Annotated in this window: 87 protein-coding genes and 1 pseudogene (1 of these 88 running past the window's edge); 38 read left to right on the top strand and 50 right to left on the bottom strand. The window is 46.8% G+C overall.

Annotation, left to right across the window (positions count from 1 at the left end):
* Together PV783_RS20050 and PV783_RS20045 are read right to left on the bottom strand one after the other, a co-directional pair.
* On the bottom strand, window positions 1–1,564 hold the 5' portion of the coding sequence (locus PV783_RS20050) for a lectin (RefSeq protein WP_079473017.1). The gene continues 98 nt to the left of window position 1, outside the view; only the first 1,564 of its 1,662 coding nucleotides appear in the window; its start codon is at window positions 1,562–1,564; its stop codon lies off the left edge, out of view.
* Window positions 1,565–1,791: 227 nt separating this feature from the next.
* A complete protein-coding gene (locus PV783_RS20045; protein WP_336389309.1) occupies window positions 1,792–2,436 on the bottom strand; it encodes an HAD family hydrolase in 645 nt (214 codons plus the stop codon).
* Window positions 2,437–2,517: 81 nt separating this feature from the next.
* On the opposite strand from PV783_RS20045, the gene PV783_RS20040 reads away from it, so the two are divergent.
* The 3 genes from PV783_RS20040 (at window position 2,518) to PV783_RS20030 (ending at window position 7,255) form a co-directional block, all read left to right on the top strand.
* On the top strand, window positions 2,518–3,573 hold the full coding sequence (locus PV783_RS20040; RefSeq protein WP_420989328.1) for a serine hydrolase domain-containing protein: 1,056 nt from the start codon (window positions 2,518–2,520) through the stop codon (window positions 3,571–3,573).
* Between the two features lie 194 nt (window positions 3,574–3,767).
* Window positions 3,768–6,104 carry a glycosyl hydrolase family 95 catalytic domain-containing protein gene (locus tag PV783_RS20035; protein WP_420989327.1) on the top strand — a complete coding sequence of 779 codons (2,337 nt, stop codon included), beginning with the start codon at window positions 3,768–3,770 and terminating at the stop codon, window positions 6,102–6,104.
* Window positions 6,101–7,255, top strand: a complete 1,155-nt coding sequence (locus PV783_RS20030; protein WP_420989326.1) for a GDSL-type esterase/lipase family protein — start codon at window positions 6,101–6,103, stop codon at window positions 7,253–7,255. The genes PV783_RS20035 and PV783_RS20030 overlap by 4 nt, the downstream gene beginning before the upstream one ends.
* Here PV783_RS20030 and PV783_RS20025 read toward each other — a convergent pair.
* Window positions 7,252–8,130 carry an AraC family transcriptional regulator gene (locus tag PV783_RS20025; protein ID WP_111579820.1) on the bottom strand — a complete coding sequence of 293 codons (879 nt, stop codon included), beginning with the start codon at window positions 8,128–8,130 and terminating at the stop codon, window positions 7,252–7,254. The genes PV783_RS20030 and PV783_RS20025 overlap by 4 nt on opposite strands.
* A 125-nt stretch (window positions 8,131–8,255) precedes the next feature.
* On the opposite strand from PV783_RS20025, the gene PV783_RS20020 reads away from it, so the two are divergent.
* The 4 genes from PV783_RS20020 to PV783_RS20005 are packed head-to-tail and all read left to right on the top strand — an operon-like array spanning window position 8,256 to window position 13,232.
* Window positions 8,256–9,023 carry an SDR family NAD(P)-dependent oxidoreductase gene (locus PV783_RS20020; protein ID WP_420989325.1) on the top strand — a complete coding sequence of 256 codons (768 nt, stop codon included), beginning with the start codon at window positions 8,256–8,258 and terminating at the stop codon, window positions 9,021–9,023.
* A 13-nt stretch (window positions 9,024–9,036) separates the two neighbouring features.
* Window positions 9,037–10,362, top strand: coding sequence for an alpha-L-fucosidase (locus PV783_RS20015; RefSeq protein WP_420989324.1), 1,326 nt, complete (start codon window positions 9,037–9,039; stop codon window positions 10,360–10,362).
* Window positions 10,363–10,371: 9 nt separating this feature from the next.
* Window positions 10,372–11,613, top strand: a complete 1,242-nt coding sequence (locus PV783_RS20010) for an enolase C-terminal domain-like protein (protein ID WP_420989323.1) — start codon at window positions 10,372–10,374, stop codon at window positions 11,611–11,613.
* A complete protein-coding gene (locus PV783_RS20005) occupies window positions 11,610–13,232 on the top strand; it encodes a sodium:solute symporter (protein ID WP_420989322.1) in 1,623 nt (540 codons plus the stop codon). Before PV783_RS20010 ends, PV783_RS20005 begins: the two co-directional genes overlap by 4 nt.
* Window positions 13,233–13,295: 63 nt before the next feature.
* Here the strand turns inward: PV783_RS20005 and PV783_RS20000 are convergent, their stop codons facing one another.
* The 7 genes from PV783_RS20000 to PV783_RS19970 all read right to left on the bottom strand — a co-directional run bounded on the left by PV783_RS20000 (window position 13,296) and on the right by PV783_RS19970 (window position 19,717).
* Window positions 13,296–14,108, bottom strand: coding sequence for an enoyl-ACP reductase FabI (locus PV783_RS20000; RefSeq protein WP_079473027.1), 813 nt, complete (start codon window positions 14,106–14,108; stop codon window positions 13,296–13,298).
* A gap of 110 nt (window positions 14,109–14,218) precedes the next feature.
* Entirely contained in the window at window positions 14,219–14,896 is a 678-nt protein-coding gene (locus PV783_RS19995) for a DUF2625 domain-containing protein (RefSeq protein ID WP_420989321.1), read from the bottom strand.
* 72 nt (window positions 14,897–14,968) lie between these two features.
* The gene (locus tag PV783_RS19990; protein WP_420989320.1) at window positions 14,969–16,141 is read right to left on the bottom strand and encodes a hypothetical protein; all 1,173 of its coding nucleotides are present in this window, start codon (window positions 16,139–16,141) and stop codon (window positions 14,969–14,971) included.
* A 132-nt stretch (window positions 16,142–16,273) separates the two neighbouring features.
* On the bottom strand, window positions 16,274–17,983 hold the full coding sequence (locus PV783_RS19985; protein WP_079473029.1) for a GMC oxidoreductase: 1,710 nt from the start codon (window positions 17,981–17,983) through the stop codon (window positions 16,274–16,276).
* Between the two features lie 11 nt (window positions 17,984–17,994).
* Window positions 17,995–18,546, bottom strand: a complete 552-nt coding sequence (locus PV783_RS19980; RefSeq protein ID WP_420989319.1) for a gluconate 2-dehydrogenase subunit 3 family protein — start codon at window positions 18,544–18,546, stop codon at window positions 17,995–17,997.
* Window positions 18,547–18,702: 156 nt separating this feature from the next.
* Window positions 18,703–19,170, bottom strand: a complete 468-nt coding sequence (locus PV783_RS19975) for a hypothetical protein (RefSeq protein ID WP_079473031.1) — start codon at window positions 19,168–19,170, stop codon at window positions 18,703–18,705.
* 19 nt (window positions 19,171–19,189) lie between these two features.
* The gene (locus PV783_RS19970; RefSeq protein ID WP_420989318.1) at window positions 19,190–19,717 is read right to left on the bottom strand and encodes a DinB family protein; all 528 of its coding nucleotides are present in this window, start codon (window positions 19,715–19,717) and stop codon (window positions 19,190–19,192) included.
* A 164-nt stretch (window positions 19,718–19,881) separates the two neighbouring features.
* Between PV783_RS19970 and PV783_RS19965 the strand changes: the two genes are divergently transcribed.
* The 4 genes from PV783_RS19965 to PV783_RS19950 all read left to right on the top strand — a co-directional run bounded on the left by PV783_RS19965 (window position 19,882) and on the right by PV783_RS19950 (window position 25,301).
* Window positions 19,882–21,159, top strand: a complete 1,278-nt coding sequence (locus PV783_RS19965; RefSeq protein WP_420989317.1) for a putative oxidoreductase C-terminal domain-containing protein — start codon at window positions 19,882–19,884, stop codon at window positions 21,157–21,159.
* Window positions 21,160–21,187: 28 nt separating this feature from the next.
* Window positions 21,188–22,513 carry a sugar MFS transporter gene (locus PV783_RS19960; protein ID WP_420989316.1) on the top strand — a complete coding sequence of 442 codons (1,326 nt, stop codon included), beginning with the start codon at window positions 21,188–21,190 and terminating at the stop codon, window positions 22,511–22,513.
* Between the two features lie 151 nt (window positions 22,514–22,664).
* Window positions 22,665–23,852, top strand: coding sequence for a M20 metallopeptidase family protein (locus tag PV783_RS19955; RefSeq protein ID WP_420989315.1), 1,188 nt, complete (start codon window positions 22,665–22,667; stop codon window positions 23,850–23,852).
* Window positions 23,853–24,197: 345 nt separating this feature from the next.
* Window positions 24,198–25,301, top strand: coding sequence for a glycosyltransferase family 2 protein (locus tag PV783_RS19950; RefSeq protein ID WP_420989314.1), 1,104 nt, complete (start codon window positions 24,198–24,200; stop codon window positions 25,299–25,301).
* 7 nt (window positions 25,302–25,308) lie between these two features.
* On the opposite strand, the gene PV783_RS19945 is transcribed toward PV783_RS19950, so the two are convergent.
* The gene (locus tag PV783_RS19945; RefSeq protein ID WP_235016057.1) at window positions 25,309–25,668 is read right to left on the bottom strand and encodes a DUF1801 domain-containing protein; all 360 of its coding nucleotides are present in this window, start codon (window positions 25,666–25,668) and stop codon (window positions 25,309–25,311) included.
* Window positions 25,669–25,759: 91 nt separating this feature from the next.
* On the opposite strand from PV783_RS19945, the gene PV783_RS19940 reads away from it, so the two are divergent.
* From PV783_RS19940 to PV783_RS19930, 3 genes are all read left to right on the top strand, one after another.
* On the top strand, window positions 25,760–26,515 hold the full coding sequence (locus PV783_RS19940) for a type 1 glutamine amidotransferase domain-containing protein (protein WP_420989313.1): 756 nt from the start codon (window positions 25,760–25,762) through the stop codon (window positions 26,513–26,515).
* 68 nt (window positions 26,516–26,583) lie between these two features.
* Entirely contained in the window at window positions 26,584–27,591 is a 1,008-nt protein-coding gene (locus tag PV783_RS19935) for an LLM class flavin-dependent oxidoreductase (RefSeq protein ID WP_420989312.1), read from the top strand.
* Between the two features lie 163 nt (window positions 27,592–27,754).
* Complete coding sequence (locus PV783_RS19930) at window positions 27,755–28,825, top strand: ketoacyl-ACP synthase III (protein ID WP_336389328.1); 1,071 nt, start codon at window positions 27,755–27,757, stop codon at window positions 28,823–28,825.
* On the opposite strand, the gene PV783_RS19925 is transcribed toward PV783_RS19930, so the two are convergent.
* Complete coding sequence (locus tag PV783_RS19925; RefSeq protein ID WP_420989311.1) at window positions 28,826–30,772, bottom strand: lectin-like domain-containing protein; 1,947 nt, start codon at window positions 30,770–30,772, stop codon at window positions 28,826–28,828. It abuts the gene before it with no gap.
* Between the two features lie 128 nt (window positions 30,773–30,900).
* Here PV783_RS19925 and PV783_RS19920 point away from each other — a divergent pair, with 128 nt between their 5' ends.
* Genes PV783_RS19920 through rluF form a run of 4 tightly spaced genes read left to right on the top strand, consistent with a single transcriptional unit; the run spans window position 30,901 to window position 38,074 of the window.
* Entirely contained in the window at window positions 30,901–31,326 is a 426-nt protein-coding gene (locus PV783_RS19920) for a hypothetical protein (RefSeq protein ID WP_420989310.1), read from the top strand.
* 44 nt (window positions 31,327–31,370) lie between these two features.
* Complete coding sequence (locus PV783_RS19915) at window positions 31,371–36,404, top strand: DUF4132 domain-containing protein (protein ID WP_420989309.1); 5,034 nt, start codon at window positions 31,371–31,373, stop codon at window positions 36,402–36,404.
* A gap of 4 nt (window positions 36,405–36,408) precedes the next feature.
* Window positions 36,409–37,320: a hypothetical protein gene (locus tag PV783_RS19910; RefSeq protein WP_420989308.1), complete on the top strand. Its 912-nt coding sequence runs from the start codon at window positions 36,409–36,411 to the stop codon at window positions 37,318–37,320.
* Between the two features lie 13 nt (window positions 37,321–37,333).
* Window positions 37,334–38,074 carry a 23S rRNA pseudouridine(2604) synthase RluF gene (gene rluF / locus PV783_RS19905; protein WP_420989307.1) on the top strand — a complete coding sequence of 247 codons (741 nt, stop codon included), beginning with the start codon at window positions 37,334–37,336 and terminating at the stop codon, window positions 38,072–38,074.
* A gap of 71 nt (window positions 38,075–38,145) precedes the next feature.
* On the opposite strand, the gene PV783_RS19900 is transcribed toward rluF, so the two are convergent.
* The 16 genes and pseudogenes from PV783_RS19900 to PV783_RS19825 all read right to left on the bottom strand — a co-directional run bounded on the left by PV783_RS19900 (window position 38,146) and on the right by PV783_RS19825 (window position 55,175).
* Complete coding sequence (locus PV783_RS19900) at window positions 38,146–39,087, bottom strand: helix-turn-helix domain-containing protein (protein WP_420989306.1); 942 nt, start codon at window positions 39,085–39,087, stop codon at window positions 38,146–38,148.
* Window positions 39,088–39,092: 5 nt separating this feature from the next.
* Entirely contained in the window at window positions 39,093–39,956 is an 864-nt protein-coding gene (locus PV783_RS19895) for an NmrA family NAD(P)-binding protein (RefSeq protein ID WP_420989305.1), read from the bottom strand.
* A 208-nt stretch (window positions 39,957–40,164) separates the two neighbouring features.
* Window positions 40,165–41,304, bottom strand: a complete 1,140-nt coding sequence (locus PV783_RS19890; RefSeq protein ID WP_420989304.1) for a redoxin domain-containing protein — start codon at window positions 41,302–41,304, stop codon at window positions 40,165–40,167.
* A 20-nt stretch (window positions 41,305–41,324) separates the two neighbouring features.
* Window positions 41,325–42,953, bottom strand: coding sequence for a S41 family peptidase (locus PV783_RS19885; protein ID WP_420989303.1), 1,629 nt, complete (start codon window positions 42,951–42,953; stop codon window positions 41,325–41,327).
* A 3-nt stretch (window positions 42,954–42,956) separates the two neighbouring features.
* Window positions 42,957–44,429: a TlpA family protein disulfide reductase gene (locus tag PV783_RS19880; protein ID WP_420989302.1), complete on the bottom strand. Its 1,473-nt coding sequence runs from the start codon at window positions 44,427–44,429 to the stop codon at window positions 42,957–42,959.
* A 10-nt stretch (window positions 44,430–44,439) separates the two neighbouring features.
* On the bottom strand, window positions 44,440–45,807 hold the full coding sequence (locus PV783_RS19875) for a RagB/SusD family nutrient uptake outer membrane protein (RefSeq protein ID WP_420989301.1): 1,368 nt from the start codon (window positions 45,805–45,807) through the stop codon (window positions 44,440–44,442).
* A gap of 19 nt (window positions 45,808–45,826) precedes the next feature.
* On the bottom strand, window positions 45,827–49,399 hold the full coding sequence (locus PV783_RS19870) for a SusC/RagA family TonB-linked outer membrane protein (protein ID WP_420989300.1): 3,573 nt from the start codon (window positions 49,397–49,399) through the stop codon (window positions 45,827–45,829).
* A 4-nt stretch (window positions 49,400–49,403) separates the two neighbouring features.
* Entirely contained in the window at window positions 49,404–50,441 is a 1,038-nt protein-coding gene (locus PV783_RS19865; protein ID WP_420989299.1) for a FecR family protein, read from the bottom strand.
* A gap of 124 nt (window positions 50,442–50,565) precedes the next feature.
* Complete coding sequence (locus tag PV783_RS19860) at window positions 50,566–51,156, bottom strand: RNA polymerase sigma factor (protein ID WP_420989298.1); 591 nt, start codon at window positions 51,154–51,156, stop codon at window positions 50,566–50,568.
* A gap of 174 nt (window positions 51,157–51,330) precedes the next feature.
* On the bottom strand, window positions 51,331–51,762 hold the full coding sequence (gene arr, locus PV783_RS19855) for an NAD(+)--rifampin ADP-ribosyltransferase (protein WP_420989297.1): 432 nt from the start codon (window positions 51,760–51,762) through the stop codon (window positions 51,331–51,333).
* A 4-nt stretch (window positions 51,763–51,766) separates the two neighbouring features.
* Window positions 51,767–52,228 (bottom strand): MarR family winged helix-turn-helix transcriptional regulator, encoded by a 462-nt coding sequence (locus tag PV783_RS19850; RefSeq protein ID WP_420989296.1) that lies wholly within the window; start codon window positions 52,226–52,228, stop codon window positions 51,767–51,769.
* A gap of 74 nt (window positions 52,229–52,302) precedes the next feature.
* Window positions 52,303–52,563 (bottom strand): hypothetical protein, encoded by a 261-nt coding sequence (locus tag PV783_RS19845; RefSeq protein ID WP_420989295.1) that lies wholly within the window; start codon window positions 52,561–52,563, stop codon window positions 52,303–52,305.
* 121 nt (window positions 52,564–52,684) lie between these two features.
* The gene (locus PV783_RS19840; protein WP_420989294.1) at window positions 52,685–53,881 is read right to left on the bottom strand and encodes an FAD-dependent monooxygenase; all 1,197 of its coding nucleotides are present in this window, start codon (window positions 53,879–53,881) and stop codon (window positions 52,685–52,687) included.
* Window position 53,882: 1 nt separating this feature from the next.
* Window positions 53,883–54,404: a MarR family winged helix-turn-helix transcriptional regulator gene (locus PV783_RS19835; RefSeq protein ID WP_420989293.1), complete on the bottom strand. Its 522-nt coding sequence runs from the start codon at window positions 54,402–54,404 to the stop codon at window positions 53,883–53,885.
* 18 nt (window positions 54,405–54,422) lie between these two features.
* Window positions 54,423–54,920 (bottom strand): annotated as a pseudogene (locus PV783_RS19830) (tellurite resistance/C4-dicarboxylate transporter family protein); the annotation flags it as partial.
* Window positions 54,921–54,941: 21 nt separating this feature from the next.
* Complete coding sequence (locus PV783_RS19825; protein ID WP_143313733.1) at window positions 54,942–55,175, bottom strand: hypothetical protein; 234 nt, start codon at window positions 55,173–55,175, stop codon at window positions 54,942–54,944.
* A 120-nt stretch (window positions 55,176–55,295) separates the two neighbouring features.
* On the opposite strand from PV783_RS19825, the gene PV783_RS19820 reads away from it, so the two are divergent.
* From PV783_RS19820 to PV783_RS19810, 3 genes are all read left to right on the top strand, one after another.
* Window positions 55,296–55,985 (top strand): hypothetical protein, encoded by a 690-nt coding sequence (locus PV783_RS19820; RefSeq protein ID WP_420989292.1) that lies wholly within the window; start codon window positions 55,296–55,298, stop codon window positions 55,983–55,985.
* A gap of 508 nt (window positions 55,986–56,493) precedes the next feature.
* Window positions 56,494–56,853, top strand: a complete 360-nt coding sequence (locus PV783_RS19815; protein WP_079473061.1) for a nuclear transport factor 2 family protein — start codon at window positions 56,494–56,496, stop codon at window positions 56,851–56,853.
* A 40-nt stretch (window positions 56,854–56,893) separates the two neighbouring features.
* Window positions 56,894–57,151 carry a hypothetical protein gene (locus PV783_RS19810; RefSeq protein ID WP_420989291.1) on the top strand — a complete coding sequence of 86 codons (258 nt, stop codon included), beginning with the start codon at window positions 56,894–56,896 and terminating at the stop codon, window positions 57,149–57,151.
* A gap of 65 nt (window positions 57,152–57,216) precedes the next feature.
* Here PV783_RS19810 and PV783_RS19805 read toward each other — a convergent pair whose 3' ends face one another.
* Window positions 57,217–58,755, bottom strand: coding sequence for a glycoside hydrolase 43 family protein (locus tag PV783_RS19805; protein ID WP_420989290.1), 1,539 nt, complete (start codon window positions 58,753–58,755; stop codon window positions 57,217–57,219).
* Between the two features lie 209 nt (window positions 58,756–58,964).
* On the bottom strand, window positions 58,965–62,591 hold the full coding sequence (locus PV783_RS19800) for a hypothetical protein (RefSeq protein ID WP_420989289.1): 3,627 nt from the start codon (window positions 62,589–62,591) through the stop codon (window positions 58,965–58,967).
* A gap of 631 nt (window positions 62,592–63,222) precedes the next feature.
* On the opposite strand from PV783_RS19800, the gene PV783_RS19795 reads away from it, so the two are divergent.
* The 7 genes from PV783_RS19795 to PV783_RS19765 all read left to right on the top strand — a co-directional run bounded on the left by PV783_RS19795 (window position 63,223) and on the right by PV783_RS19765 (window position 74,663).
* Complete coding sequence (locus PV783_RS19795; protein ID WP_420989288.1) at window positions 63,223–66,351, top strand: SusC/RagA family TonB-linked outer membrane protein; 3,129 nt, start codon at window positions 63,223–63,225, stop codon at window positions 66,349–66,351.
* Between the two features lie 31 nt (window positions 66,352–66,382).
* Window positions 66,383–68,125, top strand: a complete 1,743-nt coding sequence (locus PV783_RS19790) for a RagB/SusD family nutrient uptake outer membrane protein (protein ID WP_420989287.1) — start codon at window positions 66,383–66,385, stop codon at window positions 68,123–68,125.
* A gap of 204 nt (window positions 68,126–68,329) precedes the next feature.
* Window positions 68,330–70,540 carry a hypothetical protein gene (locus tag PV783_RS19785; RefSeq protein WP_420989286.1) on the top strand — a complete coding sequence of 737 codons (2,211 nt, stop codon included), beginning with the start codon at window positions 68,330–68,332 and terminating at the stop codon, window positions 70,538–70,540.
* Between the two features lie 40 nt (window positions 70,541–70,580).
* Window positions 70,581–71,462, top strand: a complete 882-nt coding sequence (locus PV783_RS19780) for an aldo/keto reductase (RefSeq protein ID WP_420989285.1) — start codon at window positions 70,581–70,583, stop codon at window positions 71,460–71,462.
* Between the two features lie 11 nt (window positions 71,463–71,473).
* Window positions 71,474–72,646, top strand: a complete 1,173-nt coding sequence (locus PV783_RS19775; RefSeq protein ID WP_420989284.1) for an enolase C-terminal domain-like protein — start codon at window positions 71,474–71,476, stop codon at window positions 72,644–72,646.
* 16 nt (window positions 72,647–72,662) lie between these two features.
* Window positions 72,663–74,222, top strand: a complete 1,560-nt coding sequence (locus PV783_RS19770) for an SLC5 family protein (protein ID WP_420989283.1) — start codon at window positions 72,663–72,665, stop codon at window positions 74,220–74,222.
* 6 nt (window positions 74,223–74,228) lie between these two features.
* On the top strand, window positions 74,229–74,663 hold the full coding sequence (locus tag PV783_RS19765; protein WP_420989282.1) for an L-rhamnose mutarotase: 435 nt from the start codon (window positions 74,229–74,231) through the stop codon (window positions 74,661–74,663).
* On the opposite strand, the gene PV783_RS19760 is transcribed toward PV783_RS19765, so the two are convergent.
* A complete protein-coding gene (locus tag PV783_RS19760) occupies window positions 74,664–75,557 on the bottom strand; it encodes an AraC family transcriptional regulator (RefSeq protein WP_420989281.1) in 894 nt (297 codons plus the stop codon).
* A gap of 189 nt (window positions 75,558–75,746) precedes the next feature.
* Here PV783_RS19760 and PV783_RS19755 point away from each other — a divergent pair, with 189 nt between their 5' ends.
* Window positions 75,747–78,059 (top strand): hypothetical protein, encoded by a 2,313-nt coding sequence (locus PV783_RS19755; RefSeq protein WP_420989280.1) that lies wholly within the window; start codon window positions 75,747–75,749, stop codon window positions 78,057–78,059.
* 115 nt (window positions 78,060–78,174) lie between these two features.
* Window positions 78,175–78,999: a DUF899 domain-containing protein gene (locus tag PV783_RS19750; RefSeq protein ID WP_420989279.1), complete on the top strand. Its 825-nt coding sequence runs from the start codon at window positions 78,175–78,177 to the stop codon at window positions 78,997–78,999.
* A 53-nt stretch (window positions 79,000–79,052) separates the two neighbouring features.
* Here the strand turns inward: PV783_RS19750 and PV783_RS19745 are convergent, their stop codons facing one another.
* The gene (locus tag PV783_RS19745; protein WP_111580206.1) at window positions 79,053–79,385 is read right to left on the bottom strand and encodes a YegP family protein; all 333 of its coding nucleotides are present in this window, start codon (window positions 79,383–79,385) and stop codon (window positions 79,053–79,055) included.
* A gap of 79 nt (window positions 79,386–79,464) precedes the next feature.
* A complete protein-coding gene (locus PV783_RS19740; RefSeq protein WP_420989278.1) occupies window positions 79,465–80,208 on the bottom strand; it encodes an alpha-galactosidase in 744 nt (247 codons plus the stop codon).
* A gap of 312 nt (window positions 80,209–80,520) precedes the next feature.
* Here PV783_RS19740 and PV783_RS19735 point away from each other — a divergent pair, with 312 nt between their 5' ends.
* From PV783_RS19735 to PV783_RS19720, 4 genes are all read left to right on the top strand, one after another.
* Window positions 80,521–81,228, top strand: a complete 708-nt coding sequence (locus PV783_RS19735; RefSeq protein ID WP_420989277.1) for a helix-turn-helix domain-containing protein — start codon at window positions 80,521–80,523, stop codon at window positions 81,226–81,228.
* A 171-nt stretch (window positions 81,229–81,399) separates the two neighbouring features.
* Window positions 81,400–82,407, top strand: a complete 1,008-nt coding sequence (locus PV783_RS19730) for an alpha/beta hydrolase fold domain-containing protein (protein ID WP_420989276.1) — start codon at window positions 81,400–81,402, stop codon at window positions 82,405–82,407.
* Window positions 82,408–82,655: 248 nt separating this feature from the next.
* Window positions 82,656–83,252 (top strand): IS110 family transposase, encoded by a 597-nt coding sequence (locus tag PV783_RS19725; RefSeq protein ID WP_420990654.1) that lies wholly within the window; start codon window positions 82,656–82,658, stop codon window positions 83,250–83,252.
* An 833-nt stretch (window positions 83,253–84,085) separates the two neighbouring features.
* Window positions 84,086–84,526: a VOC family protein gene (locus PV783_RS19720; RefSeq protein WP_420989275.1), complete on the top strand. Its 441-nt coding sequence runs from the start codon at window positions 84,086–84,088 to the stop codon at window positions 84,524–84,526.
* Window positions 84,527–84,538: 12 nt separating this feature from the next.
* Here the strand turns inward: PV783_RS19720 and PV783_RS19715 are convergent, their stop codons facing one another.
* From PV783_RS19715 to PV783_RS19700, 4 genes are all read right to left on the bottom strand, one after another.
* The gene (locus PV783_RS19715) at window positions 84,539–85,456 is read right to left on the bottom strand and encodes a bestrophin family protein (protein WP_420989274.1); all 918 of its coding nucleotides are present in this window, start codon (window positions 85,454–85,456) and stop codon (window positions 84,539–84,541) included.
* A 64-nt stretch (window positions 85,457–85,520) separates the two neighbouring features.
* Window positions 85,521–85,811: a chaperone modulator CbpM gene (locus PV783_RS19710; RefSeq protein WP_111580208.1), complete on the bottom strand. Its 291-nt coding sequence runs from the start codon at window positions 85,809–85,811 to the stop codon at window positions 85,521–85,523.
* Window positions 85,812–85,813: 2 nt separating this feature from the next.
* A complete protein-coding gene (locus tag PV783_RS19705; protein WP_420989273.1) occupies window positions 85,814–86,734 on the bottom strand; it encodes a DnaJ C-terminal domain-containing protein in 921 nt (306 codons plus the stop codon).
* Window positions 86,735–86,766: 32 nt separating this feature from the next.
* Window positions 86,767–87,726, bottom strand: coding sequence for a Dyp-type peroxidase (locus PV783_RS19700; protein ID WP_420989272.1), 960 nt, complete (start codon window positions 87,724–87,726; stop codon window positions 86,767–86,769).
* Between the two features lie 262 nt (window positions 87,727–87,988).
* Between PV783_RS19700 and dnaK the strand changes: the two genes are divergently transcribed.
* Window positions 87,989–89,878 carry a molecular chaperone DnaK gene (dnaK, locus tag PV783_RS19695; RefSeq protein WP_420989271.1) on the top strand — a complete coding sequence of 630 codons (1,890 nt, stop codon included), beginning with the start codon at window positions 87,989–87,991 and terminating at the stop codon, window positions 89,876–89,878.
* Window positions 89,879–89,940: 62 nt separating this feature from the next.
* On the opposite strand, the gene PV783_RS19690 is transcribed toward dnaK, so the two are convergent.
* The 4 genes from PV783_RS19690 to PV783_RS19675 form a co-directional block, all read right to left on the bottom strand.
* A complete protein-coding gene (locus tag PV783_RS19690) occupies window positions 89,941–91,494 on the bottom strand; it encodes a RagB/SusD family nutrient uptake outer membrane protein (RefSeq protein ID WP_420989270.1) in 1,554 nt (517 codons plus the stop codon).
* 23 nt (window positions 91,495–91,517) lie between these two features.
* Complete coding sequence (locus PV783_RS19685; protein ID WP_168771517.1) at window positions 91,518–94,772, bottom strand: SusC/RagA family TonB-linked outer membrane protein; 3,255 nt, start codon at window positions 94,770–94,772, stop codon at window positions 91,518–91,520.
* Between the two features lie 194 nt (window positions 94,773–94,966).
* Entirely contained in the window at window positions 94,967–96,031 is a 1,065-nt protein-coding gene (locus PV783_RS19680) for a FecR family protein (RefSeq protein ID WP_420989269.1), read from the bottom strand.
* An 80-nt stretch (window positions 96,032–96,111) separates the two neighbouring features.
* Window positions 96,112–96,672: an RNA polymerase sigma-70 factor gene (locus PV783_RS19675; RefSeq protein ID WP_420989268.1), complete on the bottom strand. Its 561-nt coding sequence runs from the start codon at window positions 96,670–96,672 to the stop codon at window positions 96,112–96,114.
* Between the two features lie 259 nt (window positions 96,673–96,931).
* Here PV783_RS19675 and PV783_RS19670 point away from each other — a divergent pair, with 259 nt between their 5' ends.
* Window positions 96,932–99,307: an ABC transporter permease gene (locus tag PV783_RS19670; protein ID WP_420989267.1), complete on the top strand. Its 2,376-nt coding sequence runs from the start codon at window positions 96,932–96,934 to the stop codon at window positions 99,305–99,307.
* 112 nt (window positions 99,308–99,419) lie between these two features.
* On the opposite strand, the gene PV783_RS19665 is transcribed toward PV783_RS19670, so the two are convergent.
* From PV783_RS19665 to PV783_RS19650, 4 genes are all read right to left on the bottom strand, one after another.
* Entirely contained in the window at window positions 99,420–101,021 is a 1,602-nt protein-coding gene (locus tag PV783_RS19665) for a RagB/SusD family nutrient uptake outer membrane protein (protein ID WP_420989266.1), read from the bottom strand.
* Between the two features lie 17 nt (window positions 101,022–101,038).
* A complete protein-coding gene (locus PV783_RS19660; RefSeq protein ID WP_420989265.1) occupies window positions 101,039–104,197 on the bottom strand; it encodes a SusC/RagA family TonB-linked outer membrane protein in 3,159 nt (1,052 codons plus the stop codon).
* Between the two features lie 87 nt (window positions 104,198–104,284).
* On the bottom strand, window positions 104,285–105,322 hold the full coding sequence (locus PV783_RS19655; protein WP_420989264.1) for a FecR family protein: 1,038 nt from the start codon (window positions 105,320–105,322) through the stop codon (window positions 104,285–104,287).
* A gap of 72 nt (window positions 105,323–105,394) precedes the next feature.
* The gene (locus tag PV783_RS19650; RefSeq protein ID WP_159454470.1) at window positions 105,395–105,949 is read right to left on the bottom strand and encodes a sigma-70 family RNA polymerase sigma factor; all 555 of its coding nucleotides are present in this window, start codon (window positions 105,947–105,949) and stop codon (window positions 105,395–105,397) included.
* A 169-nt stretch (window positions 105,950–106,118) separates the two neighbouring features.
* Between PV783_RS19650 and PV783_RS19645 the strand changes: the two genes are divergently transcribed.
* Together PV783_RS19645 and PV783_RS19640 are read left to right on the top strand one after the other, a co-directional pair.
* The gene (locus PV783_RS19645) at window positions 106,119–106,796 is read left to right on the top strand and encodes a hypothetical protein (protein ID WP_420989263.1); all 678 of its coding nucleotides are present in this window, start codon (window positions 106,119–106,121) and stop codon (window positions 106,794–106,796) included.
* Window positions 106,797–107,043: 247 nt separating this feature from the next.
* A complete protein-coding gene (locus tag PV783_RS19640; RefSeq protein ID WP_079473091.1) occupies window positions 107,044–108,372 on the top strand; it encodes a hypothetical protein in 1,329 nt (442 codons plus the stop codon).
* 82 nt (window positions 108,373–108,454) lie between these two features.
* Here PV783_RS19640 and PV783_RS19635 read toward each other — a convergent pair whose 3' ends face one another.
* From PV783_RS19635 to PV783_RS19615, 5 genes are all read right to left on the bottom strand, one after another.
* Window positions 108,455–109,300 carry an OmpA family protein gene (locus tag PV783_RS19635; RefSeq protein ID WP_420989262.1) on the bottom strand — a complete coding sequence of 282 codons (846 nt, stop codon included), beginning with the start codon at window positions 109,298–109,300 and terminating at the stop codon, window positions 108,455–108,457.
* A 152-nt stretch (window positions 109,301–109,452) separates the two neighbouring features.
* Window positions 109,453–111,123 (bottom strand): DUF4157 domain-containing protein, encoded by a 1,671-nt coding sequence (locus PV783_RS19630; RefSeq protein ID WP_420989261.1) that lies wholly within the window; start codon window positions 111,121–111,123, stop codon window positions 109,453–109,455.
* Between the two features lie 95 nt (window positions 111,124–111,218).
* The gene (locus PV783_RS19625) at window positions 111,219–112,193 is read right to left on the bottom strand and encodes a hypothetical protein (RefSeq protein WP_420989260.1); all 975 of its coding nucleotides are present in this window, start codon (window positions 112,191–112,193) and stop codon (window positions 111,219–111,221) included.
* A gap of 149 nt (window positions 112,194–112,342) precedes the next feature.
* Complete coding sequence (locus PV783_RS19620) at window positions 112,343–113,260, bottom strand: PorP/SprF family type IX secretion system membrane protein (RefSeq protein ID WP_159454471.1); 918 nt, start codon at window positions 113,258–113,260, stop codon at window positions 112,343–112,345.
* A gap of 10 nt (window positions 113,261–113,270) precedes the next feature.
* On the bottom strand, window positions 113,271–115,343 hold a 2,073-nt coding region (locus PV783_RS19615; protein WP_420989259.1), incomplete at its 5' end, for an MBG domain-containing protein.

Raw genomic sequence — 115,343 nt, 5'->3', positions numbered from 1 at the left:
TGCCCCTGAGTGAAATGGTGCCGTCGCTGTTGCTGATCCAGTCGAACTGTTCCCACGGACCAATAGCAGTACGGTTACAGTTCATGGCCTGGGTACCATTTTCTGAACATACATAAAAGCCGCCGTTTACCAGCGCTACTTTACCGCTACCGGCGCTTACCACGGAAAACTGTTCCCATCCCTGGGCCACGGTGCGGTTGGCATTCATGGCCTGCGTGCCGTTTTCGCTGCACACGTACAGGTTATTGGAGCTTTTAAGGGTAATGGTTTGCCCGATGGGAGCGCCGCCACCGCCGCCCACCACAGGCGCAGTAGGACGGGTAGCTGTTAAACCGATTTGTCCTTTCAGCATTTTACCGCCATCGCCGGTGAGGCGCAGGTAGTAGTCTGCGGAGCAAACCACGCCATCTTCATCCAGGGTCACAAAGTTGGAACCTGCGGGAATAAAGGAGGCGTTTTCTGCTGTTTTGGCAATCTGGTTACCTTCGTTGTACTCGTCAAACATAGAGATGTAAATGCCCTGGGCGCCTACCCGTACCATGTTGTAAAACTGGCGCCACATGAAGTCGCCATGCGCGCGCTGGTGTTCCTGTAAATCACCCGGCAGTACGCAGGGCTGGTAGTCGATTCCGTTGTTGTTACAATACGCCTGGTCCGGTGTGTTTACATTGGTGTAGAAATTATCCGCGTCAGCAACATTACCGATCCTGCCTACCATCCACGGTGAAATCATATTCAGCGCGCTGTAGGTAGCGAGGAAGCCGGGTCTGGAATCGCTGGTTTCGGTACGCCAGTGCGTAGGTACGCCGCCGATTACATAACAGCCCTGGTTTTTGAACCAGTTGATCACATCCAGGCATACCGCGGCAGACCACGGGTGATTGGAGTCGTTGAAGCCAAAGCCCCAGATACATACCACCGGCTTGCCATTCTGTTTGGCATAAGCGGAAGAAGAGGTGTAGGCCGACATCTTGGTGGTCCAGTCGGTTTTAATCTCAGATTGCATGTTGGTCCAGCCGCTGACATCATACATGATGTAAAACTTGCGGCCATAATTTTCCGCAGCCGTTTTTACTTTGGCGGTAATGGCGTCGCGTACCGGTCCTTCGGTGCCATTTGGGTTAAAGCGCTGCAACGCTGCGGCGTCGATACCGTTTTGCTGCATCCACAGGAAGTGGGTGTTCACGGTTTGGTCGTTGAAAGAAGAGAACAGTTTCGCAGGTTGACCATTGCCGAGGTTTGCCCAGGCGGTTTGATAGGTGCTGCTGTAGTCCCTTACATCGGGCCAGGACTTAATACCATTATTCGTGGAAGAGGGCGACGCGCCCCAGTTCTGCGTCCAGTGCCACCAGGCATTGATAGGGGAGCCATCGCCGTTGGCGGCAAACCAGCCCTGGTAGCCTACCGTGATTTTGCCGACTACGTCGCCAACAGGAGAGCCCAGTGCGCTGATGCCGGACTTCTTGCCATCGAGCGACTGGAGTGAATTGACGGCCTCTTTTTTGGAGCAGCCAACAGACAATGCAACAAGGGTTGCGAAGAGAAGATGCAACTTGTTTTTCATGTGTGGAACAATTGATGATGATTAGGAATTACTATCGGATTTGCTACCGTGGTTTTCTTAGAACAATGCCGGGCTATGGATAATGAAACGTGGAAGTTTTCTGGTGCAATTAAGGGGAGAGGCACTAATCAGTGCATTAATAAAGGGCTAATAAACAAATTAGGGCTGACTTTTTTTTCACCCGGAGCCGTATTACGGTCTCCGGGTACCCGCATTACCGGTAGTGGTCAGGGAAATCCTGCATGTAATTCATTCACCGTATTAAAGATATAATCGGGTGAGGCATCCCGCAGTTCCTGCGTACTGCCGTAACCGTAGCCAACTGCAATGGAGGGCAGCTGGTTTTTCTGTGCGCCTATGATGTCGTGTTTGCGGTCGCCCACCATAACGGTGTTGCCGGCATCCAATTGTTGTTCGGACATCACGTAGCGGATCAGTTCCGCCTTGTCGGCCCGCGTGCCATCCAGCTCGCTGCCATATACCGCCGTAAAGTAAGGCTCCAGGTTAAAGTGCCGGATCACGATGTCGGCAAATACTTTTGGCTTGGAGGTGGCAACAAACAACCGTCGCCCCTGTGACCGCAGCGCAGTGAGTAATTCCGGAATGCCGGCATACTGCTCGTTTTCATAAATGCCGGTTACTTTGAAGTACTCCCGGTAAGCGCTAACCGCCTCCCATGCCTGCGATTCGGTAAAGCCATAGTATTCGATGAACGACTGCTGGAGGGGCGGACCAATAAACGGAAGCAGCTTCTGAAGGTCCGGCTCGGCAATACCTGCCTTTGCCAATGCATACTGAACGGATTTGGTAATACCGGTTTTAGGATCTGTAAGCGTACCGTCGAGGTCAAATAAAATATTGGCGTATTTCATAACGGTTGCAATATAAATTAAAAAGAGGACGTTGAATAGGTTCAGGTTATTTCTTAGCTTACAACTGAATACAACTGTCACATGAATGATTTCTTCCGGAACTCCCTGTCCGCTATTATCGCCATTTTTCTACTCGCTGGATGCAGTAAAAGTGAATCCCAAACCATTATCGCCACCGGCTACAGTGATGTGGATCAGGTGCTGAACGACTCCGTACCTGTTGCCTTTGATGGCAAATGTTATGCAGTGATTCATGAAAATGGCAAAACCGTATATGCGAAAGGATTCGGCGGCTATACCGGCAGCACACGCCAGCTCATTGCTTCCTGTTCCAAATGGTTATCGGCGGCAGTGGTTATGAGCCTGGTAGATGAAGGAAAAATAAAGCTCACCGATAGTGTGGGGAAATATCTGCCCGTTTTTACTACTTATCATAAGGGAGATATTACCATTGCGCAACTCTTCTCCCATACATCCGGTTTTCCCGGAAATTCTTCCCAGGGATATGAATCCAATGTGCTGATCACGCTCACACAGGCGGCAGATGGTATTGCCCGGAATGTGGCGCTGCTGAACCGGCCCGGCACCACCTTTTATTATGGCGGCGTAAGTATGCAGGTTGCCGGCCGCATTTGTGAAGTGGCCTCTGGTAAGAGCTGGAGCGCCCTGGCCGCAGATAAAATATTTACGCCCTGTGGCATGACCAGCACCGACTTCGGACTTACGGCCAATCCGCAGATTGGCGGCGGCGCCCGGAGCACGCCGGACGATTATATCCGCTTCCTCGACATGATCATGAACAAAGGTGTAGCCGCTAATGGTACCCGTGTGCTCAGCGAAGCTGCAGTGGCAGCAATGGAGGAGAGTCAAACCGGCCATGTTACCGTCACTTACACCCCTTATCCCGCAGTACTGCTCAATACAAAAGATTTCTACGGTATCGGCAACTGGAGGGATGTAACCGCTCCCGGTGGCGCACTGATTGAAAACAGCAGCCCGGGCGCCTTTGGCAGTCATCCGTGGATAAACCGCGATAAAAAGCGCACGGGTTTCATCTTTACTTTTATTGCCAGCAACGGTTATCTTTCCACTCTACCCACCTGTTTAAAGATCCGGGCGCTGGTGAGGAATAAATAATAAATGCCTTATTAAGTCAAGATAGTGTCTGTTTTAGTCAATTTTCAGGGAGAGTTGTTGCCCCATTGCCGTTAATTTTGATGGTATACAAATTCCACGGAAGAGGTCATATACCTATGGTCTGCCACAGTCGGAGATTATTAATACATAACAGGCGCACCTGCCTGTTACATCAAAAACGTTATCCGGAAAACATGGATCAGCAACTTTTTTCTTTCAGGCATATTGCAATAGCCGGCGCCCTGTTGATGGCCGGTACAGCTGCGGCGCAGCAGCAACCATTACGGCTCTGGTATAACAAACCGGCAAAGGTTTGGGAGGAAACTGTGCCACTTGGGAATGGCCGCCTGGGCATGATGCCGGATGGCGGGGTCAGCCAGGAGAAGATTGTTTTAAATGATATCACCCTCTGGTCCGGTGCACCACAGGACGCCAACAACTACGATGCCTACAAACAACTGCCCGCTATCCGGCAGCTGCTGGCCGAAGGAAAGAATAACGAGGCCCAGGCGCTGATGGACAAATCATTTGTATGTACCGGCAAAGGCTCCGGGGACGTTCCGTTCGGATGTTTCCAGATGCTGGGCGAATTATTGCTGCAGTTCAGCTATCCCAAAGCGGATAGCCCTGCCCGTTATAAAAGAGACTTGTCGTTGAATGAGGCGATAGCCACTACTAATTATACAATTAACGGGGTCGCCTATACGCGCGAATATTTTACGGACTTCAACGGCGATGTAGGCGTGATCCGTTTAACGGCCGGCAAAGGCGGACAACTCAATATGCGGGTTGCTATCAGTCGCCCGGAAAGAGCCACCATACGCACCGAAGGACAGGAGCTGCAAATGTCCGGCGAATTGAAAAGCGGTACCGCCAATCCCGGTATGAAATACCTGACCAGGATACAGGCAAAACTGAAAGGTGGTCAGCTGCTAACGGACAAGGATACACTGGTTATTAAAGATGCCACGGAAGTGATCCTGTATGTATCTACCGCTACCGATTTCAGGAATCCCGGCTACCGGGAACAAACGAAACAACTGCTCGCTGCAGCCATGCGTAAAGGTTATGCGCAGCAGAAGCAACAGCATATAGCCGCTTATCAGCGTTTATTCAACCGCGTTAGTATGGAGCTGGGCGGCGCCAGTGCAACACAGGTGCCTACCGATCAGCGGCTTATTGATTTTCACAAGGCGCCCGCGGCAGACAACGGATTACCCGTACTATTTTATCAATACGGCCGTTATCTGAGCATCAGCAGCACCCGCGTGGGTTTGCTGCCACCTAATTTACAGGGGCTGTGGGCCAACCAGATCCAGACGCCCTGGAATGGGGATTACCACCTCGACGTAAATGTGCAGATGAACCACTGGCCGGTGGAAGTGAGCAACCTGCCGGAACTCAACCTGCCATTGGCGGAGCTGGTACACGGACTGGTGAAACCCGGTGAAAGAACCGCCAAAGCTTATTATAATGCAGAAGGATGGGTTGCGCACGTGATTACTAATATATGGGGCTTTACAGAGCCAGGAGAAAGCGCATCGTGGGGCGTTACCAAGTCAGGGTCCGGATGGTTGTGTAATAACCTTTGGGAGCATTATGCTTTTACCAATGATAAAAAATACTTAGAAGATATATACCCGGTGTTAAAAGGCTCTGCTGAATTTTACAGCAGCATGCTGATAAAGGATGATAAAACCGGGTGGCTCGTTACTTCCCCTTCTTCTTCTCCGGAAAATTCTTTTTATCTGCCCAACGGCCAAACTGCCAGCATCTGCAACGGACCTACTATTGATAACCAGATCATCCGCGAGCTGTTTATGAATGTGATCACCGCTGCCAAAACACTCGGTAAGGATGCTGCATTCACCACCACGCTGACGGAGAAATTAAAACAGCTGCCGCCTGCAGGCAGGGTAGGTAAAGACGGCCGACTGATGGAGTGGCTGGAAGAATACAAAGAGACAGAACCCACGCACCGGCATATTTCACATTTATACGGATTATACCCCGCCTCACTGATTACACCGGAAGCCACGCCGGAACTGGCCAAAGCCTGCAAACAAACGCTGGAAGTGAGAGGGGATGATGGCCCCAGCTGGTCCATCGCCTATAAGCTGTTATTCTGGGCACGACTGCATGATGGCAACCGCGCGTTTAAATTGTTCGCCGGATTAATCAAGCCCACTTATAATACGGACATTAACTACGGCGCCGGTGGCGGTATTTATTCAAACATGTTTTCTGCAGGGCCTCCGTTCCAGATAGATGGCAACTTCGGTGGCGCAGCCGGACTGGCAGAAATGCTGCTGCAAAGTCATGCGGGCTTTATCGATTTGTTGCCTGCACTGCCTGATGCGTGGAAGGCGTCTGGTACGGTAAAGGGGCTGAAAGCAAGAGGCAATTATACCGTAGATATGACCTGGAAAAACGGCCTCGTTACCAATTATAAAATACGCGGCGCCGCTACGCATAAAGTAAAAGTAAGAATCAACGGGGTAATAAAAGAGATACAACCAACGAAAATATGATCAGGAAATTAGCAGGGGTATTATTAGGTATAGCCGTTACCGTTAGTGCGCTGGCGCAGGAGCAATTTATCACCCGTTATGGCCGCCTCGATAATGTAAGGTATCATATCAAAGCAGATAAAAAGGCTACCATTACTTTCATGGGTGGCTCTATCACCAATATGGAAGGCTGGCGTGGTAAGGTGTGCGACTATCTCACTGCTGCATACCCTGCTACTGATTTCCGTTTTATCAATGCCGGGATTCCTTCGCTTGGCAGCTTACCACATGCGTTCCGGTTTGAACACGATGTATTAAGCAAAGGAAAAACCGACCTGCTATTCCTGGAAGCGGCGGTAAACGACCGGGTGAATGGTACCAATGAAGTAACGCAGCGCAGGGCTATGGAAGGGATTATCCGTCATGCGCTGAAAGCCAATCCGCAGGTGAATATTGTGCTGATGGCTTTTGTGGATGAAGACAAGATGGCCGATTATCACGCTGGTAAAGTGCCGGTAGAAGTACAGGTGCATGAAGAGCTTGCCAAAAAGTATCATCTGCCGTTTATCAATCTCGCTAAAGAAATTACTACCCGCATAGATGGCCGTGAGTTTACCTGGAAAGATGATTTTAAAGATCTGCATCCTTCTCCTTTTGGGCAGCAGTTATATTTTGATGCGATCAAACGGTTACTGGAAGAGGATTTCAGCGCAGCGGCGCCAAAGCATTTATCATCAGTGAAACTGCCTCGCGCAGCGGACCCGTTCAATTATGAAAACGGCGCCTATGGCAATATACATGAAGCTGTTAATAAAAATGGTTTCTCTGTCATTGAATCATGGGAGCCCGCTGATAAGGTGGGTACCCGCGAAGGATTTGTAAAAGTGCCTATGCTGGTATCAGACACGGCGCGTGCCAGTGTGGAGTATCCATTCACCGGGCGTACTATTGGTATTGGCATTGTTTCCGGTCCGGATGCAGGTGTAATCACCTACCGTATTGATGGCGGCGCTGTGCAGCAAAAAGATCTGCGCACGCAGTGGAGTAAAAGCCTGTACCTGCCGTGGTATCTTATATTGGGTGATGATCTGAAACCCGGAAAACATACGCTCAGCCTGCAAAAGGAGGGGGATGGATCTGTTTGCCGGGTGGTGTATTTCCTGGTAAATTAATCCAGTGAAGTAACGTCTCTCTTGTAGTCTCTCGGGGTTTTCCCTTTGATCTTTTTGAAGAAGCGGTTAAAGTGCGTGGTATTCCTGTATCCGCACTTATTCGATAACTCTGCCATCGACATTTCCTTTTCCTGCAATAGTCTGCAGGCGTAACCGATCCTTAATTCATTTACAAAATGAGTAAATGATTTCTGTGTTCTGCTTTTGAAGAAGCGGCAGAAGGAGTGTACGTTGATGCCTGCCACCGCTGCTATTTCCGACAGCGGGATATCTCTTTTAAAATGACGGAAAATATATTTGAAGATATCATCCATCCTCGACTGATCTTTATCGTTATACAGGTTTACATAGTTAGTGCCGGCAAGAAGTTTATATTCCTTGGTGGCCATCATTTTCTGTAGCAGGGTCATAAAGGAGATGGTTTGCAGCAGGTCGTGCTGTGTAAGCATTTGCTGCATCAATGCCAGTATTTCCGTTTTGGCTTTGCCATGAAACTGGATGCCCCGCTGCGCCTTTTTGAGCCAGGTTTTAACGGCACTCGTATTGGTAAAGGGACTAAGATGTTCTACCAGGAGATCCGGCGAAATATACAACGCCAGCGACCTTGCCTGGAGCTTGTCTTTCCCTTCAAAATACTTTTGTTCGTTGTGCCACACATGCGGGGTACCGGAGCCCACAAATATCAGTTCCCCGCTTTCAAAATAGCTGATGTTGTCGCCAATGATGCGTCGCCCGGCGCTTTCCACTACGTATACCAGCTGGCATTCATGATGGAAGTGGAACTCCGTGGAAAAGTACGGCTGTGTAATTTCCTTGATCAGGTATACACTTTGTTCGAGGGCTTTATCGCCCGGTATGGCAAAAAGAGGCTTCATATTATCCGACTAAAATAGGTAAATTCAGTAAATAAGTCAAAATAGTGTTGATTTAAGTCAATTTCACCGGGATGACCTACCTTATCCCTGCTTACTTTTGAATTATCCACGGAAAATGAAAAACGATGATACTGCAAGATAAAATAGTGCTGATTACCGGCGGCGCATCCGGCATTGGTGAAGCCTGTGCGCAGGTGTATGCAAAGCAAGGCGCCACCGTGGCGGTGATTGATAAAGACGCCGCGGCATTGCAACGTCTGCAGGAGCAGATGGGCACGCCGCATATTTTCCTCACAGCAGATCTTAACAGTGGCGCGGCTATACAACAGGCCATTGACAGGGTGCTGCAAACCTACGGCCGGCTCAATGCCATCCACAATAATGCAGGCGTTGCCAGTCCTTCGAAACCTTTACATGATACCACCGAAGAAGAGTGGCAACTGGTCATGAATGTAAATGTGCGTGGCATCTATTACACCACACGCTATGGCATTGCTGCACTGAAAGCTTCCCGTGGCTGTATCCTCAACACCAGCAGTATGGTAGGGGACATTGGCCAGGAAAACCATGCGGCCTATGCGGGCAGTAAAGGAGCGGTAAATGCACTCACCAAAGCAATGGCGCTCGACTATGCCGCCGACGGTATCCGGGTAAACGCAGTGGCCCCCGCAGGCGTATGGACGCCCATGTTGCGCCGGTGGAGCAGTGAACAGCCGGAACCCGCACATATAGCTCAATACCTCGATGGTATCCACGCGTTGGGATATTGCCCGGAGGCAGATGAAATTGCCGACGTGTGTGCGTTCCTGTTATCTGAACAGGCGCGCTTTATCACCGGCTGTATTATGCCCGTAAGTGGCGGGGCAGAACTTGGATATAAGCATACCTTATAAAATAAAGTGAACAATGAAAAAATTAGCTGCTTTCTGTTTGTTGTTGCTGGCACTCCAGGGCAAAGCCCAGACCAATGCACAACTGGATCCGAAAATACTGACCAGTAAAAAAGTGATGGACCAGTTTATGGACCTGCGCTTTGGCCTGTTTATCCACTGGGGGCCTGTTTCCCTGAGAGGTACGGAAATAGGCTGGTCGCGCCACAGCAAGGTGCCGGCTGCAGAATATGACACCCTGTACCGCCAGTTTAACCCGGTGAAATTTAATGCAGAGGAATGGGTGAAAACAGCCAGCGATGCCGGTATGAAATACCTGACCATCACTGCCAAGCATCATGACGGATTTTGTTTATGGCCATCTGCCTATACTGATTATAATATTACTGCCACTCCCTTTAAGAAAGATGTGGTGGGCCTGCTGGCAAAGGCATGTAAGAAGTATCACATTAAGTTCTGTATCTATTACTCGGTGCTCGACTGGCACCATCCGGAATACCCTATTGATAATCCGGATGATACAACGGCAAAGGGTATACGAAAAGATGCACGCATGGACCAGTATGTGGTGTATATGAAGAACCAGCTGAAAGAACTGGTAACCGGCTATGATCCTTATATGCTGTGGTTTGACGGTCCCTGGGAAAAGCCGTGGACACCGGAAATGGCGGTGGACGTGTACACTTATCTCAAAACGCTGAAGAAAGATCTTATCATTAATAACCGTCTTGGTAAAGCGTTTTCCGGCACCGGCGCTTCGGGTACGTCTACCTTCCTGGGCGATTTTGATACGCCGGAACAACGTATCGGCGACCTGGACATGAATACGCCCTGGGAAACCTGCATGACCATCTGCGAACAGTGGGCATGGAAGCCGGATGATAAAATGAAATCGCTGCAAACCTGTATTCAAACACTGGCGAAAGTGGCCGGTGGTAACGGCAACCTGTTATTTAATGTAGGCCCCCGCTCCGATGGAGCCATAGAACCCGCACAGGTAGCCCGTTTGAAAGAGATGGGCGACTGGCTTCGTAAGTACGGCGCCGCTATTTATAATACGCATGGCGGTCCTTACAACCCTAACAGCAAGTATGCTGCTACGCGGAGCGGCAACAAAGTATACGTGCACGTTTTTGATCAGTCGCAGCCAACTATTGAACTGCCTGCTATGCCGGGCGTAAAAGTTAATAAAGCATATCTCCTGAAAGGCGCTGCAGTGAAGCTGACTACAGCCGCCGATCGGTTCACGATAACATTGCCCGCTGTATTGCCCGATGCCAATGACACCGTAGTGGTATTGGAAACGGATAAGCCGGCGCTTAGTGTTGCTCCTATAAAATGATAACATAAAATGATCAGTAAGATAGTTGTAAAAGATGCCCGGTTCCCTTTAACAGGTGGCGCCGGTAGCGATGCCATACATCAGAACCCCGTATATTCGTACACGGTAGCCTGTTTGTACGACGACAAAGGTAATTGCGGTACCGGCCTGGCTTTCACCCTGGGAGCAGGCAATGAACTGGTATGCGCTGCTGCGCGGTTCTACGGCGAAAAGCTGGTAGGAAAAGAACTTACCGAAGTGATGGCTTCCTTCGGCGATTGGTTTAAACAACGTTCCGATGAGCAGCAGTTCCGATGGCTGGGCCCTCACAAAGGAGTGGTGCACCTGGCCCTCGCGGCCGTAACCAATGCCTGCTACGACCTGTGGGCCAAACAACAGCAGGTGCCTTTATGGAAATTGCTGCTGGACCTCACACCCGAACAGGTAGTGAATACATTGGACCTCTCGTACCTTGAAGAAGTACTGCCCCGTGAAGAAGCGGTCCGTATGTTAACGGAAATGCAGACCTCCAGAACTTCGCGCGAAGGTGTGCTGCGCACGGGGTACCCCGCCTACGATACTTCCGCCGGCTGGTTTAATTATTCCGATGACCAGCTGGAAGCTAATTGTAAACGCGCATTGGATAACGGCTTTCGCGCGCTGAAATTAAAGGTAGGTGCAAAAGACCCGGACACGGATATACGAAGAGCGCATATTGTAAGAAATACCGTTGGCGATGAGATCAAAGTAATGGTAGATGCCAATCAGCAATGGAATCTGCCGCAGGCAATTGCTATTGGAAAAAGACTTGCAGCTATTCATCCTTACTGGATAGAGGAGCCCACGCACCCGGACGATATCCTCGCGCACAAAACACTGGCGGATGCGCTGAACCCCGTGAAGCTGGCTTTGGGAGAACATGTACCCAATAAAGTGATTTTCAAGAATTACCTGCAAACAGGCAGCGCCGGGTTTATACAGGTAGATGCGGTAAGGGTAGGAGGCGTCAGCGAATTTATTACGGTAAGCCTGTTATGTAAAAAGTTTGGTGTGCCGGTGGTACCGCACGTAGGTGATATGGGACAGCTGCATCAGCATCTGGTGTTGTTCAATCACATTGGTATGGGACATGAAGCCTTATTCCTGGAGCATATACCGCACCTGCGTAAGCACTTCGTTCATCCTGCACTCATTACAGACGGCTTTTACAAGACGCCTGAAACACCGGGCAGCAGTTGCGATCTGCTGTCTCTTAATACTTTCCCGGGATGATAGCTACTACCGATATTATCATCAGCATTTGCTATGTGGCCTTTATTGTGGGGCTGGGCTTCTGGGCGGGATTATCCGGCAAGAAGAATGATTCCGCAGCAGGAGAATATTTCCTGGCCGGTAAATCGTTGCGCTGGCCCATGATAGGCATGGCATTGTTTGCCACCAATATTTCTTGTTTGCACCTGGTTAGTCTTGCCCAGAGCGGCTTTGATACCGGCTTGCTGGCAGGTAACTTTGAGTGGATGGCCGCCTTTACATTGATATTGCTGGCACTCTTCTTTATTCCGTTTTATATCCGTTCGGGAGTGGCCACGCTGCCGGATTTTCTGGAGCGGCGTTACAACAGGGCGTGCCGCGACTGGCTGGCGATTGTTTCCGTAGTATCGGCAATTGTGATCCATATTGCGTTTTCTTTCCTGGCGGGCGGCATTGTGCTGGAAACGTTGTTTGGCATAAACATGTTTACCAGTATTATCCTCATTGCATTGGTAACGGGCGCATACACTATTGTAGGCGGGCTCCGGGCCGTGGTGGTAACAGAGTCCGTACAAACGGTAGTGTTGCTGGCCGGCGCGGTGATCATCACGGTGCTGTCGTGGTGGAAGGTAGGTGGCTGGCAGCCGGTGGTGCAGGTGCTGCAGGAGGGCCATCAGATGGATAAGCTGTCGATGTTGCATCCGGCGGGCGATCCGAATGGGTTGCCCTGGTATGCGGTGTTCCTGGGTTATCCTGTTATTGGTATCTGGTATTGGTGTGCGGATCAGACTATTGTGCAGCGGGTATTGGGAGCAAAGGACGAAAATCATGCGCGTACCGGCGCGCTGTTCTGTGGTTTTATAAAAGTGTTGCCTGTTTTTATTTTCATTCTCCCGGGACTACTGGCGTATGTGTTATTCAAGCAAGGACACCTGGACCTGGAAGTATTGCGGCAGGCTGATGGGCAGCTGCATACGAAGGGCATTTATTCCGTAATGATTACGCGGCTGGTGCCTACCGGGCTGGTAGGTGTGCTGGTAGCGGCGTTGTTGTCGGGCCTGATGAGCCAGATCTCCGGCGCGCTGAACTCTATTGCCACGCTGGTGAGCTACGATCTGTATAAACGGAACCGCCCGCAGGCAACAGACCGGCAACTGGTGAAAACGGGCCGTATTGCGGCCGGTTTAGCGCTTATCTTATCCATTGGGCTACTACCATTGCTAAACAGGTATGAGAGTCTTTTTAACGGCATTAACGACGTTATATCACATATTGCACCGCCCATCACCTGCGTGTTCCTGTTAGGTGTGTTCTGGAAAAAGGCATCTTCCCTTTCGGCGCAATATACTTTGTGGATAGGATCCGCGCTGGGTGCGGGGGTATATCTTACCGGAAAACTATATCCGATTAACATACCACCGCTGATGGTGGCTTTCTATTTGTTTGTGGTTTGTGCGTTGTTGCAAGTGGTGTTGTCATTTGTATTCCCGGTGCAGCATACCGCTGAAAGCAGCCGTCTTTACTGGGAAAGTCCGTTAGCGCCATTGCGGGTAAAAGGCTGGCCGGGACTGGCCAATTATAAAGTATTGTCTGCTGTGTTACTGCTGATGATGGCAGTGCTGTACTGGCTTTTCCGGTAGAAGCCGTTTATAAAAAGATAAGCCTCTCCGGTTACCGGAGAGGCTTATCTTTTTATAATTATTTTATTTAGACATCTGCTGAATAATGGCTTCTGTAACACCGGTACTGGAGAAGCCCCCGTCGTGGAAGATGTTCTGCATGGTAACCATCCGCGTGTAGTCAGAGAACAGGGAAACGGTAAACTCCGCGCACTGGTCGGCAGTAGCATTTCCGAGCGGCGACATCTTTTCAGAGAAGGCTACAAAGCCATCAAAACCTGCAATGCCTTGTCCGGCGGTAGTGATGGTAGGCGACTGTGAAATGGTGTTGATGCGCACATGTTTTTTGATACCATACTGATAACCGAAACTGCGGGTAATACTTTCCAGCATCGCTTTGATATCGGCCATTTCGTTGTAGTTGGGAAAGGCGAGGTGCGCGGCAATAAATGTGAGCGCCACTACAGAACCCCATTCATTGATGGCATCGTGTTTAATAGCCGTTTGCAATACCCGGTGAAAGCTCATGGCGGATATATCTACCGACTTATGCATGTAGTCGTAGTTGAGATTCGTATAGTCGTTGCCTTTACGCATATTTACACTCATGCCAATGGAGTGGAGGATAAAGTCCACGCCGCCGCCAAAGTGTTCTTTTGTTTTGATGAAAAGGTTATCGAGGTCCTCCATGTTGGTAACATCGGCAGGGATAACCGGTGCGTTGCATTGCTGTGCCAGTCCGTTTATTTCACCCATCCGGATGGCAACAGGAGCATTGGTTAAAACGATTTCCGCACCTTCTGCCACGCAGCGTAGTGCTGTTTTCCATGCAATGGATCTTTCATCCAGCGCACCAAAAATAATTCCCTTCTTTCCCTTTAATAAATTGTGAGACATGACGAAGTTTTAGTGTAAGGATTAATTGCTACAGGGATTAAATGTAGCCTAATTATTCCTCCGTAGGGAGCGGGTGCGGAAATTTTAACATTTTATCCGGCGGCGGTATTTTAATGCCCGAATTGTTTCTGCAGATCCATTTGCAAAAACCAGAGTTCTTCTACCGGTACGGCTTTTTTACTGATGTTATCCAGGTCTTTTCCTTCCTTTGTAAATAAGAATGGTACGAAGCTGAATGCCTGGTTGCCGTTTAATGCAGCTACTTCTTCGCGCCAGCCTTTCCAGCGGAAAGCTTCATAGAATCCTTCAATGTCGCCGGAGCAGCAAAAGGAAATAAAATCGCTGTAGCTGATCTCCATATTTTCCCATTCCAGTGTATCAGGTGCAAAGTAAAATATGCTGCCAATTCCTTCCTGCGCCGCGATGCTGCCGGCATTGATGGCGAAGAAGCCGCCTACCACATCGTCCGCTATTAATAAAAAGCCGGGTTGCTCACCGGAATGCATATACGATTTTCCGTTATTCCAGGCAGGCAGTGTACGGTCCAGCTTTTCGTGGCCCGAACCGAGTACCCGGATCCAGCCATGGTCTACCAGCAGTCCGCCGGTTTCATAGATGATGGCGCCCATGGGGGAGCGGGTGGTTACCTGGGTTTCATATAAAGCCTGCTCTGCACGGGCACTATCTTTCGGAAGAATTTCTATGTGGTTGCTACCATCTTTAATCCATTCCTTTACCAGGTCCCAGCCTGGTTCTTTTGTATTAATCAGTTCATTAACAGGTTTCATCTGTGCAAATTAAATAAAAAACGCGGGTGAACAAGAGGTGTTCATCCGCGTTTTAAACAACCGGTAGGCTGGTTACTTTATCTTACGTTTCAATTCGTCGATTTCTTTTTGTTGTTGGATAAGGTATAAGGTCAGCTCCTCTACTTTTTGCAACAGGAGTTTATTCATTTCACCAACGTCAACACCATTTTCTTTTACCTCTGCTGTTGTTGGGATTTCCGGAAGGTGACCGTTTTTTGCGATGAAGTTTTCCACTTCCTGTAAAGAAGGTAATTTATATTCCGGGTGGAAAACAAAGTCGGCCCAGTTGCCTTGTTGGGTTACTTTTATGCGCCTGGCGCCCAGGGTACCTTCTACGGCGAGTTTGTAATTGTTAGGTGTTAGTGTGCCGATGCCGATGTTACCGCTGTTGGTCATTACAAAGTTATATCTCACAGGCAACGCTGTAGTATCTGTGTCGGTAGAAAAGAAGCAAAGTAGTGTGTCACTGGTGGCGCCAATTCCAAATTTACGGATGCCTGCTTCCAGTTCAATGGATTGGGCGGCTTTTAGTTTGATCGCTTTCCCCCAGCCGTTTGCAGTCCACGCAGCGGCGTTGGCGATTTCAAGTTTTGCGGTAGGAGCAGGGGTGCCAATACCAATATTCCCGGAAAAATAATTAATCCCGCCGAGAAAATAAGTACTACCTGTGTAGGTGTTCCCATTGGTATTTACATAGCTGTCGATGGAAGTTTTGAAAGTATGGGAAGGGCCATTGGGCTCGATGTATGGGAGCGGCCTTCCGGCAGTACCATCATATACGGCGACGTTGTCGTTGTAACGGGAGCTATAATTATAGCTGGTACTCCCCCTTAACCATATAATGATAATCTTTGAGGCATTTCCAAAAGTTGCATCTTTCCAACCTGCTACAAATTTATTGAAGGGCAACGCGGGGTTAATATATTGCCGGATATCAGCCTCAATAAACTGGGAACCATTGCCCCAGTTGGTTGTATGATACCTGAACGTGGCGATAATACTGCCTCTCCAACTATTTGCACCGTCCTGATGTACGCTGGAGCGACCTATCTGAAGTTCCGAGGCTTCATGATAGTTCCATGCGGAGTCCGTAAATATAACCGGATAATATTTGTCGATATCGCCATTTACGACAAAGGTGCCACGTACCTGAGCCTGTGATGGAAAGCAACAGAGGGTTAATAAACAGGCCAATAGGAGGCCGGGTAACTGGATGAATTTCATACATATAGGTTTTAAACAAAAACAAAAATACAGGGTTTATTTTATTATCAAAATAACATTTTAATTTGATCAGGGCATAAAAAAACCGGTTGCAATGTTGCAGCCGGTCTTTAAGAAAAATATTGAACCTGGTTATATCTCCCCCTTCTTCAGTTGCTGCACGGCATAGTCCACCGCCCTCGCGGTCAGCGCCATGTAGGTGAGCGACGGGTTCTGTGTGGAAGTAGAAGTCATGCAGGCGCCATCTGTTACAAATACGTTATTGCATGCGTGCATCTGGTTCCATTTATTCAGCATAGATGTTTTAGGATCGTTGCCCATACGTACGCCGCCCATTTCGTGGATATCCAGTCCGGGCGCCTGTTTGGAGTCGCTGGTATGTATATTGGTGAAACCGGCTTTGGTAAACATGTCGGTCATCTGCTCAAAGAAATCCTTCAGCATCTTTTCATCATTGTCGTCGTAGTCTACGTTGATATTGATTTGCGGAATGCCCCATTCGTCTTTCTTCTGAGTATCCAATGTAACGGTGCTGATTTCTTTCGGAATAGTTTCACCCATCATGTGTGAGCCTACATACCAGGGTCCTGTTTCGCTGTTGAAGAGCTGGTCTTTCAGCGTTTTGCCAAATCCGTCGGTGTTGGTATGCGAGCCTCTGTCGGAGGAGAACCCTGCTGCATATCCACGGAGGAAATCTGTTTCCTGTTTGTGTACATTACGGAAGCGGGGAAGGTACGCGCTGGTAGGGGTACGGCCATCGGTGGTAGAGTCTTTGAATCCTTCGTATTGTCCGCTGATACGTCCGCGGTAACTATGAAAGGCAAAGTATTTTCCCAGCACACCGCTATCGTTGCCGAGGCCATTGGGGAAGCGGTGGGAGGTGGAGTTGAGCAGTACGGCGTTGGTGTTTATGGCAGCGGCGTTTACGAAAATTACTTTTGCGTAATACTCCATCATTTCTTTGGTGTTGGTATCCACTACACGCACGCCGGTGGCTTTTCCTTTTTGTTCATCAAAGATGATGGAATGCACTACGGAAAACGGGCGGAGTGTAAGATTACCGGTTTTTTCTGCCCAGGGAATAGTGGAGGAGTTGCTGCTGAAGTAGCCGCCAAACGGACATCCGCGGTGGCAAAGATCTCTCTTCTGGCATTGTCCTCTGCCCTGGTCCAGGTGGATCTGCTTTGGCTGCGTTAAGTGGGCGCAACGGGCGTAGATCACCTGTCTGTCTTTATAATTATCTTTTACAAAATCCTTAAAATAATTTTCTACACAGGAGAGTTCCAGTGGTGGCAGAAATTCTCCATCGGGGAGGTTTGGCAGGCCATCTTTGTTTCCGGAGATGCCTACAAATTTTTCCACGTGGCTGTACCAGGGGGCAATGTCTTTGTAACGGATAGGCCAATCGGTGGCGAAGCCGTCGCGGGCGGGTCCTTCAAAGTCGAAGTCGCTCCAGCGTTGTGTTTGCCTGGCCCACATCAGTGATTTCCCGCCTACCTGGTATCCCCTGATCCAGTCGAACGGTTTGGGCTGACCATAAGGATGATCGGTATCTTTCACGAAGAAGTGCATGGCATCTTCTTTATAGGCGTAGCAGCGGCTGATCACCGGGTTGGCAGCCTTAATGGCTTCCGGTATCTGGCCACGGTGGGGAAATTCCCACGGGAACTGGCTGGTAGTGGGGTAGTCTTTTATGTGTTTAACATCACGGCCTCTTTCCAGCACCAGTGTTTTTAAACCTTTTTCTGTGAATTCTTTTGCTGCCCATCCGCCGCTGATGCCGGAACCAATAACAATGGCATCAAACGTACGGTTTTGCAGGCTGGTATTATCTTTACTCATACAATTAGTAGTTAGGCAAGCTTCCGGGTAATGGGTTTCAGCGGTACGCAACCGTGGTATCTGGCAGGTACCAGTTCGTAGATATTTACTTTGGTAAGAAAATATTTGGAATTGGTATATGCCTTGATGGTAAGGCGTTTGGTAGCGCGGTAGAAAAAAGAAACGTCGTCCTTGTCGTCTTTTACGGCTTCAAGGGTTTTGAGCAGGGCTTCCCGTTGTGCGGGAGTGCTGTCCAGGAAGGTATGTCCGCTTAGTTTTTTAGATGCCTGTTCAAATGATTTCATGCCGCTGAGCCAGCGTTGCTGGTCTTCTTTTTTATAGCAATCGTCCATCATAATGAGGGTAAATAAGTGGGCGGACAGCTCCTTAGCGCCTGGCGTGGTAGTAGCGGGGATGATCGTTTCCACGAGTTCGGCCAGCATTTTCTCCTGGTCGCCATCTACCTGGATGTTCTTTAATGTTAATGATGTTCTGCTGGTGTGTTGCAAACAGGCAGGCAATATGGCCATGCCGGCTGACACATACAGCAGCTGCTTGAGCGCAGCTCTTCTTGTCACTTCCATTGATCGGAATTTATTGTAGTAAAACGGGAATTGGTCTGCATTATTTCAAATCTTATACGCTGCGAATCCTTATTTCCCGGCGCTCCGGCTGGAAATAAGGATTAAATATAAAGGAATCTGGGAGTATTTACAAGGTTTTTGTGGTGGCTGGTACAGCTAGCCCCTTTTTTTTACGGCGTCGATTACAGCGCCAACGATCACAAAGGCAAAGCTGCTGAACGGAACGGTCACCAAAGCGGCCATCAGGTATTGCGCGTCTTTCCGGTTCCAGTCTTTCGCATAGGAAAAGATATAGAAAACCAGGGGATGAACCACCATGTACAGAAGTACCATCAGGAGGATGATTTTTCCACTGACGATGGATTCGTTGGGAGGGGTGGATGAGCGGATGAGTATTAAAGCGGGTATTAATATTAAAAGAAAGATGACCGCCAGTACCAGGATGGTGAGTAATTGAAGGTGATGATCAGATGCGCCACTTACCATGAGGGCCATCATCTTTTCAACCGGATAGCCGGGGAGTACGGCGAGGGCCGGTGCTATTACGGTGGCTACCAGCATCAGTGAGATGGCGGTAAACAGGGCCCCGATCACGAGACCCTTTCTATTCGGATTTATCTTCATAAATACAGGTTACTGATTTTTATTTCACTCCTTTTTCAGGATTCCAGTTGCCCCGCAATTTACGGATATAAAGGATCTGGCCAATATGATAGGCGTTATGTGTGTTGATATTGGCAATAGTGCTGTATTGTGATGCGAGCTTTTTTTCATCGGCTTGTTCAATAGCAGTTTCCCAGGCAGTGAGCACGCTGTCGATCCGTTTAACGGAAGCCTCCCATTGCTCCTTTGTGGCGGGAGAAAAGGTATCGTCGTTATTGATATTAGCAGCCGGCTTTGCTTTCCCGTTGAATTTCTCCAGCAGTCCCAGGTCCCAGAAAATGAGGTGGTTCACCAGTTGCGCAATGGAGTGGTTACCGGAGCTGTCTTTCCAGTTGGCCTCTTCAGAGGTAAGTCCTTCTATAGCGGTGTTCACTGTTACAAACCATTGTGCATGGGCCTTATCGTGGGTAGTACGTAACTGGTCCAGCAGTATGGATTTAATGCTAGCCGTTTGGCTGTAGCTGAAAAAAGAAATTAACAGGAACGGGAGTACGAAAATAATTCTCATAGCGGGTATGTTTTGGAGTTTAGCTATTTGGTTGCGGATCAAATATAATGACTTTGTGATCTCAAACGACGAAAAATTTAACCGGTAACGTTCTCAATGAAAAAAAATAAACGGATGAGGCAAAACTTTATCTTTATCGGCATCCATCTAAAATGCAGAAGCCTATGCAGCTGATTGTGCTTGATCCTGGTCATTTCCACGCTTCGCTGGTGCAGCAACAACTGTACCCGGGGATAGATCCCGTAATCCGGGTATATGCACCGGACGGACCGGAAGTAAAACAATACCTGCAGCGGGTAGCTGCTTTTAATGAACAGGGCAGCCCGGTAGTACGCTGGAGCACAAATGTATATACCGGTAACGACTATCTGCAAAAGATGCTGTTGTGTGATCCGGGGAATATTGTAGTGCTGGCGGGTAATAACCGTTTGAAACCCACCTATATTGCCAGCGCTGTGAGGGCTGGTATGCATGTGCTGGCCGATAAGCCTATGGCGATTGATGCTGCTGGTTTTGACTCGTTACAATCTTCCTTTGCAATGGCTGCTGTCAATAAAGTACAGTTATATGATATCATGACGGAGCGTTATGAAATCCATAACCTGCTGCAAAGGGAGCTGTCGCAGTTACCGGGATTGTTTGGTACGTTACAGAAAGGCACCAGGCAGAACCCTGCAGTGATTAAGAAAAGTGTGCATCATTTTAAGAAGACGGTAGCAGGCAAAACATTGATCCGTCCATCCTGGTATATGGATGTAACGCAGCAGGGCGAAGGGATCACAGATGTAACCACGCATCTTGTTGACCTGGTACAATGGACCTGTTTTCCTGAACAGGTGCTGGATTATAAGAAAGATATTCATATAGATACGGCTACTACCTGGCCCACCGCAATGAGCCTGCCGCAGTACAGCGCCATCACCGGGGAGCTGCAGTTTACGCCTGCCCTGAAAGCATTGACTGACGCGGATGGTCAGTTGAAAGTATATGCCAACGGGGCTTTTGATTATATCATCCGTGGCGTACATGCGCGTGTTTCTGTGCAATGGAATTACGAAGCGCCTGCTGGTACCGGTGATACTCATTATTCGCTGCTGCGCGGCAGCAAAGCGGAACTGATAATACTACAGGATGAAGAGCAACAGTACCAACCGGTGTTATATATTCAGCCGTTGCCGGCAGATACGGTGCAAATGAAAGCGGCCTTCCTGACACTGGAGCAAAAGTATCCCGGCATTGCGTTAAAGGAATGTGAGAGAGGCTGGGAAGTGGTGATACCGGAGGCACTGGTAAAAGGGCATGAGCGGTTGTTTGCAAAAGTGATGCAACAATTCCTGGTATACGTGCAATCCGGTCAGATGCCGGCCTGGGAAGTACCGGGTATGCTGGCAAAATATTATACCACCACACAGGCGCTGTTGATAGCAAAGCGTTTAGCGTAATGATATCAGGGCAATTAAAATCAACCGAATGAAACAACAGACAGCTACTGTAACAGCGGGATCACTCAGCAGGCGGGACACCGTAATATCCATACTCATTGTGGGTTTACTGTTCTTCGTATTTGGTTTTGTGACATGGGTGAACGCCATCCTGATACCGTATTTCAAGATTGCCTGCGAACTAAGCAATTTCCAGTCGTACCTGGTGGCCTTTGCCTTTTACATCTCCTACTTCTTTATGTCGGTGCCGGCTTCATACCTGTTGAAGGTAGCGGGCTTTAAGAAGGGGATGATGATAGGTTTCTGGGTGATGTCGCTGGGAGCGCTGATATTTATACCAGCGGCGTATACACGCACTTATGAGATATTTCTTGCGGGGTTGTTTATTATTGGTCTTGGGCTGGCCGTGCTGCAAACAGCGGCCAATCCCTATATCACTATCCTGGGCCCTAAAGAGAGTGCGGCTGCGCGTATCAGTATTATGGGGATCTGCAACAAGGGGGCGGGTATAGTGGCGCCGCTGATCTTTGCTGCCGTGATACTGAAGGCTACCGATGGCGACCTGTTTAAGGAGCTTGCCCATATGACGGGGGATGCCCGCAACGCCGTGCTGGATGCGCTGATCAGAAGGGTGATAGCGCCCTATGCGGTGGTATCGGTGGTATTGTTTGCATTGGGTTGCATGGTGCGTTTTTCTCCTTTGCCTGAAATTGACACAGAGCATGAAGATGCAGCCGTCGCTAGTGCCAATGCGGGTAAAACGAGCATTTTCCAGTTTCCTCACCTGATCCTGGGGGCGCTTGCGATATTTTTACATGTGGGTACGCAGGTAGTGGCCATTGACACTATTATTGGTTATGCGGGATCCATGCACATCCCTTTGCTGGAGGCAAAAACATTTCCTTCCTATACGTTATTCGTTACCATTTGCGGCTACCTGCTGGGGATATCGCTGATACCGCGTGTGATCAGTCAGGCTAATGCCTTGAGGGTATGTACCATACTGGGCGCGGTGTTTACGCTGGCAATTGTATATATGCATGGCGAAGTGAGGCTGCTGGGGCATGTAACGGATATCTCTATCTGGTTTGTGGTGATGCTGGGTTTTGCCAATTCGCTGGTGTGGGCGGGCATCTGGCCGCTGGCGCTGGACGGACTGGGGCGGTTCACCAAACTGGGAGCGTCTGTGATGATTATGGGGTTATGCGGTAATGCGATGTTGCCGGTGATATACGGACTGGTGGCGGATATGTACAATGTACGGTTGGCTTACTGGGTATTGTTTCCGTGTTACCTGTACCTGGCGTTCTACGCATTTTACGGGTATAAACTGAGAAGCTGGCGCAGGTCGTAGGCATAGGGCGGTCGTTTATTAGGGTGGCAGGTGTTTGGCCGGATAAAAAATTGTATACTTGAGGATTATAAGGAGGCGTATCCGCACCTGACTGATGACGATTTAGTAAAAACGTTCCTGGAACAGGAGCGCAATAAAAAACTTCTGCTACATGCTTAAAGAAAGAATCCGGCAATTAGCCAGCGGACTGCTGGAGGAGGCAACGGCCAACCGTCGCCACCTGCATACGAATCCAGAACTTTCCTACCGGGAATACCAGACGGCGCTTTTTATAGAAGAGAAGCTGCGTGCGCTGGATATTCCGTTTGAAAGGATGGCTGATACCGGGATTGTTGCTTTATTGCAGGGGGAGGCCGCCCCATCGGACAAGGTGGTGGCGCTGCGGGCGGATATAGACGCCCTGCCCATTATTGAGTTGAATGAAGTGCCCTACCGTTCGCAGAATGAGGGGGTGATGCACGCCTGCGGGCATGATGTGCATACATCGTCCTTGCTGGGCGTGGCGGGGATCCTCAGCCGGATGAAGGAGGAGTTTTCCGGTACGGTGAAGTTTATTTTCCAGCCGGCGGAAGAGGTGATCCCCGGCGGGGCCAGTTTGATGATTAAGGCAGGGGTATTGGAAAATCCACGGCCGCACCATATCCTGGGGCAGCATGTGATGCCGGAGTTGCCGGTGGGCAAGGTAGGGTTCCGTTCCGGGCGCTATATGGCCAGCAACGATGAAATTTCCATTACGGTGAAAGGGAAGGGCGGTCATGGAGCGATGCCGCACCTGGGCATTGACCCGGTAGTGATTGCCTGTCATATGGTTATAGCACTGCAACAGATTGTGAGCCGCCGTGCCAACCCGTTGCTGCCATCAGTATTGACTTTTGGTAAGATGCATGCCAACGGGGCCAGTAACGTGATCCCGGATGAAGTGAAGCTGGAGGGTACGTTCCGGTCGCTGGACGAAACCTGGCGTAATGCGGCACATGAGAAGATTAAAAAGATGGCCATCTCCATAGCAGAAAGTATGGAAGGGTCCTGCGATATTAAAATAGAAAGAGGATATCCTGTACTGATAAACGAAGATAAACTGACGGCTGCCAGCAAGGCATATGCCGTTGACTACCTGGGTGAAGAACAGGTAGCTGACCTGGACATCTGGATGGCGGCAGAAGATTTTGCTTCTTATTCACAGGTGGCGGATGCCTGTTTTTACAGGTTGGGTATACGCAATGAAAACAGGGGCATTGTATCCGGTTTGCATACCGCCACTTTTGACGCCGACGAAAAAGCGCTGGAAACCGGCGCCGGGCTGATGTCTTATCTCGCACTGAAGACTTTAGGTAACTAATGAAAGCGTTGAGGCCACACTTATTATTTTGTTAACCGCCGGTTAACAACGGCAGATTCATTGCATTCACGGGCAATAATTATGCGTTCACAAAATAAGGTGGGCAACTAACGGCCATGAGTATATCTTTGTATCAGGTTTTTCATAGGATATGGTTAAAATATTAAAGGGGAGGTAGTCTTGCCACCCCTTTTTTTTATGTCTGGTATGCTGCGTGCTGTTTCTTTCAGTTAATTTCGTTTATCCCTCACCGTTATAAGCAGCTGTTAACAATATGTTTAGCTTCAAATATATATTTCATTTGCATTATGAAAGCAAATAAAATGTTATTTATCTTCGCGCCCTATGTTAGCGGTTCCTGATTCTATCGATATTATCATTCCTACTTTCCGGTTGGATGAGCAATATTTGCTTCCCCTGATTCATTTGCCGAAACCAGGTGGATGGCAATTTAACTATTACATTATTGCGGATAATCCGGGGGTAAAGCCCGGAGCGGAATTGCAGCGGCTGGCGAAGGAAGGCGTAATTCATCTTTTTATAAATTCCGAAAACAAAGGTCCGGGTGAAACCCGTAACAGGGGCATTGAGGCGGGAAACGGAAGCTGGATTCTATTCCTGGATGATGATATTGTGGCGGACAGCGACTTGTTGTTACAATATGTAAAAGCGACTAAAGAGAAAGCAACTGCGATTGGTTTTATTGGATTAACAGATTTTCCTGCACCGGTAAATGCGTTTACGCGGGCGCTGGATGCAGCGGGCCTCACCAGTATTTTTACTATCGCGAAAAGAAAGGAGCAATTCATGTGGGGGGTAACGGCTAACATTATGTTTAAGCGGAGCGCATTGCAGGATTTGCGGTTTTCCCCGCTGTTGTCGGCTATTGGCGGGGGAGAGGACATTGATCTTGGGGCCAGGGTAAGTATGTTGCATGGTACGCAATTTATGTGTGTTAAGGAAGCACGTGTTACGCATCCGTGGTGGAACCATGCGCAACCGCATTTCGATCGCTTTACCCGTTATGGTGCAGGGATGGCGTTGTTGCTGCCGCGGTTTAAAAAATTTACCTGGTATGCGTTTCCTAATCCCATAGAAGGATGGGTGCTGGCATTGCTTTGTGCACCTTTGTTCTTTATATTTCTCAGCTGGCAGAAATGGCTGATCTTTTTAGCGGCTATTCCTTTAATTGACATGGGTATTAACTACGTAAGGGCTGCCGGCATGGGATATCGTGAATTGAAAGTAGCGTATTACATGACGTTGCTGCGGTGCAGTACAGAGTGGGGTATGTTTAAAACCATGATAGGACAGGGTAAACCGGCGTATTTTATGAAGCGGATCAATGTTGATTTTACGCGGCCCCGTCACTTCCGCACCAACCGGTGGCGGATCACGAAGCTGGTCATCTATCTTATATTACTATCGTTATTGATCTTTATAAAATAATAAATTCCTACTTACCTGATTGTTCGTACCAGCGAACCATTTTGCTGAGAATATCATTGATCACTTCCATTGGCAAATCTTCTGAAGGATCGAGGGGAAGGATCTTCATGCGGGCGCGTTTATCCTGTTGCAGCAGGGGATGGCGGATATTTTTGCCTTCCACAATACCAAGATAGGGATGTTTGTTTTCTTTTTGAACCCATAGGTAGCAGCACATTTTACCATTGTAGCAATAGAAGGGCATGCGGTATTTCCAGGCTTCTGTAATATGGGGATTGTATTGCAGCAGATAGGTGCGCAGCGCCAGCAGGCAGCCTTTGGCCGGCTCCGGCTGGGATTCAAACCAAATGTCGATATCGCGGATCATAATATGCCTGAAAATAGGCAATTGCTAACAGCAGAATGCTTTTTTTGTTATCTTTCTTTTTAAGTTACTGCCTGCACATAAACGTTCATGAATGAAGAAGGTACTGGTGCCACTACCTGATTATGGTTTCGATCCCACTGAAGCGGCTATACCCTGGTTGTTGCTGACAGCAAAGGGATACGACGTGCAGTTTGCCACGCCGGGTGGTTACAGCGGGATGGCGGATCTCCGGATACTGAGGGGAGAACAGCTGGGTGTGTGGAAATGGTTGTTGCAGGCGCGTGAAGACGCGGTGATGGCTTATCACCGGATGTCGAACAGTGAATCTTTTTGTACCCCTTTAAAATATACCCAAATCCGTCCGGAGGAATATGACGCGCTTTTGCTGCCTGGCGGCCATGATAAGGGTGTGAAGGTTTACCTTGAATCATCCCTGTTACAGGAGGTGGTTGCTCATTTTTTTATGGCGCAGAAGCCGGTGGGGGCTATTTGTCATGGTGTGGTGCTGGCTGCGCGAAGCAAAGACCCGCGGACGGGGTTATCCGTTTTACATTCCTATAAAACCACTGCCTTGCTGGCCAGCCAGGAGCGCATGGCTTACCATCTTACCCGGTGGTGGTTAAAAGATTATTATCTCACGTATCCTGTTACCGTACAGGCCGAGGTGACGGCGGCGCTGGGCGATCCTGCGCAGTTCCTGTCCGGGCCGCTACCTTTGGCCAGGGATGATGCCCAACATCCGGAGCGGGGATTTACGGTACGGGACCGGCACTATCTATCTGCCCGCTGGCCGGGCGATGCCTACCGTTTTTCCACGGAATTTATACATATGCTGGAGCATGCTTAACGGGGGAAGTGCTTACCTAAAGTATATCACCCCGTTTCGGTGGGCCGCAATGACCTAAATTTGTAACCATGAGTAAGCATGGATTAAGACGGCCGCTGTCGGTTTTGGACCTGGCACCGGTAACAGAAGGAAGTACGCCTGCAGATGCATTCCGGAATAGCCTGCGGCTGGCACAACACGTAGAAAAGTTGGGATATAAGCGTTTCTGGATGGCTGAGCACCACAATATGGTGAGCGTGGCCAGTTCGGCTACAGCGGTATTGCTGGGATACATAGCCGGTGGTACCAACACGATCCGGGTAGGTTCGGGCGGTATTATGCTGCCGAACCATGCGCCGCTGGTGGTGGCCGAGCAGTTTGGCACCCTTGCCTCACTGTATCCCGACCGGATTGACCTGGGCCTGGGAAGGGCGCCGGGTACCGACCAGGTAACTGCGCGGGCATTGCGCCGCGACCGGCTAGGGGCGGGGCATGATTTCCCGGAGCAGGTACAGGAATTACAACAATACTTATCGTTCGATAACCATACCAGCGCTGTGAGGGCGATACCTGGTGAGGGCCTTGATATCCCGATATGGATACTGGGTTCCAGCACCGACAGCGCTTACCTGGCTGCTGCTATGGGTTTGCCCTATGCCTTTGCGAGTCATTTTGCACCCGCACAATTGCATGCCGCGCTGAAAATATACCGGCAGCAATTCAAGCCTTCAGAATTTTTATCTGCTCCGTATACGATGGCCTGTGTGAATGTAATTGCGGCGGATACCGATGCGGAAGCCAACCGGTTGGCCACCTCGTTTTACCAGTTGTTCCTCGGTATCATCCGTGGTAATCTGCGGAGACTGGGACCACCGATAGACAGTATGGAGGGAGTGTGGAATGAGTATGAGGCGGCGCATGCACAACAGATGCTGAGTTGTTCCTTTGTTGGTAGTTCCGCTACTGTGCAAACAGGCTTGCAGCGTTTCCTGGAAGAAACACAGGTAGATGAGCTGATGGCTACTGCGCACATTTACGACCAGGACACACGGCTTCGGTCGTACGAATTATTGAAGGGAATCGTTGATAATTTATAAGTTAAGTAAAGAACAATATTAATAATGGCGCTGTTTTTGACAGCGCCTTTTGTGTTTACAGGCTGGTGAAGGTTGGGAGGGTGTATACAGGGTAGCTTTTTATTGTATCTTTATATAATGGGTTGTCAGGTGGCAGCTTAAAAAACGATCTATGGTTCAAACAATGCGAACAGTTATAACCGGTACTGGTAGCTTCATTCCTGCCAACAAAAAACTAAATAAAGATTTTTTGCAACAGGAATTCTACAGTGACCGGCAGGAAAGAATCCCATCTGAGGCGGCAGACATCATCCGCAAATTTGAGGAAGTAACGGGGATTTCTGAACGCAGGTATGCCGATATAGATATGAACGCCACGGAGATGGCAGTAGCGGCGGCAGTAGCAGCTATAAAAGATGCGGGAGTAGACCCGGAAACGCTGGATCAGATTATCCTGGCGCATAATTTCGGGAATGTATTAACAGATACGATTCAGTCGGACGCGGTACCATCGCTGGCTTCCAGGGTGAAGCAGGCATTGGGTATCCGCAATCCTTCCTGTATACCCTACGATATTTTGTTTGGCTGCCCGGGATGGATCCAGGGATTGATCCAGGCAGATGCGTTTTTTAAAGCAGGACTGGCGAAGAAGTGCCTGGTGATAGGAACAGAAACCCTGAGCAGGGTGATTGACCGCTACGACCGTGACAGCATGATTTTCAGTGATGGCGCCGGCGCCGTGATTGTAGAGGCTTTCAAAGACACGGAAGGTACGGCAGGAATTATCAGTGCGAGCGCACAATCGTACGCGATGGACGAGCTCAATTATATTTATATGGGTAAGTCGTATGCACCGGAAGCGGATAAGCGTGTACGTTATATCAAGATGCTGGGCCGCAAGGTATATGAGTTTGCACTGAAGCATGTGCCGGAGGCAATGAAGGCTTGTTTGGACACAGGAGGTGTGAACATTGCAGATGTAAAAAAGATCTTTATACACCAGGCCAATGAGAAGATGGATATTGCCATCATCAAGGCTTTCTACTTATTATACGGTATTAAAGATATACCGGTGGATATTATGCCTATGAATATCCACGAGCTTGGCAACAGTTCTGTGGCCACGGTTCCTACTTTATTTGACATGGTACGTAAGGGGCATATTGCCAACCAGGAGGTACATGCCGGCGAAGTGATCCTGTTTGCTTCTGTGGGAGCGGGCATGAACATCAATGCGATTTGTTACCGGATGTAATTATCGTATAAGCGTTACCGTACCTTTTTTGCTGAAGCGGCGCCCGGTGTAATCCACGCCCTGCACCATCCATACGTAGGTGGCGGCGGGAGCGGGGCGCCCCTGCCAGTTTCCGTCCCATCCGCCGGGGAGGTCGGCGCTGCGGAATATTTCCTGGCCCCAGCGGTTCCAGATACAAAAGAAATCCAGTTTGGGTACGCCCGCGGCAATTACGCGGAAGATGTCGTTGCGCCCGTCGTTGTTGGGAGTGAATGCGTTTGGTACGTAGAATTCCGGTCCTTCATACACTTTTATGCTTACGTCATCGTGGTCCTCACATCCTTCCGGGGAAGTGAGGGTGAGGCGGTATGTCTGGTCCTTTTGCAGGATGGCGACGGGGTTGGGTATGTAGGGATCATTGAGGCCGGTGGTGGGCGACCAGGCATAGCGGATCCGGGGATTGAGCCATTCCGCCTGGAGTTGCAGGGGCTGGCCGCTGGCAACGATAGTATCTTTCCCGGCCTGTGCGAATACGGAAGTAACCCTGACGGGAACTTCCACTTCGGGCGAGATGCAGCCGTCGCTGCTAACGGCGTATAGCCGTACGGGGTAGTAGCCGGTATCCGCGAAGCGGAAGGTGCCCTGTTGCTGCAACAGCGTGTAGCCGTTGCCGAGGTTCCAGTGCCACTGGCTGATGGGCGTGGCCGGTGTAAGGTTGGTTCCTTCAAAGCCGGTAGGAACGCCCAGGCATACATCTTCACCCCTGCCGCTTACCTGCGGGGTGTTGCTGACCAGGACAGATTTGGTGGCGTTGCTGCCACAGCCCTGCGCAGAGGTAACCGAGAGTTGTATTTGCCGGGTACCGGGTGTGGTGTAGGGCGCTGTTGGTTGCTGACCGGCAGCGGTAGTGCCATCGCCCCAGTTCCATTCCCATTTTTGGAGTGTTCCAACGGTGATGGTAGTACGATCTTCCATCTGCATTTTGGCATTGAGGCAAAGTGGGTCGGGGCCAAAGTCCACTACCGGGTACGCACCTACGGTGAAAGGCGCTTTTAAGGTGTCGGACATGCAGCCGCTGTTATCTTCAATCACCAGTTTTACTTCATAATGACCGGCCGCAGGATATACGTGAGCGGGCGGCAGGGGAGCGGTGGAAAAGGTTCCATCTCCCAAATCCCACCACCAGCGGGTGATAGAGCCGAAAGAGCTGGAATTGTCCCTGAACTGGATGGGAGTACCATCGCAGAAAATCTGCTGGGGATTGAAATTAAATTCCGGGCGGAGGGCGGCGCAAAATTCCTGTTTGTTGGTGCTGCCGCCTGTAGATCCGGCAAAGCCCCAGAACACGCTGGGATCCCCGCCGAAAATATCGTTTACAATGTCCTTATCGAGTGTGAGGCGCAGTTCATTATCCACGCTTATTTCCATATGCTTTGTTGCCGCGTCCCACCGGATGCGGAAGAGATGCCAGTTGCAATCTTCAATATTATCGCTGTTGGCCAGCACAGTTACCGGTGTGGTAAGATTGCCGGTGGGATCGCTGTGATCCGTAATGCCATTCATCTGTATGGCGATATGATCATAGGGAGGGTCATTTTCATCGCTGTTTTGCCAGGTATCGATAATGATACCGAGAGACGGTGAAATGCCTTTAAAACCGATGCCCTGACCGGTACCGCCGAGATTAGTGCCTTTGGTTTGCAGGATGAAACCAATACCATCTGCACCGGTTGCATCTTTACAACCCAGGTTTACATCAAACACATAATTAAACGACTGGTTGAGGTTGATTTTGTTTTTATTCCATACGGTGCCGCTGGTAAATTGCTGATCCGGTGTGAGCACATAGCAGTTGCACGTGCGCTGGGCAGCTGCGCCATTGAGTATGTATGGCAGGGCTGTCTGACCCGTGAGCGGGGAACTTTTCAGCAGCAGTAGACCGGTGATCAGGCATAGTATTCTTTTCATGTCGGGGAGCCGGGCAGCGGGACAGATTGCCGGTAACAAGTTACATTCTTAGTGATTAAGATCAAAGCATAATTATTGGGCGACATAGGTTTTTCCGTTAGATTTGCCGGACCCAAAGAGACGGAGACATGCAAATTACGATCAGTGTAAAACAAGCCGGCCGGAAACATGCGATTATAGACAGGCAGGTATTGGAAATAGACGATATAACGGATCATCCGTCACTCCGCGAATTGCTGGTGGCGGTGGTGAAACAACAGGTAACTGCGTATAACAATAAGCTGCCGGAGAAAAACCTATTGCCCTTCCTTTCCCCGGAGCAAACGGACGACCTTGCCGCTACGGGTAAAGCCGGTTTTGGCAGTATTTACAACGAACATAAAGCTGATGCGGAAAAGGCGCAGACTACAGCCTTACAGGCGTTTGAAGACGGCCTGTTTGCGGTGTTTGTCAATGATAAAGAAATAGAGAATTTAACAGCCATTTTTTCGTTAGATAGTCTCACAATTATTACCTTTATCAGGTTAACCTTTCTCGCCGGAAGCATCTGGTAAAGAAAAATTGTTTTAACCCGTCAACGTTTAGTAAAAGACCTTTTATGGATGCAAAAAAGTTCCTGGAGAGCCGGGAAATCCCTGATCATTTGAAGAAAATGGCAGAGGAGCTGGAAGCCATTAATGCCAACAAAATTACCCATCCTTTGTTAACGAAAGAGATGGCCGCACTGGGATTACTGTTTTTACTGGAATCGCCGGAAGAAGAGAAAGACCACTCTTTTGCTTACCGCAGAAATGTAACGTATAAGGATACACGTTATAATCTTATCGCCTCGCTGCTCCCGGCAAATCACTGGAATGATCCTGCCGCATGGAATTTACTTGTTTATTTTTTTGGAGAAGAAAAAGCGGTCTATGTAAAATATGCGTGGGAGCGGATTCCTTACCAGATGTACCAGGTAAGTTCGGCCCGTCGTTCTTTCCGGGCGCCGCATGATCCGGAAGTGTATTTTGTAAACCAGTTGAACTTTATTATTCATGCTGTACCGCAGGCTTCACAAACTACCTATGCGCCGGTAGTGAAATTTAACTGTTTTGATTTGAGCGTAGTGGAGCAGGTGCGCTACGACCAGGAGCTGCAAAGTCATCAGCTGTACCGGGTTTGGGCAGCAGCCATTGATCTTGGCAATGATGCGTTGCTGCAGGTGATGGAGGATATTATTTTTAATAAAGACAGCATTGGTAAAGTTACGCGGGCCATTATCAAAGCGTTGCTGAACAGTGAAAAACAGCCTGCATGGGTATTGGTAGAGAAGTTGTTACTGGCCGCACAACGGCAGGAAGGGTTGCGGCAAACCATCCTGGAATCGCTGGATGAAACAGGTATTGGCGCGCTGAAGTATATGATGAAAGTGTTGCTGGATAATAACATGACCCGTTTTTCTTCTGTAGTGCGCGCAGTGGACGTATGGGCCGGCCTCGGCTGGGAAGCGGAGAAAGAAACCACCGTGAAGCAGTTCCTTGAAAAAGCGCATATATACCTCGAAACACCTGCGCTGATACCGGAAGCAGTGCAGAGCAAAAACAACATGGAGGTATACATGGCACTGTGGGCGCAGGGCGTACTGGATGTGCAGCTGACAAAACCTTACCTGGATGAGTTGTTTACCAATGGCACTACAGAGAAGCGTTGCCTTGCGCTGAAGTTTGCGGGAGAAACAAAATATTATAACATAGACATGCCCCTGTTTTACCAGGCATTGGAAGATAAGGAAGAAGTGGTGCTGGGCATGGCGCTGACAGGTATTAATTTGCTGATCTATAACCGTGGAGAGCATTACGATAAATATTTCCCGGAATTATTTGACCGGCTGCATGCTATTGTTCAGCGCAGCAGCGGCAAAGAAAAAACGTTTACCGGCCAGGTGTTTTCGTGGATGAATGTGCAGTTCGACCGCAATGCGGCATTGCAGGTGATGACGCACCTGGTGCTGGACCGGCAGGACCGGTTGGATACAATGTTGCTGTATTTTGATGAGATGAATGTTTCACTGCGGCAGCAGCTGACGCATCTTACCTTTCCTTATCATGCGGCCTGGGGCTGGAATGAGCAGACTGCGAAAGATGCCCCGGAACTGACAGCGTTTCAGCGGAACTTTGCGATACGCCTGTTGAAAGACCGGGCTGAACTTGTAGTAGATGTGGCTTTCCGGGCATTGGGGAAAGAGCAGTTTACCACGGAAGAGATGGCAGTGTTTATAGAGTTACTGAAAAGAAAGAGCGCCGGCGGCAGGAGCAAGGCCATTGCATTGATTTTACGGCAGCCGGAAGCGGTGATAGCGGCGGTTACCACGCAGTTGCTGGAAGGAGACACAGAGCAGCGTTTAGCCGGACTGGATATTGCCGTACAGCTGAAAAAGACAAACCGCTTGACAAAAGAAATCAACGACTGGCAGGCATCTTTCAAGGAAAGAAAAAATATATCGCAGCGTGAAGAAGTGTTGTTGTCACAATTATCCGCGGAGAATGAGGCGCTGAATTTTACAGTGGAGAATGGTTACGGCTTATATGATCCGGCGCTGATATCGCCGGTGGTAGCGCCTGTGGTAAAGACTGATGATTATTATGCGCAGTGTTTGCAAACCGGGGAGTTTGGTTTTTCCAAACCTATAGCTGCTATACAACAGGCGTTGGAAGCGTTGTATACATTGATATTGTCGCATGGCGATTACGAATATGAAGTGGAGCAGTATGATGGGAGTCGTGCCAAGGTGTTGCTGGCGAATGAATTTAATAAGAACAAACCTTATAGTTACCGCTTTGAAACACCTGAAGCAGAGTATGCAGCTTACCCGTTGCCGGAGGTGTGGGAACAGTGGTACCAGGCCAACAACATACAGCCACGGGATTTGTTTTTGTTGAATACGCTGATGCTGGAGCAGCAGGAGCAGGTGGCAGCATGGCGGCATTTAACGGATGTTTTTTATCCTGCTGCAGAAGTGATGTTACCGGCTGCAGCGAGAAAGCAGCATCCTTATAAATGGTCGAATCCAGTGTTGCGGGCGCTTACGGCGTTGCAGCTGATCCATCCTTTTGAAGAACGGAATGCGTTTCTGCTTGGCGTTGCCAGCAGGTTATTTGCGTCTTTTACGCCGGAGGTGTTTACTTACCGGTCGGATGGTACAACCTATCCGTATGTGCGTGGCGGGTGGCAATTGCTTGCCGTGTTGAATAAACCTTTGGAGTTGGTGAGTTCTCGCCTGGCGCCTGAGCTGATTAACGATTGCTGGCAGTTGTACCACTGGCGGCAGTTTACAGGATTACCGGATAGCGCGGGTGATCATTTACCACCGCTGGAGGTGTTCTGTTATGCTTACCAGGCAGGGCTTATCAGCGAAAGTGAAATGTACCGTGGGCTGATCAGCAAGGAAAATATCCGGTTGTTATCGCAGGGTAAGCCGCATAAAAATGCGTTTGATTACTTTGAACAGTTTTCTTTCCTGGAAGCGATGTTTGCACGTATGCGCGAACATTTCCTGGATATAGAACTGAAGCGGGGTGATACACCCACGGCAGTAACGCAGTTTGTGCCGCAGCTCAAGCAGGTGTATGGTATTAGCCGGTTTGCGGAAATATTAACGGGACTAGGGAAGACCTCTTTATACCGGGGTTACATTTATACCTGGGGCGATACCTTTACGCGGCAGCAACAGTTTAGTACATTGCTGAAGAAATGTTATCCATTGCCCGGAGATACACAGGACCTTTTTAATGCCGCTATGCAGCAACTGACTGTAACGGAAGCACAGCTGATTGAAGCGGCGGTGTATGCCCCGCAGTGGCAAAAATTTGTGAGCAGGTACCTGAACTGGAAAGGACTGGATGCCGCCATCTGGTGGATGCATGCGCATACCAAATCGTCCGGTGCGGCGGAACAGAATGCAGAGGCAGAGAGTGAGATAGCGCGTTACAGCGCGGTGGACCTGGCTGATTTTAAGATTGGTGCTGTTGACAAAGACTGGTTCCTGAAAGCATATAAAGAGATAGGGAAAGTGCGCTGGCAGGTAGTATATGATGCCGCCAAATACATCAGTGATGGTAATGAGCACCGGAGAGCGCGTTTATACGCTGACGTTATTACCGGGGATATTAAATTAAAAGAAGTTACCCAGAAGATAAAAGAGAAGCGCGACCAGGATTATCTGCGGATGTATGGCCTGATTCCGTTGAGTAAGGCCAACGCCGGTAAAGATGTGTTGGGACGTTATGAGTACCTGCAGCAATTTAAGAAAGAGAGCCGGCAGTTTGGTGCGCAGAAGCAAACCAGTGAAGCGCTGGCCATCCGGGTAGCGCTGGAGAACCTGGCCCGCAATGCCGGTTATGCCGATCCGCAGCGACTGACCTGGGCGATGGAAACCCGGCAGGTACAAGGGATTTTATCAAAAGAAACACAGGTGAAGTATGATGATGTGACCATCGGGCTGGTGATCGATGACACCGGCGTGGCCGATGTGATAGCCTTCAAAGGAGATAAGGCCCTGAAGGCAGTTCCTCCGAAATATAAGAAAGACGCAAAAGTAGAAGAACTGCATGATTACCGGAAGATATTAAGGGAGCAGTTCAGCCGGTCGAAGAAATCGCTCGAAGATGCGATGGTACGGGGCGATGGATTTTTATATTCAGAACTGGCTAATTTATTTGATCACCCGGTAATTGCGCGACATTTAGAGAAGCTGGTGTATGTAGCAGGAGAGCGGCATGGGTTTTACCACAACGGTGTATTACATGCACCGGGAGGAAAGGAATTTGTTTTGGCGGAAGGAGATGAGATCCGTATTGCCCACAGCGCAGACCTGTACCGGTTGCGTGTATGGAGTGACTACCAGCGGTATCTTTTTGAGAAACAGTGGCAGCAACCATTTAAACAGGTGTTCCGTGAGCTGTATATTCCATTGGCAGATGAGCTGGCGGAGAAATCTATCTCCCGCCGTTACGCGGGGCACCAGGTGCAGCCGGCTCAAACCGTAGCGTTGTTGAAAAACCGGCATTGGAAAGTGGACTATGAAGAAGGGTTGCAGAAAGTATTCCATAAAGAAGGTTTTGTAGCGAAGATATACGCGATGGCTGATTGGTTTTCGCCTGCAGATGTGGAGCCTCCTACACTGGAGACCATCATATTTCATGACCTGAAAACCGGGAAGCCAGTGGCCTTTGAGCAGATCTCTCCACTGATATTCAGTGAAGTGATGCGGGATATTGACCTGGTGGTGAGTGTAGCGCATGCCGGCGGAGTGGATCCGGAGGCGAGTCATTCGTCCATTGAAATGCGGAGTGTGTTGCTGGCGGAAACGCTGCGTTTGTTTAAGGTAGATAACGTGACCATCAGTGGCAGTCACGCGCGGATCAAAGGGCATCACGGCGAATATAGCGTGCACCTGGGTAGCGCCGTGGCGCACCAGCTGCCGGGAAAATACCTGTCTGTTTTGCCGGTGCATTCGCAGCACCGCGGCCGGATATTTTTACCGTTTATAGATGATGACCCGAAATCGGCCGAGCTGATCTCCAAAGTACTGTTGCTGGCGAGAGATACTGAGATCCAGGACCCGACGATTTTGTCGCAGTTAAACATGAACTAACCAGATGAATATCATTACAGATTATAAAAACAGACAGCTGTTCCTTTCCAGTATTGATGAGAAGGGAGCAGCTCCGCTGTGGTACGACACGCCCAACGAACGGGTACAATTGTGGGTGCAGTATCCCGGTTACAGCGTGGTGGCATGGCATCCCGGCAATCGTTGGCTGGTGCTGAATTCCCCGATGATCATAGGATCGCGCAAACTGGTGAGCAGGATGGTGGTGATGAACATCGATACACAGGAAGAACTGTACAGCATCAACCGGCACCTGTATTATAACGCCCTCTTTAATGCAGCAGGCACGCATATCCTGCTGGAGGCCTACAGCCAGAAACCCGTTTGGGTGGATATTGCCACCGGTGAAACTGTAGCAGTAGTGCCTTCCGCGGTACGCCTGGGCGATGGTACTTACGATCCTTTTCAGGATGTTTTTTATTTTCCGATGGAGAAACAGAAGGCATATATCCGCGTGGACGGCGCCGACTTTACATGCACTAAAGTAAAAACACCTTACCCCGACCTGGTGAGCAAAATCACCTGGTGGAACGGGCAATACCTGGTACTTACACATGGCAACATCCTGTTTTGCTGCGATCAGCAGTTCCAGCCCCTGTGGCAGCGCAACTTCTCCGACCTGGGCGGCGACAGTGGCCAGGTGCATGGCACGGATATCCTGGTAACGGAAGACGATGCACTGATATGCCTGAGCGCCGGCGCCACCGAAGCCAACGGGTGGGGCGTGGAATATGTGCTGGACCGGAAAACCGGGGCTGTCCGTAATATCATCCAGTCTGAACAGGGCCGCGGACGTATTATCGGCGCCTATTTTCATCACCACGTACTTTTATATACCATGAAACTGCTGAACCTGGATACGGGAGCAGTGGAAGCATTTTTGCCCGGTTTTAAGTAATTTGCACCTGATTATGGATATAAGCGTTAACAAATACATCAGTGAAACCGGCTTTTGCAGTCGCCGCGAAGCTGATAAATATATTGAACAGGGCCGCGTAACGATCAATGACAACATCGCCTCCAAAGGGAATCGCGTTAAAGATGGCGACGTGGTAGAAGTAGACGGGGAGCCGCTCAAAAAGAAAAAAGCTACCGTGTATATTGCCCTGAACAAACCCAAAGGGATCACCTGTACCACAGACCTCAAGGATAAAACCAATATTATCGACTACGTGAACTTTCCCTCCCGCATATTCCCGATAGGCCGGTTGGATAAGCGTTCCGAAGGACTGATATTCCTCACCAACGATGGCGACATCGTGAATAAAATCCTGAGAGCCGGTAATCAGCATGAGAAAGAATATATTGTTACCGTGGACAAACCCATAGACATCGAGTTCCTCAAAAACATGCGCAACGGTGTGCGCATCCTCGGCGTAATGACGCAGAAATGCTTTGTACAGCAGGAAGGCGCCAACCGTTTCCGGATCATTTTAACGCAGGGACTCAACCGCCAGATACGCCGGATGTGCGAAGCACTGGGCTATGATGTAGTGGCGCTGAAACGGACACGCATTATGAACATGACGCTGAAAGACCTGGCACAGGGAAGCTGGCGGTATTTTACGAAGGAAGAAGTGAGTAATTTGAATGCTTTGGTGGCGAATAGTAAGAAGACCGCGGGGAATGATGCGGATGGGATGGATGAGTGATTGGGTTTTCTTTTTATTGCCTCCGGGCACGGGTTTTATATCCGTGGTACCTCTCCACTGTTCTACCTCTTCTAATGAAGTTCAATAAACCTGCTGGACTTTCTGAATTCCAGCGGAGAGATATTTGTCTTAGTCCTGAACAATTTGGAAAAAGACTGCGGATATTCAAAACCCAGTTCAAAAGCTATTTCATTTACAGATAAATCTGTCATAGTGAGTTTTGCCTTCGCCTTTTCTATGATCTTCTCCTGTATGTGTTGTTGGGTACTATTGCCTGTAAGTGTTTTGAGCAAGCCGCTCAGATAATTAGGCGAAATATTCAACTGGCCGGATATATCCTTTACCGTTGGCACCCCGTTCTCTTCCAGTGCTTCTTTGGAAAAAGCCTTTTCCAGCAATGCTTCCAGCTGGCTCACAATACCGTGGTGGGTAATGTTACGGGTAATAAACTGCCGCTGGTAAAAGCGCTCTGAATATTTCAGCAGGGTTTCGATGAGGGAAATAATAATCCCCTGGCTGAATTTATCAATGTTTGTACTGTATTCCTGTTCAATGTTCCTGAACAACCCGCTAATTGTCTGCTCTTCATAATCAGACAGGAACAGGGCTTCATTTACTGCGTAATCAAAGAATTCGTATTGCCTTATCTTCAACGCAAGGGGATGGCCCCAGAGAAAATCCGGATGGAGCAGCAGCAACCATCCGGACCGGTTTATTTCTTCCACCTGATCGGCAATAAAATTAAATACCTGTCCTGGTGCTATAAAATTCATCACGCCTTTATCAAAATCATACTCTTGTTGCCCATACTTCATTTTCAAACAATACTGCGTGTATTTGCTCATACCTATAAAATAGAAATTAGTGGTCGCCACTATATTTACATACTTAGGCAGCTGCTTTAGTTCGGCAATATTGACTACACTGATAAGCGGATGTCTTGTATCAGGCAAACCTTTCAGTTGCAATAGCTCATGGATGCTTTTTATTTTCAGAGGAAGGTTTCCTGCCATAATATTTAGTTTTGATGGTACCAGGTAGCGTACTCCCTGGCAAAATCCCGCAGTTTTCGTTTCCCTAAAACAGGTTTGTTAAGGTAGTAGTCCTGCTGCGCTTTTCCATTATGCATATTTGCCTGCATTTCTACCAGTAATCCGGCAACTTCAGGCGATACGCCGGTAGCTTCGAGTCCTTGTTTTACCTGTTCTCCGGGAATTGCTTTCCATTGCAGGTCTGGTATTCCAATCGCTTCTCCTATAATTTGTGCCGCCTGGTTACAGGTAAGTTCCTCGCTGGCTACATAGGTCACCTTCGTACCTGCCATCGCCGGGGTATTGATCTCTTCCACGATAGCAGCAGCAATATCTTCAGGAGCTACAAAAGCCACCATATCCTCGTCGCCATAATTGGATACAATCATACGCTGTTGGCGGATCATATCCTTAAGGTGGTAGAAATTACTGTAAAAAGGTCCCGGTCGCACAAAGGTAATAGACACATCCTGAAGTGCCTCAAACTTTTTCTCCGGCCGGACGGAATTCAGCAGGTGTGCTATCCATCCCGACAGCACAATCACACGCTTTACCCCGGTTTGCCTGATAGCCCGGATATAATTATCCAAATTGCTATCCCAGGCATCCAGGTCCCGCATCGTGAAGTTCAGCGGGTTCATACAATAAACAATATCAGCTCCTGTAAAGGTTTTAATGAGGAAAGGGAGATCCTGAATGCTGCCAATAGCGGGTTGGGCGCCCATAGCCTGTATCCGGGCCTGTTTATTGGGATCTGTACTGATGAGTGTGATCTGATGTCCTGCCTTCACCAATATTTCAGTGAGTGGTTTACTGATATTCCCGAGGGAACCTGTAAGTACGATTTTCATTTTCAGTAGTTTAATGTACTCAAAGGTCCACCGGGATGCCGGAGGAAAAGTGTTCAAATCTCAGAAGATTGTATGAAAATGTAATTTGACTACGAAGCCGCCTATAATGGCAACGCGCACCAGGATACAATCCCGGTACGCGTATAGTCATTTCCATCAGCTGGAGGAAACAACAAACCATTATCTAATGATTGGAATAAAAACGTATTTACGGCATTACTTTCTTCAACGCAGCCTCTAAAGCTTCGCCACGGAGATATTTACCGATGATTTTTCCGTTTGGATCGATGAGGAAATTCATTGGAATAGCGTTTACTTCGTACAGCTTGGCTGCTTCATTATCCCATGCTTTCAGATCAGTTACCTGTGTCCACTGTAAACCATCTTTTTCAATGGCTGCCAGCCATTTTTCCCTGTCATCCGGCTTATCCAGCGATACACCCAGTACAGTAAAGCCTTTGTCTTTAAAAGTATTGTAGGCTTTTACCACATTTGGATTCTCTCTTCTGCAGGGGCCGCACCAGGAGGCCCAGAAGTCGAGCAGTACATATTTACCTCTGAAATCAGAAAGTTTCACCGGCTTACCGCTGGCATCCAGTTGTGTAAAGTCGGGAGCCGCAGCGCCTTCCTGGGTTTTCTTCACTTTTGCAATGCGCGTGCCCAGTTCCTTACCCAGATCCGACTGGCGCAGTAATTCATCAAACTGGTTAAATTCCTTTTCTGCTGCAATCGCATCAAATTCAGGCGGCAGGGTAGAGTTGAAAGCCATCAGTGCCATGTACTTGTTGTGATTGGCTTTTACATACTTCATCTTGGCGGCGATGATCTCGTCTTTGATGATATTGGCTCTTCTGTCGAGACTGTTCAGGTAAGCGGTATCCTTTTGCTGTTCGAGTGGCTTCGACTTAAACTCCTCATTCAGTTTTTCGTACTGATCATAGATGGGTTTCAGCATGGCATTCACTTTTGTGTTGTCGTCGTTGGTCACGCTGCCGGTAATAACTGCATTTTTGATCGAGTCCTTTGCTGTGATGGTGATGGTTTTGTCTTCAATCAGGAAGGCAAGAATATCTTCTACCGGACGGGTAGTCGGGTCGGGAGGAAGATTGTTGTGTTTCACCACCAGGTGAGCTTCTTTAGGTGCATGTACACTGCCTTTGAAAGTGAATCTGCCACCTTTCATGATGGTGGAGTCCATGAGGCGTTCACCATCTACTTTATAGGTCAGAAACACTTTTACGGGCTCCTTGATATTACTCACGCTACCTTTAATGGTATAAGACTGTTGTGCTACTGTTGCCAGTGGAGTACACATGCCCGCTACCATTATCAACTTATTCAGATTCATGTTATGATTTTTGAAGATGATTACTTTTTCTTTGCTTTCCGTGTTTCCTTTACTTTCTCTTTTGCTACCGGGGCGGGTTTCAGCAAATTGTTCATCAGCGCGGGCTGTTCCAGCAGGCGCATTGCTTCTTTAAAGCTGCCGTTGTCGGTGTTTAATACCTGCAGGTAGTAGTCGTTGCCGGCGAACAGCTGCGCGGCCAGCTGGCCTTTTATTTCGAGAGAGAGCAGGGGGAGGATCCTGTCTTTACTGCCCGGCAGCAATGGAAGTCCAGCCGCTTGTGCGGAGCCAACTACTTCCTGTACCAGGTAATCCGGAACGTTATATTGCTGATTGAATGCCTTGAAATCCTTGTAATCGGCCAGCAGCTTTGCGCGATTGGTATCGAGATAATCGAAAGTGATTTTGCCTGTGAGCTGATGATCTGCTACATCCTGCAGCCAGCCGTTGTATTCAACGGTATCCAGCGGGATGAAACGGTCCGGCATAATACCACCACCGCCGTAAACAGTTCGTTTACCCGTCAGCGTAGTGAATTTTAAAGAGTCGGGGAAGTGAATTACCTTTTCATTGGTGAGTTCACCGCTGGCCAGCCGGGTGTATACGTTGTCGCTGTAGGAGGAGCCGTGGTAGGGCTTTTGAATAGACCTGCCGGAAGGCGTGTAGTACCGGGCGCCGGTCAGTTCCAGCACAGAGCCGTCGAATACGGGCACCGGACGCTGCATCAGTCCTTTACCAAAACTTCTTCTGCCAACAATGGCGGCGCGATCCCAATCCTGCAGGGCGCCGGTGAGTATTTCACTGGCGGAGGCGGTATACTGGTCGATCAGCACTACCAACCGGCCTTCCATGAATCTGCCGAAGCCGCCGGTATAATAATAGTCCTTGCCTTTGTCCCTGCCAACGCTGTAAAATACCAGTTTGTCTTTAGGAAGAAATTCATCTGCCACGCCGATTGCTGCTTCTACATATCCGCCGCCGTTCCCCTGAAGATCCAGGATCAGGCTTTTCATCCCTTTTGCCTGCAAATCGGTGATGGCCTTATCTATTTCATTACGGGTGGTTTCACTGAAGATGCGCAGGGAAATGTATCCGATGCTGTCGTTGACCATATAGGCGGCTCTTACAGACCTGTCGGCTACCACGTCACGGACGATCTCTTTGGTAATATCTGCCGGGTTATTTCTACGGCGTACTACCAGTGTCAGTGGTTTACCTTTTTCTCCCCGTATTTTTTTCATCACCTCAAAGTTGGTAGTGCCGGTAACGGGTATGTTATCTATAGAGATGATCCTGTCGCCGGCCTGCAGTCCTGCTTTTTCAGCCGGACCACCGCTAATAACCTGGGTGATATAAGCGGTGTCTTTCTCCACCAGGAACTGGATTCCTATGCCCGCAAATTTACCTTTCATCGCTTCCTGCATCTGTGCAGATTCAACGCCGGAGAAATAGCGGGAGTGGGGATCCAGCTCACGCATCATACCGGCAATGGCTGCATTCACCAATGTTTCATCTGTCAGCGAATCCACGTAGTTGCCCTGGATAGTTTTTAGTGTCTGCCAGAGTTTTTCTTTCGGATTTACCTGTGCTTTCAAACTGAATGAAAGCCCCACCAAACCCATCGTAACCAGGGAATATCTTTTTAGCAACATAAATTATTTTTCTGCTTTTAAAAGTTCGATCGCATAGGTCAGTTCATCTACCAGTTTACTCGGACTACCGGAATAGCCTTCTGCGGTATAGCGCATGACCCCATCTTTCAGGATTACTTTTCTCGGGATACCGGAAGAGTTGAAGAAGGGTACAAAAGTTCTGAAAACAGCATCCTGGTGACCGGTTGCTTTATCGATGTTATCATGCAGCAAATGGAAACGGAAGCCTTGTTGTTTGATATACCCTTCTGATTTTTCTTTGTAATTATCGTACTGCATAGTACCTACCATGTAAATAGCTACCTGTGGATCGTTGCTGTATTTATCTACCAGCATCTGCATGCCGGGAAACGCGCTGATACAGGGTTTGCACCAGGTTGCCCAAAAGTCCAGGACCACAATTCTGTTGCCCCATTCGCTGGATCTTACCGTTTTCCCTTCCGGGTCCTGCATGGCAAAAGGCACATATTCTTTATTGGTCATGCCGGCTTTTACTTCGGCGATGAGTGTTTCCTGATCCTTCACGGATTTCAGGCTTTCGAGGTATTGATCATATTTGCCATCTTTGTTTTTGGCGGTATATATTTCCTTCAGCTTGTCGAACATGGGGGCTGTCATGGCATTGGCCCTTACGCAGTTTTCAAGGAATGGCTGAATGGCTTGCTGATCGCCGGTTTGCTGCAGGATGTCCAGGTGGAGCACATTCAGTTCAGCTTTGCCATAGGCTCCCTTTGCAGAAAGATGCGGGAAGTATTTTTTTGCTTCCGCATATTTTTTCATGCTATGCAGCAGGGTAATATGGTTGGTGAGTTCATTATCGAGTTGTTCGGCGGCATTGGCGGCGGCGGTTTCTTTATTGAAAACACCTTGCTCCTCATAAGACCCGTCGTTCACTTTCTTCACCAGTTCATTGATCATCCGGGTGGAGATGTTGAAGAGAGTATCAGGGCCCACGATTTTGAAAACAGTGGCCCTCATCACATTCCAGCGATACAGCTCATTTTCTGTTTTGAAGTTCAGGGGAGATGATAACTCCAGGAATTTATCAAACTGTTTGGTATCGAAATAGGAACTGCCTAATGTACGATAAGTGGTATAGTAAATAAACTCTTGTCCAATTGGCTCTTTGTGCCACTCGTCATATGGAAATGCTTTCAGAAAATCTTCGGATTGCGCGATTAAGGCTTCCATTGTTTTCGCACCGGAAGCTTTATGAAAGGCCGCAAGGCGGGCGGTGGCTCCTTTGGGATATTTCTGAAGCAGCAGTTCCTGTAGTTCCTGTCCTCTTTTTGTGTCTTTCAGCTCAAACTGGAAATAACGCTGAATGGTACTCAGCTGTTGCTCGTTGAGCGCCGTTTGTTTGATGAGGTCTTTGGGGGCTGCATCCCTGTATTGCTCCTTGTTGATCTGCTGGGCAAATACGGTAGCAGTACCGAGTAAAAGACCACATCCGATTAAACCTATTGTTCTTCTCATATCCTTAATTTTATCTTGGGTTCTGCAATAATTCAGGATTCAATTCAATATTTTTTGGAGGGATAGGATACACGTAACGGTCGCCGGCAGTGAGTGTATAAGTGGTGCCTTTGAAGTCGCGTGTAACGGTTTCCGCCAAAGCTGGTTCCCTGCTTAACCGGCGCTGATCAAACCAGCGAAGACCGGTACCAAACAGTTCCCTTCTTCTTTCGTCGAGGACTATACGTAATGCGGCGGGCGCATCGGCAGCGGTGAGTGCGGTATAATCTGCGGCTTTGAAGCGATGCTGACGCAGGGAATTGACCAGGGTCATGGCATCGTTTGTGTTACCTGCTCTTGCGAGACCTTCTGCCTGTGTGAGCATCATTTCCGGTATCGATACGCCAACGGCGATGTTATCGTACTGGAATACCATATCACGGTAAGAACCGCGTCCGGTGAAGGCCGGCTGGAAGGTGCTGCCATTACGGGTAAACAGGGAGTACCGTACATCACGGGTATCAAACAGGTTCACCAGCTTGCTGCTGAGCGGCAGATTAAGATAGCCGGGCCTGGTAGCTTCTTTCGACATGAGTACTTCGGGATTCTCCAGTCTTCTCGGATATGCTTTGGCGCCATCTGCATAGTCGCCCAGGTTGAGCAGGGTTGACTGGTAGGAGAGCGACTTTGCTGCATTTTCTGCTGCTTCCGGATAGCGTTGCATGTAGAGATACGTTCTTGCGAGTACTGCATAACCGGCCGCTTTATTAGGATGCAGGTTGTTGGTGGTTACGTCCGGCAGCACAGGAATGGCGGCGGTCAGGTCTTTGATGATCTGATCATACACGGCCTGTACGGATGGGCGTTGTAAGCTTACAAAAAGATCGGGCGACAACAACAGCGGTACTCCCATGTCAGAAGCCGCGCTGCTGCTGTTATACACACGGGAGTAGATGTTCACCAGCGTGAGATAGGTGGTGGCACGTTGTACCTGTGCTTCTGCATAAATACGCTGCTTTTGCAACGTGGTACCGTTTTCACTTTCCATGACGAAAGAAGTAACCTGGTTGCATACATACACCAGATTGTAGAGTGCATCCCAGCCGGCGTCGCCTTGATCGGAAGTATAATAAGTGTCGGCCCAGGTATATATGTTTCCTAACTCGTTGGTCAGGAGGTTCTGCATGCTGGTATTGCTTTCGAGGTTAATGTCGTCGCTGGAAAGAATCGGCATGCTGGCCGATTTTTCCATTACATCCACATTGTTCAGCAGTTTTTCAAAATCTGCTGTGTATTTAAACTGGCGTTGGTTGGGTTGTTCTACTTCCACATATTTGCGGCAGGAAACAGCACCCATTGAAAAAGCCAGCAGCGATATATAAACAAATTTCATTTTCATCTTGGTCATTTTTTCTGTGTTAGAAAGAAGCGTTCAAACTCATGAAATAACTGGGTGATGGAGGAAGGTTGGAATAGTTGTTCCTCATCACATAGCTGGGATCCAGTCCTGATTTGTTTTCACGCCAGATGATACCCAGGTTTCTAACCGAGAAGTTGACCCCTACCGATTTTACCATCAGGCGGGAGAGTGCTGCTGATGGCACCTGGTAACCGATATTGATTTGTTGCAGGCGGATATGACTGGCGCTTTCTACCAGCAGATCAGACATTTTGTAACGGTTACTGCTGTTGGTAGTTACATTGGGAAGACCCGGAACATTGGTAAACTGTTCGTCGCCGGGTTTACGCCAGCGCAGTGCAAGGTCCTTCTGGGTGCCTATCACGCCGTAGTAATTGTTGGTGGCGTAGTCCGGATAATTCTCAATAGAAAGACGGCGGAATACGTGGCCCATTTCATAGGTAATACGCACACCGAAAGTGAATGACTTATAGTTGAAGTCATTGAAGAAGCCACCAAAGTAAGGAGGTGTGGTACGGCCCATGTACACCAGGTCTTCCTGGGTGATGGTGTTGTTGCCCGCATCTGCTGAAATGATCTTTCCATTTTTATCATATAGTTGGGAACGGCCTTTGTTGTCCAGTCCGGCCCAACGGTAAGCATATACATAATCATTCGGCATGTCCACAATAGGGGTACTGCCATTTACGGCCAGGCTGCTGGTAGGTTTGGTGAAGCGGGAATCAGTTACCTTGTTGGTATTATAAGAGAAGTTAAAGGTAGATGCCCATCCGAATTTATGTCCCCGGATGATTTCTCCCCGGATGCCTACATCAAAACCGTGACCGGTCATGCTGGCGGCATTATAGGCGAGTGAGGACCAGCCATAGGTACTATTGATCGGGAATGTCCAGAGCAGATCAGTAGTGCGTTTGCGGTAAGCATCCAAGGTCACATTCAGGCGACTGTTTAATACGCTGAAGTCAAGCCCCAGGTTGGTGGTGCGGGTAAGCTCCCAGCTGATCTGGTTATTGGCGGGGGATATTACACTGCCAAAAGGTTCGCGGGTGATGGGATCCAGGCCGTTTAATGAAAGGATGGCCGCATTGCTGGCGCTGGTGGGAACAGATCCGGCTGTTCCGTAAGTAAGACGAAGTCCGAGTTTGTTAATCCAGTTTACATCTTTCATAAAGTCTTCAGACGTAATATCCCATTTCACACCGGCAGACCATAGCGGTTTGGCGCGCTGACTGCGGGAGGCGCCGGCAAGGGTGTAATCATCAAATCTTACGCTTCCGGACACCACATAACGGTTGTTGAGGATGGATAAGGCGCCGTTACCGTAGTACGATAAAAACCTGTTGATAGACCGGAGAATGCTACCATCACTATATCCCAGGCTGGTGCTCCAGCCCATCACGGTCATATAGGGAGTGGTTGGATTCCAGGAAGCGGAAGAGTAAGTATCTTCATCAAATCCAAACCTGGTTTGCTGGTAGCTGGTAGCCTGGTTTTCCCGGATTTCAGTACCTGCCAGTGCATTAAGACTGAAAAGAGTGCCCCAGGATTTATTTACGTTTACCTGTCCGCGTAATCCATAGCTGGTTTCCGTACGGTTATGACTGATCATTTTACCGCCGTATGGTACGCCATATATCAAGCGGCCATTGGCGCCAACAGTAGTACCGGTGTTTACAAGCGTTCTTGTTTCGTAGCTGTTCAGGTTAGAGAGATATACATCTTCCCCGTTGTTACGTTGCAGGGAGCCGGCCACACTTACATTCACCCAGTCGGTAATTTTTGTATTGATATCTGCATTCAGGCGGATACGGTTTTCCTTGTCGGTAGTATTGCCGTAGTTCAGTTCCTGCAGGGGGCTGTAGGTCCAGGGCAGGTAGCCTTTGTTGAGGAAGTCGGCGGCTACTTCATCGCGGAAATCGATAGACCGGGCAATAGGGTTGCCGGCGGCATCCGCGAGCATTTCGTAAGGGCGGAGGCCCTGGCGGCCTTCACCGATTGCATTCAGCGCAGCGGTGTTGGACAGGCCGTTGGCATAGTTATAATTGATACCGGTATTTACTGTTACACGGTCATTAAATAGTTCGTTACTCATGTTGGCTGTAACAAAGTAGTTTTCACCTTTATTACCTCTGAATACCGGCAGGTCGCGGGTATAGTTGGTAGATACATAGTAGGTGCTGTTTTGTCCGCCACCGGAGAAGGAGAGATTGTATTGTTGTGAAACCGCGCGTTGCAGCAGCAGGTCGCGGATCTGGCCGCGGTTATCCATATTGCCGAGCGCGGTGAGGGCTGAATCGCGTTGCGCAGCGGTAGCGGTGCCGCGGTCTACCTTGAACATCCATTCCAGGGCTTCACTTACCGGCTTGTTCTGGTTGAAAGTCATCCAGCTGTTATCCCATTGGGCGGGATCGCTGAAGAAACCCAGGCCTTTCATTTCTTTTTCCAGGTCAATATATTCTGCACTGCTCATGCGGTTCAGATTTTTCATATTGGCGGGGTTGGAAACGCTCAGGTTTGTACTGAAGTTCAGGGAAGAAGAATTCTTTTTTCCTTTTTTGGTAGTGATCACAATCACACCGTTAGCTGCTTTGGCTCCCCAGATAGAGGTGGCGGCAGCATCTTTCAGTACGGTAATGGATTCAATATCTTCCGGGTTATACCTGCTCAGTATGGCGCCGCCGCTGGCGTTATTGTTGAGCCGGTTGGACAGCTCCTGGTCAAGCGCAGGGAATCCATCTACCACGATCAGCGGGCTTCCGCTACCATTAAGGGTGTTGACGCCGCGTATGGTAATCTGGTTGTTTCTTACGTCGAAGCGTACGCCGGGTGTTACCCCTTCCAGGCGTTCCATCAGGTTAACGGCAGGTACGCTTCTGATTTCTTTCGCGGTAATCTGGCTGAAGGAGCCGGTAGCGCGTTCTTTAGGTATAGATTGGTAACCGGTAGACACCACACTTACTTCCTGGAGTTGACGTACATCTGTTTCCAGTCTGGCGTTGATCACGGTTTTGCCGTCCACGTCTACTTTCAACGGGTTCATGCCCACGAAGGTGAAGATAATGGCGTTTGTTTTCTCTTTCAAACGAAGGGTATAGCGGCCATCACTGCTGGTGATGGAACCGAACCGGATGGCAAAGCCTTCCGGGATCACGGTGACACCTACCAGCGGGTGACCATCTTTATCCGTGACTACGCCGGTGATTGTTTGTACATAATCATCGGACGCAGTGGCAGATGCAACGCTGCCTGTTGCTTCCCGCGCCTCTTCTCCTTTATCGGGCCGGGTATCCCTGATGATGGTGTAGTAGTTTTCCTGTACGTAAAGGAAGATGAATCCTTTTTTGTAGAGTAAATCTTTCAGGACACTTTCTACCGGTTCTTTCTTCGTCAGCGGACTTTTAAAATTAACATAGATGTTGTCCAGCAGATGAGCTTCATATGAAAATTTAGTACCGTAAACGGCCTTTACTTCTTCTAAAGCAGCTTTTAATTTCACTTGTTGCTGGGCAAATAAACTTCCTGGCAGTGTTCCCAGCAGGAAACACATGACAAATAATATTCGTTTATTCATTCTCCTAATTTTGGCTGATAATTAAATGATTTGCTTTTTGATCGATTTTAAGATTAAACACCTTTCTGATAACAAAAAGGATGTCGTCGGCATTGGCAGCGGGCACAGTTCCCGAAAGCTTTTTCTGTGCCAGTTCCGGCGCTTGTAAGCTGATTTCATAGCCATAGGTATCTTCCAGCACATTCAGTATTTCAGAAAGTGTGTAACCATCCAGGTCCATTTCGTTGTTGGTCCATGCCTTGTTGGCCTGTGGATTCCTGTTCATGGCGGTCAATACCTGTTTGCTGCTGTCGTACATGAAGGCGTCTCCCGGTTTGAGCATTTTGACAAAGGCTCCGGTGCCGTTTTTTTCAATTCGCAGACTACCTTCCAGCAGGGAGATTTCAGTGATGCTGCGACGGTTGCGGACATTAAATTTCGTACCTAATACTTTTAGTTCCAGGTTGCTCACATGTACCAGGAAAGAGTCTGATTGTTGCAGGCGGTTCTTCATGGCTACATGTTTTACCTCGAAGAATGCTTCCCCCTGCAGCCAGATCTCTCTTGGCTTTTCTGATTTCCAGGTGCGTGCATAATGGATGGCTGAGTTGCCGTTTAAGGTAACAACCGTTTCATCCGGTAATACTACCTGTTCCCGTTTACCAAAAGTGGTACTGAATTTCTTTTCTCCCAATGAGGACCATTCCCGTAAGGCGACTAATAGTATCAGGGCTGCTGCAGCAGCGCCTATCCACCTGGAAGCAATTTTCAGCGGCCGGTACACCCGTTGCTGCCTTTGTTCATCAGCTGCTATCTGGTTGGCAATTTTGTCCCAAAGCTGCAACTTGCCGGTGGCTGGTTGATACGGCTTTTGTTTGTTGATGAGCAGTATCCAGGCACGGGCTTCTTCCATTGCAGCCCTTTTGTCCGGGTATTCACCGGAAATACGCTCCCAATAAGCCACAGACAGATCATCCGCTTTCAACACATGCTGAATGAACTGCTCATCTTTAAAAAAAGACGTAGTGGTATAATGATTGTAATCGCTGTGCTGATGTTCCATGCCTGATTATATATACACGACCCTTTAAAATTTTATCCCTTCCTGTATTAAATAAATAATAATTTTATTTAAAGGACGATAAAATGAATAATTTCTAATTACGACTTTAAAAAACAGGGCGATCTTAGATTTTTTTCAAGGATATAACAGCAGTCAAAATAAGGAGATCAGTTTTGGACAGATAAGTCCGTAGTACATCTATTGCTTTATATACCAATTTATAGGTACTGGAAACGGAAATCTGCATCAGGGCAGCAATTTCTTCATATTCCATTTCCTCGTAATACCGGAGGTGGATAATTTCTCTTTGTCGCGGTGTCATTTTTTCCAGTGCACGACCCAGGTTGGTGCGTATGGTCTCCAGCCTTTCGCGGCTGATCATTGTTTGGTCGTAAGCCAGCTCCTGATCCGCGTCCATCCACTGGTCCAGGACCAGGAAACTGTATTTGCGCTGCTGTATATCCAGCATGCGCAACAATACTCTACGGAACGACTTATATAAATAGTTTTTAACTGATTCGGTGGCATTAATGGATTCCCGTTGTTTCCAGAGCTTAACGAATAAGTCCTGCAAGGCATCTTCTATGATGTGGTCATCCTGCGTAAACTTGTGACCATAGTTGAATAACGGGGTATAATATCTGTCAAAGATAATTTGCAGGGAAGATTCATCTCCTGAACGAAAACCATCCCATATATCTTTGTCATCGGTCATAAATCCTGCACGATTCAGTTTGGCTTATGTGCGAAGGTGCTAAAAATGTTTTACATTTCAAACCATTGGGAGAGTGTTAATTCAAAATCTCATATAAGTCTTTGATACCCACCAGCAGGAAGTCCGGCGGGATTACCATATCATTTAAAAGCGCTGGCGCGCTTCTCCGGTTATTTACTCCTCTATCACCATAATCCCTTGCTGTTTCAGCATTTCCAGCCCATCTTTCATCGCTTTGATTTGCTCCGGTGAATGTTTTTGCCATACCGTAACCTCACCAACTACCTTAAATGGGTGTGTGGAGCGGTAGGACATTGTAGGATTGCCCGGGAATTTTTTATCGGTTACGTTGGGATCATCTTCCAGCGGGCCTGTTGCTTCTACCAGGTATATTCTTTCCCGTCCGTCTCCCGCGGCCAGTTCAGCGCCCCAGATAGCTGCATTCAGGGTGGCGGAGAGGTAAATGTGTTTTAATTGCCTGTCCACAAAATTTGAGTTAAAACCGGTTTCTATAAGATCCCCGATTTTTAAATCCGCTTTGGTGCCATGAAAGAAGGTCTGAGAAAAAAGACTCAGAATAGGTGCCTGGGTGTCGGTTGTACTCATTGCGTTATTGTTTTTGATTTATCGTTTGTATTTTACGGTCCATTATTTCCATTGCTTCCGAGAAATACTTCTCCAAAACTCTTAATTCTCCTGATGAAAATGTACCAAACAGTTTTTCGGTGTTGCTTTGAAAATCTCCATAAAGGGGTTTGAACAGCGCCGTTATCTTTTCTGTATCCGGTACGATGATAACTTTTCTGCGGTCTGCTTTATCAGCTTGTCGTTTTACCAGTTTTTGCTTCTCAAAACGGTCTATTAAGCTCGTAACCGCGCCGGTGGTCAGGCCCGTTATATTAGAAAACTCCCCGGCTGTCATTTGCCCCTGCTGCAGTAAAAACCCTAAATATTTATGGTCCGTGCCGGACATGCCTGCTTTTCTGCCAATGGCTTCGTGCATTTGGATGGAAGTATAGGCAAATTGCTGACTTAGCTTCCTTAGTTTCCTGATTTCTTCTTTAGCAGGCATATATCTTGATTATTAATTATCTTAATTGTAAAGATAAATAATAAATACTTAGTCGTCAAAATAAAACTGAAATTTTATCTGGCCAGGATTTGCACCGGTTCCAAGCCTTTTATTTCCGTCACTTTTAAAAGCGAGAAAAGTCCATTTGTGTCTGTTGATTTGAGCAGGACAGACAGTAAATGCCCGATATACCAATAAGAATTTTTTAATGTAGCCTTTGTTAGTAATGGCTGGTCATTTGCGGCAATCATATTAAATTGGGGAAATGACATCACAGGCAGGAATAAGCCGCTAAAACTGCCGGTAGACTTTAGAAAAGATCTCCTGTTTAACATAGATACAAGATTTTGTCTTGTTATACAAGTTACGGTGATACTTTCTAAAAATGTACATACTTACCTGATGGAAAGTGACGGGGAAATCACGTAAAAATAAAACCCGCAGTTTATTTTTTAGTTACCATTCTATTTTATAATCAAATAACCAGTGATTGCTTTTTTCGGCAAATGCGTTTACAAATATTCTAATCATAAGTTCTCTTATTTTTTGCTGAAATGCGCTTACAATTACTTTGTCGCTTCCTCTTTTTCTTCCTTCCAGCACAATTTTTTCAACGCGTGGTCTGCGCATTTTTTCAAAGGTAGAGAAGATAGTTTCCAACTCCTTCCCATCACGGATGAGTTTTGCTAAAAGCATGGCGTCCTCTAAAGCCATGGAAGCTCCTTGTCCTGAATTTGGGCTTACGGCATGTGCCGCATCTCCAATGAGTATACAGTTTTTCTTAAACCACCTGGGTAAAAATTGAATATCAAAAACATTGAGCCGGATAAAATCTGAAGAATTATTTATGATGTCGGTAATCGGGGAACTGTAAGCCGCATATTGATTCAGCAAACTTTTTCTTTCTGCTTCTTTGTTAAAATTTATTTGTTCTTCCCTGGTGTATGGATTAGCTACCATGATGTTTGTCCACCACATTAACTCATTTTTATTCACCCCTGTGTAGCCAATGAATCCATTTTTACCATAAATAAAATTTATATTGTTGCTATCTGATGGCGTTAAGTTTTGAATTTTATTTTTATCTACAAAGCCACCGCCGCCAACAACACCTGTAAAACCGGGCTTCATAGGCGTGTCTAATACATAATTTCTAACAATACTTCTTACGCCATCCGCTCCAATAAGAATCCTTCCTGTAGCCTGACTGCCATCTTCAAATGTTGCTGTTACTTCATTTTCGGTTTGTGAAATACTTTGTAGTTTTTTGCTGAAATAAACCGGTATGTTTTGTTTCACCAGCTCATCGTGCATCATATCAGCGAGCGTTGCTCTTTTAATATTCACACTTGGATATTTATACTTTGCTGCATTGGAAAACCCTACTTTTGCCAGTTTTTTTCCTTTAGCGTTTTTAAATATTCCATCTACCGCAATACTTCCGCTTTCAATCGCTTTAGTAGCCAAACCTAATTCGGCTAATACAGATACTCCATTGGGTGCAAGGTTTAATCCTGCACCGTTTGAAAATGTTGTTTCGTTGGCTTCAAAAATTGCGGACGCTATTCCTATCTTTTTAAGAAATAAAGCCATTGATGAACCGGCAATGCCACCGCCTATTATTATTACTTTATTATTTGATTGTAATTCCATTTTATATAGGGTTGTTTAATTTGTGAGTTATTTCCTGCATGATTTTAATGGCTGACTGCATATAATTTTCAATCAGTGCCAATTCTTTTTTATTGAAGGAGTTAAAAAGGGCAGTCATTTTGGTTTCTATTTCATTAAATATGCCACCCAGTTCTTTCATAATTACCGGTATATTGGGGACGATAATAACTTTACGCCTATCTGTTTTGTCAAACTCCCTGGATACAAATTTTTTCTTTTCAAATCTGTCTATCAACCCTGTAACTGTGCCTGTGGTCAGGCCCGTATATTTTGCCAGTTCACCTGCTGTCATTGAGCCATGTTGAACAAGGAACCCCAAATACTTGTGGTCAGTGGCTGAAAGTCCCGCCTTTCGCGCAATAGCTTCGTGCATAAAAATGGAAGCGTCGGAATACAGCCGGCTTGTAGCTCCGAACTTGTTAAGCAGGTCGTCTGGTTGTTTTTTACTCATGTGCCAAGTATCTTGGATGCAAAGATAAATGGTTTGCAAGTAATATTCCAAATGCTTTTGCGTTTTTTTTTAGAACTCACTGAGTGTTTGGTGTGTATGCGCATACATAACAAGTCGGGAGCCGGCCAGTGTAATGATGGCCACCGCACCCATATTGATCCAGTAGGGTGGTATAAGGGTTTCTGCTTTCATACTGAAAAACAGCCAGCGATAAAGAATTAGCCCGATAAGCACAAAGTAAAACATGCCACCTATCATATAGGTACATAGTGAAATAAATGCAATGAGCCAATGAAGCGCGCTGCTGTTGGCAATGATGGCGCCCAAAACAGCCACCGACTCTGTAGATACAACAATCAACAGCCAGGCGCCATTGATGCTCTGCTCCAGGGAAGGTTTGGGCTCCTTCATAATATTTACAAGGAAGAAAGTATACAACAACAATATCCAGAGTACAAACCCCGCTATCCATAATATCAGCGCAATATCCATGCGGCCGGTGATAAGCGCCACCTGGCTGCCCAGCACATTGTTACCCGCCACCAGCGTGAGGAAGGTAACGCCCCTGGCCGAATGATGAAGATCGTTCTAAACCACTACCGGGAATTTTATAATCCGGAGAATAAGGATGATCCATAACAGGAGGTAAAAAAATACATTTAAACCGAGGAAAATGCCGGCCATCCGGGTATAAGACCAGAGGAACATTCCTATGGAAACAATACCAGTAGCCATTATCAGCGCAAAATAACCAGGGAAGAAATTTTCCAGTGAAGTGGTGTTGACCGGTTGACCAGGATGTGCGAGTCCAGCTTTAAGCATGATCAGGGTTTTATGTAATTTAAGATTTACTGCGCAGAATAATCTTTTGACCTGACTATTTTATTTTTTGAATATAAGGAGAGAAAGAATTAAATTTTTCCCTGTTTCTCAATTGTTAACATGACAGATCATAAAACCATACTTAAAAATTTTGTCACCTCATTCAAAAAATGGCTGTTGGAAAACTATTCTCCGCAAGAGATCCATGATCTGCAAATTGATGATGCCAGTTACCCGGAGTGGAAACCGATAGAAGCGTATTTTTCAACCCTGCTTGCTGCCAAACAAATCAATCAGCTGGATGATGAAGACCTGGCTCATCTGCTTTATCTTATTGCCCGGCATTGGGATATCGGGAGAATGATTGCATGGTTATCCCATGCGCCGGCATTGTCAAACATCGGTGATCTGTCGGCCGGTGATTTTATGATTCTTGCCAGGGCGGTATCTAAACTATCCCAAGCTGAGTATAATGATGCAAAGTATCAGTTTGCAGCCTGTTTCGAAAAGAAATTCGATACCCTGACACCCGAAATAGAGCACATACTTTTAGACCTTTACCATAGCAATGATGAATATACCCGCCGGATATCCTTGCTGGCGCTGGCAAAGCTGGGTTATCCGGATATAAGAGTATTATTGAAGCAATCGTGGGAAACAGTTGAGGAGCAATATCATAAGATTGGGTGCCTGCAGGCCATTGATGAATATGTAAAAGACCCGGCACTGCTTGATGAATACCTTATATTGGCTGAAGCTGAAACCGGTGATGAGTTGAAAAAATACGTAGTCAGGCTCAGTAATAAATAAAATGAGGGCATCGCCAGATCTTGTTGGGCTTTCAAAAGGTGCTATAATACTTATCGGATACTTCTCAGTTACTTCTCAGTTACTTAGGACTCGTGTATGTGTCGTATTCCCTATACAGTCTCCATACAGTCCCTATACACTCCCCATACACTCCCCATACACTCACAATACACTCACAATACACTTCCCATACACTCCCCATACACTTAGGATTCCAAATTATTGGTTGGGTCCTGGAAAAATCTTGTCTCTTTCTAAAGATATTTTGAATGTCGTCGATGTAAAATATCACTCTTTTGGGGATATTTTACCGACATAATCCGGCAAAAAGCGGCAAAAGCGGCGGATTTGTTTTTCCGTAGTTCCGCCAGGGAGTAATTTCGTGTCGTATATCGAAGTGCAATCCTGTATGATCAGATGGAGAAACTTAACAGGCATAGCCATAGAAATATTTTAGTTATGCATAAACAAGATGTATTTTTATTTTCATCAATAAAAACCTTATTTCATGACAGTAGAACAAATTGCGGCACGTTTGGCCGGGCTTTGCCGGGAAGAAAAATTTGATGTGGCACAAAAGGAACTGTATGCGGATGATGCAGTCAGCATAGAGCCATATGCTATCCCGGGCTTTGAAAAAGAAACCAGGGGGTTGGAGGCTTTAATTGAGAAAGATAAGAAGTTCAGCGCTATGGTGGAAGCCAGGTATGGTACTGTTGTTTCGCCGCCACTGATCGCGGGAAATGTTATTGCTTTCACACTCACAATGGATATAAAACTGATTGGCAGGGATCGTACAAAGATGAATGAGCTTTGCGTATATCACGTGAAAGATGGTAAAATTATTTCAGAACAGTTCTTCATGTAACAGATCAGAGGTTAACCAGCCAGGTTAAGTTTTGCCGTCATTGTCAGAACTGGAAATGCATATTGCCGGTAATAAACATCTGCCTGATATACCAACCAAAGCTGAAATTATTAAGGATGGTTTAGATGCAGGGGAGATGCAACAAAATCAAATGAGGAAAATTGAGGAACTAACATTGTACCTGATTGATCAGAATAAGAAACTGGAGAAGCAGCAGCAACTGATATTGAATCAGGAGCGATTGCTATCAGCGCTCAGTGACCGGATAAAAGAATTGGAAGAAAAACGATCTAAGTAAAATACAGATACCAAAAGGAGAAGACCTGCATTATGCAGGTCTTCTCCTTTTTATACTATCCTAAGTTACCGCCGGAACCAATTAATATCTACATGGCCACCTGCAGAGGCGCCGGTATTGAAATTAAATAATGCAAACCGGTTGGCTGTCCAGTCCAGCCCCAGACCCATTTTCAACTCGTTTCCAATAGGAAGAAAATCTCTGCCGTTTGTACTATAGGAAAAAGTTGCAGTAAAGTCTTTCTCCCTTACACTGGTTTTAAACCAGATTTTATTACGCTTTAAATTAACAACTGCTACAACGCTGTCATTTTTAGCCATTATAATTTCCTTTCTGCCACCGGTTTGCCGGACTGCCACATACGCATAAGGAACCTGGAATATACCCAAACCTGCTATGTCATTATCTTTCATTCCACTGATATCTATTTCTGCAGTGCCTTCTGAAAACGGACCTTCTACCCGCTGACTCAAAGTATTGATGGCATGAAATAGTGTGGAAGCATTACCTGCCTTTAAACGAAGATACCCCGGCCGTTCACGCAACGACCATTTGCTGTTATCGGGATTATGGTTCCATTGCCATTGTAATGCGAGTTCGGGGGAGTTGAATTCATCGGAACTGGCAGGAACAGTAATAGGGGAGGTTACTCCGGTCACAGGTTTAGGGAAGGTATCCACGCCTATCCCGTTTTTGCCCAGTATGGGCCAGCCATCAATCCAGGTAACAGGTTCGAGATTAGGCACACGGCCAATAGGACCGCGGTCCTGCATAATAATAAACCACCACGAGCCGTCTTTCAACTGTACCATACCGCCCTGATGCAAGCCATTGCCGGGATAGGTATGATCATCCTGCATCACTACTTTCGATTCATAAGGACCATAGATACTATCTGAACGTAAACAAACCTCGCGGCCCCGTGTACCGCCGGTAGAGCCGAGTATATAGTATTTATTATTGATTTTGTAAAGATGTGATCCTTCAAGATATGGAAAGCCGGGATTGTCGTAAATCTTCCTCCGGGGAACTTTTACAGACTTCGCATCGCTGTTTAATTCAGTGATATAAAGCGTTTGCTGTCCATGCGCAACATATACCTTGCCGTTATCATCAAAAAAGAGTCCCGGATCATATAGGTACTCATTGAATATTGTTCTTGTCCACGGGCCATTTATATTTTTGGCGGTACAAATGGAAAAATGTCCTTCTTTTGATTCCATCCGGGGTGTGCAGAATCCCACATAAAAGGTGCTGTCGTGATAGCGGATGGTGGCGGCCCAGGAGCCGCTCAGGTACATATCTCCCCCTTTCATATCATAACGGGGATCTTCCTCATATCTTGAAACTGCATACCCTGCCATCTCCCAATTTACCAGGTCGCGGGAAACAGCAATAGGGCAGCCCGGCACATAATGCATGCTGGTGGAAATAAAATAGAATTTATCGTCTACCCGGATAATGTCCGGATCTGGCCAGTCGCCCCACATGAGGGGATTTTTAAAATATCCGTTGCCCAAATCGGGTGTCCAGCTTTTGGTAGTTTGTGAGAAAATAGTGGTGACGCTCAACAGGAGCGTAAATAATGCTAACGTTCTTTTCATTGATCACTGTATTTCGTTTTTTCAAATAATATGTCGTCTTTCTGCTGACAGCTGTAGGCGGATACCGGCAAGATAATAGATTTCACAACAATATTACAAGATGCGGTTCAGACAACCGGTGCTATCATCATTTTGGCTGAAAATAAAGAAGACCCGGATATTAATCCGGGCCCTCTTGTTCTCAACAGATCAAACAACAACAAGCAAAATTATTTTACAGGTACAATTTTTCCGCTGGCGGAAGATTGCCCTACTATTAATTTATAGATGAGTAATATTCTGGAATTATCTGCTACATGATATTCTATCTGCTGTGTGCTACCCTTACTAACTACTCCTCTGTAGATAACATCTACCTGGTGTCCCTGTATATCATAAAGGATCAGTTGTGCTTTACCTGTTTCAGGCGCTACATAGCGGAACGTGATCACCTCTGAATACGGATTCGGGAATACGGTAACTGTTAACTTCTGTGGAGCCGGTTCCTTGCTAAGGATTGCCTGGTCAGCATTGCTGTATGATATATTGGTAACATTGCTGACAGGCGCCACAGATTTACCCCATCCTATCAATACAGCGCATTTATCAAATCCATTGTTGATGGCATTTATTGCCGCATTTACATCGGAAATACTCACTCCGCTGACAGTTTGACCTCCCAGGTATTTGTTGGCAAGCATAAATAATCCCTGAACAGTAGACTGCCCGGTAGACGACAGGTAGTTTACTACGCTGGAAGGCAACCTGAATGTATCTATTTTGGATACAGGGGTGCTGCTGCCACAGGTAGTGAGTTGGGCGGTGAACAGGGTGTCCCCGTCAATAGTGAGTCCTGGCAATGTAGGTGTAACGCCCATATTGAAGAACAGGGCCATTGTTTGTGCCAGGAGAACATTGTTGATTTTACCCAATGTTGTCTTTGCGGTGGATATCGGAACATTTGGCCAGGTAGCCGTTTTACTGTAGGTAGCATATCCTTTCAATGCAACAGGGGTACCGCCGCCGGGCAGCATATTGAATATGCTGCTGTTGGTAATATCGCCCAGGAAAAGCGTGAAGAACTTACCGGTCGATTTCAGTCCGAAGATGGCAGAGTCGCCTGGCTGTGCATCTGTTACATTTGCCATCATTTGTTGCGCGGTAAATGATCCTCCTCCCGGAGTGCATCCCACGCCGCCTCTGTTGCCATAGAATCCCTGGGTATAAGTGCAATAGCTCACGCAGCAGCTTACGGTAATGCCCTGCTCTACATAGGTGGAGTTACCACAGGTGTCGGTGGCAGTCCAGCGTCTGATATATTTGAACGGACAACTGGTTCCTTCTCTTCTGTCGCTGGTAGTTACACTGAATGTATTGCCGCAGTTGTCAGTAAATGTTGGCGTGTCAAAAGTGACGGCAGCGCCGCAATTTACCAGTTTATCATTCCCTTTGGATATCACCACAGGAGCAATGTTGTCATTTACTACAATGGTTTGTTTAAGGGTATCTGATGTATTACCACAGGCGTCTGCTGCCCACCATTTACGTACCAGTGTAAATTTGTTCACACAGGTGCTGTCTGTTATTACAGCAGAGGAGTATACCGTTGCATGGCTGCAGTTATCACTGGCTGTTATTGATTGCGGACCAGGTATATCTTTGGCGCAACTTAACTGAAGGTCGGTAACGGTGCCGGAAAGAACCGGTGCTGTGTTGTCTTTAATATGGATGGTTTGTTTAACGGAATCGCTGTTGCCGCAAACATCTGCAAATATCCAGGTGCGGATAATCGTAGAGTCGCATGCGGTACCACTGCCGGTTTCACTATATACCGGTGTAAGCGCAACGTCGCAGTTATCTGTAGCGGTCGGGGAAGGCAATGCAGGGATGTCTTTTAAGCATTCCAGGTTTACCTCTTTATCAAAATCTGCACTGATAACCGGTTTAACGTTATCATTAACGGTAATGGTTTGCTTAATGGTGTCGGAGGTATTACCACAGGCATCTGCAGCCCACCATTTACGTACTACTGTAAACTTGTTCACACACGTGCTGTCGGTTGTTTCCTGGCTCATCTGTACTTTCACGTCGGCGAGGCAATTATCGGAAGCCGTGATTGCGGGTGCCGCCGGAAGGTCTTTTGAGCAGGTAATGGAGGCATCGGGGGCGGTGCCGGAAAGAACCGGTGCGATCGTATCTTTTACATATAAGATCCGTTCACAGGTATTTGTTACCTTACCATCAGGCGTAGTGGTAATGAGTTGCAGCTTATAGGAGCCACAGGTGCTTCCTGCCAGTACGGTTACGGTATCTTTATTGATCGAGCCTGTGATGCTGCCATCGCCGGTAATACTCCAGCTATAGGAGCCCACCTCGGAGGGCAACGGACCTTTGTAAACATTGATTGAACCCGGGCAAACGGGATCAGGGCCGTCAATTACACAGGGCGATACAGGGTGTTGGATCACCGTAATCACTACCGTATCTTTTCCGGAGCAGCCGTTGTTGTCAGTAGCCGTTACAACAAACTGGAATGTTCCGGTACCTGTTGGGATGAATTCAGGATTATAAATATTTGGATCTGAAAGTCCTGTAACAGGGCTCCAGCTGAATGTATAAGGTGCAGTACCTCCACTGGCGGATGCGCTGAGATAAGCAGTATCAAGATGGGTGATAGACTGGTCGGCTCCTGCGTTGGCCATTACCTTTGTGATGGTGATCGTCTGCCCTGGGTTAATATGAGAACCAAGGTAGCAGGTATCCGAAAGTCCGTCGCGGGTAACAATCAGTTGAAGGTTGAACGTGCCTGCTGTAAATGCAGCACCAACCGGTACTACCTGTATATTGGCAAGGGTATTATTTACGATCTTTGCATTGGCCGTATTACTACCAATGATACTCCACAGATAGGTAAGCCCTGTAGCATCATCTACAGTTGAGGTGTAGCTTAATGAAGACGTTTCCATGCAACCTGTAGCAGGGCCGCTAACCGTGCATTTGGGAGGAATAAAAACAGCATCTGTTTTCAGGGATCTGTCCTGGTTGCCAATGCTGACTACATTACCATCGATGATCCAGTTTTTTAACCGCATATGATAGGGAGATCCGTTGATAGAAGAAGCCGAGTTGGTTTCTCCGGTAACAGGATCTTTTCCCCAATCGATAATACTGGCTATATGTCCGCCCCAGGCGAGTACCACTGTTTCTTTTAACGCCTTAAAAGTGATGTTGATTACTGTTTCCGACTGGGAGGCAGTAAGACTTCCCTCGGACGCATACACCACACTGGTCAGGTCTGCGTTGTAACCGGTCATTACCCGCTCAGCGGCAGGTAACGCATTGAAGCTGGTGGCGGGCTGCCCGGAAACAGGCGATCCGGCGCTGGACGGAGCCGGAATGGGTTCAACATCTGTAGATGTAAAATAGCTTACCGGGAAACCGGTAATGTTTAATATTGGATTCACCGTTTCCGTTGTATGGAGGAATACGCCATGTGGTTCCAGCCGCTGAAATTGCGTAATATAATCCAGTGCATGTTTACCTCCGTTCATGATATCTAATCCAACCACGAGGGTATACGTCTTATTCACAACAAGGTTCGTTAGTATGGCCCGGTATGGAACAGAATATCCCTCCAGAAAATGTGCCTGGTTGCTGTTCAGGTTACCGTTAATCCAGTCAACCGGAGAAGTGGGCGCCGTGGCTTTACCATTGGCGCCCTGGTCTAAGTTGGCTGATTGCGCCATACCGCGAAATCCCGCCATGATAAGGAGAATGAGGGTAAGAAGAAGCGTGGGTGATTTGAAATAAAAGGATCGTGTACATTGGAAGTTTGAGGGTAAATCTACTACTTTCATAAACACAAATTTTAGCGTTGGACAAAAAGAAGTTGATTGCGTGTAGTGAGGTACACGTAGTTACAGGGGGCAGATTAAACAGCGGGAACAGGTCTGCTATTGCTGCACACGCATATTATTTGCCTGATACGTTGATTGTTGGGAGATCCAGGAATATAGTTAAAAGAGGAAGATCAGGGATATCGCTAAAATAAAACTGAAAGAAGAAAATTTGAAGACTTGTCTGAATTATTCTCTGAACAAAACACTATTTGCAAAGCCAGTTGGTTGATATATTTAATTGCTGATACAAAGGTTAATTATTTTTAAAGAATAAAAAAATATTTTACGTACTTCCTATGTCTTTTTAGGTATAAGGGGCAACACCATAGTGGTATCAATTTCTGTAACCCCACCTTTTTTAACCCCTGGTATAATTATAAGATCTTGAAAGATAAATGATTATTCTTGTTTGTTACACTGGCAGGGTGCTGTCTGCGTGAATATCGTCCCTGCAAAAATAGCATTTGTAATGGTCAAATTAAGCGTTGTACACGGGGCAGGATTGTAAGATCTTTAGGTAGACCAGAGATGTCATCAGCCGAACAATGAATTACTATTCCACAAATTTGCCACCTGTACAATTTTTTTTATGAGCCAAACTAAGTCGTTATTATGGGCGATTGCGTTATTGTGCATATTGCTGCAATCTACGCGTATTTATTCCCAAAACAAGATTAGCGTTAAAGGTATTGTCACCGATTCCACGGGAGCGCCGTTGCCTGGCGCAACTGTCAGCCAGGAAGGGAATCTGAAAAACGGAACGGTATCCGGTCCGGAGGGCCGCTTTGAATTAAACATGCCTCCCGGCAGCCGTCTGAGAATTACGATGACCGGCTTTCGTACCGCGTTTGCTGTTTCCGGTACTTCACAGTTGAACGTTACCTTACACCCCGTTGCCACAGAACTGACAGATGTAGTGGTAGTAGGGTATGGTACACAGAAACGTACCAAAATGACTTCTGCTGTTTCCTCTATTAATGCAAAGGACATACAGCTTATTCCTGCTACCAATTTATCAAATGTACTGGCAGGACGCATGTCGGGCACTTTTATCAGTTCACCTACGGGTACACCCGGTATTGGCTCTAAGGTTAAAGTACGGTCTACTTCTTCCTTCAGTAACAGTGCCGTGGAACCGCTGTATGTAATTGATGGTATTGTACGGGATAAAACCAGTTTCGATGCACTGGATCCCAATGAAGTAGCGGATATCACCATTTTAAAAGACGCTTCCTCCGCAGCTATTTATGGTTCCCGCTCATCTAACGGCGCCATCCTGGTAACAACAAAAACAGGTAAGAGCGGTACGGCAGTTATCAATTTTAACGCCACCTACAATACGCAACGTGTAGGTAAACTGCCGGAATATATGCCTGTTAAAGATGGATTGAATTTAAGCAAAGCAGTGAACGGAGGATTAAGCGATGAAGAAATTAACTGGGTGCTTAAAAATAATCCTGGCGGCGACAATTATTACAAAGCCGCTTACACCAATCCTTCCAGCCAACGTTACGCATTAAGCGTTTCAGGAGGTAATGAAAAGATAAGAGCTTATATAGGAGGTTCTTATATTAAAGAAGATGGATTCCTGCCACAGGTATCTTATAAGAAATATAACCTGCGTGGAAATGTGCAGGCCAACCTGGTGAAAAATCTTACACTCGGCTTAAACCTCGGAACAAGTTATGGTACCCGTAACCGTTTCAATTTTACCTATGATTATGGTTCCGATGACCTGAATAATCTTTGGGGTAAGTTACTGTACTGGGATGTATTTGCCAGCCCGTATATAGATGGCAAACCGAACAACCCCGGCTGGTTGGGAAATCCAATAGAGATGATGAAAAACGGCGGATACTGGCGTAACAACAACCAACAGATAGATGCGTTGGTTACTGCCGAGTACAAAATACCCGCGATTGAAGGATTGAGTGTAAAAGGTACTTACAGCAAAAATTTCGACAATAGCTATATAAAAACCTTTGCCAAAAAACAACAGCTGTATAATTTTAAGAAAACAGGCCCCAATGGTTTGATCTATACTGATACGTTGGTAGGTAGTGTTTTAAGCGGAGATCCCGGCACCCAGTATTTAGGTAATGAATACAACAAATCCAATACTTACCAGTTAAACGCGCAGATCAACTACGACCGTACATTTGGAAAACATACGGTTGGCGCCCTGGCTGTTTATGAGCAGTATGAGGGATACACGAATTTTTTCAGCATGTACCGGTATAATTTCCCGCTAGTTGCCACCGACCAGTTTTTATATACCAGCGCCAACAATGCGGACTGGTCAACAAATGGTAACGAAGGTCAGATCGGAAGGTTGTCTTATATCGGAAGGATCAACTATGACTATGATGCCAAGTATCTATTTAGCGCATCTGTCAGGAGAGACGGATCTACCAACTTCGCACCGGATAAGCGTTGGGGTTGGTTCCCGTCAGTGTCCGGAGGTTGGGTGATTTCAAGGGAAGGTTTTTTCCAGTCGTCGGCAATTGGTCATGCTGTTGATTTCTTAAAATTAAGAGCATCCTATGCTACCACCGGTAATGATATCCTGGATAAAGACGATCCTAACAGCAGATGGAGATGGATGGAGCAGTATATTATCCAGGGAGGTACTTATTTTCTTGGCGCTTCCGGCACCCCGGCATCACGCCTTGCATACGGTGGATTGCCTAACAGCAATTTAACCTGGGAGAAGTCAAACTCCGCAGGTGTTGGTGTGGATGCAACGGTCTTTAAAAATGTACGTCTCAGCTTCGACTACTGGAAACGTCAGTCCTATGATATATTAGGTAGCCGCATCCTGGCTATTCCCAACGAGTTTGGAGCATCCTTACCACCTGAAAACTACGGGAAAGTTAGTTCCAATGGTATTGAAATAGAGCTTGGCTATAACAATACTATCGGCAAAAACTTTAGCTACAATGTAAAAGGTGTATTCACCTATGCTACCAATAAAGCTATCAGGAAAGATGTTGCCGCCAATACCCAGGATTATGCAAATCCAATCGGGAAAACGCTGGCATATGGATATGGCTACCAGGCGCTGGGCGTAATACGCACACAGGAAGATTTAAATAAGTTGCCGGCCGGTTATACTATCAATGGAGTTGCTCCTGCCCTGGGAGATATGCTGCTGGCGGATTTGAGTGGCCCTGATGGTAAGCCCGATAATAAAGTAGACAGTTACGACCAAACAGTGCTGGGCAAATATTTTGGAGCAGATAATGCCCCTATGGCATACGGATTAAACATCTCCTTATCGTATAAAGGATTTACAGTAGATGCATTGTTTTCAGGGCTCACGGGATATAAAATAAGTTACAACGATGCCTGGGGCCGGAATTTTGGCGGCGGCGGAAAAGTTCCCCAATACCATGCTGATTCCTGGAGTACAGAAAACCCTAATGGTTCTACTCCTAAAATATACCCGTGGGGAGATCCGCACTCAGCAGGCTATACATGGACTTCTACCTTCAACGTATACAACGGCGGTTTTTTACGGATGAAATACCTGAACATCAATTATAAACTGCCCGATATCGTATTAAATAAACTGGCGATTAAAGATACCAGGATTTTCCTGGCAGGATCAAACCTGTTTAATATCACCAAATTTAAGTTGTATGATCCTGAAGTGTCTCAATTCATGAGTTATCCAACCATGAGAACTTTTACCGCAGGAATTGACATAAGGTTGTAGAAAAGCGTGTTTAAATTAAAAAAACAAGAAAATGAAGAATAAGTTAAATATAGCAACACTCATCTTTTTCGTTCCTTTTTTGCTGATGAGTTGCAATAAAGTACTTGATAAAACGAACCTTTCCGCCGTAGGCCCGGACCAGGTATGGTCGGATGTAAATATCGCCACCGCCTATTTAAACCAGATCTATTCATCGCTGATGCCGGGCAATACATCCGGTGGTGGCAACAATACAGACGAAGGCGTGCCCTATCAGAAACAAACCAATGAATGGTTCAGGGGTACAGCCACGTTCGACTCACAAAACAATTTTAACACGTATAACAATATACGAACCATTAATATCCTGTTAGGGAATATCGACAAAGCGACCTTCAGCCAGGCGGATAAAGATAAAATTAAAGGACAGGCATTGTTCTGGAGAGCCTGGGCTTATCATAATCTTGTGAGTAATTATGGCGGTGTGCCGCTTATCCTGGAAGCACAGCAGCCTACTACTGATTTAACAACGCTGCAGAAGCCCCGCAATAAAACATCAGAATGTGTAACGCAGATCTTAAAAGATATAGATGATGCCACCAAATTATTGCCCAACGCTTTTACGGACGATGATATGGGCAGGGTGGATAAAGGCGTGGCGATGGCTTTTAAAGGAAGAGTGTTATTGTTTTATGCCAGCCCGTTGTTTAATGGTTTGGGAGGCATTGCCACCTGGCAAAAAGCCTACGATGCCAATAAGGCGGCCAAAGAGTTCCTGGATGCCCGTGGTAAAGGATTGTACAGCCCTTACAGTAAAATCTGGGATGATGAGCTGAATAAAGAAGTAGTAATGGTTCGCCGGTATAACTATCCACAGGCGGTTTATTTCCAGGGAGGCTTAATTCCTTTGGACTGGTCTAAAGATGACGTAGGCTATGACCGGCCCTCACTGGAACTGGTGAATACTTTCCCTATGAAAGATGGCTCCAGCTGGGAATCGCAATCAAGAAGCTATGATACGCTGTTTTTTAACAGGGACGACCGGTTCTATGCTAACATCTATTATAACGGTTCACCTAATCAATACCTGAAGGGGATGCGCGATAGCAAAACGTACCTGTGGACCTATTTTACCTCGATAACAAATTATAACGGTAACACCGGACTGGAAGGCGTGCATAATTCCATTACGCTGGATCCTTTATGGTCTAACTCAAGTTTTTACCGCATAAAAGCCATTGATAAAACCATTGATAAAGGAGGCGTTTATAATGCCGGTGTTGACTGGGTTGAAATCCGCTATGCTGAAGTATTGATGAATTACGGAGAATGCGCCAATGAAACAGGTAACACAGCAGCAGCGTTGGATGTATTAAAACAAATCAGGGCCCGTGCAGGTGTTCAGCCAGGTGTTGCCGGTAACTATGGTATTACGGCGGTGTTGCAGCCAGATATACGCAAGGCGTATCAGAAAGAGCGTTTTGTTGAATTTTGTTTTGAAGGAAAACGTATGAGTGATCTGCGCCGCTGGAAAATGTTTGGTTACCTGAGAGGGCTTACCCAACGCCATGGAATAGCTGTATTGCTGAAGGCTGGTCAGCCGGATGTAAGTCCGATGTCAGATATCAATACTGTATGGAACAGGTTTACCACTACCGTTATTCCAACAGATGCCGTTGATATAGCAATTAAAGATCAGTACTACATTTATGGCATTCCTAAAGCAGTTTTGGACAGAAACCCCTTGTTAAAGCAAAATAATAACTGGGGCGGCGACTTTGACCCCCTGCAATAAATTTTCAGGTAAATGATTTGACCGGTAACCAGGGAAAGGGAGGCGTGTAACGCCTCCCCATTTTCCCCGGGCAAAAAAAACATCGGCCACTGCAAAATTAGCGGATGTTTATATGTATTGATTTATAGTAATTTTGCTTTACTATCGTACAACCTAACGCGCTTGTTTCAGCGCAGTCTTCAAGGCTCAATCAATAGCAACACAATGAGAAAAAATAAGCGTAACGGGAAGTGTTTAACCGCCGGGATAATAATTGGTACACTGTTGACTTTTAGCATGCATGCAGGTGCTCAGCACATGGCGTTTACAACAAAGTATTCAGCTGTTGGTATCAATGAAAAAGGGTTTATTACCAGTATCAGGGATAAACAAACAAATACGGAATATAATCCCAAAGGACTAAGCTCTCCATTGCTGACGCTGGAAAAGGAAGGGAAAAATATATACCCGGCAAAAGCGAAGCTACAGGGCAAACAGTTAAAGCTAACTTACCCCAACGGCTCGGTTGCTACGTTAACGGTGGAGCAGAAAAACGATTATCTGCGCTTTGAATTGCTGTCGCTGTTTCCGCGGAATGGTGTTGACAACGTTATATGGGGACCTTATAAAACCAATATCTCTAAAACCATCGGCGAAATATTATCAGTAGTAAGAAGTGATAATTTCGCCATTGGCATACTGGCACTTAACGACAATACTACCAGCGGCCCGCCCTGTAATGGCGATATGTACCAGGCTTGCTATATTATCCATTCGCCCGATCCGGTGAAGTACCCGCTGCCGGCTCATCTCAAAGAAGGCCAACGCTTCCGTATCGGTGGAGATGGTATAAATGATGTGGCCTTTTATTCGCATCCGGAGGAATATTACCGGTATATGAATGGCAACGGCGCCAGCCTGGAGCCGGACTACGGCTCTTCTATCGTATTGCATTCGCGCGACAGGAAGAAACCGTACACTATTTTTTATCCGCATTTTAATGATTTTCCCGGTGTTAAATCGCCCCGTCATATGGAGCTGACGCCGGTTGATGTGGACTACATCGGCTCTGCCATCGCCTTTTATGCCTGCCCTGATTCGCTGGGCCTGCGGACAATTGAACAGGTTGTGAAAAATGAAGGCTTGCCCTATATTACCCGGAATGGGAAATGGGTAAAGGATCCATCTAATTATCAAACGGATATAGCCTGGTCAGGGCCGCACGACAGCCTGGTATCATACGCCGGCCAGTTAGGTCTGAAAGCCGTTCAGGATGAAGGTTTGGGAGAATATTATACCAATCCGGCCAACCGGTGGGGGGATAAAAAAGTGACACTCAATCAACAAAAACGCCCCATCAGCGACTTAACCGCTTTAACCAATAAAGAAGGAATTGCCTATGGCCTGCATACGTTAACCGAATTTATTCAGCCATTCAGCAGCGATGTACACCCGGTACCCAATGATGGTTTATGTACCGTGTTAAAAACCCGTATCACTAAAGCTATTGGTGCAAATGATACTTTGATACAGGTGGCAGACACCAGCTATCTGAACGAATTTGGCGGGTGGGACGACAATAAGGTGAATGTATTAAAGATCGGGAAAGAGCTGATCAGGTATAAAGGAGTAACCACCACAAAACCCTATACACTTACCGGCGTGGAACGCGGCGCCCTCAAAACCAATGCTGCTGCACATAATGCCGGTGATCAACTGGCGAAACTCCAGGTAAATTGTTATGGTGGCTTTATCCCCGATATTACGCTGCAGGATGATTATGCTGAATATTACGCCAAACTGCTGCACGACGGTGGTATGAACTATATCGACTTTGACGGCTTCGAAAGCTTTACCTACCAGGGACATGGACAATACTCTTTCAAACGCTTTCTGAAAGGCATGTTTGGCCATCTCGAAAAAATGGGGGTGCCTTACCTGAGAGTAATGGGCTCCTGCGTTTTTGAAGGAAACTGGCACTATATGAGCGTATGTAATGTGGGAGGCGGTAACCATATGTTTGATCCGGTAAATAATAAGTGGGGTATTGAAGGGAAAGACATACGTTATTCTTTCAACGGAAGCTATTTTCCGTCTACTTTTGGGATACAAAATCTGCAGCGCGACTGGACCGTACAGGTGATAGAGAATCTCCAGTGCAAATCCATTGCCTGGGATGCTACCTACATGCTGGGGTTGAGCCAGGATGCCGTAGAAAAAAGAACCGACAAGCAGGCTATCTTCAAAGCTTTCCGGACCTGGGAAAATGCAAAAAATGCCGGTGCATTTGGAGATGCGTTGAAAAAAGAAATGCAGGAAGAAAAGAACAGGTATCACCTGGAGCAACTGGACGATAACAGCTGGAAGCTTTACAAAGTAGCATCAGATGGAGCTTTGGGTAGCCCGCAAACACTGACACGCAGCAAAGCAGGTTGATAATATTTTACTTTTGTTTGGTACTTCTACACATTTGTTTATGGTCAGCGAACGTTTGGTACTTGGTACCGCCGGGTTAGGCGGTGTTTGGGGGAAGGTTGATCCGCATCAATCTGTATTGGCAATTTTATCCGCACTGGAATCGGGTATAGCTGCCATAGATACTGCGCCGGCTTACGGAGATGCTGAAAGCTACCTGGGACAGGCGTTACAGCAATGGCGTGGGGACGTGCCCGTTATCAGCTCCAAAGCAGGGCGACTGAAATCTTACGCTGCCGATGAAGCTTATTACGATTTTACCGACAGGGCGATGGCAGAAAGCCTGGAGAACAGTCTCCGCACCATTGGTATTCCTTCTCTCGATATCCTGTTTTTACACGATCCTCATGCCATCCCGGAAACGGAAGCAGAGCGGATCATTGATACGCTAATAAAGTTCAGGGAGCAAGGATTGGCGAAACGGTTAGGCGTGGGAGGGAACTGGCCTTCCTGGTTGAAAGGATACCTGGATGCCGGCGTTTTTGATGTAATGATGGAGTTTAACCGTCTTAATGCCTCAAATGTAACGGCCCTGCAGGATTCGTTGCCTTACTGCCTGTCCCGTAACATACAATATTACGCGGCGAGTCCTTTAAATATGGGGCTGCTGGGAAGAAGCATCGGATCGTTTAAACAAATGCGCCCGGAATGGCTACCCGCGGAGGCATTGGAGATGGCCGTACGCCTGGAGCAGATAGCGGTAAAACACCGGCTCGCCTTACCGGCTATGGCGCACCGGTTCCTACTGTCTTTACCCTATGATTTTAATATTGTACTGGGGCCATCCAATATATCGGAGCTGACGGCCAGCATTGAAAATTTTAATCAGGGTAAACTACCGGAAATCATCCAGGCAGAAATCCTGAATTGCAGTAACGGGTAAAAGAAGTTAAGATGTGTAATATCGACAACGAGATCTTTAATATTCGGAGTATACAAATAAGGGAATTAGCGCCGGTGCAGGTGGTTACGCCGTTTCAGGACGCCACTATGGGGCCGTTCCCGGCTTTTGGGCTGTCCATGATCACCATTGAAGATGAAAATAACAATATTGGTGAAGCACCGGTGTACAGTAGTTATACCAATATCCTGGAAGCATGCCTGTTGCCGCATTTGCTGTATTCCCAAAACCTTTCCTATAGCCAGTTATATTCCAGGTTGTACTGGTCTATCCGCAACGAGGGCTTCAGAGGCCCTGCATCTGCGCTGTTGGGACAGGTGGATATGGCATTGCACGACCTGGCTACCCGCCGGCTCGGCGTTCCGTTGCATAAATATATGGGCGCTGACCGGAATGAGGTAAAAGTTTATGGCAGCGGAGGTGGTACAAACTATACTTATGAAGAACTGGAAAAAGAGATCGCTTATTTTACCGCAGCGGGTGTAGATTGTTATAAGATGAAGGTGGGAAAGGATTTTGGGATGAACATGACAGAAGATATAAAGCGTGTAAAGTTTGTACGTAGTCTCCTGGGAAGAAATATCAGGCTTGCCGTAGATGCCAACCAGATCTGGAGTTGTAAACAGGCGCTCCGGTTTATTGATAAAACAGCAGGTGAAAACCTGGCCTGGCTCGAGGAACCTACCCATTCAGCATCTTTTGACCAGATCGAAGCGCTGTGTAAACAAACACCATTGAAAATTGCTTTCGGAGAATCGGAACGTACTGCGAGGGTGTTTCCTACGCTGGTAAACATAGGCGTAGCCCATTTGCAGCCGGTGCCCGGGCATTTGGCCGGTGTGAAAGAATGGATGGCTGTAAGGGACCTGGCAGCGAAACACCAGGTAGATTTTTCATCCGGTGGATATTCATTGTTCACGGCTTCCCTGATGACTACCGCATCTGAACAATGTGAGGTGGAGTACCTGTATTCAATTATGTCGGGGCTGGAAACTTATTTCAATGTAAAACCGGCATGGGGCAACGGGAAATTTACGCTGCCGGAGTTGCCCGGTTTTCCTGTCAGGATAAATTGGAATCATTGTGAAGCTACCGGTCAACTAGTCAAAACACGGGTATGGAATAAAAAGAATGTCAGGGAATACAAGCCGGTTGTATCTTTGTGATTCTTAAGCTTTTTCCGTGAAGATAACTTTAACTGGTATTGATTATCTGGTCCTCGTTGTATATGTAATTGCGCTATTCACTTTTGGTTTCTATCTTAAATCTTCCGGTGTACAATCGGGAGGAGATATTTTTCTGGGCAGGCGTTCTTTGAAATGGTGGCAGATAGGCTTTTCCATGTTCAGTGCCAATGTGGGCCCAATGATGTTGATAGGCTTATCCAGCCTGGGTTTTTCGCAGGGTGTGGTAGGAGGTAATTTCGAGTGGCTGGCCTGGATATTCCTGATGTTGTTGTCTGCATTTTTTATTCCACGTTATCTTTCAGCAGGGATCAGCACTATTCCGCAGTTTCTGCTTTTGCGTTATGGCCGCAGGTCTTATAATTTCCTGGTTGTTTACAGCCTGATGTCGATATTATTTGTGTGGCTTGGCAGTGCATTGTATGCAGGCGGACTGGTTATTTCAGAGATATTCCAATGTTCGTTAATAGAAGCGGTAGTGCTGATAACCCTCATTTCCACCAGTTATACCGCTATCGGCGGTTTAAAGGCTGTGGTGAGAACCGGCGTTTTCCAGTCGCTGATCATTATTACTTCTTCCCTGATACTAACGGTACTGGCTATAGGAAAAATTGGTCATGTGGCAGATGCGGCTAAAGGAATTCCTCCCGACTATTGGAAGCTGTTTCACGCCAGGTCTGACCCGGAATACTCATGGCTCGCTATTGTGGCGGGTTATCCCGTGGTAGCTGTTTATTACTGGTGCGCAGATCAAACGATTGTACAAAAGGTGTTGGCTGCAAAAACTGTAAAAGAGGGACAACGGGGTATTCTTTTCCTGGCAGCGCTCAAAGTGATCACGCCTTTTATTTTTGTGTTGCCTGGTATTATCTGTTTTCTTTTATACAGAGATAGTACCACGCCGGATAAATCTTACATTACGCTCGTCAAAAACCTGATGCCCGACGGGCTTCGCGGGCTCTGTATAGCGGCGCTTGTCGCCTCGCTGATCGATACCGTATCTTCAGGTCTGAACTCTTTCAGCACTGTTTTTACATTGGATGTGGTGACGCAGTTTGTATCTTTGGAAACAAAGGATAAAACAAAGGTTGGGAGATGGATGACTGCTGTAGGCGCTTTCCTGGGAGGAGGTATCGCCGTATTGTTTTCTTATTCAGATAAAAGCCTGTTTGAATTAACGCAGGGGCTTGTGTCTATCCTGGCGCCACCATTATCGGTGGTGTTTTTAGGCGGCATATTCTGGAAACGCACGCACCGGGTAGCAGCAGAAACAGTGTTGTTTGGCGGCGGATTTCTTTGCCTGGTGATGGGTGTTTGTTATGTATTGAATTATCCGTATAAAGGATTCTGGCCACACTTTTTATTTCTTTCTATCTATATTTTTATTTCCCTGGTAATTTTAATGGTGCTGATAACCCTGGTTTTTAAAGTGCCCGAAAAAGACCGGGTATCATTTACTTTTCCGGACAAGGCCGGATCGGGCATGGATAAGTGGTTATGGGCAGGCTGGGGCGCGCTGGCTTTGATAATGGCAGCGATCTATATAGTATTAAATTAACGAATCATGAATAAAATATTGTCCGCTGCCTGCAGGATATTACTGCCGGCTGTTGTTATTATATTGACTGCATGTAATGCGTCCCAAAAAGAAGAAAAGCTGCAGGAGCATGTTTTTGTAGTGAACATTGTACAGGATCCGCAGAAGCTGAAAGAATATCTCGATTATCATCAGCATATATGGCCGGAAGTGGAAGCTGGTTTTAAGAAAGCGGGTTACCGGAAAATAACGCTTTACCGGTATGAATACCTGTTGGTAATGGCCATCACCGTACCAGCCGGAGCGGATCTGGGGCAAATGGGAAAAACGGCTGAATCTTATGATAAGCGTTGCGCGGAGTGGAACCGTTTAATGGATGGCTATCAAACCGGTGTTCCCGGCGCGGGACAGCAGGAAAAATGGGTGGAGGCAACACCTTTTTACCGCTTTATAAAAGAGTGATTACAGGCTTTGCGTGTTCACGCTCTTTTTCTCTTTGTCTTCGTATTGCCTGATGAAATCCCTGGGAGATAATCCTTTGATTTCTTTGAAGTGTTTATTAAAGTTCGAGATATTATTATAGCCACTGTTATAACAGGCTTCTGCTACGTTGTGATGTCCTTCCAGTAAAAGTTTGGCGGAATGCCCGATGCGTACTTCTTTCACAAAATCGATCAATGTACGGTTGGTATTGCGTTTGAAAAAGCGGCAGAAGGCTGCGGACGACATGGGAATAAGATCTGCCACGTCCTGTAGCAGGATATCGTCTCTGAAATGCTGAAAGATGTAATCAAATACCTTGTTGAGTTTTTTTGCTTCTCCGGAGTTTTCAACGGTATTGTAATAGGGGGATGATAATACGCTTGATGATTCGGATTGTGCGAGCACATCCAGCAGCCGGATCATCAGCGCCACCCTGCTTAAGCCCGACACATAAAGCATCTGGTGCATAATCATTTTGGCGTCCTGGAGTGTGTTGCCGGTAAACAGCACCCCTTTTGCCGCTTTGGCGAAAAGCACATTCAATTGTTTGGCTTCCGGTTTTTCGAGCAGTTCCTTTCCGAGGAAGTCGGGAAAGAAATGAATGACCACCGCCTGGGTAGGGATAAGCGGATCTGCAGCCTTGTAATACTGCCAGCAATGCGGCAGGTAACTGCCCAGCAACACCAGCTCCGGTCCGTCGAAATCCTCGATATGATCGCCGATAAATCTTTTACCGCTACAGTTTTCCAGCAACGCGATCTCAAAATTGACATGCGATTTTAAGGCAGTATATTTTTTTATTTCAAGAATCTCTGATCTTACCGTAAATGACTGGTCCGCCGGAAATGTAAAATTCTCGTATATGTATTGCATCGGATTGTAAGTCTGGTTGTGTGTTACAGGCGATTCAAAGATAATAAAATACGGGAGAAGTTTAATGCGGCAAAAATAGTATCCATAATGGTCAAATTAAGGGTTGCGTTCCTTTTAAGGGAATCAGAACTTTATGCCCTGCGGCAGATATCCCTTCCGGATTTAGTGCAGCCGTATTAAACAACAGGTATGTATCGCATTAAAACGAAGTATTTCTTATTATTCCTGGTAGCTGTCGCCACGTCAAATACATCTTTCTCCCAACTCCCTGATCTGCAGTTGAACAGGATGCTGCAGCAGGTAAGCGGATCCGTTACTTTTTTGCAAAGACAATATAAGGGCACCGACCTGGTGACTGAAAATGTTTTTCGCTCCGGCGAATTGCCGGGTAATTGGAAACTTGAGATGAAAGCCGATCCGGTGAAAGGATGCAGCGATGCGATAGATGTGGAGGCTACTTTCAGGCTGGCAGCAGGACAGGCAACTTCCACCGCCGTGGCAGTGAAGTTTGATTTTAGTAACTGGAGTGCTGCCAATTATGTGCTGGTGCCGGCGTCGCTTTATAACGGCAACCGCTATCGCTCCATAGGAGACGGTTATAATCCCGGTTATCCGCGTGATATGTATTATAATCCGCAGGTTCCGCTAACGATTTCAAATAACCCCCGTTTGTCGGTAGAACAGGATAAGGTTTCCCTGGTAGCGTTACAAACAGGGAATATGGCTACTCCCGCCGTTTGCTTTTTTTCTCCGGTAACACAAACGGGCTTTATCCTGTTAACAGAACAACAAACAAAATGGGGAAACAACGGGGTTACCATTACGGAGAATGCCCATAAAGATCAGTTGTCTTTTGACATTTCAGCACCCGCCATCCGTAAACTGGCTGCGGGCTTCGGCGACTTCCATCTGAGCGGGGACAAGGCGCCGGATTGGAAGGCCGGCGATGAAGTATCACTACGCTTCCGGCTGTATGTGTTTAAAGCAACGGATATCCCGGCTTTGCTTACAAAATTTTTTAAAGTACGGAAAGATATTTCCGGTCCTTCTATTCCCCGGAACCTGGTACCTATGAGCAAGTTGCTGGAGCTGGGCACGGGCATATGCAGCAGTAATTTTACACAACAGCAGATTGGCAATTATTATAAACCGGAAAACAACAACGACTTCCAGCTGGGATGGGTAAGCGGTATGATTAACACCTACCCGATGTTGTCGCTGAACGATGAGAAGGAACGCAAAAGGGTAGGCGAGGAACTTGATTTTGTAGTGCGCAGATTGCAGGGTAAAAGCGGCTATTTTTATGGAGGCATAAAATCAACCGGGGAAATTATCGGGGAGAAGATGTCGCCCGATTTCCCGGAAGTTCAGGCAATGGTGAGAAAGAACGGAGACGCTTTGTTTTGGTTGATGAAGCACTTGTTGTTGTTCAGGGCAAGCGGGCATGCTGATATGATTAACAAAGATTGGGAAGATGCAGCTATAAAACTGGCTGCTGCTTTTGTAAAAACCTGGGAGAAGGATGGTCAGTTTGGCCAGTATATAGCGCCGGAAACGGGCAGGATTGCGGTATTCAACTCTACTGCAGGCGCCATTGCCCCGGCGGGCCTGGCCCTGGCAGCGCACTATTTTAACAGGGTCGGCTGGATGAAAACAGCAGCAGCCGCAGCGGATTATTACTACCGGCGCGATGTGGCCGGACAGGGGCTTACCGGCGGCGATTGCGGGGATATTTCGCAGGATGCCAATTCAGAATCAGCTTTTGGATTCCTGGAGTCTTTAATGGCATTATATGATTATACAGGCGATCGCAGGTGGTTGTCGATGGCCGAAGTACAGGCCGCTCTTTGCGGTACCTGGACACTGTCTTACGCACCGGTTTTTCCTCCGTCGAGCACCATCGGGAAATTACAATGCAATATGACGGGAGCCGTTTGGGCCAGCATACAAAACAAACATGCAGCACCGGGTATCTGCACTTCTTCCGGCGACTATCTTTTCAAGTTGTTCAGGGCTACCGGAAATTCATTGTATGCTGATTTGATCAGGGACATCCAGCATGCGCACACAGAGGCCGTTAACATGCCAGGGCATATTACCAGCAATTATCTCATAGGCTCTTCTATGGAGCGTATTCAGCCAAGCGATGCAGAAGGGAAGGAGAGCATTGGAAATTTTATACATACCCGTAACTCCTGGACAGAAACCAACGGCATGCTGATGGCACTTGAACTGACAGGTATTTATGTGATCAGCGACAAATCCAAATGCTATGTTTTCGACCACGTGGAGGCTACAATCATTAAGAAAGATAATAAGGAACTGGTGATAGAGGTATACAATCCAACAGCGTATGATGCCAGCGTGGCCGTGATGTCGGAAACCAGTGCGGAGGCTAAGCATCCTTTAGGTTACACTGCTTTTCTCCGTTGGCCGAAAGTACCGGTGAAGGCGGGCGGGAAGACTATGGTGCGTATTTCGGGCAGGGAGGTTAGATGGTGAATCCGGTGTTGAAGGCATGAAACCTCTTAGTAATTAACGTTAGTACGGGACAAAAGAGCGGGTAAACAAAGAACATAGGATAACGGTTAGTATTTATTAAATAAATAAGAACGTTATGGAGCAAGAAATTAAAAATCATCCGGTAGTTTCAGAAGAGGAGTGGCTGAAAGCCCGTATTGCGCTGCTGAAGGCAGAGAAGGAGCTTACCCGGCATAGCGACGAAGTGGCGCGGCAGCGTCAGCAGTTGCCCTGGGTGAGGGTGGATAAGGAGTACATTTTTGATACAGATAACGGGAAGGCGTCGCTTGCTGATCTCTTTTGCGGGCGGTCGCAGCTGCTCATCTATCACTTTATGTTTGGGCCGGAGTACGAAGCGGGGTGTCCGTCCTGTTCGTCGATAGCAGACGATTTCAATGGTTTCGCGGTTCACCTGGCTCACCACGACGTAATGCTCGCGGCTGTATCGCGGGCGCCGCTGGCAAAGCTGAAGGAATACAAGCAACGGATGGGCTGGCGTTTTCCCTGGGCCTCCTCGTTTGGAAGTGATTTCAACTACGATTTCAAGGTTTCATTCACGGAGGAGGAGCAACGTTCAGGGGCGGTGGCATATAACTATCGTACAGGAAACGTAAGCTCACGTGCCAATGAAATTGAGGCGTTGCAGGAAGCACCGGAGGCCGGAAAGAAGATTGCTGCCACCGTGGGCACAGACTGGCCTACCTATACCCGTGAAGCGCCGGGCATGAGCGCCTTTGTGCTGAAAGACGGGGTTGTTTATCACACGTACTCCACCTATGAGCGCGGACTCGACGGACTTTGGGGGATGTATCAGTGGCTGGACCGTGCGCCGCTGGGCCGTAATGAAACCGGGAATACGATGTGGTTCCGCCGCCATGATGAGTATGGGGATAAGGGGAAAGCGGGGAGCTGCTGTGCTTAAAAAAGGCCGGCCAGATCAAACACCGGCCAGCCCTCTCTTACATGTAAATACTATTAAGCAGCAGGTTCTTCCACCGTTGCAGTTGGAGCATTGTTCTTAACGGAAGCAATGCCGCCATCGCGGCCGGAAGTACTCTCGTACATTTCACTGGTACCAATAATTTGTCCGTTTGCGGCCTTGAGATTAAAATAATGTTTTCCATTAGTGGAAGTCTTTTTGTCGAACCGTTCATCGATCTGGGAATTGGTTCTCACAGACTCGATGCCGTTGTCGCAGCCTGATCTGGCGGCATAACCTTCGCTGGCAAGGATTACTTCACCATTACCTGCTTTTAATTTAAAACGGAATTCACCGTTGCTGCTTTTGGAGACAACAAATTTACTCATAGGAGATTATTTTAGTGTGCCGGAAGTTACTTAATAAATCCCAAAATGAACGATCCCGCATTTTAAGAAATGGCTAACGTTATTTACGCTTTTCTTCAATTTTATATAACCCTGCACCGTGACTGGCAATAACCGGTGAAAAAGTGCCGGAGAAGCTGCCGGCGGGTTTTCCCGACCAGAGGTCTATGATTTTGCAGGAGCCGGTAATTCCTAAAGTGCCCAGGTCAATTGGAATAGTCGCGTTGGGTGTTGACGGCTGATCCGCGGTATTAAATACGGCCAGGTATTTGGCGCCGGTCGCGGGATCTTCTGCCATCCAGGCGGCTTTATCATCTTCCGTAAAAAGAGGGCGGTTGCCGGTGCTGGTGTTTAATACTTTCAGTACGTTTTTATTGGTGAGTAAGGAAAGTGTAAAAGGATCGTTGTCAGGCAGGTTGCCGCCAAACATCAGGGGCGACTTAAAAATGGACCATAATGTTATCAGGGTGTATTGCTCATCTTTTGTGAACCCGCTCATACAGGGATGCCCTCTTTCCGCACGTATCCCGATACGGCCAAGCGGCAGCATATCCCCATCAGGGTAGGCGCCGGGCGCTCTCCGTTTATTCCAGCGCTCAAATACCTGGAAGTGTTCCTTTAACTGTTTCCAGTTATCCCAGAAATCGCCTACAGTCCGCCACATATTGGCATACTGCTGAACATGAGCTGCATGGTCAATGGGCGTTTCGCCGGGAGAGGTGCTTAAAACTATTTTTCGCCCGTCGTTTCCGTAGATAATCAGGCCGACTTTGTTAATATCTATATCTATGTACAGAGCAGGCAAAGAATCTGCCGGTGTCCAGATTGCTTAAGCACCTCAAAAAAGCTTCATAGCTATTTTTCAAGAAAGTTTCGTGACCTGCCCTAAGGCTGATCTTCTCCGGTATACCAGGGATCATTTCATTATCTTCATACCCAGATAAATCAGCGCGGCAGTCGTCTATGAATTTTTTCGAGACATCAGGATATTTAAAGACAATCACCTATGAAACAAAATATTTCGTAACTTTATCGTTTGAAACATCGATAAATGTTGGTAAGTACTTTTATTTAATTGAGTCAAATATTATCAACGCGATTTAGTATGTAACCGTTTTTGACTATTGCTATGCCCATAAATTATATCAATACTCCCAATGGGATTGTTGGATTCACACAAAAGAATTACGAAGCAAAATGGCATAGTCATTTTTATATTGAAGTAGGTTTTGCTTTATCCGGGTATTTGAATATTAAAACCGTCGAAAAAGAATACCGGAATGTTAAATCGGTTATATTAAATTCAAATCTGAAACATAGTTTTGATTGTTTGAATGGCGAATGTCAATTGTATTTCCTTGATCCAACCAGTATTGAAGGCCGTCAAATTCTGGAAGAGTTTTTGCACGATCAACAAATTCTAATTGATGAGATGTTTTCCATTGAATTATTTAAAAGAAAATATCTATCAGAAAGTAATGAGAAGTACATCATTGATAGTAGGATCGAAGAGAGAATCGGTTTTTGTCTAAAATGGATTGAAACAAATTATTCAAGGGAAGACATTAACGTTGCAATGATTTCAGAAATAGCGTTATTATCTAACAGTAGACTAGCTCATATTTTTAAGGAACAAATAGGTAGTTCAATTCATCAATATATTTTATGGAAAAAAGTAAAGGAGGCTACTTTACTGTCGCAAAAGGGCATTTCACTTACGAGATGTGCACACGCCCTGGGATTTACTGACTCTTCTCATTTCAATAGAACATTTAAAAATATGTTTGGGACCTCTCCTTACTTCGCGCTGAAAAAACTTTGCTAATTTAATTTCAAAACTGCAATGAACCGCGACCGATTATGTCGGGTGAGCTTATAATGCCATTGCTAAAAGCGGTCAAAAAAGGTATCCATTGATTTAACAACAGAATTTAGAAATTAGCAGAATTGTACAATTTTTCTAATTTTTTAATTTCCAATTTTGCTTTCAGTAAAAATGAAGCCAGAAGATGCGGTTCATAAAATAAAAAGCTGCTGTAAGTCTTCTTGTTCAAAAAAAAACAGAATGCAAAGAGAAACTAAACAAGAAAAATCCGGGATTGACGAGACTGCTCTAAGTTGGAAAACTCGATTATTAATATCCATATTCAGGATTTTCCGAATTAAACAGAGAAAAGCATCAGTTACGGCGGTCAAGAACCGCTTATCTAAATTGGAGCGCAACCCCGCATCTTATGAACCTAAAGGTTTAGGTTCCGGACTTGAGGTAACTCTGAAACATATTGATGGGTGGCCTGTTTACTATACCAATCCTTCCTCAGGGTCTGATAATCGCAATTATGTTGTCTTCCTCCATGGTGGCGGGTATATCGATGAAATTGTACCTGGTCATTGGAAAATTATTGGAGAACTGACTCGAAAGGCGAATGTGCGATGTGTTATCCCTATTTATCCTTTAGCCCCCAAGGCAACGGCCAATGATGTTGTTCCTGGCATGGGAGAATTAATGCTGAAACTATTAGATGAGGTTGGATTAGCGAAGGTGAGTATTGTAGGGAATTCTGCCGGAGCAGCACTGGCTTTAGCAACATCACAATGGCTTCGGGATCGTCATTCTCGTCAACCAGATAAATTAGTCTTAATATCAGCTGGGCTGGATGCTTCTCACATTAGTCACGAGCAGCGCATAATCGCTGAGAAAGATCCTTTGCTCGATATTGATGGGGCACTCTATGGAGCAAGTCTCTATGCTGGTGATTTAGATATAAGTCATCCTTTTATCAGTCCCTTAAATGGAAACTTTCACAAATTACCACCCATGCTTGTGTTTTCAGGTACACTAGATTTTCTCTATCCAAATAGCATCGAATTAAAAAGGAAGGCTGAATTAGCTGGTGTAGCTGTTGACCTACATCTAAAGAAAGGACAACCTCACAATTATCCTGCATTCCCCACACCAGAGGGACGGGAAGCTCTTAGAATCATAATAGATGCTGTTTGTTAAGTTAATTAAGTAAAAGATATGCCTAATTGAGGGGGCGCTAAAAGTGGTTCTTCCTCACCCACTTAAAGTATTCAGTAGGAATTGATGTGTCAAAAGATTCTCTCCATTGTTGTCTGTCAGTTATTGATGAGGAACAATGTGTTTCAGTTAAGGCAAGTCATCTATTCGCCATTACCCAAAAAGGCTTCATTGCTCTATTATCCTGGGCTATAAAAAATAAGAAATAGTATTTACCATTGGTTTTTGTGATGGAAGCCACTGGAATTTACCATGAACAATTAGCATGGTACTTATTTAAAGCTAAACAAACGGTAAGCGTGGTCTTGGCCACAACTGCTAAACGCTATCTCCAGGGAAATGGCTCAAAATCTAAAAATGACATTATTGATTCGAGAGGATTATCGAGGATGGGGGCAGAGAAAAAATTGGTTGTATGGGAGCCGCTTTCAGAAGAAATATACATTCTGCGAGCCTATACCAGGCAACATCAGAGTTTGAACGAATTACATACCTCAACCAATAACCAGCTACATAGCATTAAACACTCCCAGAATCCAAGTAAGGTAGTAATTAAGCAACTGCAAGCATCCTGTCGACTCATCAAAAAACAAATAAATGAGTTAGAAGCAGCTATTAATGACCTGATTAAAAATGACGTCAAACTTAACAGAAAGAGAGAATGCATATGTAGTATTAAAGGGATATCAGATCTTACGTTCGCTGTTATAATTGCAGAAACAAATGGGTTTGCACTTTTTACAAATATTGCCCAAGTGATAAGCTATGCCGGCCTTGATGTTATTGATAACCAATCTGGAAAACACATAGGACGAACAAGAATCTAAAAAGAGGGAACCCCTAGAATTAGAAGAATACTTCATATGCCTTCCTTAGTGGCAACTAGATCAGACCAGCCACAATTCTGGGATTTATATAATCGGGTTTATGAGCGTACCCGTATTAAAATGAAGGGTTACGTTGCCGTACTGTATATTTCAGCGAAAGTGGTTCTTCCCCAATTTTGGTGGTTTTCCATGATAAGTCTGGTTGTTATTCGTTAAGAAATAATGAATCTTACCAAATTGATTTTCTCATCAATTGATCCCTTTAAAGTAGTTTCAGTAGATAACCAGGCCGACTTTGTTAATATCTATGTACAGAGCAGGCAAAAGATCTGCCGTTGTCCGGATTGCCTAAGTCCTTCAAAGAAACTCCATAGCTATTAAACGTCAAATGTATGGAAGAGCAAGCTTCGATTTACTCAGGAAAAAATTAGTATTAGCACCGGATTGACCACCAAAATTGGGGAAGAACCGTGTTGTCCGAATAATATCGTGGTAAGGATGATAAGCGCAGTTAATCGCATCATGGTAATAAATCTCTATGTTGTTATGAATAAAGTGGAATCTGACTATTGAGAGCTGAAAATAATCATTTTGAATAATAATTGTCAATTTAACACTTTATTTTAAAAGAACCGGGAGATCCCTTTCAGGGAGATTTATTTGTCCGGGGATGAGATGATGGTAAAATAACAGAAGCCAGGTGAGCCGGAATGGAAAATGCGGTGTGGAAAAAACGGTGTGAAAGCGTATATATTCTTTACTTTTACAGTAATCTATCTCCCCGGATTGCCGCAGGCGAAATATTATTTACATAAAATAATAAAACCAAAACAATGGCAACAACAAACATCTATCTCACCTTTAATGGTAATTGCGAAGAAGCATTCAATTTTTACAAATCCGTATTTGGCGGAGAGTTTAGCCACGTTGCGCGGTTTGGCGAAATGCCGCCGGACGAAAGCTACCAGGTTGCTGAAGCAGAGAAGAATAAGATAATGCACATATCGCTACCCATAGGAAGTTCGGTGCTAATGGGCAGTGACACAGGAGAACAATGGGCTACCTCTTTTGCGCAGGGTAATAATTTTTCGGTGTCTGTTTCGGCAGATAGTAAAGCAGAGGCAGAAAAACTGTTTAACGGACTGGCGAAATACGGGCAAATAACCATGCCGCTGGCCGATACCTTCTGGGGTTCTTATTTTGGAATGATTGTAGACCAGTTTGCTATTAATTGGATGGTAGGTTTTGATGATCCATCTAAAGAAAAAAAATAAAGGAAAACCAGCCTAGTCTATCACGTAGGCACTGGCTGGTTTACTTTCCTGCAGCTCCTGCGGAATTTGCGCCTGTTCAAAGATGGAGTATTCAATGTTTCTGCAGATAGTATTTAACGGCAGGTCATTTTCTTCTTCTCCAAACGGTTCCCCTATCTCGTAAATGATAGCATCCAACGCTATAAACGTATAGCTGATCAGCAACACAATGATAGGCATCATCCACCCTAAAATATCCACCAAACCAAAAGGTAACCAGAAGCAATAAAAGTAAACTGTACGATGTAATAACACACTATATGCAAATGGCAATGGCGTATTGGAAATCCTTTCGCATCCGCCAATTACCTGCGACAACTGGCTAAGATGATTATCCATAGCAGCCAGCATAATAGTATCAATATGTTTCTGTTTGTTTTGTTCGCTGATCCATTGTCCGATGAAATCAAGGATAATAACAGGAGGATGTTTTTTGTCTTTCAGATAATTTACCTGTTCGGCAGATAGCAAGCGGGAAAGATGTTCTGCGCCGGACTTGTTTCTCAACTGGTAATTAAGCGACCAGCAGAAGGCTGCCAGCATTTTGGTGAAAGCTATTTTACTTTCATCAGGCGCGTTAACCAATGTGGATGCCTGGCGTGTTAAAGACCTGCATTCTATCAGTAATGCCCCCCACAGCTTGCGCCCTTCCCAGTACCGGTCGTAGCTGGCGGTGTTACAAAATCCCATGAAAATGGCTAAGGCCAGGCCAATTAATGTAAAGATGGTCGGGTTAAGATGTACCTTGTGATAATATATTATTCCGTCGAAATAAAGGATAACGAGGGAGAATACAGCAATAATTGACAGCTGGACAGTGATTTTCTTGAGCACAGAGCCTTCCCATATAAATAACATTCTGAGCCAATTGGCGCGCTGTCTTATGATCATTTTTTATTTTTATACAGGCTTTTAAAAATGAATTTCAGCCGGAGAAATTCTGATCTTTATTGTTTTATTTGCCATGTCCCAATTCACGCCGGAGTTGTTTTACTTCATGCTGCAGATCATGGACGCGGTTTAGTAAATGGGTGATGGCTTCTATGCCTTCCAGGTTGATGTCCATGTCGTAGTGCAGGTGCACGAATCTCTCAAGATCGGCCAATTGGTCGTAATCAATAAAATATTCCTCTTCTGTTTGCGTCAGCGTTATCAGGCCATAATCGTTTAACGATTGAACAAAGGTTGTTTCAATCTTATAATAAGTGCAGCATTGCTCTACAGATATATTTTTTGAAGTGTCCATAACTACCTTTTTTGGCGCTCTTCAGCAAGTTCTTTAAATAATTCTTTTTCTCTTTCTGTCAGGTTCTTTGGAATTTGTACCTGGTAGGTGATGTAGAGATCTCCGAATGTTCCTTCCTGTTTATACACCGGGAATCCTTTCCCTTTTAAACGCACGCGGGTGCCGCTTTGCGTTTCAGGGGCCACCTTTAGTTTTACTTTTCCGTCCAGCGTATCGATGGTTTCCTCTCCGCCCAGGAGGGCCTTGTAAAGATCCAGGGGGATATCGGTGTAGAGGTCGTTCCCTTTGCGCACAAAGGCCGTATCGTTATGGATCGCAAAAGTAATATAGAGATCGCCGTTGGGGCCTCCGTTTGCGCCTGGCGCGCCGAAGCCGGCAATTTTTATCTCCTGTCCGTCTTCGATCCCTGCGGGGATGGTGATCCGTATATTTTTTCCGTTGACCGTAAATGTTTGCTTGTGGGTTTTGTAGGCATCCGACAAATTCACCTGCATGGATGCGCGGTAATCCTGTCCTTTAAAGCGGGCCTGCCGGCCGCCTGCTCCGCGGTTGCCGAACATGGAGTTGAAGAAGTCGGAAAAGTCGCCGTCTTCTTCATTGAACGATTGGTATCCGCCGCTGCCACCGGCTCCAAAAGGGTTGCCCCTGGCGCCTCCCGAAGCTTGCTGCTGCCGGCGCGCTTCTTCAAACTGATCGGCATGTTTCCAGTCGGCGCCGTACTGATCATACTTCTTCCTGTTTTCAGGATCACTTAATACTTCATTCGCCTCGTTGATCTGCTGAAAAGTTTTCCCGGCCTGCGGATCATTCGGGTTTAAATCCGGGTGATGCTTACGCGCGAGTTTCCGGTATGCCTTTTTTATGTCTTCCGGAGAAGCATCTTTGGGGACGCCCAGAATCTTATAGTAATCGATATAATCCATTCCGTTTAAATATTACTTATTGATAGATAAAATCATGCTGCGCCATCTGCGGTATACTGCTTCAGCATGTCCATCGACGGAGCAAAGAAGAGACTGCCGGTATGGGCCGTACTGAAATCGAGGATCCGGTCGTAATTGCCTGCCGGAACGCCGATAAACATTCGCTCCAGCATTTTAAAGGTGGTACTGAACGTGTTTGCATATGCGATAAAGTAGGTGCCCACTTCATTTTTGCCGGGGTTGCCAAAAGGCATGTTGTCCCTTACTATTTTCAGCTCATTCCCGTTATCGTCATCCAGGCTGGCTAAGGCGCTATGGGAGTTATCGGGCTTTACATCGTCGGGCATCTCTATATCGCTGATCTTATAACGGCCAATTACTTTCTCCTGGTCTTCGGTAGAGAGCTTTGTCCACCCGTTCATATTATGCAGGTACTTCTGCACAAAAAGATAGCTTCCGCCTTTATAAACCGGATCTTCATCACCCACCAGGGCAAAGTGCTGCCGCTCGTTACCGATGGGGTTTTCCGTGCCATCCACAAAGCCCAGAATAGAACGGCCATCCCAATACCTGAAGCCATGTACTTCTTCCAGGCAATCGGCCACCGGTGATAACACCGCTGTGATAGCAGTAAGCATGTCAAAGCAAATGGACATATCAGTTGACCGGAGATGAAAATGCAGATCTCCCGGAGTGGCCACTGCCGTATGTTTTGAGCCCGCCACCGGTTCAAAATTTCTCAGCTCTTTCGGGATGGGCCGGGGTAGGGATAGCTTCAGCCATGCTTCGTATCCAACCCCCATTACGCAGGTGGCGCGCCCACCGGGTGCCCGTATAATAAAGGTATGATTAAGATTGGCTACCAGGCCGCAAAGCTGTTCAAAAACAGGTTTTATTTCCGCTCCCTCCTTAAACTTCCAGACGGTGAAGATGGTGTTATTGTTGGGGTAATCGGTAACATTCTGCGATTCATGGTGTATTGCTCTGCTCATATTTATTTAGTTAGGCTATTGGAATTTAATAAATTATGTTAACTGACTTCTTTTCAAATTTAGGAGATGTTGCAGATAGCAACTATTGCGTGGTGATTTGATGAATAATATTCGTCAATTTTTTCACCATTTTCAACAGCTTTCTAAACAAATCATCATCCGATAGTTGTTTATTATTGTAACGGAATTTAATGCATTTTCAGCTATTCTCCTGTATATAACCAGTTGCTGTTTTTTTTATTCAAAAAAAAAATTTAATGCTATGGGTAAAATTATTGGGATTGACCTGGGAACCACCAACAGCTGTGTTGCCGTAATGGAGGGCAACGAGCCGGTGGTTTTAGCCAACGATGAGGGACGCCGTACCACCCCATCTGTTGTTGCATTTCTGAAAAACGGGGAACGTAAAGTAGGTGATCCCGCTAAAAGGCAGGCGATCACCAATCCCCAAAACACGATTATTTCTGTAAAGCGTTTTATGGGCCGTAAGTATGATGAAGTACAAAGCGAGCTTTCACATGTCAGTTACAAAGTGGTGCGTGGCGACAATGATACCATCCGTATTGACATCGACGGCCGTTTGTATACCCCGCAGGAAATTTCTGCTATCATCCTCCAGAAAATGAAAAAGATAGCGGAAGACCACTTAGGCCAGGAGGTAAGCGAAGCCGTTATTACAGTACCGGCTTATTTTAATGATGCACAGCGCCAGGCGACTAAAGAAGCGGGTGAAATAGCCGGTTTAAAGGTACGGCGCATTGTAAATGAGCCTACCGCTGCGGCGCTGGCGTATGGGCTCGATAAAGGCGACAGAAATCACAAGGTGGCGGTGTTTGACCTCGGAGGCGGCACCTTCGATATTTCCATCCTGGAACTGGGCGACGGTGTATTTGAAGTAAAATCCACCAATGGAGATACCCACCTGGGAGGAGATGATTTTGATAAAGTTATTGTAGACTGGCTGGCAGATGAATTTAAGAAAGATGAATCCATCGATCTCCGGAAAGACCCGATGGCGCTGCAACGCCTGAAAGAAGCGGCAGAAAAGGCCAAGGTGGAATTGTCGTCCGCCACAGAAACGGAGATCAACCTGCCGTATGTTACCGCTGTGGATGGCGTGCCCAAACACCTGGTCAGGAAACTAACCCGCGCAAAATTTGAGCAGCTGGCGGATAGCCTTTTCAGCCGTTGCTTAAAACCTTGTGAAACAGCCCTGAAAGATGCGGACCTGAAGCCTGCTGATATTGACGAAGTGATCCTTGTGGGCGGTAGTACCCGCATTCCAAAGGTGCAGGAGATCGTGGAAAAATTCTTTGGCAGGAAGCCCAATAAAAGCGTGAACCCGGATGAAGTAGTAGCCATCGGGGCGGCGATCCAGGGAGCGGTATTAACCGGTGAGGTGAAAGACGTATTGCTACTGGACGTTACCCCGCTTTCTTTGGGGATTGAAACAATGGGTGGTGTAATGACCACGCTGATCCCATCCAATACCACCATTCCCGCAAAAAAATCGGAAGTGTTTTCAACTGCCGCCGATAACCAGCCCGGTGTGCAGGTGCATGTATTGCAGGGCGACCGCCCATTGGCAAAGGACAATAAAAGCCTGGGAATCTTTAACCTGGACGGCATCCCACCTGCTCCGAGAGGAATGCCCCAGATTGAAGTGGCATTTGATATTGATGCAAATGGTATTCTGAACGTAACCGCTAAAGATAAAGGCAGTGGCAAAGAACAAAAGATACGGATAGAAGCGGGCAGTGGATTAAGTAAGGAAGAAGTGGAAAAAATGAGAGCCGATGCAAAGGCAAATGAAGCGGCCGATAAAATAGCCAGGGAGAAAGTTGAAAAAATGAACCAGGCCGATAGTCTTATTTTCCAGACAGAAAAGCAGTTGAAGGAGTATGGAGACAAAATTCCGGCAGATAAGAAAGAGGCCATCACCGGCGCCGTAGCGGCATTAAAGTATGCGCATGAACAACAGGACATTCCGGGCATCGACCGGTCTATTAACGACCTGAACACGGCGTGGACGGCTGCCAGCGAAGATATGTATAAAGCCGGTCAGACCGCTAATGAGAGCGCACAAACCCATGCGCAACCGGCGGGTGGAACGGAAGATGTTACAGACGTACCTTTTGAAGAAGTGAGATAGTTCTTTATCATAAAACAGCAAAGCCCTGGAGTAATTCCAGGGCTTTGCTGTTTTATGATGGTTTAATATCCATCGTTTTGGATCAGTACCGGCGCGTTCCGGTCTATCTCCGTTTGTGGAATAGGCCAGAACTCATAATTGGCTTTGTATTTAGTTTTGATGGTAGGTTGCAGTGGATTGGGTACGAAACCATCCAGTTTTTGAACGGCAATACCCCATCTTCTCAGATCAAAATAGCGGATGCCCTCCAGGGCAAACTCCACTCTTCTTTCATGCCGGATCCGGGTGCGCATTTCAGCCTGGGATAGTCCGGCAGGCAGGTCGGGCATATTGCTCCGGTTCCTGACAAGCTTGATGGCGGCGTATACCGAAGCATCGGGCCCGGTTGCTTCATTCTGCGCTTCTGCATACATGAGCAGGATATCGGCATAGCGGAGCAGCACAAAGTCGTTGTCGTCGATGGTGCCGTAGTCGGGATCAGTAAGACTGGGATCCAGCCATTTTTTTATGGCGTAGTAGCCGGCGGTCCAGCTATCTTTTCCGGGTGTGGCTATGGAGAGGGCGCCGGTAAAGGGCCATCCCTGTGCTTTGGTATCGCCGGGGAAGAAGAAGGTGAGGCGCATGCGGGGATCGCGGTTTTCAAACGGTTTCCCTTTTACGTATACGGCTGAGGAAGCGGTATCCTTGCCATCTGCGGCTTCGTATTCGTTGATCAGGTCCTGTGTACCCTGTTCTCCTTTCCAGCGCTGGAGATTTACAGAAATGGCCACATCCTGGTGCAGGATATTGGGCCGCTGGTATTTTACAGAGAACATGATTTCCCTGCTGTTATTCTGATCGGGCTTATAAAAGTTAGCAGCGTAGTTTGCAAACAGACTGAATTTGTTGGCCGTCATGATTTCCTTTGCCAGCGCGGCGGCTTCAGCGTAGCGTTTCTGAAACAGGAGCACTCTTACTTTGTATCCCTGGGCAGTAGCTTTTACGGCATGGCCATTTGTATAACCTGCATCGGGCAGGGAGGCGATGGCGAGATCGAGGTCGGCCAGTACCAGTTTCAATACTTCGGCCCTGTCGGATTTAGCCCGGGTCGATTTATAATCTTCTTTGAAAGGATCATCCGTAAAAATGACGGTATTGCCATAGAGCTGCGCCAGCCAGAAATAGTGAAATGCCCGCAGGAAGTATGCTTCTGCTTTATATTTTGTTAGCTGATCGCCGCTGAGTACTTTATCTACGTTGGCAAGAAAAGAATTGGCCGCGGCGATGGCCTGGTAGCAGTTGCTGTAGTAGGAGTATACAAAATCGCCGGACTGTGGAGTGATGCCCGAAGTGAGGGCGTTCAAACCGCCGCCGTAGTTATACTGACCGTAAGAGTCGTCCGTGAAATTATCCCACGCGAAAACGGTAAACTGTGAGGTAGCATATCCACCGCTGCCGGCGTAGAGGTAGTTGTACAGGCCGGTGAGGGCCTTGTCCGCATCGTCGGGTGTTTTCCAGAAAAAAGCAGACGACAGTTTATCCGGAGGCGTTACATCCAGCAGATCTTTGTTGCATCCGCTGCACAATATAAAAGCCGTAGCGGTTATCGTGAATATTAATTGCTGAATCTTTTTCATAACTGAACTTTTAACAGAAGAAATTAAAACTGAACCATAGCGCCAAAAGTGTATGTTTTGGTTTGCGGATAGGTAACATAGTTACCGTCTCCTACGCGTTCGGGATCAAGTCCCGGGAATTTGCTGATGGTGAATACATTTTCAGCGGTAAAGAACACCCGCAGCGATTTTATACCTACCCGGGTAATAGTGGCTGCCGGCAGGTTGTAGCCCAGCTGCACATTCCTGAGCCGGAGGAAAGAGGCATCTTTCAGGAAGTAAGTGGAGGCATAGTTCTGAACGGGAGCATAGCCATCTGCTACATATATTTTAGGCATAGTGGTGCTGGGGTTTTCCGGTGTCCAGCGGTTGCGCCAGTCTGTAGTAGGTACGGAGCCTTGCCGGAAAGGTTCTATTCCCCATCCGTTTACATAGATCTTTTGTCCCTGTGAAGCATAGAATTGTGCGCTCAGGTCAAAGTTTTTCCATGATGCACCAAGATTAAAAGCATACTGGAAAGTGGGATATTTTCCTTTGGTATAGGTCCGGTCTTTATCATCGATCACACCATCTCCATTCACATCTTTTATTTTCAGATCGCCGGGAGTGGCGTCTACAGGCTGTTTGGGCGATTTGGCAATTTCATCTGCGCTCTGAAAAATGCCATCCCACTGATAGAGGTAGTATTCATCCAAAGGGTGTCCTTCTTCCCGGATGGTGGTACCGCTGATTTCACGCTTGCCAAATTCTTCCAGTATATTTTTGTAGCGTTGGAAATTGGCGCCAATATACCAGGTAAAGTTTTTCCCGATCTTATCGTTGTATTGTACATTGAATTCAAATCCCTTGTTTCTTACGGCTCCGTTATTGATAATAGGGGCTGCTAATCCCAGCCACAGCGGTACCTGGGAGCTGCGGAGGATGTCAAAGGTATATTTATTGAACCAGTCGCCGGTGAAGGTAAGCCGGTTATCAAATGCAGTGAGATTAAGACCGAGGTCCAATACCCTTGTAGTTTCCCAGGTAAGAGTAGGATCTATGATCTGGCTGCCGGTAAAGCCGGTGGAAACATTGGAGCCAAAGGCATAAGGTCTGTTATCGAGCGTGGACTGATACGGATAGGTACCGATGTTCTGGTTGCCCAGCTGGCCCCAGGAGGCGCGTAGCTTCAGGTCGTTTATCCAGGTAACATTTTTCAGGAATGATTCTTCTGATGCACGCCATGCGCCGGAAAAGGAATAGAACAATCCCCAGCGGGTATCTGAAGGCAGCCGCGAAGTACCGTCGTATCTTACGCTGGCGCCGAGCAGGTATTTATCTTTATAATCATAATTCGCATTACCATAAAAAGAGCGGATAGCCCAGGTACCGGAGGTTCCGTTATTGGCCTGTCCTTCTGTGGGGCCTGCATTCAGTTCCCTCAGCAGGTTGGTTGGAAACTGTGTGCGGCTGGCATTGAGGGTATCGGCTTTATTTTGTTCCTGCTGATAACCTGCCAGCGCGGAGAGGTTATGGTCACCGAATTTATTTTTGTAGGTAAACTGGCTGTAATAAACGGTGTAGATGTTGCCGGTGTTGCCTACAGTCAGCCCGGGTGTACCGTCGTCGAGCAATCCGGCGGGGCTCATGTCACTGAAATAGTAGGTAGGTACAACGGGCCTGAAGTCATTGTATTTGTAGTTGTCGTAGTTCATACCTGCCCTGTTTTCCCATCTTAATCCATCCACGATGTCCACATCGAGGGAGAGGTTTCCCTGCGCGTAGTAGTCGTTTGTTTTAACCCGGACATCTTCATCCACGATGGCCACGGGATTTTTATTACCCAGTTCATTGGAGTAGGCTTTCTTGATCCATTTTCCATCGCTGGAGGCAGGGTAGAGGGGCGACTGCGCCAGGGCTGAAAGGAACATATCGCCTGCGCCGTTTTCAGGATATTTCCTGTCGGCGTACCGCATCTGCACATTGGTACCAATGGTCACCCTTTTGTTGATCCGGGAGCTGAGGCCCAGGTCCAGGGTATATTTTTTATAGTCGAAGCCGATTAACACGCCTGGCTGGTTGCTGATGCCTAAACCAAGACTGTACGTAGTACCTTCTTTTCCGCCGCTCATATTCAGGTAATGGTTCTGGGTATAAGCCGTGCGGAAGATATCGTCCAGCCAGTTGTGATTAGGGTATTTCACCCGGTCGGTAGCCTGTTGGTACAGATCGATCTGCTGCTGGGTATAAAGCGGTGCAAGACCTGAATTAGTCCGGGCTTCGTTGGACAGCTGCATGTACTCTGCTGAGTTGGAAATAATCTGCGGCAGTTTGGCTGCTTTTGAAACACCGAGATTATATCCATAGGTGAGAGAAAAACCGGCGCGTCCTTTTTTTGTTTTCACTACAATTACGCCATTGGCGCCGCGGGAGCCATAGATGGCTGCGGATGCGGCATCTTTCAACACAGAAATAGATTCGATATCGTTGGGATTTAAAACACTCAGGCTTCCCGGTAAACCATCTATTACCACGAGCGGATCGTTGCCCGCACCGCTAAAAGTGCTGATGCCGCGGATGCGTAATTGAATGTTTTCATTTCCCGGTTCACCGGAGCCCTGGGTAACCTGTAATCCCGGAAGTTGTCCCTGTAGCAGGGACACGGGGTTGGTGGCTACCCGTTTGTTCAGCTCTGCACCGGAAATAGTAGCTACTGCACTGGTTAGTTTATGTTTTTCCTGTGTGCCGTAACCTACTACCACTACTTCATTTAATCCTGATACATCTTCTTTGAGAATGATGTTGAAGGAAGATTGACCGGCAACGGGTATTTCCTGTTTGAGAAAACCGATGGCAGATACTACCAGGACGGCATTTTCCGGCACCTGTAGCGTAAACAACCCGTCTACTGTTGTTAATGTGCCGATGGTGGTACCCTTTACCTGCACCGTAATGTTGGGAAGTTGCTGGCCTTTTTCATCCACTACCTTCCCGGTAATTTTTTTTGTTTGAATCCGTTCACCGGCGTTTTTAAATACCACCATGCTGTTATCGAGGATAGTATAATGAAGACCGGTTTTGAGTGCTACGGCATCCAGTACTTCCCGGATATCAGCCTTTTCCATGGTGAGGCTGAGTTTGGGTGTTTTCTCTGTTTCGTTGTTGCTGTAATAAAATGTGTAGGTCGTTTTTTTCTCGAGATAGCGGAACACTTTCTCGATATCTGCATTAACGAAGGACACGGATATCGTATTCTGCGAAAATCCTGCTGCAGTGGCCTGGAAAAACAGCAGGAACAATACTCCGGTAAATTTGATCATGAGAAATAATTTTCGTCTATTACAACGTAAGGCGAACGTGGTTTGTTTCAATGCTATTTTCATAACCTGGAAGTGAGCTTATAAAATCAATAAATCTGAAAATCTGTGGAGGTCCATAACGGAGATTCCGGGCATAGCGATGCCGCTAGGGAGGTCGCTCCCCGATCATGATACTATTTTTCATAACTTCTGGTTTACTTGATTGTCACTATATCATCCTGAATGGAATAATTGAATGGTTGAATATTCTGGAGTACCTCCAGCAGTTTTTCAATAGAAATATTATCTGCCCGTCCGGAAAATCTTAACGTGGCCAGTTGTTGGTTTTCGATGTTGATTTTCACTCCGTACCAGCGTTCCAGTCGCAGCGAAAGCGCCAGCAGTGATTCATTGCGGAATATGAGTTGGTTGTTCATCCAGGCAGTTTCCATTACATGAATGGTGTCTGTTGATGAAAGGACAGACAGTGGCTGACGTTCAATTTTTGTTTGTTCTTTATTACCTGATCCGGCAATGCTGTTGTTTGTTCCGGTATGATCGTTTATTGTTTTCCGGAGAATTACTTTCTGGTTGGGCATCACCTTCATCACTTTACGTTCGTCCGTTGCCGTTACTTCCACTGCTCCTGAAATCACGGCGGTTTCCTCAAAATCTTCATCTTTATAGGAGCGGACATTAAACGCGGTGCCCAGTACCCGTATATCCATTTTTTGTGCATGGATGATAAATGGCCGGTTAGGCGCCTGTTTGATATCAAAATATGCTTCCCCGCTCAGGTATACTTCTCTTTTAGCCTTATCCAGTTTTTCCGGATACCTTAAAGTGCTGCCGGCATTGAGCCAGATAATGCTGCCATCAGATAAACGGATCTTTGTTTTCATACCGGCGTCGGTGGATACGATCTTATACCCGGGATGTTGCCGGTACAGGTACACAAAGGTGAGCATGGCCGTTATACCCAGCATGGCGATGGCTACGGATAGTTGGTATTTATAGGCGTGCAGGAACTTTTTCCGGGAGCTTTTCCCGGTTAAAGACGGTTCCGCAGTAATGGTTCCCATCACCTTGTCTATCAGGGCATCGGTATGCGCGTCTTCTTCAGCAGCCGGTATCTTTTTAAAAGATAGCTGCTCCAGCTGTCCCGTCCTGAGCCAGTCTCCCGGATGCTCCAGCAGGAGCTTGTCCAGTTCCGTTTTTTCTTCCGTGGAAATCTCGCCGCTCCAATGCAGCGCCAGTAATTCCCATAATCGTTTGGTCATTTACAGAAAGTATGATTTCAGTTGATTCCCTATTAAGACAACGCAAAAAAGAAAAACAATTAAGGTGGGCGAAAAAAAAGTCAGGAGTAGGAATATTGGATGGAGGAACCCAGTGCTGCCCATATTTTTTTGAGGGCGATGGTCATTTGTACATTTACAGTAGCCTTGGAGAGGTCCAGCAGCGTGGCCACCTGTTCATAGGTGAGCCCTTCTTCTTTTACGAGGATGAAGATCTGGCGGCAGCGGTGGGGTAAGGAGTTGATGGCGGCATTGATGTGCGATAGCTGTTCCTTGCTGATCAGGATGTCTTCCGGGTTTTTGGAAGTAACGCGGTTTACCTGTATTTCCCAGGCGGTATGGTGCGTAATGCGGCGGCCATTGCTTTTCAGGTAATTGAGCGCGGTGTTTTTAACGGCTTTAAAAAGATAATACCGGACATCGTCAGGGGAGGTGACTTGTAGCCGTTGTTGCCATATTTTGATAAATACATCTGCCACAATTTCTTCGGCTTCTGCCTCATTACCTACAATATTACCGGCGAAATGCTTCAGGGAAGGAGTGAACGCTTTCATCATTTCTTTAAACGATGAAAGATCCCCTGTTGCCCAAAAAGAAGTATAATCGTGGTTTTGACTGCTCATAATAATGACCAAACCAAGTTAACTTATCTTTAGATAGGTACACTATGCAGTATTACCCGATTTTGATATTATATTATCATAAGTGGGAAGCCCGGCCTTTTGTGTTCAAAAGCGGACAATTTTTGTATCGAAAATGAACAAAACCATATTTATGATACAGCTACTTTGTTGTAAATCAATTAAATAGGTATCCGGCATTGTCTTGGCGCAGCATTCCCGCAAATCCCGTACGTTGCAGTCCGGGAATCATCCATCTATTATGATCAGAAATTTCTTCAAGGTCGTTTGCCGCAACCTGTGGCGTAACAAAGGGTTTTCAGCCATCAATATTACGGGGCTTGCTGTAGGCATGGCTGCCGCGATACTTATTTTGTTGTGGATACAGGACGAACGAAGCTACGACGGGTTTCATGCCAACAAGGACAGGATATACGAAGTATGGAATCGTGTACCCTTTGAGGGTGAGCTTTCGTACTGGAATACCGTATCCGCATTAACGGCCCGCGCGGTGGAAAAAGATTTGCCTGAGGTAGAGCGTGCGGTAAGGGTAGGTCCCAGTAGTGGTCTTCTTTCAGTGGGCGATAAAAAACTAATAAAGTCGGGCATGCTGGCAGATACCGGTTTCCTCCAGATGTTCACCTTCCCGATGCTGAAAGGCAATCCCATTACAGCGCTGAATGATGTCCATTCGGTAGTGCTTACCGAAAGAACTGCTAAAAGTTTATTCGGCAATGAAGATGCAATGGGGAAAATTATAAAAATTGAGAATAAAGATAATTTTACGGTTACCGGTATTTTAAAAGATTTGCCGGGCAATACAAGATTTGATTTTGAATACCTGTTGCCCATGTCATCTTTAAAATACAGGGAAGGAACGGATTTAGGCTGGAGCGATAACAGTACCCCTACTTATGTAATGCTGAAACCAAATGTAAGCTATGCTTCCGCTGATGCTAAAATAAAAGAATTGAAGCAGCATTATAGTGATGAGGCAAAAACGATGAAATGGGAGATGTTTATTTACCCGCTTGACCGCTGGCGGTTGTATTCAAGCTTCAGCAATGGTGGGGAAGACAACGGTGGCCGTAGTACATTCGTAAAAATATTCGGCATTATTGCCGGGTTAATATTATTGATTGCCTGCATCAACTTTATGAACCTGAGTACCGCAAGAAGTGAAAAGCGGGCGAAGGAAGTTGGAATAAGAAAAGTAGTGGGGGCACAGAAGAGTTCACTTATCAGTCAGTTTATCGGGGAGTCCGTTTTTATTGCCTTTCTGGCCGGTATGGTGGCGATCCTTATTGTTCAGCTGAGTTTGCCCGCCTATAACCAGCTTACGGATAAAAAACTATTTCTCGATTTTAGCAATGTTTATACCTGGATGGCGTTTATCGGGTTTATCCTGTTTACCGGTTTGTTAGCCGGCAGCTATCCCGCCTTCTTTCTTTCGTCTTTCCAACCTGTTAAAGTATTAAAGGGCACCTTTAAAAAAGCAAACGCGTTGGTAACGCCAAGAAAAGTATTGGTGGTACTACAGTTCACATTTGCCACCGTTCTTATCATCTGCACTATTATTGTAAAGCAACAGATAGACTATGCCCGTGAGCGGGAAACAGGATATAATAAAGATAATCTGGTGTATCATTTTATGACAGGTGATATATCAAAGAATTACGCGCTGATAAAAAATGAATTGCTTGAATCCGGTGTTGCGAAATCAGTTACAAGAACAAATTCCCCGCTTACTGAAAGGTGGAGTAATGGATGGGGACAGAAGTGGGAAGGGAAGGATCCGAATGATAAAACATCTTTCGACCGGTATTTAGCGGATGAAGGTTTGGGCGCTACTGCAGGGTTACAGTTTATTGAAGGCCGTGATTTCGATCTGAAAAAATACCCTACTGATTCATCAGCGCTGATTGTAAATGAATCCTCGTTGAAAGTAATGAAGTTTAAAGATCCGATTGGTAAAGTAGTAAGTGATCTTGGGGTTGACTGGCATATTGTAGGAGTCATTAAAGATTTTATTCTTACCAGTCCTTATGAACCAACGAGACCAATATTGATATGCGGTGCGAAGAGTAGCTTTATGACTTTTAAAGTGGTGCAGATAAAACTAAATGGAGATTATGCTACTGCGAAGAACCTTGAAAAAATGGAATCTATTTTCAGAAAATACAACCCGGATTATCCGTTTGAGTATAAGTTTATAGATGAAGCCTACGCGCGGAAATTTGATAATGAACAACGCCAGGGCACTTTAGCCGCTTTATTTGCGGGGCTTACCATTTTTATTTCCTGCCTGGGGTTGTTTGGTCTTGCTACATATATGGCAGAAAGCAGGATCAAGGAAGTAGGTGTGCGGAAAGTATTAGGCGCCTCAGTGGCCGGTATTACTGCCTTATTGGCTAAAGACTTTGTAAAGCTGGTTATTATTTCATTTGTAATAGCGGCGCCATTATCATATTGGACGATGTATAAATGGCTGCAATACTATGAATATCGTGTTGCCATTCACTGGTGGGTATTCGCAGTTGCGTGTATCCTGTCCGTAGTAATAGCCGTTGCAACAGTAAGTTACCAGGCTATTAAAGCGGCATTAATAAACCCGGTGATAAGTTTGAGAAAGGAATAGTTTCCCTGTTTAATTGCAGCAGAAGAATTCCCATATAAAAAGCCCGGAGCATTGCCCCGGGCTTTTTATTAGTATTTCCTGACGGTCGTTAATTCTGGCTGTTTTTATATGATTAATTCCAGCCATTGTTGACAGCCCTGGCTACATTAGGATTGTAATTTTTTTCTGCATCGGGAATAGGCAGCAGCAGGTGTTTGTCCTGGAACGGCTGTGTGCCGGTGCCGGGTTCTGCGGCTTTTTCTGCGTTGATGGTTTGTTTGATAATACCCCAGCGCAGCAGATCGAAGTAGCGGGACTGCTCACCGCACAATTCCAGCTGGCGTTCGCGTATCAGTATTTTCATGGCGTTTTCTTTATCGCCCAGCGTGGTATATAAAAATGCGTGCGAGCGGGAACGTACACTGTCGATCAGTGCCAGGGGAGCATTGCCTGTATTCCCTTGCTGGATCTGCGCTTCAGCCAGCATGAGCATTACATCTGCCAGGCGGATCACCTGTCCGTTGATCGGGCTTTTCGGATCGCCATATTTTTCCATGAGGTTATAGTATTCGTATTTCTTCCAGCGATAATCGCCCTGGGGATCGGCTGGATCAAAGGGATATGCCTTTGCACCGGCAGCGCATTGCTGGCAGTACAGCGTGTCTCCGCCGGAAGCGGCAGTGCCGTAGAAAGTGGATCTGGCGCGTGGATCCGTATAGAGCTGACCGTTAGCAGGGTTGGTATAGGTGAATGCTTTTACGGCCGCATTGCTGATGTACACGTTCTTCCAATCGTTCCAGCCGTATTCCATTGCGCGGCCGGAATGCGTTTGTTTGCCTACCTGTTCTGCACCGTTGCCAAACATATAGTAGGGTGAACCAATGCCCCAGTCGGTCCATTGCTGGTTCATGATCTGGAAAATGTTTTCCGGTGAGTTCTGGTTGGTGGTACTGAAAACATTATCAAAGGAAGGATCGAGTTGATACGCATAAGGGGCGCCCATCAGTTTTTCGAATTCTGTTTGTGCAGGTACCCATTTTTTCTGGTACAGGTATACCTTGCCAAGAAGGGCTGTGACAGCGCCTTTGGTAGCCCTGCCCAATTCTGCGGTGGGATATACGGCAGGCAGTTCGGCAGTAGCCTGGGCTTCTGTGAGGTCTTTTTCTATCTGTTTCCACACATCAGCAGCAGGGCTGCGGGATAAATAGTTGTTATTAAGTGTGGTTTGATAGTCGGTGTACAGTGGCACATCTCCCCATAATGTTACCAGGTGAAAGTAGGCATACGCCCGCAGGAACTTTACCTCTGCGAGGTACTGGTTCAGTTTGGCGCGATCGGCGGTAGCGGTAGGATTCCAGGCTGCAGCACGGTCGATCACGAGGTTGGTCCGGAATATCATGCGGTACAGGGAGCCCCATAATGCGCTGAGATTTGAGTTGTTGGAACCAAAACTGTAATCACCGAGTTCCTGTTCCGGGCCCTGCAAAAAGCTGGCACGTTTGGCATCGTGTCCCATCAGGTCAAAAATAAAATAATACTCCCGTGCCCATAACCCCGGATGCAGCAGCGTGGCGTAACTGGCTACAGTAGCCTGGTTGAGCGCACCTATGTTTGTAAAATAAGTATCGTACGCATAGGCGCTTTGATCCACCAGCTCGAGACGGGATTTTTTACATCCGGGTGCGATGGCGACCAGTGTGGCTACCAGGAGCAATTGATATATATACTTCTTCATAAAATACTTTTTAAAAATTAAAACCCTAGTTGAATACCTGCCAGGAAGGTTTTTGGCTGTGGTACCTGTCCCTGATCAATACCCCGCGCAAACAGGTAATCGCCGGCTATTTCCGGATCGTAACCGGTGTAATTAGTGATGGTGACTAAGTTTTGCGCTGCTACGTAAATGCGGAGCGATTTAACAGTGCCTTTGGTGATGTTGGTTAACATCGACACCGGTGCATTGTAACCGATGGTAATATTCCTCAAACGCAGGTAGCTGCCATCTTCCAGCCACCAGTCGGATGGACGGAGGTTGCCATTGCCCGTAGCATTCTGGCCTATTCTTGGTAAAGCCGCTACATCACCGGGTTTGCGCCATCTGTCGAGTATGTCGGTAGAAGCGTTATGACCGGTAGCCATAATGCTGGTATTTAATTTTAAGCCGTTCAGAAGTTTTAATCCGCTGATACCGGATAGTACCACGTTCAGGTCGAAGTTCTTATACGTTACGCCGGCGTTGATGCCATAAATATATTTCGGGATGGCGTTGCCCAGTATTTCCTGGTCTTTCGCGTTAACTACGCCATCGCCGTTGATATCTTTATAAATAAAATCTCCCGGTAACAATCCATCCTGGAATTTAGCGTTTGCCACGCCTGTTTTTTTAGCGGCTTCCTGGTCAAGCGCAGTAATTTCCGCGGCATCCCGGGCCACATGATCCAAACGGTAGCCATAAAAAGAACCGATGGCATAGCCGGCAGCAGTGTAGGTAGTAGCTGGTACCGGTGTGAAAGCACCTGCCTGGATAGGCGCGGAGAACTGGTCGCCTAATGACAGTACCTCGTTGCTGTTGATGGATCCGTTCACGCTTACGTTGTAGCTGAAGTTACTATTGATCTTATCCCTGTAACCGACGGTGAGTTCAAAGCCTTTATTTTGCGCATCTGCAGCATTTACTGTTTTCCGCGGCTGCGTGCCGGTAGGGCTTACGCCAATACTTCCCGGCAGAAGGGTAGTAACCAGCAGGCCGGTACTTTTCCTGTTGTACCAATCGGCTTCGATGGTGAGGCGGTTATTTAAAAATGCCAGGTCGATACCGATATCTGTCTGGGCGGTTTGTTCCCATTTTAAATCGGGGTTACTTAAAGTGGTGATAGTGGTGCCGGATACAAATGTTTCCGTGCTGCCAAAGGAATATACCAGTGCACCTCCGGGTGTACCCTGGTACGTTTTCGCGGTATTCAGGAAGTTAGGAATGTTGTTGTTGCCGGTTTGTCCCCAGCTGGCGCTGAGTTTACCATCCGACAATACAGGGAATGCCTTCTTCATAAATCCTTCTTCTGAAAAGCGCCACGACAAGCCCGCTGCGGCGAAGTTACCATAACGGTTATTAATACCGAAGTTGGAGGCGCCATCCCTGCGGTAGCTGGTGGTCAGGATATATTTATCATCAAAAGTATAGTTCAGCCGGCCGTAGTAAGAGATCACGGAAGGACGGGCATAGTTGGAATAGGAGTTGGTAACAGACTGGGAAGAAGCTACGCCTACGTTGGGAATATTATCATTGGGCTGGCCGGTACCTCTTATAGTAGAGCCGTTGGTGATACCTGGATCGATATAACTTTGTCCTGCTATTAAAAAGAGCTGGTGTTTGCCGAGTATTTTGTCGTACGACAGGTAGTTTTCCAGCATGTAATAGGAGTTCTCTGTAAAGCCCAGCATCGACTGGCGGGCCTGGTTCAGGAAGTTGGACGACTGGTACTGTTGCTGGTAGCTGTTGTTCCGGTTGGAGTTCACTTCTGCTGCAAACTGTGAGCGGAATTTCAGTCCGTCGATGATACGTACTTCGCCCGACAGCTGCGGGAAAAAGGCCAGTGATTTAGTCGTCTGACTTCTCATGGAAATATCCTGAAGCGGATTACTGGCGTTGCTGTAGTCGTCGATGTTTGACATGATAGAATAACCGCCCTGTATAGATGCGTCCAGCACGGGTTTATACGGAGCATACTGAATGGCATTGATGATGCTGGCATAGTTGCCGTTGCTCACATACTGTCTGAATATCAGGTTCTGGGTAAACCGGAAGCGTCCCAGGATTTCTTCCAGCCCCACGCGTGCCTGGAATCTTTTGTTGGTAGCGTTGGTTATGATCGCCTGCTGATTGATATAGGTGGCAGATACAGAGTAGTTTACTTTTTCACCGCCGCCGCTGATGTTCAGATCGTGTTCGGATACAAGGGCGTTGCGGAAAATGGCATCCTGCCAGTTGGTGCTGTCCTGTAATACCGCCGGGGTATTGAATTTCGCGGGCAGTACGGCATTTTTGGTAGCGGCGAGATCTTTCAACGCATCAACGTACTGTACTGCGTTGAGGAGGTCCAGTTGTTTCCATGCTTTGGCGATGCCCCATTGGGAAGTAAAGTTAACACGGGGCGGACCGGGCTTCCCTTTTTTGGTGGTGATGATCACCACGCCGTTGGCAGCTGCAGAGCCGTAGATAGCAGTAGAAGACGCATCTTTCAGAATGGTGATGCTCTCTATATCCTGCGGATTGAGCGTATTGAACAGGTTTTTGGTTCCCTGGATACCATCAACCACGTACAGCGGATTGATGTCGGTGAAACTACCGGTACCGCGGATAATGATCTGGGCATCTGCACCGGCGGCGCCGCTGTTTTGCACTACCTGTACACCGGCAGCTTTACCGATAAGCAGCTGTGAGGGGTTGGTAGCGTTTACAGCGCCTGCTTCTTTTACCGTTACCACGTTGAAGGCGCCTACCACATCTTTTTTCCGGGCGGAGCCATAGCCGATAACGATGATATCGTTCAGGGCTGCTACCGTTTTCACGAGGCGTACAGAAAAAGTTAATGTGGCGCCAGGCTTCAGGCTGACGTTGTTGAGTTGTTGTGTTTCAAAACCCATGTAAGAAATGCTGAGTAGATATTTGCCTTCAGGCGGCAGTCCGGAGAAACGGAATATGCCGTTGCTGTCGGTGACTACGCCGGCGGAATACTTTGTTTTTTCATTCAGCGCCACTACCGAGGCATTGGGGAGGAGTTCGCCCTGATCGGTACGCACGGTGCCGGTTACCTGCAGGCGACCCTGCGCCTGAGAGGACATGGAAACGCCTGCTATCAGCATGCATAGCAGCAGGGGCAAATGCCATTTTGGTCGATAAAACATTTTCATAACTGGGACGTGTTTTTTAAAAATCCGGGGCATAGCAAGCCCCGGGCGCCTTTGCGCCTTTTGTGGAATAGAACTATAGTTGTTGAATTATTTCTTCTTAATAATAAATCCGCTATCGTTTCTGATCAGCTTCAGATTATTGGGAAGCGTTAAATCGGTCAGTATCTTCACCAGCGAGTCGGTCTTTTCAAATTTACCATCGAAGTAGATCTCTGTTACATCCGACGGATAATAATAGATGGCTACACCGTAATAATTACTCAGCTGATCGAGGACCTGCGCCATTGGTTGATTATTAAATTTATACCAGTCCGGCTTTGCATTCCCGGTGTTGTTGTTTCCTGCTTTTACTAATATACCCGTGCCCGTAGTATTGAAATCTGCCACGATGGATCTTCCTGTTTTGCGGTAGTACCGCAGTTCTTTTCCTGGTGTAAGTACTACCTTCTTATTGTTGGGGGCTCCCTGTACCAACACCTTACCGGTGTTCAGCCGTACGGTAATCATATCTTCCCCGGGGATCGCTTTCACGTGAAAAAAGGTACCCAGTACGGTAGTATACAGTTCGCTGCTATACACCACGAAGGGGTGTTGTTTATCGGCTACTACAGTAAAATCTGCCTCTCCTGTAAGATATATATTCCTGTTGTCCCTGAACTGTTTATTATACACCATGCTGGCATCCGGGAAAAGCTGTACCACTGATCCATCCGGCAGCACGGTAGTGATAGTTTTGCCACTGGTGTTTTCTTTGCGTTCCTGTTGTTCCGGCGGAATAGATGCGATTGTTGCGGATGCAACAACTGTTTCCTTTTCCTGGTCGCGGTTTACCAGTAACAAACTTCCTCCTATCAGCACGCCTGCGGTTATTGCCGCGATGGCCAGTCGTTTCGCCCATTTTGTACGGCTATTGGCAAATACGGTTTGGCGGTGGATGTTTTTCAGCCACTGTTGGGAAACCGTTTCCGGAAAATTGCCATCGTCCTGTATCTGCAGAAATTCTTCTTCCGGCAGGTATTTCTCCAGCATATCCGGATGTTCCTGCAGGTAGGTGGCTACCTCACGGGCTTCTTCCGGTGTGCATTGATTGCTAAAGAACCGCGCCAGTAATTCGTCATTTATCATGTTATGTACGGCTGATAGATAAGTAATACGTTTGTGAAAGACAGACTACTTAGTTGAAACCTAAAAATATTTTCAAAACGGGAAAAGCCAGGCTATGAGGGGAAGCAGCAGACGGAGATAATGTTTTATTTGCCTGATGGCCTGAAAGATATGTGACTCCACAGTTCTGGACGACAAGGAAAGTTCATGCGCTATCTGCTGATGGCTCATACCTTTAAATCGGCTCATTTCAAATACTTTGCGGCGCATCGGCGGCATTTCTTCCAGTGCGTGGGCCAGTTTATGTTGCAGCTCTTTTTCGGCCAGCCGGCCCCAGAGGTCATCTGCCGGCAGGGTGTACTGCTCAATTACGTGGATCACCTTTTCTTTGTACACGGTTTCCTTCCGGAGAAAGTCGATCAGGGTGGTACGGGCAATCCGGAACAGCTGGAGCTGTACGTCGAGATCGTCTGCCAGGCTTTCCCGGTAGTTCCAGAACTTGATGAATGTAAGCTGCGCCACCTCCTCTGCGATGAAAGGAGACTTTGTTTTCCGGAGAATAAAATAGTAGATCCTTTTGTGGCACGAATAGTATACTTCATTAAATACCAAAAGGTTACCTTGTTTCAAAGCAGCTATAGTATTCACAACGTGGCGTTTTACACCGGCAATTTAAATAAATAAATGCGGGAATTCCTATAGGGGGTGATAATGAGGTGGTGGAGGAGGGAAATCGGGGACTTTTGTACGGAGAATTTTTTCAGCGATTGTTAACGGCATTATCGATATCTTGAAATGTAAATATCAAAGATTTAAAATGATGAACTTTTTAAGGAACATTTTCAAAAAGGCTGGAGGAAGAACTGAATTCAATATTGAAGTATATATTAAGAAGCATTTAAAGGAAGTAAATGATAAGGTTCCCATGCTGGAAGAGAGGTATGGCAAGGATTTCTTCTCTTTTTTTTACAGGCATGATGCAGATGAAATGATACGCAGGGAGCTGTTAAAAGTACTTGAATTTTCAGCGTCAAGCCTGGATTGCCTGGATAACGATCATTGGCCCCAAAAGCATCCTTTTAATTTCCCCGGAACATTTTATACCGGAGAGTCTGATAGTTGTGGTACAGGGGAGACAGAAGCGCCTTTTAATGTACTGTTTGACGCCAATTGCCAGGAGTATGTTTTTAAACAACCCCAAAGTTATGCTGAATTGTTGTGCGTTATCGATGCCGGGGCTGTAGAGGTGTTCGACAGCTATTCCTGTAACGGGAATAAATATTGGACGTATAGTCAATGTAAAAATTGGTGGGCCGGTAAGGCCGATTTAATATACCAGTTAAATGACTCCGCCCTAAAAGAAATGAACAGGGGAAGGGAACAGCTTTATATAGATTACCTCAATTCGGATGCAGAATATGATCTGAGAAGATATTGTTTTTTCTTAGAGAATAACTTTTATCCTGGTGATGGAGTAGCGTTACCCGATTTATAAGGATCAGGAAAAGTATAAAAATTCTTCTTAACAGAAAAAATAAAAACATCCCCTACATCACGCAGGAACTCAGAAAAATACCTGTAAACCAGTAGAAAAAATACCTGCTTACCAGTAGATCAATGAGCCGGAAAAGCATTTACTTTTGATGATGAAAGATGGTAATCTAAGTATATTGCAGATTACAAGGCAAAAGACCGTTTCAGAACCGGCTACCTGTATTTTGGACAAAGCATATTAAACCAACATGATCATTCATCCTTTTAAGTATTCCCGGGTACCGGGCATCTTTTTTACGCTGATACTTCTTATTACAGCGGGTTTGTGTAATGCACAAGTTGCCTTAACACCGGGAAAGATTCCTTTTGAAACAAAATATCTCAAAACCGGGAAGTATGAAATGGGCTGCTATATTGTAGATGGGGGCAGGGAGACGGAGATCAGCTCATTTATCATTGATATTAATGCGAACAAAGAAACGATGTCTATCGTTACCACACTAAACCTGGTTGGCGCTGGTGACCCACGGATTGACACCATTATTTCTGATGGGAAAACTTTCACGCCTCTTTACAGGTCCTCATTCAACGATAAGTATGAGCTGATGCTCAACTATGGAAAGGAAGTTACAGGGTATCATTACGACAAACAAAGCCGGAAGAAACGCGTCATCAAAGAACCGGTAAACGAAGCTTTTTTTGATGGTTATTGCTATCCCTATTTACTTGGATTACTTCCCCTTGCTTCCGGATACAGTGCCAGCATGCCGGTGTATGATTACAGACCGGAGAATACCGTTAATCTGAAAAAGGCGATTATTGAAGAAGTAACCAGCGGTATGTATACCAGCAGTCTTACCGGTGCGCATAAGGTTTGGCTGGTGACTGTTTTTGAACAGGCCACCAACGATAAGTATGTGTATTACATCGACAAAGAAACACGCAGGTTATGGAAGGTGGATATATTTTCCAATGCCGGCCAGCATATTCTGATGGTTGACAGAGAGACAGATTTTAATCCTTTCAAGAGCACTTTTGATAAAGTGGCTACCATGAAACTGATAAAGTCGGGCAGTGCGGTTATCAGTGGACAAGTGTATGCAAAAGACAATGAAAATGAAGGAATGCTTAGTGGTATTGCAGTGATTAATATAAATAAAAAACAATACGCCCGTGCAGGTACATCCATTGTTTTGATCCCCTATACCGATTTCTTTAAAGAATGGATAAAATTAAATGAAGCATCCAGGAAAAAGGGAAGAGCAGTACCACTTCCGAAAGAAGCGGCGGAATGTATCAAAACAACAACTGTATATGATGACAAGGGCCATTTTGAATTTGTAAACCTGATGCCCGGCGACTACCTGATTTTTGCGGAAATTGGTTATGTACATACGTCCAGGCGAACTGAAGTGGTAGGTTATACGGATACTTATGTAAATGGCCTGTACCAGGGAACCTCTGAGAATACAACTGTCAGAAGTTATGTTGGTAACACTTCAGCCACTGTTAAAAAGGTAGTGAAGATAGAAAAAGAAGGAGAGACGGTAGAAGTGAAATTGAAGAAGACGTTATAGTTATTGCAGAATGAATTTTCAGGCAGCCGGAGATTAATCCTCCGGCTGCTTTTTTTATCTTCATAGTCGGATCATCCTGCGCTTACCTGCGTACCAATTCTACCCTTCTGTTGCTGGCTTTACCTGCTTCCGTTGCATTAGAGCCTATGGGTGATAAGGGGCCGACCCCTTCCGCCGTCAATTGTCCGGCACTCACACCATGTTTGGTGGTCAACTCATTTACAATAGCGGTTGCCCGTTGTTTTGACAGTGTAAGGTTATGCTGAAAATCCCCGGTATTATCGGTATGCCCAACGATAAATACTTTCTGAGAGGGATCCGCTTTTAAAAAGCTGGCTATTTCTTTCAAACTGGGAGTAGATTCAGGTTTTATAGTTGCCTTGTCGGTGTCAAAATAAATACCGTAAAAGGCCATTTTCCCTTCTTCTTTCATTCCTTTTTTTATCTGCTCGGCGGTGATGGCTTCCACATCCTGGCGCATAGCGCCTTCTTTTACACTGGTTACCGTATAATAGCCGCTGCCGTCTGTATAAACCTGCAACCAGTATATGTCGCTTCCCTTTTTGATTTTGCCATACAGCGTGCTGTTTTTGTTATAGGCATCCGGTAGCTCACCACCTGCCTTTACAATGGCATTCTTATAATTTTGATAGATCTGAACGGGTGCGGGTCGATTTTCAAAGTCACCCAGCCAGCGAAAGGATACTTCCAGGAATTCTCCGGATTTTTCCACAACGCTATAACCGTTTGGGGATTTGTCGTTCAGCGTAAACTCCAGCTTGTCGAACTCCCGGTTAACGCAATCCGATACTTCAAAATTGGACATGTTGCTGAACAAGGGATGGCCCGGGCATTTTTGTCCATAGATATTACTGGTCACACCAATGCAGGTGATAAGCAGAAGGTTAAAAAAGAAAGAATGTTTCATAGTTGAAAGGATGATGACTATTTACATATTGAGCAGCCCGTTGTAGTTGATAACAACGGCGTCTATCCGTAAAAATAGTATTTTTTTGTTATCACTTCATGGCACAATTTACTTTTCCGGATCTGGTAATAACAGCAGCCGGAGAAGGCACATTATGGATGCGGTGGAAAATCAGTATGGGTACCAATCGGCCTTACATCTAACCAGAGTGTATATTGACGGCCATTCGTCTGCCATCTGTTAAATAATCTCGCTTCGAGGAACATCCATCTTTGCCTAATTCTTTTTTTAACACTCACCGATGTGGCACTGTTGTAATCATCTGATAATTTATTCAGTCTCCGTACAAAGTCCACCTCATCATTGTAAATGGCCAGCGCTAACTGATGGTCCGGGTTCAACCCAACTTCATGTTCGCCACGGCCATGATCTTCATCTACTTCTTTTTCTTTCTCCTTTTTCCCCGTTTTCTTTTTCTTCTCCTCCCTGATTTGATGTAGCTGCTCCAGTACCGATACTGCTTTTACATAAGGAAAGCATCTTTCCGGAATAACAATTTCCCCACCTCCGGACATGATATAGTAACATAATTCATTCCCATGCTCCTTATCAAGGATCTCAGTATGATTACTTTCTTCGTTAGGTGACCTTACCGCTCCAATGTTTGATTTGATATATATAGCAACAAAACTGTCGCCATATACAATACCGTCAACAACGGTTGCCAGTTTCTTTTTTCCTACGGGTGTTACATAAAACCCGCGTCCTTTACCGATATGATTAGCTGAATCCACTTTTTCCACTGCAGGTCCCTTCGCCACGAGGCTTTCCAGGTTTGCGAAATCGGTTTCATGCACCCCGAGTTTTTTCAGCCCCTTGTAGGTTTCAGGAAAGTTTTCCCAGCCAAAGTCTTCGGGAGACTGGCGACGTTTTGGCTGCTGGCTTACCTCGGGTAATGAAAAGCTTTGCAGTCCTTTAAAATCTTCCTCTCCGAATCCTGCTTCCTCTCCAAAACCTTCTCCATATCCTCCATCTTCCTCTTCTTCAGATGATTCCTTTTCCAGGTCTTCAACTATATCACTCACGCTGCTATCGTCGCTTTTAAGCAGCCGGATCAGCCTTAGCAGTTCCGTTTTCTCGTTGTCTTTCAGCGGCTTGGTTATTCCAAGGTGCGGACTCCAGCCTATGGCGAGCTTCAGGTCTGCCAGTTTCGACGATTCGGTGACGTCCACGCCGTTGATCTGCATCAGTTGAGCCGTAGGTACAACCGAAGCAGCCGCCTGCTGTTTGAATCCCTTATAAGGCCCGGTTGCAGGATCTTTCGATAACTGTACGGCCTTTTGTCCCATTTCATCCGCTTCTTTTTCCAACCCTGAATCATTATTGATATTTACCTTACCCTTCAATTGCATGGTGGGCGTTACCCGTCCCTGTTTCTGCTGTACAACATGCCAGGCTTCATGCGGCAGGTGTTTTTCCTGGCCGGATGCCAGGTGTATATCCGTTCCCTGGGCAAAAGCGTGCGCCTGTAGTTGTGAAGGCTTGCCTGAATTGTAATGTACGTTTACATCATCCATTGAATAACCCGACAGGTTTTCAATGCCGGATTTAAGGTTATCAGGCAAACCGGTATTATTGGACTTTAATTGAAATGGCTTAGGCCCATTACGCATTTGTAACGGATCTTCTTCATGATCCTTTTCATCAGATGCTCTTTGAACTGGCTGAACAGCGGGCTTCGATATTCCTGAAATACTATGGTTGTACGCTGCAGCGGAGGATGGTGAATGTATCACCCCGCTATACTGGTTTTCATGTGACATAATATGAGGGATTGGATTATATCATATATCGTAATTTACATCATTTGGGTTATAAAATGATGTAAAATCATGACAAGCCCGCTTTGAAATGATGGCTATCTAACCACCATCCCCGTTATCCCCCCGATGATATCATTCAAACCCACCGGTTTCTCATTTTTCCAGTAAGTGGCTTTGCCATCAAGATAACCAGCTATATAAACGTCGTTTCCTGCAACCGTGATAACACTTGCGCCGGCGCCGGAGGCCTCTTTGCCATCGGTGAGCCTCACCGCTTTCCCGTTTTTCCAGTAAACAATGATATTGGCGCCTTCCGCATTCCTGTCGATCCCGGTTACGTATACATCATTGCCGGATACCGCAATAGCATTGGCCCTGCAGCCACCGGGAAGTATCACCGGTTCACCGTTTTTCCAATACATGGCCACTTCCTTTCCATCTTCATCCGTTTTAAAACCTGCTACATAAATGTCGTTGCCGGATATGGCAATAGCATGGGCTTCCGCACTCTTCTGTCCGTCCGACAACGAGATGGCGGCGCCGTTTTTCCAGCAGGTGGCCACATAGTTGCCCTGATCATTTGGCTGGTAACCGGCTATATAAACATCGCTGCCGTTGAGTGCAATGGCATGTATTTCAGCGTCTGCACCCAACGAGGTGGGGGCGCCGTTTTTCCAGTATACTGCATCGCCGCCATTGCTGCCAATCACATGTACATCCGGGCCGGATATAGCGATGCCAACTGCTTTGGAAAATGTTTCCCCGTTGGCGAGCGTTACAGCTTTCCCGTTTTTCCAATAGGTAGCAACAGGCTCTCCGGCGGTGTTATATTCGTGACCGGCAACATAATCATCATCGCCGGATACTGCGATAGCAGCCGCTCCTGCGGTTGTTTTGCCATCCGTTAGCCGGATTGTTTTTCCATTTTTCCAATAGGTAAGGCCAGGTTCTTTACCGGAATAGTCGTCATATACCGCTAATATAGCAGGAGAGGACTGGGCTTTAACTGTGGCGGTAAAAGTTAACAACAATGCCAGCGTGCTGGCCAGGGGTTTAATTTTTCTGATCATGCTTTATTTTTTTGCAGGTGTTCCGTTTAGGGTATCTGATTAAGGGCTTAAGATACGATTTTTTATATACCGGAGAAGAGGTAGGTGCATGAAAAAAAGCCTTCGGATCATCCTGACCGAAGGCTTTTAAAAAAGTATGATAACAGATTTTATTTGAAAAGATGAATGACCAGGTTTACTTCAAATGTTCCATTGGTGTAGTTGCTCAAACCTGCCGTCTGCGAGTTGTATACCAGCTGGAATCCGGCTATGGACCTGTAGTTTACGCCTGCGCCGGCACTAAAGCTCTTCGAAGAATGATACATGGCAAACGCATTCAGTTGTTGTTGTAAGAAGATGAAATTAGCGCCGGCATCAATAATATTATCATACCCTTTCACACCACGCATACACACTTTAGGTTCTATTGAATTCAACTGCCCGTCCATTTCAAATTTATATCCCGCTGCAGCGAAGTACAGGGCGCGATCTATTCCATCGTCTTCGGCTTTGTTTTTAACAAAGCTAACCAGGTTTGGGACAGATGCCTGCACCGTAAGCCCTTTGCGGGTGTAGGCCATGCCGAAGTCGCCTTCAAAGTAATTATCCCTTCTGTTGAAGGCGTTGATGTAGGTGTCGGTTATATCGCCATTGACCCCTTTGGTGTCCAGCCGGCGGTTTATAAATGCGGCCGACAGGCCAAAATGCAATACCCCTGCGCCGCTTAAACTCAATGGAAGGTGGTAAGCATAAGTGAAGGCTACTTTTGTACTGTTGATCAAGCCGGCTTTATCGTTAAAAATATTCATGCCAATGCCTACGCGCTTTCCGAGCATATAGTCGGCCGTAAGGGCTTTGGCCACCGGCGCCCCCGGTATATCTGACGATTGCCGCTGGTAAGCCGCGTACACATGTAACCCGGTGTCGATACCTGCCATTGCTGCATTGGCCATGTACTGATCCAGGAAGTATTGCGCCGCCAATGGCTCATACATCATGGTAGGATTGCCCGCAGTTTGTGCGCCTGCATATTGACTGCTGAGAGCGAAAGCTCCCAGCAGCGTGATATATCTCACATACTTTTTCATAGTCGTTTGCTTAGTAATTTGCATTGACAATTGTGATAAACCCTTTAAACTTCGGTGTGTTACCGCCCAGATCAATAATATAATAGTAGGTTCCTTCTGCCAGCCGCTGACCATTTACGGTACCATTCCAGTTGTTGGTATAGCCGCGCTGATGGAATACCATGCGTCCTGAACGGTCAAATATCTTTACTTCATTTTGCGGGTACATATCGATATTCTTTACCACCCACAGGTCGTTTTTGCCATCGCCGTTAGGAGTCAGGATATTGGTGGCTTCCAGTTTATAGTCCTCTTTAACAGTGATTGTGATATCCTTCGTAACGCTGCAACCGCTGCTGCCGGTGATAGTTACCTGGTAGTTGGTGGTAACCGCCGGGCGGGCTACGGGCGAAGCGGTAGTTGGATCATTCAGTCCTGTTGCCGGGGTCCATAAGTAGGTATGGCCGCCGGAAGCCGTGAGTGTGATCGTTTCTCCCTTACTGATTGTAGTGTTTCCATTTGCCCGTACATTACCCACAGGTAATGGGTTTACAGTTACTATCACTGCTGCGGAGAGTACGCCGAAATTGTTATCGTAAATCGCTTTTACGGTATAGCTGCCGCTTTCGCTCACGGTCAGCGATTGGCCGCTGGCTCCGGGTATCTGGATGCCGTTGCGGTACCACTCATTGGTGGTTGTGCTGCTGGATTGTAACGTGAGCGTATTGGATTCGCAGAAAGTGGTACTGCCCTGGGCCGTGATTACCGGCGCCGTCCATGCAGTAACGACAATAGTTTGTGTAACCGTTTGCGCCGGCTCGTAGTTGCTGTTACCCGGTTGTGAAGCGCTGATGTTGGCAGTGCCTACTGCTCCCACGTGTGCCGTATTGCCGTTGATACTGATGGAAGCGGTATTGTCGCTGGTAAACGTAACCGGTAGTCCGGAGCTGGCAGTGGCAGTGAGTATGAAATCAGGATCTCCCTGGTTTTTATTACCTGTTTGAGTGAAGGTAATTTGCTGCTGTGCCTTTGCAATTGTCAGTTGACCATCTGTAAAGGAGATGTTATAATTGTTGCTGGTTAAGCCAGAAGGCGTAATGACATAAGTGCCTGCATTTATGGCTCCCTGCGACGTACCTGTGTAGGCAAGTGTGCCGGTTAAACTGGTTGCTGCATCTCCATTCACGAATCCGGTATAATCTACGCCGTTGCCGCCCGTATAGCCGTTACCGCTATAGGTGCGTACTTCGTCTTTGGCTTTAATATTCAGCGTCGCTTTGGCAACGCTGAATGTTTGCGTGACTTGTGTGGCCGGCGAGTAGTTGCCGTTACCTGCCTGGTCAGCTGCAATGGTTACATTGCCTGCGCCGGTAATGGTAACGGTGTTGCCGCTGATAGTGGCGGGCCCGCTTACCACGCTGTAGCTCACCGCTAACGCACTGCTGCTACCGGCGCTGAGCGCAAAGGCAGCGTCGCCATATGTTTTACCGGTGATGGCCGGGAAGGTGATGGTTTGTGGTGCCAGTCCAACGGTTAAGTTGCCATTAACCGCAGTGAAAGTATAGTTCGCCGCGGTGAGTGGTGTTATATCCACTGTAATAGGATAGGTACCTGATGCACTGCTATTATTTGCAGTAGTGCTGAGAGCAGCAACGCCAGTAATCACGCTATTGTTTTCCCCGTTCACAAACCCGCTGATGGTGTAAGTGAGTGCAGGATTATTAGCGCCATATACTTTCTGTTTATCATCTGCAGTTACCATCAGCGTGGCCGGCGTTACCTGGAACGATTGGCTCACCGCCGCTGCTGCGGTATAGTTAGCATCTCCTGCCTGTGTGGCGCTGATGGTTACATTGCCCACGCCGGTGATAGTGACGGTATTACCGTTTACGGTAGCCGGACCGGAAGTAACGGCATAGGCTACTGTTAACCCTGCATCGCTACCGGCGCCGAGTGTAAAGGCAGGGTCACCATATGTTTTACCGGTGATAGCCGGGAAGGTGATGGTTTGTGAAGCTTGCGTAATAGTAAGTGATCCGTTCACAAAGCTGAAGTCGTAATTAGCTGCTGATAATGCACCATTGGTAACCGTAATCGGATAAAC

Source organism: Chitinophaga sp. CC14, assembly GCF_048957795.1.
Taxonomy (GTDB): Bacteria; Bacteroidota; Bacteroidia; order Chitinophagales; family Chitinophagaceae; genus Chitinophaga; species Chitinophaga ginsengisegetis.
The sequence above is the reverse complement of the archived record's forward strand: the minus strand, read 5'-3'. Positions and strand labels throughout refer to the sequence as shown.

Bases quoted from the DNA above. Each gene is read 5' to 3' on its own strand.
- PV783_RS19715 (WP_420989274.1), bottom strand. From the start codon at position 85,456: ATGATCATAAGACAGCGCGCCAATTGGCTCAGAATGTTATTTATATGG.
- PV783_RS19815 (WP_079473061.1), top strand. From the start codon at position 56,494: ATGACAGTAGAACAAATTGCGGCACGTTTGGCCGGGCTTTGCCGGGAA.
- PV783_RS19985 (WP_079473029.1), bottom strand. From the start codon at position 17,983: ATGAGTAAAGATAATACCAGCCTGCAAAACCGTACGTTTGATGCCATT.
- PV783_RS19655 (WP_420989264.1), bottom strand. From the start codon at position 105,322: ATGATAAATGACGAATTACTGGCGCGGTTCTTTAGCAATCAATGCACA.
- PV783_RS19805 (WP_420989290.1), bottom strand. From the start codon at position 58,755: ATGAAAAGAACGTTAGCATTATTTACGCTCCTGTTGAGCGTCACCACT.
- PV783_RS19755 (WP_420989280.1), top strand. From the start codon at position 75,747: ATGTATCGCATTAAAACGAAGTATTTCTTATTATTCCTGGTAGCTGTC.
- PV783_RS19785 (WP_420989286.1), top strand. From the start codon at position 68,330: ATGAGAAAAAATAAGCGTAACGGGAAGTGTTTAACCGCCGGGATAATA.
- PV783_RS20045 (WP_336389309.1), bottom strand. From the start codon at position 2,436: ATGAAATACGCCAATATTTTATTTGACCTCGACGGTACGCTTACAGAT.
- PV783_RS19670 (WP_420989267.1), top strand. From the start codon at position 96,932: ATGATCAGAAATTTCTTCAAGGTCGTTTGCCGCAACCTGTGGCGTAAC.
- PV783_RS19895 (WP_420989305.1), bottom strand. From the start codon at position 39,956: ATGAAAATCGTACTTACAGGTTCCCTCGGGAATATCAGTAAACCACTC.
- rluF (WP_420989307.1), top strand. From the start codon at position 37,334: ATGGATATAAGCGTTAACAAATACATCAGTGAAACCGGCTTTTGCAGT.
- PV783_RS19630 (WP_420989261.1), bottom strand. From the start codon at position 111,123: ATGTCACATGAAAACCAGTATAGCGGGGTGATACATTCACCATCCTCC.
- PV783_RS19840 (WP_420989294.1), bottom strand. From the start codon at position 53,881: ATGGAATTACAATCAAATAATAAAGTAATAATAATAGGCGGTGGCATT.
- PV783_RS20015 (WP_420989324.1), top strand. From the start codon at position 9,037: ATGAAAAAATTAGCTGCTTTCTGTTTGTTGTTGCTGGCACTCCAGGGC.
- PV783_RS19625 (WP_420989260.1), bottom strand. From the start codon at position 112,193: ATGATCAGAAAAATTAAACCCCTGGCCAGCACGCTGGCATTGTTGTTA.
- PV783_RS19680 (WP_420989269.1), bottom strand. From the start codon at position 96,031: ATGACCAAACGATTATGGGAATTACTGGCGCTGCATTGGAGCGGCGAG.
- PV783_RS19685 (WP_168771517.1), bottom strand. From the start codon at position 94,772: ATGATCAAATTTACCGGAGTATTGTTCCTGCTGTTTTTCCAGGCCACT.
- PV783_RS19725 (WP_420990654.1), top strand. From the start codon at position 82,656: ATGGAAGCCACTGGAATTTACCATGAACAATTAGCATGGTACTTATTT.
- PV783_RS19690 (WP_420989270.1), bottom strand. From the start codon at position 91,494: ATGAAAAAGATTCAGCAATTAATATTCACGATAACCGCTACGGCTTTT.
- PV783_RS19955 (WP_420989315.1), top strand. From the start codon at position 22,665: ATGCTTAAAGAAAGAATCCGGCAATTAGCCAGCGGACTGCTGGAGGAG.
- PV783_RS19825 (WP_143313733.1), bottom strand. From the start codon at position 55,175: ATGCTTAAAGCTGGACTCGCACATCCTGGTCAACCGGTCAACACCACT.
- PV783_RS19845 (WP_420989295.1), bottom strand. From the start codon at position 52,563: ATGTTAAACAGGAGATCTTTTCTAAAGTCTACCGGCAGTTTTAGCGGC.
- PV783_RS19920 (WP_420989310.1), top strand. From the start codon at position 30,901: ATGCAAATTACGATCAGTGTAAAACAAGCCGGCCGGAAACATGCGATT.
- PV783_RS19910 (WP_420989308.1), top strand. From the start codon at position 36,409: ATGAATATCATTACAGATTATAAAAACAGACAGCTGTTCCTTTCCAGT.
- PV783_RS19700 (WP_420989272.1), bottom strand. From the start codon at position 87,726: ATGAGCAGAGCAATACACCATGAATCGCAGAATGTTACCGATTACCCC.
- PV783_RS19960 (WP_420989316.1), top strand. From the start codon at position 21,188: ATGAAACAACAGACAGCTACTGTAACAGCGGGATCACTCAGCAGGCGG.
- PV783_RS19915 (WP_420989309.1), top strand. From the start codon at position 31,371: ATGGATGCAAAAAAGTTCCTGGAGAGCCGGGAAATCCCTGATCATTTG.
- PV783_RS19675 (WP_420989268.1), bottom strand. From the start codon at position 96,672: ATGAGCAGTCAAAACCACGATTATACTTCTTTTTGGGCAACAGGGGAT.
- PV783_RS19765 (WP_420989282.1), top strand. From the start codon at position 74,229: ATGAATAAAATATTGTCCGCTGCCTGCAGGATATTACTGCCGGCTGTT.
- PV783_RS19640 (WP_079473091.1), top strand. From the start codon at position 107,044: ATGATCATTCATCCTTTTAAGTATTCCCGGGTACCGGGCATCTTTTTT.
- PV783_RS19745 (WP_111580206.1), bottom strand. From the start codon at position 79,385: ATGAGTAAATTTGTTGTCTCCAAAAGCAGCAACGGTGAATTCCGTTTT.
- PV783_RS20000 (WP_079473027.1), bottom strand. From the start codon at position 14,108: ATGTCTCACAATTTATTAAAGGGAAAGAAGGGAATTATTTTTGGTGCG.
- PV783_RS19900 (WP_420989306.1), bottom strand. From the start codon at position 39,087: ATGGCAGGAAACCTTCCTCTGAAAATAAAAAGCATCCATGAGCTATTG.
- PV783_RS19970 (WP_420989318.1), bottom strand. From the start codon at position 19,717: ATGAGAATTATTTTCGTACTCCCGTTCCTGTTAATTTCTTTTTTCAGC.
- PV783_RS20025 (WP_111579820.1), bottom strand. From the start codon at position 8,130: ATGAAGCCTCTTTTTGCCATACCGGGCGATAAAGCCCTCGAACAAAGT.
- PV783_RS19705 (WP_420989273.1), bottom strand. From the start codon at position 86,734: ATGGATTATATCGATTACTATAAGATTCTGGGCGTCCCCAAAGATGCT.
- PV783_RS19950 (WP_420989314.1), top strand. From the start codon at position 24,198: ATGTTAGCGGTTCCTGATTCTATCGATATTATCATTCCTACTTTCCGG.
- PV783_RS19730 (WP_420989276.1), top strand. From the start codon at position 81,400: ATGAAGCCAGAAGATGCGGTTCATAAAATAAAAAGCTGCTGTAAGTCT.
- PV783_RS19790 (WP_420989287.1), top strand. From the start codon at position 66,383: ATGAAGAATAAGTTAAATATAGCAACACTCATCTTTTTCGTTCCTTTT.
- PV783_RS20005 (WP_420989322.1), top strand. From the start codon at position 11,610: ATGATAGCTACTACCGATATTATCATCAGCATTTGCTATGTGGCCTTT.
- PV783_RS20035 (WP_420989327.1), top strand. From the start codon at position 3,768: ATGGATCAGCAACTTTTTTCTTTCAGGCATATTGCAATAGCCGGCGCC.
- PV783_RS20030 (WP_420989326.1), top strand. From the start codon at position 6,101: ATGATCAGGAAATTAGCAGGGGTATTATTAGGTATAGCCGTTACCGTT.
- PV783_RS20040 (WP_420989328.1), top strand. From the start codon at position 2,518: ATGAATGATTTCTTCCGGAACTCCCTGTCCGCTATTATCGCCATTTTT.
- PV783_RS19850 (WP_420989296.1), bottom strand. From the start codon at position 52,228: ATGCCTGCTAAAGAAGAAATCAGGAAACTAAGGAAGCTAAGTCAGCAA.
- PV783_RS19965 (WP_420989317.1), top strand. From the start codon at position 19,882: ATGCAGCTGATTGTGCTTGATCCTGGTCATTTCCACGCTTCGCTGGTG.
- PV783_RS19940 (WP_420989313.1), top strand. From the start codon at position 25,760: ATGAAGAAGGTACTGGTGCCACTACCTGATTATGGTTTCGATCCCACT.
- PV783_RS19945 (WP_235016057.1), bottom strand. From the start codon at position 25,668: ATGATCCGCGATATCGACATTTGGTTTGAATCCCAGCCGGAGCCGGCC.
- PV783_RS19875 (WP_420989301.1), bottom strand. From the start codon at position 45,807: ATGAAAATGAAATTTGTTTATATATCGCTGCTGGCTTTTTCAATGGGT.
- PV783_RS19860 (WP_420989298.1), bottom strand. From the start codon at position 51,156: ATGACCGATGACAAAGATATATGGGATGGTTTTCGTTCAGGAGATGAA.
- PV783_RS19870 (WP_420989300.1), bottom strand. From the start codon at position 49,399: ATGAATAAACGAATATTATTTGTCATGTGTTTCCTGCTGGGAACACTG.
- PV783_RS19775 (WP_420989284.1), top strand. From the start codon at position 71,474: ATGTGTAATATCGACAACGAGATCTTTAATATTCGGAGTATACAAATA.
- PV783_RS19665 (WP_420989266.1), bottom strand. From the start codon at position 101,021: ATGAAGAAGTATATATATCAATTGCTCCTGGTAGCCACACTGGTCGCC.
- PV783_RS19975 (WP_079473031.1), bottom strand. From the start codon at position 19,170: ATGAAGATAAATCCGAATAGAAAGGGTCTCGTGATCGGGGCCCTGTTT.
- PV783_RS19635 (WP_420989262.1), bottom strand. From the start codon at position 109,300: ATGAAACATTCTTTCTTTTTTAACCTTCTGCTTATCACCTGCATTGGT.
- arr (WP_420989297.1), bottom strand. From the start codon at position 51,762: ATGAGTACAACCGACACCCAGGCACCTATTCTGAGTCTTTTTTCTCAG.
- PV783_RS19660 (WP_420989265.1), bottom strand. From the start codon at position 104,197: ATGAAAATGTTTTATCGACCAAAATGGCATTTGCCCCTGCTGCTATGC.
- PV783_RS20010 (WP_420989323.1), top strand. From the start codon at position 10,372: ATGATCAGTAAGATAGTTGTAAAAGATGCCCGGTTCCCTTTAACAGGT.
- PV783_RS19865 (WP_420989299.1), bottom strand. From the start codon at position 50,441: ATGGAACATCAGCACAGCGATTACAATCATTATACCACTACGTCTTTT.
- PV783_RS19880 (WP_420989302.1), bottom strand. From the start codon at position 44,429: ATGAGAAGAACAATAGGTTTAATCGGATGTGGTCTTTTACTCGGTACT.
- PV783_RS19885 (WP_420989303.1), bottom strand. From the start codon at position 42,953: ATGTTGCTAAAAAGATATTCCCTGGTTACGATGGGTTTGGTGGGGCTT.
- PV783_RS19750 (WP_420989279.1), top strand. From the start codon at position 78,175: ATGGAGCAAGAAATTAAAAATCATCCGGTAGTTTCAGAAGAGGAGTGG.
- PV783_RS19935 (WP_420989312.1), top strand. From the start codon at position 26,584: ATGAGTAAGCATGGATTAAGACGGCCGCTGTCGGTTTTGGACCTGGCA.
- PV783_RS19930 (WP_336389328.1), top strand. From the start codon at position 27,755: ATGCGAACAGTTATAACCGGTACTGGTAGCTTCATTCCTGCCAACAAA.
- dnaK (WP_420989271.1), top strand. From the start codon at position 87,989: ATGGGTAAAATTATTGGGATTGACCTGGGAACCACCAACAGCTGTGTT.
- PV783_RS20020 (WP_420989325.1), top strand. From the start codon at position 8,256: ATGATACTGCAAGATAAAATAGTGCTGATTACCGGCGGCGCATCCGGC.
- PV783_RS19720 (WP_420989275.1), top strand. From the start codon at position 84,086: ATGGCAACAACAAACATCTATCTCACCTTTAATGGTAATTGCGAAGAA.
- PV783_RS19820 (WP_420989292.1), top strand. From the start codon at position 55,296: ATGACAGATCATAAAACCATACTTAAAAATTTTGTCACCTCATTCAAA.
- PV783_RS19795 (WP_420989288.1), top strand. From the start codon at position 63,223: ATGAGCCAAACTAAGTCGTTATTATGGGCGATTGCGTTATTGTGCATA.
- PV783_RS19800 (WP_420989289.1), bottom strand. From the start codon at position 62,591: ATGAAAGTAGTAGATTTACCCTCAAACTTCCAATGTACACGATCCTTT.
- PV783_RS19780 (WP_420989285.1), top strand. From the start codon at position 70,581: ATGGTCAGCGAACGTTTGGTACTTGGTACCGCCGGGTTAGGCGGTGTT.
- PV783_RS19925 (WP_420989311.1), bottom strand. From the start codon at position 30,772: ATGAAAAGAATACTATGCCTGATCACCGGTCTACTGCTGCTGAAAAGT.
- PV783_RS19890 (WP_420989304.1), bottom strand. From the start codon at position 41,304: ATGAATCTGAATAAGTTGATAATGGTAGCGGGCATGTGTACTCCACTG.
- PV783_RS19645 (WP_420989263.1), top strand. From the start codon at position 106,119: ATGATGAACTTTTTAAGGAACATTTTCAAAAAGGCTGGAGGAAGAACT.
- PV783_RS19710 (WP_111580208.1), bottom strand. From the start codon at position 85,811: ATGGACACTTCAAAAAATATATCTGTAGAGCAATGCTGCACTTATTAT.
- PV783_RS19620 (WP_159454471.1), bottom strand. From the start codon at position 113,260: ATGAAAAAGTATGTGAGATATATCACGCTGCTGGGAGCTTTCGCTCTC.
- PV783_RS19990 (WP_420989320.1), bottom strand. From the start codon at position 16,141: ATGAAATTCATCCAGTTACCCGGCCTCCTATTGGCCTGTTTATTAACC.
- PV783_RS19995 (WP_420989321.1), bottom strand. From the start codon at position 14,896: ATGAAACCTGTTAATGAACTGATTAATACAAAAGAACCAGGCTGGGAC.
- PV783_RS19760 (WP_420989281.1), bottom strand. From the start codon at position 75,557: ATGCAATACATATACGAGAATTTTACATTTCCGGCGGACCAGTCATTT.
- PV783_RS19980 (WP_420989319.1), bottom strand. From the start codon at position 18,546: ATGGAAGTGACAAGAAGAGCTGCGCTCAAGCAGCTGCTGTATGTGTCA.